Source organism: Shewanella sp. SM69 (assembly GCF_025653985.1).
Lineage (GTDB): Bacteria > Pseudomonadota > Gammaproteobacteria > Enterobacterales > Shewanellaceae > Shewanella > Shewanella oncorhynchi.
In genome coordinates, this window is record NZ_JAKKRV010000010.1 from 115344 (window position 1) to 202996 (window position 87653).

At 45.9% G+C, this 87653-nt stretch carries 71 protein-coding genes, 4 tRNA genes and 1 riboswitch (1 of these 76 only partly in view); of the genes, 51 read left to right on the top strand and 24 right to left on the bottom strand.

Going from position 1 to position 87653, the window contains the following annotated elements:
- On the bottom strand, window positions 1–446 hold the start of the coding sequence (locus tag L5M37_RS14570; protein ID WP_131523964.1) for a D-2-hydroxyacid dehydrogenase. 490 nt of this gene lie to the left of the window's left edge; only the first 446 of its 936 coding nucleotides appear in the window; its start codon is at window positions 444–446; the stop codon falls past the left edge of the window.
- 92 nt (window positions 447–538) lie between these two features.
- Between L5M37_RS14570 and L5M37_RS14575 the strand changes: the two genes are divergently transcribed.
- Window positions 539–874 carry a DUF3392 domain-containing protein gene (locus L5M37_RS14575; protein WP_131523965.1) on the top strand — a complete coding sequence of 112 codons (336 nt, stop codon included), beginning with the start codon at window positions 539–541 and terminating at the stop codon, window positions 872–874.
- Between the two features lie 20 nt (window positions 875–894).
- On the opposite strand, the gene L5M37_RS14580 is transcribed toward L5M37_RS14575, so the two are convergent.
- From L5M37_RS14580 to rsgA, 5 genes are all read right to left on the bottom strand, one after another.
- Window positions 895–1617, bottom strand: a complete 723-nt coding sequence (locus tag L5M37_RS14580) for a glycerophosphodiester phosphodiesterase (RefSeq protein WP_263200960.1) — start codon at window positions 1615–1617, stop codon at window positions 895–897.
- Between the two features lie 14 nt (window positions 1618–1631).
- Complete coding sequence (locus L5M37_RS14585) at window positions 1632–4835, bottom strand: mechanosensitive ion channel domain-containing protein (RefSeq protein WP_263201009.1); 3204 nt, start codon at window positions 4833–4835, stop codon at window positions 1632–1634.
- Between the two features lie 68 nt (window positions 4836–4903).
- A complete protein-coding gene (locus tag L5M37_RS14590) occupies window positions 4904–5785 on the bottom strand; it encodes a DMT family transporter (protein ID WP_263200962.1) in 882 nt (293 codons plus the stop codon).
- Between the two features lie 6 nt (window positions 5786–5791).
- Window positions 5792–6670, bottom strand: a complete 879-nt coding sequence (gene asd / locus L5M37_RS14595; RefSeq protein WP_028761759.1) for an archaetidylserine decarboxylase — start codon at window positions 6668–6670, stop codon at window positions 5792–5794.
- Between the two features lie 62 nt (window positions 6671–6732).
- Window positions 6733–7797 carry a small ribosomal subunit biogenesis GTPase RsgA gene (gene rsgA / locus L5M37_RS14600; protein WP_105250279.1) on the bottom strand — a complete coding sequence of 355 codons (1065 nt, stop codon included), beginning with the start codon at window positions 7795–7797 and terminating at the stop codon, window positions 6733–6735.
- Window positions 7798–7909: 112 nt separating this feature from the next.
- On the opposite strand from rsgA, the gene orn reads away from it, so the two are divergent.
- From orn to L5M37_RS14740, 28 genes are all read left to right on the top strand, one after another.
- Window positions 7910–8455, top strand: a complete 546-nt coding sequence (gene orn / locus L5M37_RS14605; RefSeq protein ID WP_131523968.1) for an oligoribonuclease — start codon at window positions 7910–7912, stop codon at window positions 8453–8455.
- Between the two features lie 190 nt (window positions 8456–8645).
- Window positions 8646–8721 (top strand) — tRNA-Gly (locus L5M37_RS14610).
- 42 nt (window positions 8722–8763) lie between these two features.
- Window positions 8764–8839: transfer RNA gene (locus L5M37_RS14615), tRNA-Gly, on the top strand.
- A 42-nt stretch (window positions 8840–8881) separates the two neighbouring features.
- Window positions 8882–8957 (top strand) — tRNA-Gly (locus L5M37_RS14620).
- 42 nt (window positions 8958–8999) lie between these two features.
- Window positions 9000–9075 (top strand) — tRNA-Gly (locus tag L5M37_RS14625).
- Between the two features lie 787 nt (window positions 9076–9862).
- Entirely contained in the window at window positions 9863–10318 is a 456-nt protein-coding gene (locus tag L5M37_RS14630) for a hypothetical protein (protein ID WP_028761762.1), read from the top strand.
- 267 nt (window positions 10319–10585) lie between these two features.
- Window positions 10586–12070 carry an NAD(P)H-hydrate dehydratase gene (locus tag L5M37_RS14635; protein WP_263200963.1) on the top strand — a complete coding sequence of 495 codons (1485 nt, stop codon included), beginning with the start codon at window positions 10586–10588 and terminating at the stop codon, window positions 12068–12070.
- 102 nt (window positions 12071–12172) lie between these two features.
- Window positions 12173–12631 (top strand): tRNA (adenosine(37)-N6)-threonylcarbamoyltransferase complex ATPase subunit type 1 TsaE, encoded by a 459-nt coding sequence (gene tsaE, locus L5M37_RS14640; RefSeq protein ID WP_028761764.1) that lies wholly within the window; start codon window positions 12173–12175, stop codon window positions 12629–12631.
- An 8-nt stretch (window positions 12632–12639) separates the two neighbouring features.
- Complete coding sequence (locus L5M37_RS14645; protein WP_028761765.1) at window positions 12640–14097, top strand: N-acetylmuramoyl-L-alanine amidase; 1458 nt, start codon at window positions 12640–12642, stop codon at window positions 14095–14097.
- A 13-nt stretch (window positions 14098–14110) separates the two neighbouring features.
- Window positions 14111–16024 carry a DNA mismatch repair endonuclease MutL gene (mutL, locus tag L5M37_RS14650; RefSeq protein ID WP_411569071.1) on the top strand — a complete coding sequence of 638 codons (1914 nt, stop codon included), beginning with the start codon at window positions 14111–14113 and terminating at the stop codon, window positions 16022–16024.
- Window positions 16017–16943, top strand: coding sequence for a tRNA (adenosine(37)-N6)-dimethylallyltransferase MiaA (gene miaA, locus L5M37_RS14655; RefSeq protein ID WP_263200968.1), 927 nt, complete (start codon window positions 16017–16019; stop codon window positions 16941–16943). Before mutL ends, miaA begins: the two co-directional genes overlap by 8 nt.
- A 92-nt stretch (window positions 16944–17035) precedes the next feature.
- A complete protein-coding gene (gene hfq / locus L5M37_RS14660) occupies window positions 17036–17308 on the top strand; it encodes an RNA chaperone Hfq (RefSeq protein ID WP_006084207.1) in 273 nt (90 codons plus the stop codon).
- 23 nt (window positions 17309–17331) lie between these two features.
- On the top strand, window positions 17332–18639 hold the full coding sequence (hflX, locus tag L5M37_RS14665) for a ribosome rescue GTPase HflX (RefSeq protein ID WP_028761769.1): 1308 nt from the start codon (window positions 17332–17334) through the stop codon (window positions 18637–18639).
- Between the two features lie 36 nt (window positions 18640–18675).
- Window positions 18676–19815 (top strand): FtsH protease activity modulator HflK, encoded by a 1140-nt coding sequence (hflK, locus tag L5M37_RS14670; protein WP_028761770.1) that lies wholly within the window; start codon window positions 18676–18678, stop codon window positions 19813–19815.
- 3 nt (window positions 19816–19818) lie between these two features.
- On the top strand, window positions 19819–20712 hold the full coding sequence (hflC, locus tag L5M37_RS14675) for a protease modulator HflC (RefSeq protein ID WP_113939145.1): 894 nt from the start codon (window positions 19819–19821) through the stop codon (window positions 20710–20712).
- Window positions 20713–21082: 370 nt separating this feature from the next.
- Window positions 21083–21673, top strand: coding sequence for a ubiquinol-cytochrome c reductase iron-sulfur subunit (gene petA, locus L5M37_RS14680; RefSeq protein ID WP_006080059.1), 591 nt, complete (start codon window positions 21083–21085; stop codon window positions 21671–21673).
- Window positions 21673–22887, top strand: coding sequence for a cytochrome b (locus L5M37_RS14685; RefSeq protein ID WP_105250274.1), 1215 nt, complete (start codon window positions 21673–21675; stop codon window positions 22885–22887). The genes petA and L5M37_RS14685 overlap by 1 nt, the downstream gene beginning before the upstream one ends.
- Window positions 22887–23582 carry a cytochrome c1 gene (locus L5M37_RS14690; RefSeq protein WP_263200969.1) on the top strand — a complete coding sequence of 232 codons (696 nt, stop codon included), beginning with the start codon at window positions 22887–22889 and terminating at the stop codon, window positions 23580–23582. Before L5M37_RS14685 ends, L5M37_RS14690 begins: the two co-directional genes overlap by 1 nt.
- A 96-nt stretch (window positions 23583–23678) precedes the next feature.
- Window positions 23679–24308 carry a stringent starvation protein SspA gene (gene sspA / locus L5M37_RS14695; protein ID WP_006080065.1) on the top strand — a complete coding sequence of 210 codons (630 nt, stop codon included), beginning with the start codon at window positions 23679–23681 and terminating at the stop codon, window positions 24306–24308.
- Complete coding sequence (locus L5M37_RS14700; RefSeq protein ID WP_105250272.1) at window positions 24308–24745, top strand: ClpXP protease specificity-enhancing factor; 438 nt, start codon at window positions 24308–24310, stop codon at window positions 24743–24745. Before sspA ends, L5M37_RS14700 begins: the two co-directional genes overlap by 1 nt.
- Window positions 24746–24923: 178 nt before the next feature.
- Window positions 24924–25508, top strand: a complete 585-nt coding sequence (locus L5M37_RS14705; RefSeq protein WP_263200971.1) for an anthranilate synthase component II — start codon at window positions 24924–24926, stop codon at window positions 25506–25508.
- A 179-nt stretch (window positions 25509–25687) separates the two neighbouring features.
- A complete protein-coding gene (locus L5M37_RS14710; protein WP_263200973.1) occupies window positions 25688–28168 on the top strand; it encodes a prolyl oligopeptidase family serine peptidase in 2481 nt (826 codons plus the stop codon).
- A 205-nt stretch (window positions 28169–28373) separates the two neighbouring features.
- Complete coding sequence (locus L5M37_RS14715) at window positions 28374–29519, top strand: HDOD domain-containing protein (protein ID WP_263192090.1); 1146 nt, start codon at window positions 28374–28376, stop codon at window positions 29517–29519.
- Between the two features lie 54 nt (window positions 29520–29573).
- Entirely contained in the window at window positions 29574–30485 is a 912-nt protein-coding gene (locus L5M37_RS14720; protein ID WP_263200974.1) for an alpha/beta hydrolase, read from the top strand.
- A gap of 308 nt (window positions 30486–30793) precedes the next feature.
- Window positions 30794–32011, top strand: coding sequence for an aspartate aminotransferase family protein (locus L5M37_RS14725; RefSeq protein WP_105250267.1), 1218 nt, complete (start codon window positions 30794–30796; stop codon window positions 32009–32011).
- A 127-nt stretch (window positions 32012–32138) separates the two neighbouring features.
- On the top strand, window positions 32139–33158 hold the full coding sequence (astA, locus tag L5M37_RS14730) for an arginine N-succinyltransferase (RefSeq protein WP_263200976.1): 1020 nt from the start codon (window positions 32139–32141) through the stop codon (window positions 33156–33158).
- Between the two features lie 9 nt (window positions 33159–33167).
- Entirely contained in the window at window positions 33168–34628 is a 1461-nt protein-coding gene (astD, locus tag L5M37_RS14735) for a succinylglutamate-semialdehyde dehydrogenase (protein WP_263200978.1), read from the top strand.
- Window positions 34629–34838: 210 nt separating this feature from the next.
- Window positions 34839–35642, top strand: coding sequence for a DUF1338 domain-containing protein (locus L5M37_RS14740; RefSeq protein ID WP_212599655.1), 804 nt, complete (start codon window positions 34839–34841; stop codon window positions 35640–35642).
- 101 nt (window positions 35643–35743) lie between these two features.
- Here the strand turns inward: L5M37_RS14740 and L5M37_RS14745 are convergent, their stop codons facing one another.
- From L5M37_RS14745 to crp, 4 genes are all read right to left on the bottom strand, one after another.
- Window positions 35744–37072, bottom strand: coding sequence for an ATP-binding protein (locus L5M37_RS14745; RefSeq protein WP_131523982.1), 1329 nt, complete (start codon window positions 37070–37072; stop codon window positions 35744–35746).
- On the bottom strand, window positions 37069–37743 hold the full coding sequence (locus L5M37_RS14750; RefSeq protein WP_131523983.1) for a response regulator transcription factor: 675 nt from the start codon (window positions 37741–37743) through the stop codon (window positions 37069–37071). Before L5M37_RS14750 ends, L5M37_RS14745 begins: the two co-directional genes overlap by 4 nt.
- The gene (locus L5M37_RS14755) at window positions 37724–38071 is read right to left on the bottom strand and encodes a PepSY domain-containing protein (protein ID WP_105250261.1); all 348 of its coding nucleotides are present in this window, start codon (window positions 38069–38071) and stop codon (window positions 37724–37726) included. The genes L5M37_RS14750 and L5M37_RS14755 overlap by 20 nt, the downstream gene beginning before the upstream one ends.
- An 82-nt stretch (window positions 38072–38153) precedes the next feature.
- Window positions 38154–38789: a cAMP-activated global transcriptional regulator CRP gene (gene crp, locus L5M37_RS14760; protein WP_006080082.1), complete on the bottom strand. Its 636-nt coding sequence runs from the start codon at window positions 38787–38789 to the stop codon at window positions 38154–38156.
- Between the two features lie 431 nt (window positions 38790–39220).
- Here crp and L5M37_RS14765 point away from each other — a divergent pair, with 431 nt between their 5' ends.
- A complete protein-coding gene (locus L5M37_RS14765; RefSeq protein ID WP_105250260.1) occupies window positions 39221–40000 on the top strand; it encodes a tetratricopeptide repeat protein in 780 nt (259 codons plus the stop codon).
- A 119-nt stretch (window positions 40001–40119) separates the two neighbouring features.
- On the opposite strand, the gene thpR is transcribed toward L5M37_RS14765, so the two are convergent.
- A complete protein-coding gene (gene thpR, locus L5M37_RS14770; RefSeq protein ID WP_263200980.1) occupies window positions 40120–40671 on the bottom strand; it encodes an RNA 2',3'-cyclic phosphodiesterase in 552 nt (183 codons plus the stop codon).
- Window positions 40672–40871: 200 nt separating this feature from the next.
- Here thpR and L5M37_RS14775 point away from each other — a divergent pair, with 200 nt between their 5' ends.
- The 7 genes from L5M37_RS14775 to L5M37_RS14805 all read left to right on the top strand — a co-directional run bounded on the left by L5M37_RS14775 (window position 40872) and on the right by L5M37_RS14805 (window position 50607).
- Complete coding sequence (locus tag L5M37_RS14775) at window positions 40872–43091, top strand: putative bifunctional diguanylate cyclase/phosphodiesterase (protein ID WP_263200982.1); 2220 nt, start codon at window positions 40872–40874, stop codon at window positions 43089–43091.
- Between the two features lie 103 nt (window positions 43092–43194).
- Window positions 43195–45768 carry an ATP-dependent helicase HrpB gene (gene hrpB / locus L5M37_RS14780; RefSeq protein ID WP_263200984.1) on the top strand — a complete coding sequence of 858 codons (2574 nt, stop codon included), beginning with the start codon at window positions 43195–43197 and terminating at the stop codon, window positions 45766–45768.
- 91 nt (window positions 45769–45859) lie between these two features.
- The gene (gene mrcB / locus L5M37_RS14785) at window positions 45860–48178 is read left to right on the top strand and encodes a penicillin-binding protein 1B (protein WP_168827694.1); all 2319 of its coding nucleotides are present in this window, start codon (window positions 45860–45862) and stop codon (window positions 48176–48178) included.
- Between the two features lie 159 nt (window positions 48179–48337).
- Window positions 48338–48616, top strand: a complete 279-nt coding sequence (locus tag L5M37_RS14790; RefSeq protein WP_006084190.1) for a peptidylprolyl isomerase — start codon at window positions 48338–48340, stop codon at window positions 48614–48616.
- 79 nt (window positions 48617–48695) lie between these two features.
- Window positions 48696–49091 carry a DUF2391 family protein gene (locus tag L5M37_RS14795; protein WP_105250257.1) on the top strand — a complete coding sequence of 132 codons (396 nt, stop codon included), beginning with the start codon at window positions 48696–48698 and terminating at the stop codon, window positions 49089–49091.
- A 159-nt stretch (window positions 49092–49250) separates the two neighbouring features.
- On the top strand, window positions 49251–49481 hold the full coding sequence (locus L5M37_RS14800) for a hypothetical protein (protein WP_219253244.1): 231 nt from the start codon (window positions 49251–49253) through the stop codon (window positions 49479–49481).
- Between the two features lie 424 nt (window positions 49482–49905).
- On the top strand, window positions 49906–50607 hold the full coding sequence (locus L5M37_RS14805; protein ID WP_263139755.1) for a DUF3581 domain-containing protein: 702 nt from the start codon (window positions 49906–49908) through the stop codon (window positions 50605–50607).
- Window positions 50608–50691: 84 nt separating this feature from the next.
- On the opposite strand, the gene L5M37_RS24105 is transcribed toward L5M37_RS14805, so the two are convergent.
- From L5M37_RS24105 to dsrO, 4 genes are all read right to left on the bottom strand, one after another.
- Window positions 50692–51996: a PAS domain-containing methyl-accepting chemotaxis protein gene (locus tag L5M37_RS24105; RefSeq protein ID WP_317630097.1), complete on the bottom strand. Its 1305-nt coding sequence runs from the start codon at window positions 51994–51996 to the stop codon at window positions 50692–50694.
- A 302-nt stretch (window positions 51997–52298) separates the two neighbouring features.
- Window positions 52299–55406, bottom strand: coding sequence for a tetrathionate reductase subunit A (locus tag L5M37_RS14820; protein WP_263192097.1), 3108 nt, complete (start codon window positions 55404–55406; stop codon window positions 52299–52301).
- 35 nt (window positions 55407–55441) lie between these two features.
- Entirely contained in the window at window positions 55442–56524 is a 1083-nt protein-coding gene (nrfD, locus tag L5M37_RS14825; RefSeq protein WP_263200987.1) for an NrfD/PsrC family molybdoenzyme membrane anchor subunit, read from the bottom strand.
- Window positions 56514–57296: a sulfate reduction electron transfer complex DsrMKJOP subunit DsrO gene (dsrO, locus tag L5M37_RS14830; protein WP_263192100.1), complete on the bottom strand. Its 783-nt coding sequence runs from the start codon at window positions 57294–57296 to the stop codon at window positions 56514–56516. The genes nrfD and dsrO overlap by 11 nt, the downstream gene beginning before the upstream one ends.
- Window positions 57297–57611: 315 nt before the next feature.
- Between dsrO and L5M37_RS14835 the strand changes: the two genes are divergently transcribed.
- From L5M37_RS14835 to L5M37_RS14865, 7 genes are all read left to right on the top strand, one after another.
- Window positions 57612–59624, top strand: a complete 2013-nt coding sequence (locus L5M37_RS14835) for a PhnD/SsuA/transferrin family substrate-binding protein (RefSeq protein ID WP_263201010.1) — start codon at window positions 57612–57614, stop codon at window positions 59622–59624.
- Window positions 59624–60244: a response regulator transcription factor gene (locus L5M37_RS14840; RefSeq protein WP_263200989.1), complete on the top strand. Its 621-nt coding sequence runs from the start codon at window positions 59624–59626 to the stop codon at window positions 60242–60244. Before L5M37_RS14835 ends, L5M37_RS14840 begins: the two co-directional genes overlap by 1 nt.
- Window positions 60245–60590: 346 nt before the next feature.
- On the top strand, window positions 60591–64265 hold the full coding sequence (locus tag L5M37_RS14845) for an ATP-binding protein (protein WP_263200990.1): 3675 nt from the start codon (window positions 60591–60593) through the stop codon (window positions 64263–64265).
- Window positions 64265–64918, top strand: a complete 654-nt coding sequence (locus L5M37_RS14850; RefSeq protein WP_006080105.1) for a hypothetical protein — start codon at window positions 64265–64267, stop codon at window positions 64916–64918. The genes L5M37_RS14845 and L5M37_RS14850 overlap by 1 nt, the downstream gene beginning before the upstream one ends.
- Window positions 64919–64966: 48 nt before the next feature.
- The gene (locus L5M37_RS14855; protein ID WP_263200992.1) at window positions 64967–66187 is read left to right on the top strand and encodes a phosphoenolpyruvate carboxylase; all 1221 of its coding nucleotides are present in this window, start codon (window positions 64967–64969) and stop codon (window positions 66185–66187) included.
- The gene (locus tag L5M37_RS14860; protein WP_263200994.1) at window positions 66175–67047 is read left to right on the top strand and encodes a Wadjet anti-phage system protein JetD domain-containing protein; all 873 of its coding nucleotides are present in this window, start codon (window positions 66175–66177) and stop codon (window positions 67045–67047) included. The genes L5M37_RS14855 and L5M37_RS14860 overlap by 13 nt, the downstream gene beginning before the upstream one ends.
- A gap of 401 nt (window positions 67048–67448) precedes the next feature.
- Window positions 67449–68693, top strand: coding sequence for a dicarboxylate/amino acid:cation symporter (locus L5M37_RS14865; protein ID WP_263200996.1), 1245 nt, complete (start codon window positions 67449–67451; stop codon window positions 68691–68693).
- A 117-nt stretch (window positions 68694–68810) separates the two neighbouring features.
- Here L5M37_RS14865 and L5M37_RS14870 read toward each other — a convergent pair whose 3' ends face one another.
- Window positions 68811–69302, bottom strand: a complete 492-nt coding sequence (locus tag L5M37_RS14870) for a TIGR00645 family protein (protein ID WP_105250244.1) — start codon at window positions 69300–69302, stop codon at window positions 68811–68813.
- A gap of 395 nt (window positions 69303–69697) precedes the next feature.
- Between L5M37_RS14870 and L5M37_RS14875 the strand changes: the two genes are divergently transcribed.
- Both L5M37_RS14875 and L5M37_RS14880 read left to right on the top strand, forming a co-directional pair.
- Entirely contained in the window at window positions 69698–70267 is a 570-nt protein-coding gene (locus tag L5M37_RS14875) for a DUF7010 family protein (protein ID WP_263200997.1), read from the top strand.
- Window positions 70268–70483: 216 nt separating this feature from the next.
- Complete coding sequence (locus tag L5M37_RS14880) at window positions 70484–70831, top strand: BON domain-containing protein (RefSeq protein ID WP_105250242.1); 348 nt, start codon at window positions 70484–70486, stop codon at window positions 70829–70831.
- A gap of 722 nt (window positions 70832–71553) precedes the next feature.
- On the opposite strand, the gene L5M37_RS14885 is transcribed toward L5M37_RS14880, so the two are convergent.
- The 3 genes from L5M37_RS14885 to L5M37_RS14895 all read right to left on the bottom strand — a co-directional run bounded on the left by L5M37_RS14885 (window position 71554) and on the right by L5M37_RS14895 (window position 75758).
- Entirely contained in the window at window positions 71554–73041 is a 1488-nt protein-coding gene (locus L5M37_RS14885; protein WP_263200998.1) for a hypothetical protein, read from the bottom strand.
- 93 nt (window positions 73042–73134) lie between these two features.
- The gene (locus tag L5M37_RS14890) at window positions 73135–74124 is read right to left on the bottom strand and encodes an NERD domain-containing protein (protein ID WP_263201000.1); all 990 of its coding nucleotides are present in this window, start codon (window positions 74122–74124) and stop codon (window positions 73135–73137) included.
- 641 nt (window positions 74125–74765) lie between these two features.
- Entirely contained in the window at window positions 74766–75758 is a 993-nt protein-coding gene (locus L5M37_RS14895; protein ID WP_263201001.1) for a class 1 fructose-bisphosphatase, read from the bottom strand.
- Between the two features lie 266 nt (window positions 75759–76024).
- Here L5M37_RS14895 and L5M37_RS14900 point away from each other — a divergent pair, with 266 nt between their 5' ends.
- A complete protein-coding gene (locus L5M37_RS14900; RefSeq protein WP_263201003.1) occupies window positions 76025–78349 on the top strand; it encodes a S9 family peptidase in 2325 nt (774 codons plus the stop codon).
- A gap of 90 nt (window positions 78350–78439) precedes the next feature.
- On the opposite strand, the gene arcA is transcribed toward L5M37_RS14900, so the two are convergent.
- A complete protein-coding gene (arcA, locus tag L5M37_RS14905; protein WP_006080127.1) occupies window positions 78440–79156 on the bottom strand; it encodes a two-component system response regulator ArcA in 717 nt (238 codons plus the stop codon).
- Between the two features lie 588 nt (window positions 79157–79744).
- Here arcA and L5M37_RS14910 point away from each other — a divergent pair.
- The 3 genes from L5M37_RS14910 (at window position 79745) to L5M37_RS14920 (ending at window position 83095) form a co-directional block, all read left to right on the top strand.
- Window positions 79745–80179: a DUF3293 domain-containing protein gene (locus L5M37_RS14910; RefSeq protein WP_168824631.1), complete on the top strand. Its 435-nt coding sequence runs from the start codon at window positions 79745–79747 to the stop codon at window positions 80177–80179.
- A 100-nt stretch (window positions 80180–80279) separates the two neighbouring features.
- Window positions 80280–80454: riboswitch (Lysine riboswitch) on the top strand.
- A gap of 150 nt (window positions 80455–80604) precedes the next feature.
- Entirely contained in the window at window positions 80605–81960 is a 1356-nt protein-coding gene (gene lysC / locus L5M37_RS14915) for a lysine-sensitive aspartokinase 3 (protein ID WP_263184481.1), read from the top strand.
- A gap of 1 nt (window position 81961) precedes the next feature.
- Complete coding sequence (locus L5M37_RS14920) at window positions 81962–83095, top strand: succinylglutamate desuccinylase/aspartoacylase family protein (RefSeq protein ID WP_263201004.1); 1134 nt, start codon at window positions 81962–81964, stop codon at window positions 83093–83095.
- A gap of 97 nt (window positions 83096–83192) precedes the next feature.
- Here the strand turns inward: L5M37_RS14920 and L5M37_RS14925 are convergent, their stop codons facing one another.
- Window positions 83193–84158, bottom strand: coding sequence for a zinc transporter ZntB (locus L5M37_RS14925; RefSeq protein WP_131525184.1), 966 nt, complete (start codon window positions 84156–84158; stop codon window positions 83193–83195).
- A 196-nt stretch (window positions 84159–84354) separates the two neighbouring features.
- Between L5M37_RS14925 and L5M37_RS14930 the strand changes: the two genes are divergently transcribed.
- Window positions 84355–84729, top strand: a complete 375-nt coding sequence (locus L5M37_RS14930) for a YacL family protein (RefSeq protein WP_263201005.1) — start codon at window positions 84355–84357, stop codon at window positions 84727–84729.
- Window positions 84730–84820: 91 nt separating this feature from the next.
- On the opposite strand, the gene L5M37_RS14935 is transcribed toward L5M37_RS14930, so the two are convergent.
- The 3 genes from L5M37_RS14935 to L5M37_RS14945 form a co-directional block, all read right to left on the bottom strand.
- The gene (locus tag L5M37_RS14935) at window positions 84821–85450 is read right to left on the bottom strand and encodes a response regulator (protein ID WP_173247473.1); all 630 of its coding nucleotides are present in this window, start codon (window positions 85448–85450) and stop codon (window positions 84821–84823) included.
- Entirely contained in the window at window positions 85443–87278 is a 1836-nt protein-coding gene (gene narQ / locus L5M37_RS14940) for a nitrate/nitrite two-component system sensor histidine kinase NarQ (protein WP_263201006.1), read from the bottom strand. The genes L5M37_RS14935 and narQ overlap by 8 nt, the downstream gene beginning before the upstream one ends.
- A 135-nt stretch (window positions 87279–87413) precedes the next feature.
- Window positions 87414–87653: transposase (locus tag L5M37_RS14945; protein WP_263179974.1), on the bottom strand; the 240-nt coding region annotated here is incomplete at its 5' end.

Consider the following 87653-nt stretch of genomic DNA (forward strand, 5'->3'; position numbering starts at 1 on the left):
TGCTGGGCAATTGAGCCTGTACCGAGTAAGAGTAATCGCATTCCCTGTAGGCTTGAATGGCGCTGCTGGGGTTGAATCAGCCACTGTTTTTGTCCTTGTTGCTGGCGATAAAAACGATGGCCGCGGATATGCGCGAGTAAATAGCCGAATAGATACTCGCTCATCAGCGGGCCGAAAATGCCTTTAATATTGGTGAGTTGATAGTCTTTTCTGCCCCTTGGACTCATCAGAGCATCTATACCAGCAAAGCTTGATTGTAACCATTGCAGATTTTTAGCATGGGGCAATAGGGGCGCGGCGAGTTTCGGTTCGGCTAACCAAATATCTGCATCAATTATGCCCGCTGGATTATCGTCGAGTAACGTTAAATCAGGGAGACTCTGCGCCTCAATCAAGTCGCGGTACTGTTGATTTGCCTTTGTTAGCAAGAGTAACTTGTGCCCCATGGCGTCTCCCTTTATGCTTGGTTATTGTTATTTTTCAATACGCTGTCGCGGCCACTCAGATGGATTGCGCTGCATCTTTTTAGGTTAAGTCTATGTTTGATCAATTAGTCGCCATTGTTGCCCAGTTAGGTAATATGCTTCGCCCTTGGGCCTTCGATATTGCTACCGCTATGGTGGTGTGTCTTATTTTGGTTTTTTCAGCGGATGTAAATCGTATCTTAAGGCGTCATTTGTTGGGGCATTCTTTTGTGCTGCGAACATTTGTTTTTATTATTGTGAATGCCTTTGGCTATGGACTATTGATCGTGAAAGCCACGCCTTGGGTGGCAAGACACATAGTGGCTATGCCATCCCATTGGATGTTTCTGTTAATTGTGGCCATGTTTATTTTTATCGGTTATTGGGCTCAGCGAAATAGCCAAGCTTAATATCATTATTATTTTGGCCGTTACTCAAAGTAGCCAGAGTAATTGGCCATTGCCTTTTGAGTTAAGGCTTGCATGGCGCGATCGGGGTAATTGCTGAACACGCCATCGACGCCTATCTGCTTAAGTGCATGAATATCATCAATATTATCGACAGTATAAACATAAACCTTGGCACCTCGGTTATGGGCGTCGTCTACTAGCGCTTGGCTGATAAAACTCACATCTAAATGCAATGAATAGGCATTCAGCTCGCTTACCACGGCAGCCCCTTCAAGTGGAATACTGGCAAGCAATGGTGCGACTAACGCATCCGGCAACACCTGTTTAAGTTCATGCAGATAGGGATGATTAAAGGAAGAGATCAGTAACTGCTCCTTGGTAAACCCAAGCTGACTCATAGCCTTTGGGTATAAGTCGATTAACGGCGTGACGGTATTAATGCCTTTTAACTCTATATTGACTATGCAGCGCCCCGCAATCAGCTCAAGTACTTGCCATAGCGTCGGAATGGATTCACCTTTCACATTGATGCTTGCTAGATAGTCATTGCTCACTAAGTGAATGACGCCCGTGCCCGAGCTTTTATTATCGAGTCGTCTGTCGTGAAACACGACTAACTCACCTTCGACATTATGTACATCGAGTTCGACGGCTTGCGCACCCAATTCTAACGCTTTAGCCATGGCGGCTAAGGTATTTTCGGCCTGATAACCGCTGGCGCCGCGGTGAGCAAAAATAAGCATGGTCTGCGATCCTATTAGCTTCTAATAATGCCTTGTTGCTCTCGACTTTGACCATTCTTAATATGGATTTCCATCTGCGGATAGGCGAGTTCGAGATTGTTTTCTTTGAGTTTTTTAGTCACTCGTTTATGTAAATCATGGCGCAGTGGCCAACGTGCCGACATATCTTTTGCATAGGCGCGCACTTCATAATCTTGAGTATGTTTACCAAATCCGGCAAACCAGACTTCAGGTTCTGGGCTGGCAAGTGCATCTTCACACTCTTGCACCGCTTGATACAGGGTCGCTTCAACTTTGGCAGGGTCTGAATCCCGCGCCACCGACACATAAACAATGACCCGAGTAATAGGATCTGACAAGGACCAGTTGATCAGCTGCTCTGTGATAAAGGCTTTGTTCGGAATGATAATTTCCTTTCTATCCCAGTCAATAATGGTGGTCGCCCGAATTTGGATTTTACTGACTGTCCCTGTTAAATCACGAATTGTCACTGTGTCGCCAATCCGCACGGGTTTCTCAAACAAAATGATCAAACCTGAGATAAAGTTGGCGAAAATTTCTTGCAAACCAAAACCTAAACCGAGCGACAGTGCGGCAATCAGCCATTGTAACTTAGACCATTCCATCCCGAGATTAGAGAAGCCGATTAATAGTCCGAGGAAAACCACCAGATAACGACTGACGGTTGTGATCGCAAAACCCGTTCCAGGCGAGAGATCAAGCCTTTGCAGGATCATTAGCTCAAGTAGGCCGGGTAAATTGGTGGCAATCATTAACGAGAAACCCACCACTATCAGCCCAAACATCAGTGACTTCATGGTAATGGGTAATTGTTGCTCTAAGCCATTCACACTGGTATTGGTCGTCCACAGCGTAATGCCATCGAGGAAGGAAAACAGCGCCGTATGGGTTTGAGTCCACAGACCAATCAAACTGGCTAAAAAGGCCAATAACAAGAGTGAACGCACTAAGCCAAGGGATTGGCTCGAAATGGTTTCGAGATCGACTACGGGTTCTTCGTAGGTATCGAGTCCATCGACGGAAGGGTGATGCGTTTCGCCTTTTTCCCTTTGTGCTAAGCGTTCGGCACGTTTTGCCTTCGCGCGATCGAAGGCGATACGGCGGCGTTCGATTAACATCCATCGTTTGATCAATTGGTATAAGAGCAAGAAACCCAGACCCAGCACGATCGATAATTGCAGTTGTAACAGCATTTGGAAAGCGGTGAAGTAGTAACCCCTAAAGGCTAACACTGCGCTTAAAAGCGGCACAGAAATCAGTAAGGTCCAGAGCATTTTCTGAATGAGTTTTTTGTTTTTACCGTCTTTCTTGGCATCCGAGTTTTTACGGCTAAGAATTAAGATGTCTTTGTATAACAAGAATAAAACGATACAGAAAACAATAAAGGCACCACGGCCTATGCTGTTGCGCACCAGTGAGGTGTCGAGCACTTCGGTAAAGCCCATTAAGCCCAATAATGGACTAGCAATCAGCACAAAGTGTCTGAGCCGTGATTGTCCCGCTTGAATGAGTTTCGAGGGGCGTTTGAAATGGCCCACGAGTACGCCTTTGTCGAGCGTCAGAATAAAGATGAAGCGATATAAGAGATACACTAAACCAATCGCCAGTATGCCCATACCCACTGCTTGCACAAAATTGCGATCGGAATGATAGAAAATCAATCCCGCCATGATCACTGGGAAAGGTTTTATCAACGCATAGCTGATACTGCAGGCGAGCGCTTTGAGAGTGTAAATGAATTTATCTTGGGTCACATTGCCCACATAAGTAGTGTAATGATTTAGCAAGCGATTGAATTTAGGAGTGATCAAGTCTTGTACGACTAAACACAGTACCAGCAATATGATCCACCAAGACCAATAATCGTTTTGTTCATCCCAGGCTTTTCCCAGTTCATCCCACTGTGCTTGTTGCACAAGCCAAACCGTGCTGCGCTCAAGATCCGTAAGCCATAACTTACTGATACTTGCAGCGTTAGGCACCCAGAATAAATGTTCGTTAAGGGTATTTTTGAGGGTGAGATTCTGTTGGCTCAGTTGTTGGTAATTGACCTTCAGCTTGCCTAATTCACTTAAGTATTGGTCATAGCTTTGCATCAACTGCGAGATCAAACTCTGTTGCGAGTGTAAGAGCTTAATCTGCTGCTCATTGTATAAGCCGGGTTGTTCTAATTCTTGCTCATTGAGGGCTTGTTGCTGCTCTAAATGGTATCTGTCTAAGCGCGCATCGGCGATCAGCGTTTGCAGTTTTTCGTGATTCGGTGGTTTAGGCAGTGATTGCAACATCTGCAAAAAGCGCTCACCAAAGGCGGAGTTCATTTTGACCCAAGTGATCTGCTCTTGGATGTTTGCCAGTTGTTTGGCTTGGGATTGATATTGGGTTTCAGCCTGTTCCTGCTGTTCGACCACATTATTGATCTGCAGAGTTAACGTTTGCAGCTTTTGGCCGTAAATCTGGTTGGTGTCGGCAATATTACGGGTGATAGGATCGATAACTTTTTCGGTATTAACTAAGTTTTTGGCTAGGGTAGCATCCGTTTGTTGCTGACGTTGTTTATTGATTGCCTTGTTGATGGTTTCGATCAAGGCTTCTTGCTGCACCAGTTGTTGGCGGACTAGTTGTAATTGTAATTGCGTCAGTTCAATGCGTTTTTGGCTGCTGGCAAGTTCTGCTTCATCGGTGGCAAGGCTTTGTTCAAAGAAGAGTCGTTGAGTTTGCTGTAACTCTCCCGTAGGGGTATCTAGCGGGGCGAGTTCTGCTTTTTTGTTTTGGGCGACAGTTTGCCTCGCGCTGGCGATAACTGTAGGTAAGTCATTGTGACGTAGCAATAAATCGTTAACTTGTCGGCCAAGGGTGGATTCGCTTTCTTTAAGTTCAGACAAGCGAATATAGGCCATGGAAGCCTGCTGGCTGAGGTCAGTACCTTTTTCCAGAGATAAAGGCTTATAGGCATCTTTCAGTGCTTGGTTAGTGCGCTTCTTATGTTGTTCAAAATCAATCTGCGCTTGTTGGAAACTGGCTGCGTTGGCGGCGAGTTTTTCTATGTTAATTTTTAGTTCGTTAATTTGTTCGTCAATGCTGAGATTTTGTTGCTGATCTTGCTTGTTCATGCCAAGACGTTTGTCCAACTGCAAAGGCGAATTGGCAAGTGCGGAAAATGTGAAAAAAGCAATAATGAACAATAAAATACGTGGCATATAGGCTAAAGACATTTAGGGGCGAAAGACGCTCCATATTAGCCAAATTGCGTTGAGATTGGTATGTTTCAGGCGTTCTTTTTTCGCCGCTGTGATTGGTGCGATTGATGGGTTTCGAAGATGGCGGTAGCGACTATGATAGTGCCACCAATTAGGGTGTTGAGATTGAGCTCTTCACCTAAAATGATCAGCGCTAACATGGCGCCATAAAAGGGTTGTAAGCAAGAGACTAGCCCAACCGTTTTGGCGCTGAGTTGCCTCAGCGCAGAAGTAAATAGCGCATGTGGCGCTGCGGTAAAGACGACGCCGAGTAAAATAATTAATCCCCACACTTCTAATGAGATACTGCCCAGTTCTGTTTGGTGCCACGGCATCAGGAACATCACAGCGACCAAAGTTTGATAAAACATGGCATGGGGGCCGCTGTACTGGGAAAAGTAGCGTTTGTGCAATAAGTTACGGGTGGTGAACAGCATGGCGGACACTATGCCGATGGCAATGCCCAGCGTAGTGTCGTTACCTAAATTGGCTTCAGGGATGAGTAATATCACCCCAATCAGCACTAACACGCCACTGAGCATATCGTGTAATTTTATCTTATTACCTGTCAGCAACGGCTCGGCAATTACTGTCATCACCGGATAGGTGAAAAATGCAATCATGCCAATGGCGACCGACGATAATTGCATGGCCGCAAAATAGGTCACCCAATGCAGGCTGACGATAACCCCAAGCCCGATGGCGACTAGATAATCTTGTTTGCTTGCCAGCGTTAAACGTTTGCGGCTGAATTTGACTAGCAAACCTAACACAGTGGCGGCGACGATACAGCGTAGGAAGGTGATGTCGAGGGCACTGAGTGGGATTAATTTAGAAAACAAAGCAGTGCCGCCAAATAGCAGCACAGCCAGATGCAATTCAATTAATCCCGAAGGTTTAGCAGAACTCAAGAAAACTTAATCCGCTTGCTTAACGTCTTTCAGGTTAGCGAAGGCTTGTCCCATACGCGTTACTGCTTCGGCTTCGACACCTTCAGCAAAGGTCGCGATAGCATCTTTAGCAAACAACATCACCACAGTACTACCTAACTTGAAGCGACCCATTTCTTCACCTTTGTCTAAGGTGATGGCATCTGGGCCTTGGGTTGGATATTCCCAAGTGAAGACTTGCTTACCTGTCGGCGGCGTGACTGTGCCAGCCCAGACGGTTTCAATACTGGCAACAATCGTTGCGCCAACCAATACCATGGCCAATGGACCTAATTCGGTTTCAAAAATCGCCACAACGCGTTCGTTTCGGGCAAACAGACCGGGTACGTGTCTCGCCGTTAACGGATTCACCGAAAACAGTTCGCCAGGTACATAGGTCATTTTTGATAACGTGCCTTTAATCGGCATGTGGATACGGTGATAGTCTTTAGGCGCCAGATAGATAGTCGCAAAATCACCGCCTTCGAAGCGTTTAGCATCTTCGGCTTGATCGCCAAGCAAGGTTAACGAGGAATAGTGATGACCCTTAGCTTGGAAGATGCGACCGTTTTTGATGGGGCCTAACTGACTTACCGCACCATCGACGGGATGCACCATGATATCGGCGTCCATATCTAACGGACGAATACCGGGTTTAAGGGCGCGGGTAAAAAAGGCATTAAAGCTTTTATAGGCTTCTGGTTCGCTCTGCGCCGCTTCGCTCATGTCGATTTTATATTGTTTGATAAACCACTTGATGGCGGCAGTGGTTAAGGCGCCAGCTTCGGCTGCAGCGAGTTTACCCACTAAACGAGATAACAAATGTTTTGGCAGCATGTACTGCAGCGCTATTTTGACTTTATCCAATTTCAATTCCTTTTCTTACTGCTCAATCTTTGCTGAGACTGTTGTTATTTATCAATAAGTCGTTATTCATCAGTGGCCGCACGGAAATGGCGGGCATGACGTTGTTCATCTAAGCTGGCGATAATTTTATGGTAATTATTAAAGCGATCTGCGCTGATCTTACCTTGGCTCAGGGCTTCTTGAAGTGCACAGCCGGGATCGTCACCGTGTTTACAATCGCGGAATTTACATGCGCCAAGATACTCGCGAAACTCGATAAAGCACCAGCCGACACGTTGTGCAGGAAGATGCCATAGGGCGAATTCGCGCACGCCCGGAGAGTCGATTAAATCGCCGCCACTAGGCAAGTGCAACAGCTTAGCAGTGGTAGTAGTGTGTTGACCTAAACCTGAGTTATCGGAAACATCGCCGATAATAAGCTCTGCATCGGGTAGTAATGCATTGATGATCGATGATTTACCCACACCAGATTGGCCGGCAAACACGCTGACTTTATCTTTGAGTATGCCTTTGATGGTATCGATACCATCGCCAAGCTTGCTGCTGACCTTATAAACCGGATAGCCAATGTCTTTGTAGCGCTGTAGCGCTTCGTCGATTGCCTGCGCTTCATCGGGATTGAGCAAGTCAATTTTATTCAAAATGATGATAGGCGGAATATCGGTATCTTCGGCAGCCACTAAATAACGGTCGATGATCTGGGTGGTAAAGCTGGGTAATACCGAGGAGACAATCAAAATCTGGTCGATATTCGAGGCGATGATTTTCACGCCATCATATAAATCTGGGCGTGTAAGTGATGAGCGACGTGGATGAACGGCTTCAACAATACCTGCGATGCCGCTATTGGCTTGGCTCTCAATGGCTAAGCGTACGATCACTTTATCGCCAGTCACTAAACTGGTGACGGCACGGCGAATATTACAGCGCACAATTTGGCCGCTTTCAGTTTCTATGTCGGCATGTTGGCCAAAACGTGAAATCACAGTACCGGGCTGTTCTTGCCCCAATGAACTATCCTGTAACTCTGGCGTATTTTTATCGCCACTATCACGATTGAGTCGCTTCTCGTGATTAGCGCGCATACGGCGTAATTGACCTTGGCTTAGGGGTTTCTTTTTACTCACTGATTCGTCTTCGTCAATTAGGTGATTTTTTGTGTTGGAAAAAAGCAGTATGATACACGCTCTTGAATAAAAAAGCCTGAATTTAGGCTAACTGACACGATAAGGCTGATTTATGACGGCAGATGTAAATAATCTCATTTGGATCGATTTGGAAATGACAGGGTTAGAGCCCGACGTCGACAGGATCATTGAAATTGCCACTTTAGTGACAGATCAAGAACTCAATATTATCGGTCAAGGTCCGGTTATCGCGATTCATCAGTCAGATGATGTGCTGGCCGCTATGGATGATTGGAATCAAAAGCACCATGGTGAGTCAGGGTTGATTGACCGCGTTCGTGCTAGCCAAGAAACCGAAGCGCAAGCCGTGGCTAAGACGATTGCCTTCTTAGAACAGTATGTTCCTAAGGGCGCCTCTCCAATGTGTGGTAACAGCATTGGTCAAGATAGACGCTTTTTAAATCGTTATATGCGCGAGCTGGAAGATTATTTCCACTACCGCAATGTGGATGTCAGTACGATTAAAGAGCTAGTGAAGCGTTGGAGCCCAGAAACCATGGATGGCTTTAAGAAGCAAAATACTCACCAAGCCCTGCAGGATATCCAAGAGTCGATCGCTGAATTGCAGTATTATCGCAGCAAAGTATTTAAAATTTGACCGATCAGTAGATAAATATGCAAGAAGGGGTTGCAGCCGCATGAATTTTTCATATAATGCGGCCTCAACTTTTTGATGCGAACAGAGATGTACGGTCATTTAGATTGAATGCGGTATTAGCTCAGTTGATAAAGGTTGATAGGCGATACCTTTGTTAATGTTGAAGGCAAGTGTAGCAGCGATACAAAAGGCGACATTAGCTCAGTTGGTAGAGCGATACCTTGCCAAGGTATAGGTCATCGGTTCGAACCCGATATGTCGCTCCAAATTAAAATTTAGTGATTTGCCAAGTCATTAATACAGATTATGCGACATTAGCTCAGTTGGTAGAGCGATACCTTGCCAAGGTATAGGTCATCGGTTCGAACCCGATATGTCGCTCCAAATTAAAACTTAGTGATTTACCAAATCATTAATACAGATTATGCGACATTAGCTCAGTTGGTAGAGCGATACCTTGCCAAGGTATAGGTCATCGGTTCGAACCCGATATGTCGCTCCAAATTAAAACTTAGTGATTTACCAAATCATTAATACAGATCATGCGACATTAGCTCAGTTGGTAGAGCGATACCTTGCCAAGGTATAGGTCATCGGTTCGAACCCGATATGTCGCTCCAATTTCCTAAATATTCCACTATCAGATTACTCAATTGACATTAGCTCAGTTGCGGACTTGATATGGCTATACCTTCTTTTTTGCCAAGGTATAGGTCATCGGTTCGAACCGCTCTTGAACAAAATCATGTCGCTCCAATTTCCTAAATATTCCACTATCAGATTACTCAATTGGGATTAGCTCAGTTGCGGACTTGATATGGCGATACCTTCTTTTTTGCCAAGGTATAGGTTATCGGTTCAAACCGCTCTTGATCAAAATCATGTCGCTCCAATTTCAATAAATCCCCCAAAAACTACTTTAGCTAAGATCATTTCAATCGTGTAGCTCATATTGCTATTACTTACAATGCTTAGCCGTTGACTAAGGCATAGATCATTGCTCGAATCTCTCCCTATCAAAATCATTTCGCTGTACTTCCGTTAAACTCTCTAACAATGACTTTTTCGTGTCATTCCCTCAATTGGCTCATCTATATTTGTCTTGATTCACTGCCATCTACCTCAAGCACTCTATCTCAGATTCACCATGCACAACCAAAGACTTACGAATATCCTTTGGGAAAAGTACGTTGAGATCTCTTTTGGCTTTTCTCTTTTATACAAAACAGTGTGATAGGATTTAGATGCGTGATCTATAGCGTGTTTCTTCAAGTTTTCCTAAATTAGATAGCTGCGTGAAAGTTAAATTATGACCTTGTTCAAATATTCGTAACGCTTTTACTCACATAATGGAATTAGACAAAATTAATAGCGCCAAGTAGTTGGCCTGACAATGGAGTGCATTATATGCGTATTCAACAATTACGTGATCTACTCGAGTATGTGGCAAATTGCCGCTTAGATATGGCGCAACTCTATGGCCGACTCAACAATCAAGCTGACTCGGCTCGTGTGAAAATGATGTTGGAGTATTTTGAATCACATCAAAAAACCATGGCAGAAAAACTGCGTGATTATATGGATGAAGCACCACATCGTATTCTTGATACTTGGTATAAAGACTTCACTTTTGAAGACTTTACTAAGCGTTGCCAAGATACTATGTTGCCCGCAAACATGAATGAAGATGATGTGCTCAACTTACATTTAGACCTAGAAAATCGTCTGATTGGTTTGTTAGAAAAAACAGTTAACTCAACCACGGCGGAAGATGCGCGCAATGCGTTAGCCAATTTGATCCGAGTAGAGAAAACTCAGCAGCAACGTTTAGTCCATAGTACGATTCGGATGGACGATATCTAAACCGTCATGTCTTCTCGAATCTCAAAGCCAGCCCAGTGCTGGCTTTGGTTTTTATGTCGACTTTGTATAGGCCACTTTTACTCTACTTTGCTCCATTTGGGCGGGTTTCTGCGCCTGAACTGATTTACGTCATAATTTCTCGCTGCTTTTTTTGCTACTTTCTTGATCTATTGGCTGATTTTTATTGGCTTGCTCAATTCTGCCAAGACTTCTATGGTGAGATTACTCATTGTGAAATGGAGTCATTGGTGTCTAAGGAGATCCTTCATGGCACAAGATCTATCGCAATTTCCCAAAGCGCTATACACCCAAACACAAGTTCGCGAAGCGGAACTGAGTGCAGTGTCTCAGGGAGTATCTAGTCTCTATGAATTGGTCGAGCATGCTGGCGCGGCGGCTTTTGAGTGTTTAGCGAAACATAGCTCCAAAGTCTTACCTGTGTTAATTCTTGCTGGCAGCGGTAACAATGGTGCCGATGCCTTAGTGTGCGCTCGTCTAGCCCGTGCCAGTGGTATGGACGTTTCTGTGATGATGACGCCAGCGGCAGGCACGCCTGAGTGTCAGCAAGCATTGACCCATTATCTTGCTGAAGGTGGAAAATTACTGCCGTTAGAGGTTGAACCTATTCTCGCTGCGAAAATCATAGTCGATGGTCTGTTAGGTACGGGTGTACGTGATGCTGTGCGCGACGATATGGCTAAATATATCCGTGCCATCAATGACAATTCGGCTTGGGTATTGAGCCTTGATTTACCCTCTGGAGTCATTGCTGATACAGGCGCCGTAGTAGGTGTTGCTGTGATGGCGGATATCACCTTATGTTTTGGTGGTGTAAAGCAAGGTGTGTTAACGGGTAAGGCGCGGCATTACAGTGGCGAGCTTGAATTTGCAGATTTAGGATTAACGCCTTTCTTTGCTGAAGCGAGCGCACAAAGAGTTGGAAGAGAGACTCTTAAGGACTATTTTGCCGCCCGAGCACGGGATAGCCATAAAGGCCAATCGGGAAAAGTCACTGTCATCGGCGGTGATATAGGCATGGCTGGGGCTGTGAGACTGGCAAGTGAGGCTTGCCTACGTGCAGGCGCGGGATTAGTCACGGTGATCAGTCGACCTGAGCATCAACTGACGGTGAATGTCTCCCGTCCTGAACTGATGTTTTGGGGTTGTGATTTAGTCGATATGGAAGTGTATCTGCGCCTTGGTTGGGCGCAGGTTATCGTGCTTGGCCCTGGTTTAGGTAAGCATGACTGGGGGTATAATTTGTTTAAAGCCGTGGGCTTGAGCGATAAGCCTTGTGTTTTAGATGCCGATGCGTTGAATCTGCTCAGTAATGAACCAAGGCGCCAAGCGAATTGGGTACTAACACCACATCCGGGCGAGGCCGCGCGTTTACTTGGTTGTACCGTGGTCGATATTGAACTGGATAGATTTGCCGCTGTTCGCGCTATACAGCAAAAGTACGGCGGCGTTGTATTGCTAAAGGGCGCAGGAACGGTCATTTTTGATGGTCAGCAAATGGTAGTTGCACCAGTCGGCAACCCTGGGCTTGCCAGTGGTGGGTGTGGCGATGTGTTATCTGGTATTATAGGCGCGCTCATGGCTCAGGGAATGGATAATATGCAGGCAACTGTGCTTGGCGTAGTCGTACATGGTTGCGCCGCTGATCTTGCGGCAATACAGGGAGAACGGGGTATGTTAGCGAGCGATTTAATGCCTTTTATTCGCCAATTAGTGAATAGTGATTTACTCTAGGCGGAATGTGAGACTCAAGCGGGGCTGGACTTTGTTATGTGCCCTGTGCCTTTTTAGGATTGAGTCGCTTCTCCATCAATAATAGCAGTGATATAAGCGGATATGACAGAGTTAACTTTTTTCTTAGACAACGAAGACGACACTATTGCGGTTGGGCAAAAATTAGCCCGCCATGTCCAAGCGCCTTTGACTCTGTATCTTACGGGTGATTTAGGAGCCGGTAAAACGACGCTGAGTCGTGGCTTAATTCAGGGATTGGGCCATAAAGGTGCCGTTAAAAGCCCGACTTACACTTTAGTTGAACCTTATGAGTTAGAAGGTGTCGAAGTTTATCATTTTGATTTGTATCGTTTAAACGATCCAGAAGAACTCGAGTTTATGGGGATCCGTGATTACTTTACGGATAAGAGTCTGTGCATTGTTGAATGGCCAGATAAGGGAGAGGGTTTACTGCCCGCTGCCGATGTCCATATGCATTTAAGTTATCAAAATAGTGGGCGAGAAATACGCATAGAGGCCTTGTCTGAGCCAGGTGAAAAGTTATTAAAAGCGATAAAATAAAAACTAAAATGATAAAAAATAACCCGTATTTTCAAATTATTATTCTTTCTTTATGTTCTTTTTTCTCTGTGGTGGCCCATGCTGCTAATCAGTTAGAAAGCGTACGTATTTGGGCCGCGCCTGAGTCAACTCGAATCGTGTTTGACTTGAGTGGAGTGCCTGATTACACCTATTTCTCTTTAGATGGCCCTAATCGTTTAGTGGTGGATTTAAAAAAGACCACTGCTAAAGTTGTGCTTAAAAATCTTGAAAACAACAGTAAGTTAGTTAAGGGCGTACGGATCAGTAAGTCACCGACTAAAGGTGATTTGCGCTTAGTGATCGATCTCGTAAAACCATTGAATGCAAGCTTGTTTTCTTTGCCTGTTACTGCGCCCTATGGCAATCGTTTAGTGGTTGATTTAGAAGATAAAACGTTAACTACGGCAACGGCTATCGTGTCATCTACACCCGTCAAAACTGTCACCCAAGCGGCGCAATCATCCCGCGATATTGTCATTGCTATTGATGCGGGTCATGGTGGCGACGATCCTGGCTCCATTGGTCCTTCTGGTGTTTATGAAAAAAAGGTCGCCCTAGAAATCGCCAGACGTGTTTCCAGCAAAATCAATGACACGCCAGGCATGCGTGCTGTGATGATCCGTACTGGTGATTATTTTGTGAATTTAAATAAACGCTCTGAACTGGCGCGTAACAGTAAGGCAGATCTGCTGATTTCTATCCATGCGGATGCCTTTACCTCGCCCAATCCACGTGGCGCCTCCGTATGGGTGCTATCAATGCGTCGTGCTAATAGTGAAATTGGTCGTTGGTTAGAGCAAAAAGAGAAACACTCTGAGTTGCTGGGCGGCGCGGGTGAGATTATTCAAAACACGGATAATGAACAGTATTTGGCTATGACGCTGCTCGATATGTCAATGAACAGTTCGATGGCAATTGGCCATTCTGTTGCGGGGGATATTTTAAAAGATTTAGGTGGCGTGACTCAATTGCATAAAAGTCGCCCTGAGTCCGCGAGTTTAGCCGTGCTGAAGTCACCGGATATTCCTTCAATCTTGGTTGAAACGGGCTTTATTTCAAACCCTAAAGAAGAGCGTTTACTGTCGAGTAGTCGCCATCAAGAGAGCATTGCCAATGCTATTTATAAGGGGGTGAGCCGTTACTATCACAACAATCCGCCAGCGGATACTTTGCTTGCCCAAAGAAGGGGAGGAAGCTCTAGCAGTGCTAAGCCGGCCAAAACCACAGCAAAAGCATCAGCAGAAAGAACGCCAACTGAAAGAACACCTACAGCCTATGTTGGCGATGCGGTATCGACAAAGGTTAAACATAAGGTCCGTCGCGGAGAATCTTTATCTGCAATCGCGCAACGTTACAGTGTGCCAATGTCCAGCATCAAACAAGCGAATGGAATGAAGTCCGATGTGGTGCAGTTAGGGCAAACGCTAGTCATACCCCAGAGTTAAATAGGAAAGCATGATGGGCATTCAGATCCTGCCTCCGCAATTAGCCAACCAAATTGCGGCGGGGGAAGTGGTTGAGAGACCCGCTTCCGTAGTCAAAGAATTGGTCGAGAATAGCCTCGACGCAGGAGCGAGCCGAGTCGATATTGAAATCGACAAAGGCGGTAGCAAGCTGATTAAAATTCGCGATAACGGATCTGGCATACCTAAAGATGAACTCGCGCTAGCCTTATCGCGCCATGCGACCTCAAAGTTACACACCTTAGACGATCTTGAAGCAATCCTTAGTTTTGGTTTCCGTGGTGAAGCGCTAGCCAGTATCAGCTCAGTCTCACGTTTAACTTTAACTTCACGCACGGCTGAGCAAACCGAAGCGTGGCAAGCCCATGCTGAAGGTGCCGACATGGCAGTTAAAGTGATGCCCGCCGCGCATCCAGTAGGTTCGACGATTGAAGTGGTGGATTTATTCTTTAATACACCGGCTCGCAGACGCTTTTTAAAGAGTGACAAAACCGAATTTACCCATATAGATGAATGGTTAAAGCGCATTGCATTAGTGCGTGGGGATATCCATTTCACGCTGACGCATAACGGCAAGACAGTACGTAATTATCGTCCTGCCATGAATGAAGCCCAGTATTTACAGCGTTTGACGCAAGTGTGTGGCCGTCCATTTGCCGAGCAAGCGCTTAAGATTGAATGCCAACACGATGATTTGCGCCTCAGTGGCTATTTGCAGTCACCTTGGTCACCGGTTATCAGCGATACCCATTACTTTTATGTCAATGGACGCCTTATCCGTGATCGCTTGGTCAATCATGCAGTGCGTCAAGCCTTTGCTCAAAAAGCAGAACTTGAACAACCCGGCTACGTGCTGATGTTGGATATCGATCCCCATCAAGTGGATGTTAACGTGCATCCTGCTAAGCATGAGGTGCGATTCCATCAGAGTCGCTATGTGCATGATTATATTCTGCAAGCATTGCAATCGGCGCTGGAAGAAGCAGGAGAGCTCAACTTCGTTCACTCTAGCTCTTTGGGTGAGGTTGAAGATGTGTTTGTGGATGCCCCGATAAGCGCCACTGAAATCTCAGCCCCTTTTGTACTTGGCGCTGATTCAGCTCTAGTTAATGCGCAAACTGATACACTTGAGTCTGCTCAAGATTCAGTTCCCCCTGCCGTTCAAGTAAAGTCTCTAGTCGCAGGACGAGAAGGCGCCAGTTTTGGCACTCAAACCAATGCTTTTGGCAGCATGACAACGCCAAGGGACAGCAGCCGTGGCAGTTATTCTGCAGGTGAATCTCGACAACGTACTGAATTACCGTCAAAGGCGGCAATAGCAAGTTATGGTGCTTTACTGCAAACCCCTTCTTACAGTGTAAAAGATCAAGATTATCAGTCTGTGTTACCTATGCCATCGATATTAGATGGGCAATATTGGGTGATGACGTCGGAAGATAAACTCAGTCTATTATCAATAAAATCAGTAGCATTGGCGACGCGATGCCAAGAGATTGAAGCTAAACTAGCGACGGGGTTAATTGGTCAGCCTTTATTGATGCCAGTGTCTGTCGCGGCTGATGCGGATTGGCAGGCTGTGCTCACTGAACACGACACGCTGATCCGCCAATTAGGTTTAGAACTAACAATTCGTTACCAGCAGTTGATTATTAAAAAAGTGCCCCCATATATCAGAGAGAGCCAGTTAGCCAAAGTGATCCCTGAGTGGCTACAATCGCTACGTTTTGAAACACCTGCGCCGAGCGCATTGGCATTTTGGTTGGCAAAACACAGTTTAACGGGATTCGTTTCGGCACCAGAAGTCTGGGCAGCATTTTCGCAGTTAGCTGAAGAGAAAAAACAGCTTATTGCCAACAAAGCGATATTCTTACCTTGGCAATCGTGGCTAGAAGAGCAAGCAAGTGAATAAAGAATTACAGCCTAAAGTGTTATTTTTGATGGGGCCAACGGCCTCAGGTAAGACAGCTTTAGCATTAGAATTGGCCGAAAAGCATAACTGTGAAATCATTTCGGTCGATTCGGCATTAATTTATCGTGGTATGGACATTGGCAGTGCCAAGCCTTCAGCAGACGAACTGGCTCGCGGGCCGCACAGATTAATTGATATTCGTGATCCCAGTGAAAGCTATTCGGCAGCCGACTTTAGAGCCGATGCAATAGCCCAGATAGAAGAGATTGTCAGCATGGGGAAAACGCCAGTATTAGTTGGCGGAACCATGATGTATTTCAAAGCGTTACTCGAAGGTTTGTCACCTTTACCGAGTGCGGATGAGGCCGTTAGAGCCGAGATCCAAGCGGAGGCGGATGAAAAGGGATGGGAAGCACTGCATGACCAATTAAGGGTGATAGATCCCGTGTCGGCAGAAAGAATTCATCCTAATGATCCACAAAGACTTTCAAGAGCGCTGGAAGTCTATAGAATAAGCGGCAAGAGCATGACTGAGTTGACTCAGACCAAGTCAGCTCCCTTGCCTTATGACGTAGTGCAGTTTGCTATTGCACCGCGCGAGCGCAAAGTGTTACATGACTTAATAGCGCAACGTTTTGCGCTTATGCTCAAACAGGGCTTTATTGAGGAAGTCACAGAGCTAAAAGCCCGTGGAGACTTGCATTTAGACTTGCCTTCAATGCGTTGTGTCGGTTATCGACAGTGCTGGCAATACCTAGATGGTGAGTTTGACTATGATACTATGGTCGAAAAAGCGGTTGCTGCTACTAGGCAATTGGCTAAGCGTCAATTAACATGGTTGCGGAGTTGGCCAGAGTTGAATTGGCTTGAAAGTGGTGCTGAGGGGAATTTAGTTATACTTATGCGTCAATGCCGCTAGCTTATTAGCCCTTGCTGTATAATACTAAAACTAAACAAAAAACTATCACTGATATCGATTTATTTTATATAAATTAAAAAGGAAATAATAAAATGGCTAAGGGGCAATCTTTACAAGACCCATTTTTGAACGCATTGCGTCGCGAGCGCGTTCCTGTATCAATTTACTTGGTTAACGGCATTAAACTCCAAGGACAGGTAGAGTCGTTTGATCAATTTGTCATTCTGTTGAAAAATACAGTGAGCCAAATGGTTTATAAACACGCTATTTCTACTGTCGTGCCAGCACGCCCATTCAACGTTACTGGTCACCAAAATGCCCAAGGCGGATATGGTGCTCAAGATGATGCGCCTAGTGGCGAATAAGTATTATCTGAGGAGTTTGCTTCTTGTTTGATCGTTATGAGGCGGGAGAAACTGCGGTTCTTGTCCATATCGACTTTTCCGATGAGGAACGCCGAGAAGATTTAGTCGAGCTGCAGCTATTAGTAGAATCAGCTGGGGCAAGATCAGTCGGGGTGATTACTGGAAGTCGACGTTCACCGGATCGCAAATTTTTTGTGGGTTCTGGTAAAGCCGAAGAGTTAGCTGCATTAGTGGCGGCGACTGAAGCCAATGTGGTGATTTTTAATCATGCATTGAGTCCAGCCCAAGAGCGTAATCTTGAGCAAGTGTGTCAGTGTCGAGTGCTTGACCGTACGACACTTATTCTCGATATTTTTGCCCAAAGAGCGCGAACTCACGAAGGTAAGTTACAGGTGGAGCTAGCGCAATTGCGCCATATGTCGACTCGCCTGATCCGTGGTTGGACGCATCTTGAAAGGCAAAAGGGCGGTATTGGTTTACGTGGTCCAGGGGAAACCCAGCTCGAAACCGATAGACGTTTGCTCAGAGGACGGATTAAAAATATCAACAAACGCTTAGAGCGAGTTGATAAGCAACGTGAACAGAGTCGACGTGCACGTAAGCGTAGTGATTTGTCGACAGTTTCATTAGTCGGCTACACAAACGCGGGTAAATCAACGCTGTTTAATGCCCTAACATCATCTGATGTTTATGCTGCAGATCAGCTATTTGCCACACTCGATCCTACGCTAAGAAAGTTAGATTTACCTGATGGTGCCGTGATATTAGCGGATACTGTAGGGTTTATTCGTCATTTGCCCCATGATCTCGTTGCTGCATTTAAGGCAACCTTACAAGAGACAAGGCAAGCTGAGTTATTACTACACATAGTTGATTGTGCAGATGAAAACATGGCGGATAATTTTGATCAGGTTCAATCTGTACTGAAAGACATCCAAGCCGATGAAGTCATGCAACTCGTGGTCTGTAACAAAATCGATTTACTCGAAGATGTGACGCCAAGAATTGAATATAACGACATAGGCAAACCCGTTCGAGTTTGGGTTTCAGCACAGAAGCGTTTAGGATTTGATTTGCTATTGAAAGCCATCACTGAGCTTATTGGTGAGGTGATTAAAGAACTAACACTTAGAATTCCGGCAACTGCTGGACATTATCTTGGCCAGTTTTATCGACTGGATGCGATACAGCAGAAAGAGTACGACGATCTGGGGAACTGTATTTTGTCTGTTCGTTTATCGGACGCCGATTGGCGCCGATTAACAAAACAGAGTCAGGGTGAGTTAGAAACCTTCATCTTCGAAGATTCGATAGATGAAGCTGTTTGTTAATAATCTAATTTATTTCATCCACTTATGGAGTGCTAAATGGCTTGGAACGAGCCCGGTAACAAGGGTAATGATCCTTGGGGAAATAAAGGTGGTAACGACAAAGGACCACCGGACCTTGACGAGGTTTTTCGTAATCTTTCAAAGCGCTTTGGCGGCAAAGGAAATGGCTCAGGCCAGTCTTTTAGTTCGTTTAGCCTAATCATCATTCTTGCTGTTGCTGTAGTTGTTTGGGGACTTTCGGGTTTTTATACAATTAAAGAAGCTGAGCGTGGTGTGGCACTGCGATTTGGTAAACACGCTGGCGAAATTGGCCCTGGACTTCATTGGAAAGCCACATTTATCGACCAAATTTATCCCGTCGACATTCAATCGGTTCGCTCTATTCCTGCGTCTGGTAGCATGCTGACATCCGATGAAAACGTCGTGAAAGTTGAGCTTGATGTTCAGTATCGTATTTTAGATGCTTACTCATATCTATTTAGTGCCGTCGATGCGAACGCCAGTTTGCGTGAAGCGACTGACAGTGCACTGCGTTATGTCATTGGACATAACAAGATGGATGATATTCTGACTACGGGCCGTGATGCTATTCGTCGCGATACGTGGAAAGAGTTAGAGCGCATTCTTGAACCGTACAAATTGGGTCTTGCTGTTGTTGACGTTAACTTCTTACCGGCACGTCCGCCAGAAGAAGTGAAAGACGCCTTCGATGATGCGATTTCTGCCCAAGAAGATGAACAACGTTTTATTCGTGAAGCTGAAGCTTATGCCCGTGAAATTGAACCAAAAGCTCGTGGTGAAGTTGAACGTATGGCGCAACAAGCGAATGCTTACAAAGAGCGTGAAGTCTTAGAAGCTCGCGGTAAAGTGGCTCGTTTTGAGTTGTTATTACCAGAGTATCAAGCTGCGCCTGAAGTGACTCGTAAGCGTTTGTATCTTGATACAATGCAGCAAGTGATGACAGATACGAATAAAGTGCTGATTGATGCTAAGAACAACGGCAACTTAATGTACCTACCGCTAGATAAGTTAATTCAGCAGAAGCCTGCGACAAATGAGCTGGAAGCTAAGCCACAGCAAAATGTTAATTCTTCATCTGTATCAACGACTCGCGCGAATGAGCCTTTGAGTGGACGTCCATCCCGCGATGATCGTACTCGCCAAGGGAGGGAGTAATCCATGGGTAGATTAAGCGTTATTCTTATCGCCGTGCTCTTAGGTATTGGTTTGTCATCTTTAATGGTGGTGAATGAAGGCGAGCGCGCTATTGTGGCGCGTTTCGGTGAAATTTTAAAAGACGACGTTGACGGTAAGCAAGTCACCCGCGTCTACGGTCCAGGCCTGCACATGAAAGTGCCTGTGATCGATAAAGTAAAATTACTCGATGCCCGTATTCAGACACTCGATGGTGCAGCTGATCGTTTTGTGACTTCAGAGAAGAAAGACCTTATGGTCGATTCCTATGTGAAGTGGCGCATTATGGATTTCGAAAAATATTACCTGTCTACAAACGGTGGTATTAAGTCGAATGCAGAATCGCTATTACAACGTAAGATCAACAACGATTTACGCACAGAGTTTGGTCGTCGCACTATCAGAGAGATTGTTTCTGGTAAGCGTGATGAACTGCAAAATGATGCGTTATCCAATGCCTCAGAAAGTGCAAAAGACTTAGGTATTGAAGTTGTTGATGTGCGTGTAAAGCAAATCAATCTACCGGCTAACGTCAGTAACAGTATTTACCAGCGTATGCGTGCAGAGCGTCAAGCTGTGGCAAAAGAGCATAGAGCGCAAGGTAAAGAACAGTCTGAAATTATTCGTGCAACAATAGATGCTAATGTGACGGTGAAGATTGCCGAAGCTGAACGTAAAGCCTTAACCATTCGAGGTGAAGGGGATGCGTTAGCAGCGAAGATATATTCTGATGCTTACAACAAAGATGCTGAGTTCTTCGGTTTTGTTCGTAGCTTAGAGGCTTATCGAGCCAGCTTCTCAGGCAAGTCCGATATTATGGTGTTAGAGCCTGATAGCGAGTTCTTCAAGTATATGAAGAGCACTGCACCTAAGAAGTAATGCATTAAAAGTATTGATTTAATAGGTCCTGTTACTCAGGGCCTATTTTTTTATCTGGCGATTGTTAACTTAGTTTGAAAAGTCTGGGCTAATTTATATTAGCGATGCATGCTTTATGCCGATGTCACAGACAAGAAGCTTAAAATATGATCCAAATGAATTAAAATGGGTTAATAGTTGGGTCTTTTTTAGGCTTTTTTTAAAAAACACGCAATCTCCCTAACTTACTTGCGTGTTTTCACTATGATCTGCTTCTAATTTTTAGCTATAATGAGCCCCGCTTCAAACTTCGATTTTTGACCCTAGTGATGACTAAGGGCTGAAAGTCTTTGAAATATAAAAATTCCAACACCCTCTGGGAGATAAGTGGATGAGCAATGCGCCAGTCGATACCGGACGTCGCAGATTCCTGACAGCCGCAACCGCCGTAGTAGGTGGTGCTGGTGCCGTCGCTGTAGCGGTTCCTTTCATCAAGTCATGGAATCCGAGTGCCAAAGCGAAAGCTGCAGGTGCACCGGTCGAAGTAAATATCAGTAAAGTAGAGCCAGGTCAGCTGATCCGTGTTGAGTGGCGTGGAAAACCTGTATGGGTTGTCCGTCGCACAGATGCTGTGATCAATGAACTGCCAACACATGATGATAAGTTAAGAGATCCTGCTTCTGCTGAGATGCAGCAGCCTGATTATGCAACAAATCCTTTGCGCTCAATTAAGCCAGAGTATTTTATTGCTGTCGGTATTTGTACCCACCTCGGATGTTCACCTACTTATTTGCCAGATTCATTTGGTGAGCAAGTTGAAGGTGTCACTTCTGGTTTCTTCTGTCCATGTCATGGCTCTAAGTTCGATATGGCTGGTCGCGTTTTCCAAGGCGTACCTGCTCCATTGAACCTAGTTATCCCTCCACATCAATACGTTGATGATGGCACCGTGATTATCGGTGTAGATAAAGGAGTGGCGTAATGGTTAAGAATTTAATTAATTGGATTGATGCGCGTATCCCAATGACGGCGACTTATAACCGTCACGTGGGCCAATACGCTACGCCAACTAACTTTAACTTTTGGTATTTTTTCGGTTCGCTAGCGATGTTGGTATTGGTTAACCAATTACTGACAGGTATCTGGTTGACGATGAACTATGTACCAACAGCAGAAGGCGCATTTGCCTCTGTTGAATACATAATGCGTGATGTTGAATACGGTTGGTTGCTGCGTTATATGCACTCAACGGGTGCATCAGCCTTCTTCGTTGTGATCTATCTGCACATGTTCCGTGGTTTAATTTACGGTTCATATCAGAAGCCTAGAGAACTACTGTGGCTGTTCGGTATGTTAATTTTCCTCGTGCTGATGGCCGAAGCCTTTATGGGTTATTTGCTGCCATGGGGTCAAATGTCATATTGGGGCGCGCAGGTAATTATCTCTCTGTTCGGTGCGATTCCAGTTATTGGTGACGACTTAACCCTGTGGATCCGTGGTGACTACGTGATCTCTGGCGCAACGCTGAACCGTTTCTTTGCGTTGCACGTTATTGCTCTGCCGCTAGTATTAGTCGTACTCGTGTTTTTACACTTAATTGCGTTGCATGAAGTGGGTTCTAACAACCCTGACGGTATCGAAATTAAGAAGAACAAAGACGAAAATGGCTGGCCAGTTGACGGTATTCCATTCCACCCATATTACACTGTAAAAGACATCATGGGCGTCGCGGGCTTCCTGATAGTGTTCTGCTATGTGTTGTTCTTTATTCCTGAAGGCGGTGGTTACTTCCTTGAAAAGCCAAACTTTGAAGCGGCTAACTCGATGAAGACTCCTGAACACATTGCACCCGTTTGGTACTTCACTCCTTTTTACGCCATTTTACGTGCAGTGCCTGATAAATTGGGTGGCGTGATAATGATGGGTCTGTCGATTGCAGTACTGTTCGTATTGCCTTGGTTAGATCGCTGTAAAGTGAAGTCAGTTCGCTACCGTAGTACGCTACATAAGCTGAATATTGCCCAATTTGCTATATCTTTCATAGTATTGGGTTATTTAGGGGTAGTGCCTGCCACGCCGACCCTGACGATAGTTGCACAGGTGTTTACTTTCACTTACTTTGGTTTCTTTGTGGCGCTGTGGGTATACAGCAAGAATGAAAAAACTAAACCTGTTCCAGCGAGGTTGACACACTAATGAAAAAATTATTGATTGCATTAGTTGCCTTGTTGCCGAACTTGGCAATTGCCGCGAGCGGACACGTACATTTAGAAGATGCCAATGTTGATCTGCATGATAAAGCTTCTTTAGAACGTGGTGTGGACCTGTTCCAACATTACTGTTCTGGTTGCCATAGCACTCAGTATCAACGTTATGAACGTGTAGCAACCGATATCGGTATCTCTGCGGATGATATGCGTAATAAGTATATGTTCACCGATGCTAAAATTGGTGAGTTGATGCAAAACGCTATTCCACCTAAAGATGCTGCTAAATGGTTTGGTGCTACACCGCCAGACTTAACTTTAGTTGCTCGCGTGCGTGGTGAAGATTGGGTTTATTCCTATCTGAAAGGCTTCTATAAAGATCCAAGTCGCCCATTTGGTGTGAATAACACAGTATTCCCATCTGTTGGTATGCCACATGTACTTGAAGAGTTACAAGGCACACCAGTTAAACAAGAAGATGGCACTATTGTGGTGACTGGCGGTAAATTGAATGCGGAAGAATACGACCAAGCAGTACGTGATATCACTGGCTTCTTAGTTTATTCGGCTGAACCTGTTAAGCTAGAGCGTCAAGCTATGGGCTGGTGGGTACTCGGATTCCTATTTATATTCTTTATTGTGGCCTACCTCTTGAAGAAAGAGTATTGGAAAGATGTACACTAGGCACCAATAACGGGTAAAATGTAATATCCGCATAGTGTAAACGGGGGGCTTTGCCCCTCGTTTACTTTTGTTTTATTTCGATTCTGGAGGGTATCAATGGCTGTTGCTGCCAACAAACGCTCTATCATGACACTGTTTTCAGGTGCTGATGATCTGTATAGCCATCAAGTACGTATCGTGTTAGCTGAGAAAGGGGTTACTGTTGATGTTTTACAGGTCGACCCTAACGAAATGCCTGAGGATTTGCTCGAAGTAAATCCATATAACTCAGTGCCAACTTTGGTAGACCGTGAACTCGTTTTATACGAATCACGCATTATCATGGAATATTTGGATGAGCGTTTTCCTCATCCGCCTTTGATGCCAGTTTATCCAGTGTCTCGCGGCCAAAGCCGTTTGATGATGCATCGCATCGATACTGACTGGTATTCGCTCGTTGACCGTATCCGTAAAGGTGATCGTGTTGAAGCGGCTCGTAAAGAGTTGACTGAAAGCCTGATCGCAATTGCGCCTATCTTCGGTGAAGTGCCTTACTTCATGAGCGAAGAATTTGGTCTAGCGGATTGCTACCTTGGCCCATTGTTGTGGCGTTTACCTGTATTAGGTATTGAGCTAGATAGCCGTGTAGCTAAAGATATCAAAGCGTATATGACACGTATTTTTGAGCGTGAATCGTTTAAAGCTTCTTTAACTGAAGCCGAACGCGAAATGCGCATGGGTATGTAATGAAACCTTTGACTCCAAATCGTCCTTATTTACTAAGGGCTTACTATGATTGGTTGATGGACAACCAATTGACTCCTCACGTTGTGGTTGATGCCTTTGTTGAAGGCACTCAAGTACCGCAGCAATACGTGAAGGATGGCCAGATAGTGTTGAATATTGCTGCTGGCGCAGTGGGCAATTTGCAAATTAGCAATGAGTGTGTGGAGTTCAATGCGCGTTTTGGTGGTGTTCCTCAGCAGGTGATGTTGCCAATGGCGTCGATTGTTGCTATTTATGCCCGTGAAAACGGTGCTGGCACAGTCTTCGATATCGAAGATGCTTACCTGATGGACGATGAAGTCGATTCATCTTTATCTGTTGTTGAAACAACAGATAAAGCGTTTGAACCGACAGATGAGCCTCCTAAGCGTCGCAGTCATTTAACTGTGGTTAAATAACTGTGGTGAAATGCCCAAGTCGTTTAAAAACTAAGCCAGTCTAATGACTGGCTTTTTTGTCGCTGTATTTTATCGCCGTAATTGGTTAAACCTTAAGTACAAGGTGTGATAGCATTTGCGCCCGCATTCATCCGTTAGATATGCGTTACCTTTACCCATTTAGACCAATGGATCTTGTATGTTGCTAATGATCGATAATTACGACTCTTTCACCTTTAACTTAGTGCAGTATTTTCAGCAGCTAGGGCAAGAGATAGTGGTTAAACGTAATGATGAAATTAGCCTAGCCGACATTGAGGCGCTTGCGCCTAGTCATCTGGTGATTTCACCCGGCCCTTGCACTCCCAATGAGGCGGGAATTTCCCTTGCGGCGATTGAGCATTTTGCTGCGCGCATGCCAATCTTAGGTGTCTGTTTAGGGCATCAGGCGATGGCGCAGGTTTTTGGTGCCAATGTAGTGCGTGCCGAACGGGTGATGCACGGCAAGGTCAGCGTTATTGCGCATACAGGACAGCGGTTATTTAAGGGATTAAATCAGCCTTTAACCGTGACACGTTATCACTCGTTACTGGTTGATGCTGTGCCTGAAGGTTTTGTACTCGATGCTTGGTTTGACGATGCAATTCACGGCCGAGAAATCATGGCCATGAGCCATCAAGACTTACCGCTTTATGGGGTGCAATTTCATCCCGAATCAATTCTCACCGAGCAAGGTCTCGAACTGTTAGCCAATTTTTTAGCGCAACCGGCTGTGTCCGTATAATTTCCTCGCCTTAAAAACTCTCCACACTATCAATTTCTGTTACAAGATTTATCCTTCTTTTAAGCAAGTTTAGCGATTAACTATGCTATAACTGCCGCAAAACTACGCGAATAGGCGAAACCAGCAGATAAGTAGACTGGGTCATTTAGCCATTGCGATAACAATAAAAGGAAGGATAAATGAGAAGCGTAATGCGAAATTTGGGTTTTAGTGCGTTAGCGGTTGCCGTATTGGCAGGGTGCGCAGCGACATCGACTGAAACTGCAACTCCCGTAATAGCTCCGCCAGCATTCCAAGTTCCCTTAGCCCAACCGCCACAAGTTTCACAGGCGCTTACGCTTAATCAAATTATGGCAAATCCTGATTGGATGGGGATCTTTGCCAAAGAGGCTTACTGGAGCGACGATAGCCAAAGCGTGCTGTTTGCCCGCCAAGCGAGTGCTTCACCTCTGCGTAGCTATTATCAGCAAGGCATCAATGACAGTCGCGCCGTCGAGCTAGCTCTCGATAAGTTACATGCGGCAGATCAGCAGTTTGGTGTGTTTGACCGCACTAAGTCCCACAAGGCTTATCTGTATCAGGGCAACATTTTTGTTAAGCAATTAAGCACGGGTAAGATCAGCCAATTGACTCGCCAGCGCACCGCCATCGATGGTGTGCGTTATCTTAATAATGGCGATATTGCCTATTGGCAGGGCGACAATGTTTTCCAAATTCATCAAGATTCAGGCTTAGTCGAGCAACTTGCTGAAATTAAAATGGCGAAAGCACCAGAAGTGGTAAAAGAGCCGACGTCTTATATTGCGAAACAACAGCACAGATTGATTCAGTATGTAGCGCTGCAGCAAGAAAATGCTAAAGCTAAAGCGCAGTACCAAGATGAATTACAAAAAAACGATCCTACGCTCGCCGCCAGTACTTGGTATTTAGGCGATAGCGAAGTGGTGTCAGAGCTGAGTTTATCACCCGATGGCCGCTATATTTTAGTCGCTCTTACAGATAAAAATTACACAGGTAGCAGCGAACACGACATCATGCCTAATTACTTAGGTAGCGAAGGTTATATCGACCCAGTGCCAGTGCGCGCGCGCGTGGCTGAAGATACGCCACCAGGGCAACGTTTTGTGGTACTTGATTTAAACCAACATAAAAAAGTCGATATCACAATCGAGGGCCTTACTGGTTTTGATGAAGATGTGCTAGCCAAAGTGAAAGCTGAAAATGCTAAAGCGAAAGGCGAAACTTATCAAAGCACTAAATCGCCACGTAAAATTCAGTTGATGCAGGATTGGGGCTGGACTCAGAGTGCGATTCAATGGCATGAGTCGGAAAATAAATTAGCCCTGATGCTAGAAGCCACCGATAACAAAGATCGCTGGATCGCCAGTGTCGATCTTGCTAAGGGTAAATTTATTACCGAACATCGTTTGCATGATGATGCATGGGTGAATTACGACTATAACCAATTCGGTTGGTTACCGGATACGGATACCTTGTATTACTTGTCAGAAGAGTCCGGTTATTCGCAGCTTTATATTAAAGCTCAAGGCGAAAAGCCGCGTGCGTTAACCCAAGGCAAGTTTGTGGTGAGTGATATTACGCTGTCACCGGATGCCAATTACATCTATTACAAAGCGAACCAGAGTCACCCCGGTATTTATAATGTTCACCGCGTGAATCTTGCCACAGGTAAAAATGAGCAACTAACTCAGTGGGATGGAAACTTAGATTACAGCTTAAGCCCCGATGGCACTCAGCTATTACTCAATGCCTCACGCCGTACTCAGCCAAATGAGCTTTATGTTCAACCTATTGGCGGCGAGTTAAAGCAGCTGACGTCTTATACCAGTGATGCCTTCAAAAATTACCCATGGCAAGCGCCAGAAGTGGTAGCTGTACCTTCAAATCATGGTGCTGGCAATGTGTACGCTCGAGTTTATCTGCCGCAAGGCTATGATAAGTCCCGCGCTGAGAAATATCCTGCGGTTATTTTCAATCACGGCGCAGGTTATCTGCAGAATGCCGATTATGGTTTTAGCGGTTATTTTCGCGAGTTTATGTTCCACAACCTGCTGACTCAACAAGGTTATGTTGTGATGGACATGGATTACCGTGGCTCTAAAGGTTACGGCCGAGATTGGCGCACCGCTATTTATCGCAATATGGGTCATCCAGAAGTGGAAGACTTAAAGGATGGCGTAACGTGGATGGCGACTCATACCCATGTCGATACTAAGCGTGTCGGGACTTATGGTGGCTCTTACGGTGGATTCTTAACGTTTATGTCTTTGTTTACCGCGCCGGACTTGTTCCAAGCTGGAGCTGCATTGCGTCCTGTGGCGGACTGGGCACATTATAATGCGCCTTATACCTCTAATATCTTAAATACGCCTGATGTCGATCCTATCGCCTATGAGCGCAGCTCTCCGATTGAGCATGCCCAAGGATTAACTAAACCACTGCTTATCATGAGTGGCGTAATGGACGACAACGTTTTCTTCCAAGACAGTGTGCGTATGGTACAGCGCCTCATTGAACTGGAAAAACCAACCTTTGAAATGGCGATTTATCCTGTTGAGCCCCATGGTTTCCGTCAACCTTCTAGCTGGTTAGATGAATACCGCCGCATCTATAAGTTATTTGAACAAGAACTTAAATAATTCAGTTCGATTTCTTTTAAAGGTCTCCTAGTCGAGGCCTTTTTATTGGGTAACTGACTAGGAAATATCCGATATAACTCTTTGTTTGCGTTCTGCGACTTTGCATTATTGCTAAGATTAAGTGTATGTGCTGAAATTGTAATGATTTTGAGAGTTTGATTGTGTTGACGTCACTCGGGCATTAGCGATATAGGAAAGATTTATAGTGGCGATTTCGGTTGCGGGCGGTGTAAGACCCGGCAAAATTATAGAGATAGAACATAGACTCTATCAACAATTGATCCTCGGAAAGCAAAAAGCGAGCCCGACTCTTTTGGATGAACTCGACCTTGAATTAGAGGCCGATGCAAATAAGTTAGATGTTGAACGCGAAGCCATTTTGGTGCGTTTGATGAAACAAATTAAAGCTAAAGAAGTGTTTGAAGCCGTATCGAGCCAGTTGCATGAAACTGTCATTAACGCCATCGAGCATCAACTCGCGTCCCCTGAATCTGTTTTGGCTAAGTCAGATATCAATGAGTCGCAAATCCTCTTGTTGGAATTATTGCTGGCAAAAAATCTCGATGCAACGCGATTAAGGCCATTGATCAGTAGCTTAAATTGGTTGTGCCGCGACTTAACCAACATGGTCAACAGCCCATCTTTTCGCGCTCGCCGGTCTCAGAGCTCAGATGTGCGGGTCACTGATATCAAATTAGTGATGAATTACATCGGTATCGAAAACCTTCGCACCATTATCCCTTACTTTTGTTTGCGAAATTGGCTTCCTAGTGGCAATGCTAAGTTGTTATGGACTACCCGTAAATTATGGCGCTACAGCATAGTCAGTGGCATAGCGGCAAATGCTTTAGCTCAGCTTCATAATACTGACTCAGCCTTGGTTTATAGTAGTGCCTTACTTAATCAGTTAGGCACATCCGTTGTATTGAGTTTAAGTGCCCGTTTATTCGACCAAACATGGGGATCTTGGATAAGAGAAGCCAGTAGCAGCCGTGATAAGGAAGTGTATGATGCGGTGATTGCCACTGAGTTTCCTGCTAAGGCCGTGTTTGAACAAGTGTTAAGCCATGGCCTTAAACTTAATTGGCAATTATTAGAGTTACTTAAGTTTGAAGCGAGTCCCTTAACTCGGTTGTTAAAGGAGTTAGACCAAACCTTAAGCTATCGAGAATTGTCGCCTCAGTCGGCATTAGTCGCGCGGGCAAACTGTTATGCTAAGGTGGTATTGCTCGAAGAAATGCGTCAAATCGATCCCCAAGAAAAGCGCTTAATGTTTGATTATTATGAGTTAAATGAGCAAGAAGTACTGCGCTTAAAAGCACAAAACTATAGGAAGTTAGATCTGCTGTAATCCTCGGTCTGCTACGTAGCGCCATGATTGCGGCGTTTAAGTAGAGGAAGGGATATGCCAAGTTGGCAAGCATCTGTACTAAATACCATTTTATCCTATGTCGCTAGGCCATCCATCAGTCGTGGACAGGCCAAAATGCCCTTAGCGCAAGTGCGTGAAAAGTTGCTTGAGCTTGATAGACGTTGGCTCCCTTGGCCGGATAAGTTAGTCAGCGCTACCATCCCCTTACAACACTCAAACTTGTTACATTATGTGCTTCTCAACGAACCTTCTCGCCTTGGAAGTCTGTTTTATATCCGTGGCGGAGGCTTCTGTTTTAAAACGCCCCATGCCCATGCAAGACTGGTCGCAGATATCTGCCAGCGTTGTCAATTAGATGCTTATATTCCTGATTATCGTCTCGCTCCTGAGCATCCTTTCCCCGCGCCATTTGATGATGTGCTTGAAGCCTATAGGCGGTTAATTGAGCTGAAAGGCACGGAGAATTTGATCCTCATGGGTGACTCGGCGGGCGGCAATTTAGCCCTGAGTTTGTTGCTGGAATTAAAGCGTTTAGCCCTGCCTTTACCGACCGCCTGTATCTTGCTATCGCCCGCGTTAGACTTAGCACTTACGGGGGATACTGAGTTGATACTCGCAGCCGACGATCCCTTCTTCACCATAGAGGCATTGCTGCGCTTACGTGGCGCTTATCTTGCGGGTGCCGATCCTATGTCGGCAAAAGTGTCCCCCTTACAGGGAAACTTGGCAGACCTGCCGCCTATCTTAGTGATTGCGGGTACGCGGGAGTTATTATTACAGGATTCTGAACGTTTAGTCGCCCAAATAAAAGCCTGTGGTGGTGAGATAACGGGCTGTTTTTACCCTAACATGCCCCATGTGTTTCCCTTGTTCAATTTATTACCCGAAGCCCTTGAAGTTAGGTCGAAAATTGGCCATTTTGTGCTTTCACACTTGATTCGTTAAAATGGTGTAGTTATTCACATTCAGTGAATAGCTAGCAAAATGAGGGGTAAATAACTTTTTTTCTGACTAATTATGCTGCAAGCCACGGGCTTAACCGCTTGTATAGTTCTTAAACTGCAATCTTTATGCACTTTGGGTGGAAGTGCGTGGATTGATGTTTGTGAAAAACTGGTATTTTGATCACATTTTCGCTAATAATGGTTATTAATAGACACAAGCAATCCCAGTATCACTAACTCTAGATAAAGATACCTATGGGACTCTGACGGTGCAAGGCGCCGTTACACAAACACAAAGGACGAAGAAGAATGAGCGTTGATATGAAGTTGGACCGTGCCCAGTTTGACGCAGTGATGGTGCCTAATTATGCGCCTGCTGCCGTGATCCCTGTTCGTGGCGAAGGAAGCCGAGTTTGGGACCAAGAGGGTAACGAGTTTATCGATTTTGCTGGCGGTATTGCGGTAAATTGCTTAGGTCACTGTCATCCAGCCCTTGTGAATGCCCTTAAGACACAAGGTGAAAAATTATGGCATCTGTCAAACGTAATGACGAATGAGCCAGCCTTAGCATTAGCGACTAAATTAGTTAATAGCACGTTTGCCGACAAAGTGTATTTTGCCAACTCTGGCGCCGAAGCCAACGAAGCCGCATTAAAACTTGCCCGTCGTTATGCCTTAGAAAAACATGGCGTTGAGAAAGATGAAATCATAGCGTTCGATAAAGCTTTCCACGGCCGTACATTCTTCACCGTCAGTGTCGGTGGACAAGCTGCCTATTCCGATGGTTTTGGTCCTAAGCCGCAGAGTATTACTCACCTGCCATTTAACGATGTTGCCGCCTTAGAAGCCGCAGTAACCGATAAGACTTGCGCCATCATGCTTGAGCCGCTGCAAGGCGAGGGCGGTATTATTGATGCCGATCCTGCATTCTTGAAAGCCGTGCGTGAACTGGCTAATAAGCACAATGCACTAGTGATTTTTGATGAAGTCCAAACGGGTGTGGGCCGTACTGGTGAACTGTACGCTTACATGGGTACTGAAATCGTGCCTGACATCTTAACCACAGCTAAAGCGCTCGGTGGTGGTTTCCCTATCGCAGCTATGCTGACAACGGCTGAGATTGCCGAGCATTTAAAAGTGGGCACTCACGGTTCTACCTACGGTGGTAACCCGTTAGCCTGCGCTATCGGTAATGCTGTATTAGATGTAGTGAACACACCTGAAGTGTTAGATGGCGTAAAACATCGCGAGCAGTTATTGCGTGATGGTTTGAACAAAATCAATGAAAAATATCATGTTTTTTCAGAAGTACGCGGTAAAGGTTTACTCTTAGGGGCCGTTCTTAATGAACAATACCAAGGTCGTTCACGCGACTTTTTGGTGGCCTCTGTCGCTGAAGGCTTAATGAGCCTGATGGCGGGTGCTAACGTGGTGCGTTTTGCTCCTTCTCTGGTGATCCCTGAGGCAGATATTGCTGAAGGTCTAGCTCGTTTTGAACGTGCTGTGGCGAGCATCGCTGCCGCCTAAATGACCAAAGGAGTGCTGAATTTATTCGCACTCCTTTTTTGTCAGGGAATACTTACCTGCATCACTGCCTGTCTTTTTGAAGAGAGGTGCCTTGATGCACGGTAAGCCAAAGTGAGGAGACACTAAGATGTTAATCATACGTCCTATTCAGGCTGGTGATTTTGAGGCCTTATATCAAATTGCCGAAGAGTCTGGTCATGGTTTTACGTCATTACCTGTGAATGCGGATCTGCTCAGACATAAAATTGCTCGAGCAGAAGCCTCATTCGTCAAAGCCGTAGAGACTCCCTTCGATGAAGGTTATCTGATGGTGCTGGAAGATACCGATACCCGTGAAGTGGTGGGAACGTGCGCCATCGAAGCGGCGGTGGGAATGGAAGATGCGTTCTACCATTATCGACTCGGTACCGAAGTCTATCATTCTGAACAAATTGATGTGCGTAACGAGGTTGAAACACTCACCCTTTGCCATGACTACACTGGCGCTGCTGAGATGTGTACGCTGTTTTTGCGTGAAGCATATCGCAAGGGCAACAATGGCCGCATGTTATCCCGCAGTCGCTTTCTGTTTTTAGCTCAACATGCGAAGCGTTTTGGCGAAACTGTGATTGCCGAAATGCGCGGTGTAAGCGACGCTGAGGGGCATTCACCTTTTTATGGTTGGTTGCAAAAACACTTTTTAGGCATAGATTTTATTCAGGCGGATTATCTTTCTGGCTTAGGTAAAAAGGCATTTATGGCCGAAATGATGCCACGAAATCCTGTCTACGTTTGTCTGTTGCCTGAAGAAGCGCAGAAAGTGATTGGCGAAGTGCATACCAATACTCGTCCTGCATTAAGTCTGCTGCAGGCCGAAGGTTTTAGATGCCGCGGTTACGTGGATATTTTTGATGGTGGTCCAACGGTTGAGTGTCGTTTATCGGACATTCGCGGCGTGCGTGAAAGTCGTTTATTGACCGTCGATATTGGTGACACGGTCGAAGCCGACACTCAATTTATTATCTCAAATACCCAATTAGCCAATTACCGAGCGACGTCTGCTGCACTGGCCGTGGACGACAAATCCGAACATATCATCATTAGCCCTGAGCTGGCTGCGGGTTTGCTACTCGCAAAAGGCGATCAAATCCGTATTTTGGCAATGTAGGAATAACCAATGACACATTATATTCAAGGCCAGTGGCATGCTGGCAAAGGTCATGACGTGACCTCAATTAACCCTGCCAATGCACAATCTATTTGGACCGGTAAAACGGCCACTGCAGAACAAGTTAATGCCGCCGTTGATGCCGCGCGCGCCGCACAGTTTGATTGGTTTATGTTAGGTTTCGATGCGCGTTTAGCCATAGTTGAAGCGTATCGCACCCAACTCGAAGCCAATAAAGCGGAACTGGCTGAAACGATTGCCCAAGAAACGGGTAAACCTCAGTGGGAAACCGCGACCGAAGTCGGCGCCATGATAGGCAAAATTGCTTTATCGGCTGCGGCTTACAATAAACGTACGGGCACAGAAGCCAACGATACGCCAGCAGGACGTGCGGTTATCCGCCATAAGCCCCACGGTGTTGTGGCGGTGTTCGGTCCTTACAACTTCCCTGGTCATTTGCCGAATGGCCACATAGTCCCTGCGCTGCTGGCTGGGAATACGGTGATTTTCAAACCTTCAGAGCTCACGCCTAAAGTCGCTGAGCTGATGGTCAGCCTATGGGATAAAGCGGGTCTGCCTGCTGGCGTGCTTAACTTAGTCCAAGGTGAGGTTGATACGGGTAAGGCACTGGCTTCTCACCCGCAGCTCGATGGTCTGTTCTTTACCGGTAGCTCACGCACGGGTCATGTATTGCATCAACAATATGCGGGTCATCCTGGCAAAATTTTAGCACTTGAGATGGGAGGTAATAACCCACTGATCATCAAAGGTGTGCAGGATATTAAGGCCGCAGTGCATGATATTTTGCAGTCGGCTTATATCTCATCGGGTCAACGTTGCACTTGTGCGCGCCGTTTATATGTCGAGCAAGGCGAGCAGGGTGATGCCCTGATTGCCATGTTAGTCGATGCGGTTAAACAGATTAAAGTCGGTCCTTGGAATGCGCAGCCACAACCTTTTATGGGCTCAATGATTTCTGAAACTGCCGCTAAGGGTATGGTTGCGGCGCAGGCGAATTTGCTGAACTTGGGCGGTGTGTCTTTGGTCGAGTTGACCCATCTAGAAGCGGGTACAGGCTTAGTGTCTCCTGGCCTTATCGATGTGACAGCGATCGATGCATTGCCGGATGAAGAATACTTTGGACCTCTACTGCAGCTGGTGCGTTACAGTGATTTCGATCAAGCGATCAAATTGGCTAACCAAACGCGTTACGGCTTGTCTGCGGGATTACTTGCCGATAGCCGTGAAGATTATGACTATTTCCTCGCGCGTATTCGTGCTGGCATTGTTAACTGGAACAAACAAATCACTGGCGCATCTGGCGCGGCACCTTTTGGTGGCGTAGGGGCTTCGGGTAACCACAGAGCGAGTGCTTTCTATGCCGCCGATTACTGTGCTTATCCTGTCGCTTCGGTCGAGGCTGATGCCGTGAGTTTACCCGCGACATTAAGCCCAGGTTTGAGCTTGTAAGCGGGTAGAGATTTGACTTTTATGCGGTAAAGAATATGTGGGAAAGAGGAGGAAGGACTAATGTTCTTCCTTTTTAATAACAAGCAGTAACGTTACTTGAGTTTCTACTGTGGGTATGTGTAGACGCTACAACAGTAGCATTTAGGTCGTTACATTTAGTGTTTGCGGCAAAATAACAGCAATAACCGCAGCACAATAAAAGGAGTTTTTATGCATACCGACATCAACGCGTTATTTGCCGCTCTGTGGCAAGACTATATTCAAATGACCCCTTCAGCGGCAAAAGTGCACGCGTTGTTGGGTCATGGTAAACCGATCATCAACGACCATATTGCCCTGCGTACTTTCAATATCGCTAAGGTGAATTTGGACGTGCTGGCTAAGCATTTCACTTCGCTAGGTTATGTACCTTGCGGTGATTATAAGTTTGAACAGAAAAAACTGATCGCTAAGCATTTTGAACATCCAGACTCGACTCAGCCTAAAGTGTTTATCTCTGAGCTGTTGGTTGAAGAATTTAGCCCTGCGTTGCAAAAAACTATTCAAGGCTTAATCGCCCAAGTGGATGCAGCAGCGACAACGGCGGACAACTTTATTTACTCAGGCCGTCATTGGTCTTTAGATGCTAAAACCTATCAGGACTTATTAACTGAGAGTGAATATGCAGCTTGGGTAGCGGCTTTTGGTTACCGCGCTAACCATTTCACTGTGTCTATCAATCACCTCGACGGTTTTGAGACTTTAGAGTCAGTGAATGAAGCACTGAAGCAAGCGGGCTTTGTGCTCAATAGTTCAGGTGGTGAGATCAAAGGTTCGCCAGAAGTCTTGTTAGAACAGTCTTCGACTATGGCTGATAAGATTGGTGTTGAATTTACTGACGCGACAGTGGAAATCCCAAGCTGTTTCTATGAGTTTGCGCTACGTTATCCTATGGCTAATGGCGAGCTCTACACAGGCTTTGTGGCGGCGTCTGCCGACAAGATTTTTGAAAGCACCAATGTGAATAAAGCCTAACGTCCTCAAATTGCTTTCTGCATAAAAAACGCCATCAATTCGATGGCGTTTTTTATGGATATTTCAAACAAGGCATTTAATACGATTGGCATACTCTGGGGCTAGCTAAAGGTCAGCTCGATCCTCAATCCACCTAAGCGAGTGCTATGATTAAACTGCAGCTCAATCTCGTATTGCTCGGCAATTTCTTTCACTATTGATAATCCTAAACCGTGACCCATCACAGACTCATCAAGCCTTGTTCCTCTTTGTGTGAGCTTATCTAGCTCATCATCAGCAACCCCTGGACCATCATCATCAATACAAAGGCAGAGACGCTCTTGTTGACGCGATAGCTGAATGCTGACTCGGCTCTGGGCCCATTTAAAGGCGTTGTCTAGCAGGTTACCTAAGAGCTCCATGCCATCTTCCCTGTGAATAGGCAGTCTGAGAATATTGGGATCGAGTTCGAAATCACATTCAATGGACTTGTTGCGGTGAACCTTATTTAGCGTGTTGGCTAGGCTATGTAAATCCCTAGGGATCACCAATTGCGCAGCGGGGAGCATGTCGCCAGTGATCCTCGCCGCAGCCAGTTTACGCTCGACCATCTTGTGAATCGAATCAAGTTGCTGCTGCAGGGCAATGGCAGTTTCAGGATCTTTGAGGCCAAGAGCTTCAACCTGTTGCTGCATCACGGCAAGTGGCGTTTTGAGCCCATGGCTCAAATTACCTAAGTTATTGCGGCTACGTTCAATTTGCTTGGCAGTATACTCAAGTAGTTCATTATAGGTTTTTGCTAATGGTTGTACTTCGGGGGGAATATTATTGAGCTCCAGCGCGTTAATTTCCCCTTGTCTTAGCCGAGAAAGTGCGTGCTGTATGTGCTTAACTGGCTTAAAGGATTGACGTAGGATCAAGAATATCCCCGCGATCATAGCAACTAACATCGCCAGATTGACACCAAGCTTAGTGCCATAAACCTCGCTAAACACACGTCTACCGATACTCAAATCTTGCGCAACGGTTAAGGTGGCGCTGACATTGGCACTGCTGGAATTTAATCCCAGTGATAACAACTGCATATCGTTATTTTTTGGCCCTTTAGCTTGCCAGACGCGGGTTTGATTTGGTGCCAGTGGCTCAATATCTAACTGCATATCCCACAGGGAGCGTGAGCGAATCACTTCATTTGGTAGGTTAAGCTGAAAATAACGGCCTGAATAGGCGGGCTTGTAGAAACTGGAAAGCTGGCTTTGATCTATGCTGATCTCCCCATCATGGATATGGGTTGCCAGCATGATATGTTCGAGATCTTCTTCTAAGCGATTGATAATAGAGTCGTGGAAGGCCTGACGTAGCATGGACTCAAACAGTATCAGTCCAATCACAGTACCTAACACGAGTAAGCCAGTTAACCATAAACTGAGCTTAGTGCGGATCGAGATCATTCAATAATGCCGTGGAAGATGTAACCTTGGCCGCGACGGGTTTCGATCGTGGTTTTACCCAGTTTCTTGCGTAGATGGGTGACATAAACCTCGACCACATTACTCTCTTTTTCATCGTCAAACTGATAGAGCTTATCGGTTAGCTGCGTCTTAGATAACAGCTTCTTAGGTGACATGAGGAAGATTTTTAACAGCCTAAATTCCATTGCTGTGAGTTCATACAGCTGCTCGGCCACTTTTACTGTTTGCTCTGCTTCATCTAAAACCACGCCACCATAACTCAATTGTTTACTTGAGGTGTTTAGACGACCATGTGCACGGTGGATTAAAGCTTGGATTCGGGCCAATAATTCCTGGGCGTGGAAAGGTTTACCTAAGTAATCGTCGGCGCCAGCATTAAAACCTTCTACTTTTTCATGCCATTGGCTGCGGGCCGTCAGCATGATGACTGGAGTGCTGATCCCTTGATTTCGCCAGCCTTCGAGCAGTTCGAGGCCGTTGCCATCGGGCAAACCTATGTCTAAGATTACGCAATCGTATTGGGTTTCTTTGATCAGATAATCGGCTTCAAGCGCTTTGTCTGTAATATCGGTTACATAGCCAGCGAGTTTGAGTTGTTTCTCCAGCTCGGTGACTAGCATTGGGTTATCTTCAACGAGTAACAGTTTCATGTTTTCGACATTCGCTCGGTAGTGCTATTGATTGATCGGCTTGACCATTAGTTGCATCAATACTGAGATTAACGATTTGGCCACGCTGAACTTTGATTTGCAAATCATAGCGCCATTTATGATCTTCTTGATAGAGATGAGCATCAATTAGTTCACCTTGGCAAAATTGGTTCACTACGGCGAGTGTACCGTTTAAGGACAATATTTGCCCAGAGTTAACTAACGCCTTGGCTTGATAATGTTCTAATTCAATAGGTTCGGCATGCAAGATTATTGGATGCACCAGCGTGAATAGGCTGAAAAAACAGATTAAAAACAGCCGTTTCATTTGAGCTCCCCAATAAAAAATGGCCTAGAATTTATTCTAGGCCACTTTAATAAGGCAGGCTTAAATCAAGCTGAAGACTAACTTAACGGGTACCGTATACCACGATTGTCTTACCATGAGCTTGGATCAAATTCTGTTCTTCTAACATCTTCAAGATACGACCCACAGTTTCCCGTGAACAGCCAACGATTTGGCCTATCTCTTGACGAGTGATCTTAATCTGCATGCCATCAGGGTGTGTCATAGCATCAGGTTGTTTAGCCAGATGTAATAGAGTTTGAGCAATACGGCCTGCAACGTCTAAGAATGCAAGGTTACCCACTTTCTGGCTGGTACTTTGTAGGCGATAGGCCATTTGCGCAGACAGCTTCATCAGAATTTCAGGGTTAACTTGAATTAACTGTCTGAATTTCTTATATGAAATCTCAGCGATTTCACAAGCTTGCTTAGCACGAACCCAAGCGGTACGTTCGGCTTGTTCTTCAAACAAACCTAGTTCACCGATAAAGTCACCTTGATTCAGATAAGAAAGGATCATCTCCTTACCTTCTTCATCTTTAATCAATACCGCTACAGAACCTTTTACTATGTAATAAAGGGTATCTGAGTCTTCACCAGCATGGATAAGAGTGCTCTTTGCAGGGTACTTATGAATGTGACAGTGTGATAAAAACCATTCCAAAGTTGGATCAGGTTTTGGCTTACCAATCAGAGCCATGTTGGTGTTCCTCGATTGATTAAAACGAAAGTAAGAGTATTCTAAATAAGCATTTTACGTCAATTAAACTCACAAAAACTTGATGGAAGTCTTAGTTTAGAATAAGTGAATAAATGCAATTAACCATCTAAAATTAGAGCTTATTTTGCTACTTTAGTGATTTAAGTCAACTAAATCGATATGAAACTCGCTGGATTCACTTAACTCTGTCGAGTTAATCACATCTTACCAGTCTATTTCAGCAGTTTTATTATAGATTATGAATAAAATATGCCACTAAATTACACAATAACATGTTTCACTTTTTAAATTTGACATTCCATTTGGCTTAGCTTCCCCCATTATCCTGAGGTTTGTGTGTATTTAGGCTCGACTTATGGGGTTAATTCTGGCTAACTTTGAGGGCAGTTGTTTTTAAGAGAGGTAAGCAAGTGAAATACAGATTATGGGTTTTAGGTGCAGGTTTAAGCTTAACAATTGGGCTGAGCTCTGCGGCGCACGCATTTTCTATCCCGCAGCCAGCTGCTGAACTTGCGGCCAGTAAGTTTGTGCATATTCAGGTGACGGCAGAGCAAGGTGATGCCGATGCCCAATTTTTGCTGGGATTAATGTATCTCTCCGGACGTTTTGTGTCGCAAGAAGTGCCGACTGGATTGCACTGGATCTCACTTGCCGCCGAACAACAACATGAAAAAGCGCAGCAAACCTTAGCGGATCTGTCATTTGAAGGCCAATTGATCAAGCGTGACTTGTCAGTCGCTGAGCATTGGTATAAAGCGTTGAGTGAGCAGGGCAGTCGTTGGGCTCAATTCCGTTTAGGCTTTATTTATGCGTCTGGCGGTGACGGTGTGCAGCGCAACTGCGGTAAAGCGGTCGAGCAATTTTCCCAAGTGGGTGATGATGTTGCTTTGGGGAATGTGGCGTGGATTTTAGCAACTTGCCCCGAAGCAGAATATCGTGATGGTAATAAAGCGGTCGAGTTGTCCTTAAAATTACTCAAAGTGAATGAAAACGATCCTACAAATCTTGATAATTTAGCCGCGGCTTATGCGGAGTTAGGCGATTTTGGTGCTGCTATTTCGACGCAGCAGAAAGCGATCGAAGCGTTGAAAATGAATGCTGAAATGACTAAGACTGATGAGTTTATGCTGCGGTTACAAACCTACGAGCAAAAGCGTGCCTATCGCGAAACCTTACGTTTACTCGAATAGGTATTTCTTCATCATCGCTCTCTAGTTAACTGCTATTTTTATTCTAGTATTGATTAATGGATTGATTCATAAGTTTAAAAATAAAGCCTGAGTGGATACTCGGGCTTTTTGTTTTTGATTTAAGGCTCACCGAGCGCCCAAGAATCTAGGATGTGATATTCGACACCCGTGCTTGTGCTTTTTGAATGGTATAAATGCAAATTATTGGGCGTTAACGTCAGCGTATTCATACCTTTGAGTTGCAATAAAGCCGACTCATCTAGTGTCCATTGTTTTGCTTTTCTAAATAAACTGATGTGCGGGCAAAAGCTGTGCTCATTCTGATGCAATTGCAGTCGGTCGGCAATTTCTTGCGTCTGTTTAGCGAATTGCACTAACGGCGGCTCAATATCATCGCCTTTCAAGCAACATACTTGCGCATTAGGCCATACATCGAGCTGGTTAAGCCGAACGCTAAATCTTGGCTTCACTAAGTGGTCAACCGCATCAAGGAGGGCGATTTTTTGCTCGTTGTTAGCTTGACCCATAAAGCAGAGCGTTAAATGCAAATTGTTGACACTCAACGCTTTCGCCTCAGGATTAAGGTGGCATATCAATTGCTGCTGCAATTCACTTAGATATACCCTTTGACTATCTGTGGGAGCGAAGCCGAGGAATAGCCTTTGTTGCATCGGTTTATCATCCTTTTGGAGCGCTTAATATGGATTATCTCAGCGAACACTTTGACGTTAAGCGCATTTGAGCGTTAATCTAGCTGTTGAATTTATCAGCTAATTTGTGACTCAAGCAGACGTTTAATTCACTGTGAGCCTATACTTAATGCACGTCGATAATACCTTAAATGGATTTTTAGGTAAGGAAGAGACTTTTCATGTCAGTAGGTTTAGCTAATCCACTCCAACAGGCTTTGGTCAGTATTTTTAGTGAATCCCCGCTAGAAACCTTAGAGCAGAATGTTGACAGAGCGCTTGAGACTATTACTTTGCAACTGCATTGTGACGGGGTATTTGTATTAACCGGAAGCCAGTCACTGGATCGTTTACGCACGCGTAATTTGTATCTAAAACCCCAATTTGCCCAAGGCCAACAAACCCGAGTCTGGCCCTTGGCACGAATGCCATTTTTTCGCTCTCTTGTCCGTACTCCGCGTCTATTAAATCTGGCTGATGTGAATACCTTGCCTGTCGATGCTCAGGCTGAGCGAGCTTTATTAAGGGATTGGGACGTCAAGAGTCTATTAGTATTGCCGCCAGTCGTGTTTGGCGAAACCCGTATTGCCTTGGGGGCCGTCAATTGCTCCGAATGCTGTGAATGGAGCGAAGAGTTTATAAGTGAGTTTAATCACGCCGCTGTGATGATTGGCTCTGCGATGGAATTGACGCGTATCGCTTTGAGCATGCTTGCCAGTGAACATAAATACTGTGAAGTATTCAACCAGTTGCCCTTAGCTTGCGCCTTGTTAGATAAGCATGATCAATTGACTATGCTGAATAAAGTCGCTCTGCAAACCCTGCCAATTCAACATGGCTATGATTTATTCGACATGGTGCGTGAGGAAGAACACGCCATGCTAACTGATACCTTACATGTGGTACGAGAAGGTGTGCTCGGTCAAGCTTGGTGTGAATTACCTTTAAAATCAATTCATCAATTAACTTGGTTGAAACTGAGTTTTAGCCAGATTAGCGGCGATAAAGATACTTTAGTCATGATTGCCGAAGATGTCAGTGAAAAGTACCGCTTAGCCGATGAGCTGTCGTTCCATGCCAATTATGATGCGCTCACAGGATTGCCCAATCGGTTACATTTCGAAGCCCTATTAGAAAACCTACTACATGCCCACGATGATATGCCTATTTGCGTGGCGTTTCTCGATTTAGACCAATTCCAAGTCATTAACAATATCAGTGGCCACCAGGCGGGCGATAAACTGCTTTGCCAAGTCGCATTACGTTTGAAACAGCTCGTACGTAAAGGCGATATTGTTGCCCGTTTAGGGGGCGATGAGTTTGGTATCCTGATGCATTATTGTAATGTGGACTCTGCGAAACAGATTGCTAAGCGGATTTGTACCCAGTTAGCAAATCATGAGTTTATTTGGGAAAGTCGTAGTCACAATGTCAGTGTCAGTATGGGGATTGCTAGGCTAGATAAAAAATCCGCCGATATTTATACCGTCATGAGTCAAGCTGACGCTGCTTGTCGATTGGCGAAGGATCAAGGCCGAAATGGCTGGCATTTATACAGTGCGAGCGATCCTAAAATGAACCGTCTCTACACTGAGATGATGGCCTCTGTTGATATCGTCGGCGCACTCGCGTTAAACCAATTCGAGCTTTATTTTCAAAGCATAGTGCCGTTAAACCGCGAGGAAACTGGCTTACATTTAGAGATCCTACTGCGTATGGTGCAGACTAACGGCACTATAGTGTCTCCTGCTATCTTCTTACCCGCCGCCGAGCGATACAACTTGGCTTCTAAGGTTGATCTTTGGGTGATCGATAATTTGCTCAAGTGGGGTGGTAGTCATTTAGATATTTGGCAGCAATTGGATCTAGTGTCTGTGAATCTGTCGGCAACCTCTTTGGGCGATCATGAGTTTATGAATTGGCTAGAAATGCGTTTGATGGCCGAACCTGAGCTGGTGGATAAGCTTTGCATCGAGATCACAGAAACCGCGGCTGTGAGTCAGCTCGATCAAGCCACAAAGCTACTCGAGATACTGCGTCCGCTCAATTGTAAATTAGCCCTCGATGATTTTGGTGCAGGCTTTTCTAGCTTTGCTTACCTTAAGCGCCTCAATGTGGATTTTGTAAAGGTTGATGGCCAATTTGTCGTCAATATTTGCCAAGACTCTGCGGATCAGGCGATCGTAAAATCTATCTGCCAACTTGGTCAAGATATGGGGTTTGATGTGGTTGCTGAATTTGTCGAATCCCAAGAAATAGGGTGGAAATTGCAAGCCTTAGGCGTCGACTATGCTCAAGGTTACGCCATCAATAAACCGATACGCTTAGCTGAACTACAGTCAGGGCTCAGTCAACCTTGGCTCGAAAAGCGTGAGATTTTTGCGCCCTATCCACAGCTTTAATCTTGGGCATGGCAGCCTTGAGCGGTTACTTATGTCAGCACTGACTTGATAATGTTTGCTGCGAAATGGTACTCAAAGCCGATTGTTAGTACACTGACGCACTGTGTTGGCCGCTGATGTCTTTTTCTTGAACTCTCTACCTATTCATAGCTTATTAGCACCGCTGCGCGCGGCTTTTTCTCGTCACGCCCAAGTGATCCTCGAGGCACCGACAGGTGCGGGTAAATCAACGGCGTTACCTTTGGCTATGTTGGATTGGCCAGAAATCAGCGGACGCATTTTAATGCTCGAACCGCGGCGTGTCGCGGCGCGTAGTGTGGCGCACTATATTGCCAGCTGTCGCCAGCAAAAGGTGGGGCAAGAAGTCGGCTATCGCGTCCGCGGTGAAGCTAAAATCAGCGCCAATACCCGTTTAGAAATTGTTACCGAAGGTATACTGACGCGAATGATCCAACAAGATCCCGAGTTAACTGGGATTGGAATGATCATCTTCGATGAAATTCATGAACGTCACCTCACCACAGATTTAGGTCTTGCCCTAGCGCTCGAAGTGCAAGCTTCACTGCGGGACGATTTAAAGATATTAGCTATGTCAGCGACTCTATCAGGTCTTGCCTTAGCTGAACTCATGCCAGAAGCGGTGACCTTGCACAGCGAAGGCCGGAGTTTTCCTGTCGACATCGAATATCGCCCTGTGCCAACTCAGCAGCATTGGATCGATCACCTCGGCCGCTGCGTGCTCGAACTGGTCTCGGCCAGCAGCAGTGCCAGTGTTGATAAAAGGGCTGCCAATAATGCCGTGCTTGTGTTTTTACCCGGTAAAGGGGAGATCTTACGATTACAGCAGTTTTTGCGCGAGCGTTTAGCGGACGATGCCTTTTTGATTTGCCCTCTTTATGGCGAACTTTCGGGTGCCGAGCAAGATAGCGCGATTGCGGTAACCACGGATGGCAGGCGTAAAATCGTGCTAGCCACTAACGTGGCGGAATCGAGCTTAACCATTGAAGGCATAGGTTTTGTCATCGACAGTGGCTATAAACGACAAGCGAGTTTTAACCCTAAAACCGGTGTCACTCGCTTAGGCTTGAAACGTATAAGCCAAGCCTCCGCAACTCAGCGCAGTGGTCGCGCCGGGCGTTTATCAGCGGGCGTGTGCGTGCGTTTGTGGAGCCAAGAAGAACATGGTCGCATGCTCAGGGCTGATGAACCCGAGATCAGCCAAGCGGATCTGGTGGCTATGGCCCACGATTGTGCTTACTGGGGCGCAAAATCCTTTAGCGACTTGATGTTGTTAACGCCGCCACCAAGTGTGCATGAGGCGCTGGCGTGGAAACTGTTACAAGATTTAGGCATGGTCGATACTCAAAATAAACTCACTTCCCACGGTAAAGCGGCCTACGAGCTAGGGTGTCACCCAAGGCTTGCACATATGTTATTGGGCGCAAAAAGTTTGGGCGCAAACAATGGGGGAGTCAATAATGCTAACGAACAAGCAACGCAATTGGGCAGTTTGGCCTGCTTGTTGTCGGGGGTTTTAGAGGCGCGCGGTTTGCCTAAAAAGGGCGCCGATATCATGAATTACCTGCACTTTGCCTGTCATGGACAAGCTGGGCAACAGGCAAAACAGTGGCAGAAAAAGCTAGGATTAGCGGCGGATTTGTCTAAGATAGCGACCCATGCACACCACAGCGATGTGGGGTTATTATTAGCACTTGCTTATCCGGATCGTATCGCTAAGGCCCGCGGTGTTGAGGGCTACCAATTAGCCAATGGTACTGGCGTCGTGCTCGCAGCCGAAGATGCATTAGCGCAAACGCCGTGGATGGTGGTGGCGGATTTTCAAGAAACTGAAGGCAGAAACGCTGGGCGGATTTACTTAGCGAGTCAGCTTCAGCCAAGCTTGTTCGACGGCGAGCTAAAAGGTTTGCTGGACATTCATGAGATTTGTGGCTGGGATGAAGCTAAAGGTCGAGTGATTGCGCAGCGCCAATACAAGGTCGGACAAATTTTAGTAAAAACCGAGACGATTGCTAAGCCTGAACGTAAGCAAATTGTCGCGGCCTTACTGGGTTATATTCGCCAGCAAGGATTACAAATCCTCAATTGGAACGCTAACTTAGAGCAATTTCAATACAGGCTCAAACTGGCAACTGAGTTTGACGCGGGCAGTGACTGGCCCAAGGTTGATGATGAAGCATTATTAGCGAGCCTAGAAACTTGGCTGGCGCCTTACCTCGAAAATGTGAATAATCTGCCGCAATTAGTTAAGCTCGATTGCTTTGGTTTTGTGGCAAACTGTTTGAGCTGGCAGCAGAAACAGCGACTTGACGAGTTATTGCCAACTTCCTGGCCGTTAGTGACTGGTACCTCTGCGCCAATAGCATACGACGAGTCTGGGCGTGCGCTACTGCGTGTACGTCTGCAAGAAACCTTTGGCATGGCGCAGAGTCCTATGTTGGCGCAGGGCAAACTAAAGGTGACGATGGAATTACTCTCTCCGGCCCAGCGTCCATTAGCCTTGACGGCAGATTTAGCCAGCTTTTGGCAGGGACCTTATGTGGAAGTTAAGAAGGAAATGCGCGGTCGATATCCAAAACATCTGTGGCCAGACGATCCTGTGAATACACTGCCGACAAAATTTACCAAGAAGAAAACCTTGGGTTTAGCTCAGCCCTAGCACCACGCCGCTGGTTTTATAACATTTTGTTATGAAACACTTTGATTCGCACCACGTTAGCTTTGTGCCTATGGCTGATGTCTTTAAATGCATGAATGATGAAGTAGATATGACAACTAAGACGACAAAAAAATCACCCGCTTCCCGTCGGGCTAATCATGGCCGCGGTTTATTTCGACGAATTTGGTCTATCAGTTGGAAATTAGGCTTGGCTGGATTAGCTGTAGTGACTTTTTACAGTATTTATCTTGATCAAATTATTGCGCAAAAATTTGAAGGCCAAAAATGGCATTTGCCCGCGCAGGTGTTTAGCCGCTCTATGGCGCTGTACCCCGGTGCGGCAGTCAGCCATCCACAAATGATGGCTGAGCTTAAGTTGCTCGGCTATCGCAAAGTCGCTAACCCACGCCAAGTGGGAGAGTTTTCGGCATCGAGCACTCGTATTGAATTGTGGCGTCGACCGTTTTTGCATCCTGAAGGCGATCAAGTCGAACAAAGAGTCATGATCAGCTTCGACAGCAATGGCATCAGTTCGGTCACTCGAGTCTCAGACAAGCGTCAACTCGCCGTATTCCACCTTGAGCCTGTATTGCTCGACCGCATTATTACTGGCGACGGTGAAGACAGGCTGTTTGTGCCGACCGAAGAAATGCCAAAGTCGATCGTGCAGGCGTTACTGCTGGTTGAAGATCGTAGTTTTTATGAACACCATGGTGTGAATCCCTTCGCGATTGCGCGCGCGGCTTTTGTGAACATCAGCGCCGGTCGCACTGTGCAAGGTGGCTCGACGTTAACTCAGCAGTTAGCGAAAAACTTTTTCCTTTCGAGTGAGCGTTCCTTGCTGCGTAAGGTGCGCGAAGCCTTAATGGCGGTCATTATTGATTTTCGTTACAGCAAGGACGAAATCCTCGAAGCGTATCTTAACGAAGTGTATATGGGGCAGGATAAATCCCGCGCCGTCCATGGTATGGGGTTGGCCTCACGTTTCTATTTCGGCCGTCCTATCAGTGAGTTGACTATCTCCCAGCAGGCATTCTTAGTGGCTGCGATTAAGGGACCGTCTTACTACAATCCATGGAAATATCCGGATCGTATTCAAGAACGCCGTGATCTGGTATTGCGCTTGTTAATGGATGCGGGGGATTTAACCACGGCTGAGTACAAGGTGGCGGTAGAGTCCCCCTTAGGGATCCGTAATCTCAATAAACCAGCACATCAAAAATTGCCTTCCTTCTTCGCCTTGGTAAAACAGGAAGTGAACGAGCGTTATGGCGATGCGCTATTGAAGCAATCTGGGGTGAAAATCTATACCACGCTCGATCCTATGGCCCAAGAAGCCGCCGAAATTGCGGTGACTCAAACCCTCAAGAGCTTAGATAAGAGCAATAAATCATTGCAGATTGGTATGGTCGTGACCGACAAATACACTGGCGGTATTGCGGCTATGGTCGGCGATAAAACCCCAGGATTTGATGGCTTTAACCGCGCGGTTGAAATTCGTCGTCCTATTGGCTCGTTAATTAAGCCTTTTGTGTATGCTACGGCTCTGGCACCTAATAGCCAATTTACCTTAGCGACACCTCTTAAAGATCAACCTATTACCTTAAAAAGTGAGCAAGGTAAGACATGGTCACCACAAAACTTTGATAAGAAGTTCAGTGGTCAGGTGCCTTTGTTAACGGCATTGAAAAAGTCGATGAACGTACCGACGGTAAATCTTGGAATTGCTGTGGGTGTGGATGCGGTCGCAACAACATTGGCTAAATCGGGTTGGCAGGAGCCGTTAAACGAGTATCCCTCCATGTTACTCGGCGCCGTCAATGGCTCGCCATTAATGGTAGCGCAAGTGTACCAAACCTTAGCTGATAGCGGTGTTTACCGTAAGTTAACCACAGTGACCGCTGTGCTAGATTCTGATAAGAACCCATTGCCAGTGACGCGATTGCCTAAAGAGCAAGCTATAGCACCTGAGACAGATTTCTTAATTCAATTTGCTATGCAGCAAGTAGTGAATACGGGAACGGCAACGCGTTTAGGTAATGCCTTCCCTGGCGTTGGACTTGCGGGTAAGACTGGCACCAGTAACGACAGCCGTGACTCTTGGTTTGCGGGCTTTGATGAGCGTAACGTCGCCGCCATTTGGGTTGGTCGTGACGATAACGGTAAAACCAGTTTGTATGGTAGCAGTGGCGCCATGGCCGTGTATCTTGCCTTCTTAAAGGAACGTCCACCTATTAGTCTGCGCTCAATCCCAGTGAACGGCGTAGTGAAGGGCTTTTTTGACCGAGATACAGGTGTGGCTAAGGAATCCACTTGCAGCAATGTCGATGCGCTTCCGGCATTAGCTGCGACCTATCGTCCAGTGAATAACTGCGGCGACCCTTTGCAGTGGTGGCAGAAAATTTTCTAGGTTAATAGGGTCGATAATGGGCCAATAACGCACTTATGCGTTGGATATAAAACCTTTTAGTCAGTATAACCTGCGCCGATGGAAGTGGTGTGATCGAGGGCAAACTCGGGGCGCCAATCTTCCCTTTGCACGGGACGTTAATCCAAAGTGAGAAATGACATGTTTAAAACCGCTGCCGCTGTGCATATTTTAGTGAAACACAAAGAACAGGCTGAGGATATTGTTAAGCAGCTGAATAATGGTGCTAATTTTGCTGTGCTCGCTAAGCGTTTTTCCTCTTGCCCTTCGGCCAAAAAAGGCGGCGATTTAGGCGAGTTCAAAAAAGGCCAAATGGTGCCACAGTTCGATAAGGTTGCATTTTCAGGAGAATTACTGGTGCCGCATATAGTGAAAACTAAGTTTGGCTGGCATGTGGTTAAAGTGTTGTATCGCACTTAATACCCCAGTAATAAGCGCATCTTCACCGAACGTTATTTTCGACTAATCAAATAGATTGGAAGATTAGGGAGCGATCAGCATGAAATTTAGTTTTAACACTGAAGATGCGAGTCAAGTTTGCGTAGGGGCTTTTGCTCTTGCGGTCCCCGTTGCATTTTCTGAGGAAGCGTGGCATCTCGGTGAGACTTTACCTTTATTGAATATCGGTATGCTTTTTAGTTTATCGCTGCTCTTTCTTGGGGTATTCACCTATCACAGCGTGTTCCAACAGAATATTGCTTCCCGCGTTCCTGTGTTTATTTTTCGTATCGTGGTGGCGTATTTGCTCACTGCCCTCGTGGTATTCCTCGTGCTGCTTTGCCTCGATAAAGTGCCATTTTTTGAGGACCCACTAACCTCTATAAAACGGATCATAGTGATCACTATGCCAGCCTCTATGGGCGCTATTGTTGTGGATAGTTTTGATAAAGAATGACACTGTTTCGCTAAATCTCATGACTTTTGTCACTGGTTGATTGCGGTTGTCTTGCGCATACTTATTTCTATGTTCTGACTTTGACATTGATTAAGCGTCATAAGCAGACTTAAATTTTGAGCTTGATAACGATAACGCCAATAGATAAAGGAAATGACTATGAACACTGGTGCCCTCGCTTTACTTATCCCAATACTCGCAATTGTTGGTGGATATGTGGTCGCTATAATGAAAATCCGCAACAAACAAGGTGTGTCGACGCGTGAGCAAGTGGCCGAAAACCAAGCTTTGCAGACCGAGTTAGCCATCCTTCGTCAGCGTATCGAAGTGCTAGAGCAGTTAGCCACTGACGATGGTTTTCAGTTAAAGCGTGAATTTAAAAAGGTCTAACGATTTATTCCTTGGCTTATCGGTGGCTAGGCAATACTTACGTTTTAGATGTTATTTGTTCTGACAAGGTATTGCTCGCCAAACGATAAATGATGTTGAGTTATTTTAAATGAGTCACGAGTGATGAAAACGGCCTTATTTAGCTAACATTTCTGCGGCATTATCGGCTGTTATATGTCGCGTCATCTCGCCATACAGGCTCTATCTTGCATAAAATCCCGCCTAATATCTGCAGAATAAACCTGAAACGTCAACAGATCCTGATACCCCTGTTATTTGTTTGGCTTTACAAATGTGGGCAGGGTGTTACTTTGTACGCCTTACGTGGGTCAAGTCATCGGGTGAGTTAAATACCTATTTTAAGGTAGACTCGTGATAATTTTGTTATCCATCCCTGTATTGAGTTATTACAAATAGAGTTTATATGTTTCTAGCGCCTTATTTTTCCGAGCAAAATCAAGCCATTTCCGTTTCAGCACAACAAGCCAGCGACTTCGCGAAGAAAATTGCGCAGGACTTTAATCCCATACACAATGTGGGCGCAAAACGCTTTTGCGTGCCGGGAGATTTACTGTTTGCCCTAGTATTGACTCAATATGGCCTGAGTCAGAGCATGAAATTTAGCTTTGCGGGTATGGTGGGCGCGAGTGTCGAACTGCAATTCCCGGAACAAGTGAGCGAGAGTTTTTCAATTCGCGATGGCCGCGAAAAAACCTATCTTAATGTGAGCCGTCAAGGCGATGTAAGTTGTTGCGATGCGCAGACAGAATCCTTTATTCGTCAATATGTTGCTTTCTCTGGGCATAATTTTATCGATATCCTGATCCCTTTGATGAAACAACATCAAGTGATGATCAACCCAGACCGACCTTTAGTGATTTACGAAAGCATGTCGTTTGATTTAACCACCCTCGATTTTGTGCAAGTGACCTTATCACTCGTTGACCAAGATTTAAAAATCGATGGTAAACGTGGCGATGTGACACTGCACTTTGAATTACACAGTGGCGATACTTTAGTCGGCACAGGTATCAAAACCTTAGTCATGAGTGGCTTACGCCCTTACGACGAGGCGCTGGCGCAGCAAATGTGCGCCACCTATGAAGGTAGTAAAACTGATTATTGATTGACGTAAAAGCAATAGGTTGGCGTTTTGTCTTTTAGATAAAGCGCCATGCAATCCTTGATAGCGCGATGAAATGCGAGGGGATTAATGACCGTTGATTGAAAGTTGAGAGACGATTTGTGAGACGTTTTCTGCCCCGTTGCGTATTTCTCCCATCACCAAAGTTACCTCGGCTAACTGTTGTTTCCCTTCCTGTGCGATACCTTCAACTTCGTTCATCATGTCTGTTGCACTTGTGGTGAGCTGGGTATTTTTAGTGACTACGGCGGCAATTTCACTGGTTGATTTACTGGTTCTGGAAGCGAGCTGCCTCACTTCATCGGCGACAACCGCAAAACCTCGGCCTTGTTCCCCTGCTCGTGCGGCCTCAATTGCGGCATTTAATGCCAGTAAATTAGTTTGATCGGCAATCGAACTAATGGTCGCGACTATGGCTTGAATACTTTGAGATTGTTCATTGAGTTGAGTTATCGCCAAGGTCGCTTTATGGGTTTGCTCGGCAATAGCATTAGAGGTATTTACCGTCGCATTGAGTAAATGTACGCCTTGTTCTGCTTGCTCGACGGTACGTTGTGACGTGGTCAGTGCAATATTGGCGGCTTCACGTACAGCGTGGCTTTGCTCGATCCGTTTGCTGATATCGCTCGCAAATTTAATCACTTTAACCACTTTACCTTGCTCATCCATAATAGGATTGTATGCTGCTTCTAACCAAATCGAATCGCCATAAGCATTTTTACGTTCAAAGAGACCGCTGCTATATCGACCTTGCTTTAGATCGTCCCAAAAGTGTGGATTTTGTCGATAAAACTCATCAAAACAAAAAATACGATGATGTTTACCAATAATCTGCTCTTTGCTAAAGCCCATTGTTTTTAAGAAGTTAGTATTGGCTTTCAAAATCGTGCCATCGGTAGTGAATTCAATAATGGCTTGCGAGCGATTCAAGGCATTAAAAATGGCCGCTTGGTCGTCAAGTTGGTGCTTATCTTGGGTGATATCAACGGCTGTTTTCATTATTTTAACGACTTTACCTGCCTGTTTGATGGGGAAGTAAGTGGCTCTAAGCCAGATCTCTTGGCCATTTTTATTCACTCGTGCAAAATTGCCTTCCTGTGGATGACCTGCTTTTAGATTGCTCCAAAATTGCTGGTAGGTAGCAGAATTACCATAAGCCGCCGAGCAAAATAGCTTGTGATGTTGGCCTACGACTTCATTAAGTGAATAACCTACCGTTTTTAAAAACAACGCATTAGCATCGAGAATTAAACCATCAGGCGTAAATTCTACTGTGGCAATACTGTGCTTAATCGAGTCGATGATCGACTCCGCCTCTTGGCGTTTACTTTCGCTCACTTCTAGGCTTTTACGTAATGAAGAGTTGAACACTGAGATACTCCTGATGAGTCTAACTGACTCAAAAACTGCAGTTCTTTATTGAAAGCTCGATATTTCGAGCTAGATATACTGATAAATATAGCTGTGATTTTAATATGTGGTTTATTTCTATGAAACGCGTGATCGGGATCTATATACCTAAATTGAGTAAAAAAGATCACTATTCCTCGGTTTATTCGCGAATAGGCATAGCTAGAAAGCATTAATGATGCGATTAGGCTTAATCAGATTGAATTAAGGCCATAGAAAAGCTGCCAAAGGGCAGCTTCTTAAGTGTCATCTTTGCTCGGCGGTTAGCTTAGTTTTTCAATCTTAGCTGGCAGCCCTTGTCTGGCCGAAGCGCCACTTGCCCAATCCACCAGCGGGTAACGGCCGTGGCGACTCGGATCAAACAGATTCAAGTCGTTCATATTGATGCCGACTCGGATCAGCGGATTGGCGGCGATTTTAAGGTTGTCGATCACTACGTCCCGCGCGCCGAGTTCCTTATGGCCATAACCGTGTTCGATAGCGATGCAGTCAGGGTGCACTCCGGCAACACATTCCACTAAGGCAATCACGCTGCCGTTGGGCGTGCTGATCTTGACCGTGTCACCTGTGCTGATCCCAAGGCGACTGGCGGTCTTCTCGTTCAGTCGCACTGGATTATTAGGGTGCACTTGGCGCAAACGATCCGAGCCAATACTCATAGAGCTCATGGTGTGGGATTTGTAACTACTGATCAGCAAAGGCCATTGTGATTTATTAAACGCCTTATCGAGCGGTGTGCCATTGGCTAAGGCGGGTTGATATAAGCGCGGACAGCCACTCATAAATTCCCCAGTGAGACTGTTACGGCGACTGCCCACTTCGGGATTCCACAGCATCATAGGTTTTGGCCAAACCTTGGTTGGATTCCCCACTTCATCCCGTGCACCGCTCATATTTTCAAAGCGGCCGCCGCGGGCAAATAAGTAGCTAACTTTTTTGACTTCATCTGGCTTGAGTCTGGCATTGAGCTCACTTTGGATACGACTCACACCGCTAAGATACATGTCCTCGGCATTGATATCGGCGACGGCTTTACCCAAATAGGCCACGTTAGCGGCGCCGTAGAGTGAGTAATCCGCCGCGCGCGTTAACGGATGTAAGCTGCCATCGGCGGCCTTAACGGCATTTTCGCCAAAGCCAGGTAGTTGCAGTTTCATCGCCACTTGGCTCAAGAAAGACTCCATGCACACCACATCACCACTGGCCATTTTTGTGACCCTTGGTTCGACAATCGGCCAGCGACCTGTCGTTTCCTTTGTCAGAGTTCCATGCCAAGAAGGGCTCCAACCCCATGACTCGTAGGTTAAGGTGTCGGGCACGATATAATCCGATAGCGCCGAGGTTTCGTTAATAAAGCTGTCGATACTGATAAACAGTGGTAGCACTTTGGGATCTTTCAGTTGTTCACCAATGGCTTCACCTAAGCCCGCTTGACCATAAATCGGATTGCCCATGTGGTTAATCCATGCTTTGAGTCGATAGGGATAACCGTGCACCGCTGCGGTTAAATGTTCGCCAAGCAAGGGCGATGAAATCGGAAACCAAGGCTCCTTAGCAGGATAAGGCGATTCGCCCGCTTCGACTTTACGGCGATACTCTGAGGTTTTCTCGTAGGGGAATTTAGATCGCGATAGGAATACGCCCTTAGGCTCGACCATGCCGTCAAACTCCTGCAGATTATACCTTGGGCCTTTACCAAAGGCGGGAAAGGAACCACCGGAAGCTAATGCGCCACCTTTTAAATTGATATTACCTATCATGGCGTTGAGCATCATGATTGCCCACGCGCTATAAAAACCATTGGCGCTCATTGTGCCGCCGTGGGAGATCACTGCGGCCTTAGTGCCATGGCTGGTAAATTTATCCGCGAGGGCAATGATCTGCGCCTCGCTGATATCGCACTCCTTGGCATAGTGTGCCATTTCGAAGCTCTGCGCCGCTTCACTCAACAGTTGGAAGCTGGATTTAACCACAATCACTCCCTTAGGTGTGTCGACGCTTTGGTCAACGTCGAGCTTGGCTTTCAGGCTTTGACTCGCCAAAACTATCTTGCCACTCGCGGCATCGACAACCAACTGCGAGTCTTGCTCGCCATAGGCTTTGCCCTCGAAAGGTAAGCCAAGATCGCTGGCAAAGAGATATTGGCCATATCTTGGATGGGTAGGTTCGCTGACGATCAAGAAACCTGCGTTACTAAAACCACGGTAACCTGATGCTTTTGCTGCATCGACATTGGGCGCACTCAAAAACTCGGCGGCATAGCGCTGGTTATCAATAATCCAGCGCAACATGCCCATGGCGAGTGCCGAATCGGTGGCGGGGCGGATCGGCAGCCAAGTGTTGTTGCCCGCACAAGGTTGATTTGAGGTATTGGGCAGCATGGGCGACACCACCACATAACTGAAATTAGTGTTATTCACCCGCGCGTTAGCCAATTGTCTTGCTTGGCGTTTAAAGGGATTGCCCGATTGCTGCGGCGACGTGCCGATAAAGAGTAAAAATTCGCTATGGTCCCAATCGGGTTTCAAGTGGGCGTATTTTTTCAAATCATCCAATAAGGCGCCCGCTCCAGCGCGGTAGGTAAATCCACAGTAAGCGCCGTGGTTGGCAAAGTTACGGGTGCCAAAGCTGTTGAAGGTAAAGCGTTTGATAATGGCATCGCGGCCTTCATCTGAGGCGTTTGAGACCAGTAACTGATTAGCTTTAGGGCCGTATTCTGGATTATTGGTATCGAGTGGCGTGGCGATATCACGAATCGCTCTTAAGCCTTCGACTTGCCCCTCACCAAATAAATCACCACCTTCGACGACTTCATTCAGCAATTGCTCAAAGCTAATGCTCTGCCATTGGCCGCTGCCGCGCTTACCCACGCGTTTAAGACATTGTGTGACGCGGTGTGGGCTATCTAATTGTTCTAGCATGGCATTACCGCGGGCGCAGGCGGTGGAACGTCCTTGCAGCCCCTGTTCTTGAAAGGCGCTAAGCCCAACAAAGGCGGTTTTGATCGGTGTATCGAAATCGATATGTTCCCGCGATGACAACGGATGATAAGGATTGCCACTGATACGGATGATTTTATCGGTTTTTTGATCGATACGAGCGCGCACGCCGCATTTGGTCCAGCAACCTAAGCACATAGTATTGGCGATGCGTTGATCGTCATTGCTGATTAACTGACCTGACTGTAAATCGACTTTGTATTCAGGTGCTAAGGAATTGCCGTGCAGCGGATCTTGGGTTGGTTTTCCTGAGGTACCATTGACGACACCTTTACCTATCTGCGCTAATGTATGACTATAACCCGCAGCAAATAATCCCACGCCACCCGTTACAGCGGCCCCTTTGATAAAACGACGTTTACTCTTATCCATGATGGACTCCTTAATTCTGTAAACTAATTGGGTGCTCAGCGAGCAAGTTTTGCCGCAGGCGTGTGGCGAATAAGTTCGGAGACCAGCGCCATTAATGCTAACCAGAGGCCGAAGGTACCGGCTATGCCTAATAGCCCTTCGGGTCCCCAAGGCAGTTGATAGAGATAAGTCCCCGCGCCGTATTTAGGATCGGTTTGCGCTTGAATTAGCACTATCCAGCGAAATCCCCACGCAAGGTGAATGGCCGTGAGGCTGACGATTAGCATTGCCATATTGGGTAAGTGACGAATGGCGAGCATTAATGCCAGCACGGCGAGTGTGATTAGCACCCAAATCGCGGCCAGTTGCCAGCTTGGGCTGGTTTCAAGCAATAATGCGGCTTCAGGGGCCGAGCCCTTATCGAATAACGCCCAGCCGATAAGGCATAGGGCGAATAGACCAAAACTCGCTCTTACCCAGAGTAATAGGCTGTCTTGGGTGCGCTGTTGGTAGCCCTTTAATAGTCGATTCAGTACCACCAAAGTGCCGCAGGCGGCGAGCAGGGCGCTCATTGCCATCAAAGGTGGCAGCCAATAGGTATGCCACAGTGGCCGCGCCTTAATGGCCATGGTTTCCATGCCAGTGTAGAGGGCGATACTGCAGGCACTCAGGGCCGTGATCAGTGCGATCGGCTTGATGAATTTGTCACTGTTCCAATTACCGAATCTCAGTAATTGGCCTATTTTATTCACCCAATCTGAGTCTTGATTCGTGGTGCGCTTAGGCAGATATTGACGCAGTAGCAGCCAAGCAAACACTGCGCTGGTGCCCGAGAATACGGGCAGTAAAAAGGCGCCATACCACATCCAAGAATCAGGGCGAACTTGCGCATAAAAATGCCAAGCCCGCAGCGGTTGGTGTAAATCGGCGAGTAAGGCGATAGGGGCGACTATGCCTGCGGTTAACATTAAACAGGCGCAGAGCTTCAGCAATCTGTCATCGGGTTTGGGTTGGCTAAACAAGTGTATTGTCGCTACCCATACGCTGGCGTAGGCGAGCCCCATCATAAAAAAGTATTGCACTGCCCAAGGTAGCCAAGTAATGGCGATATCTGGGGTAAAGATTTCTTTAATGACCATGGTGGATCTCCTCGCCAGTATCGGTAAGTAAGGTTCTAACGGAGGCTTGGCCGCTAATCTTGTCCTCAAAAGCGCTGCTCATGCCGATGTAGAACACCCGTGGCGCAGTGTTGGCCGTCGGTTTGAGCACCTTGATATCGGTTTTGTTGGCGGCAAGCAGTTGGCTTATCTGGCTGTTGGGATTATTCAGATCGCCAATCACACGGGCTTCTCCTACGCAGGTTTCGACACAGGCAGGCAGTAATCCTGCATCTAACCTATGGGCGCAGAAGGTACATTTGTCGGCGGTATTGGTGTCGTGGTTGATAAAGCGCGCATCATAGGGGCAGGCTTGCACGCAATAGCCACAGCCAACACACCATTCATTGTTGACGACCACTATGCCGTCCTTGCGCTGGAAGGTCGCGCCCGTAGGACAAACTGGGATGCAGGGCGGGTTTTCGCAGTGATTACAAAGTCTTGGCAGCATTAAAAACGCAGGCGGAGTGGTATCTTCCTGCTGCGAGACTTCATACTGCTGCACTGTGGTGCGAAATTGCCCGAGGGGCGGTTGATTCTCGATAGTGCAAGCGACGGTACAGGCTTGGCAGCCCACACAGCGGCGCAAGTCAATTACCATACCGTAACGTTTACCCACTTGGCCTTCGCTGGCACTGTGCATTTGAGGGCTGCGCTTATCATCCTGTGCATACACTTGCACGACAGGGATGAGTGCGGCGCCAACACTGACGCTGGCCATTTTGCCGAGAAACTGACGTTTACTCTTGTCCATACAGATTTCCTTCACTACTTGCAGATGGCGAATAAACTGGCTCATAGACCTAGAGTTAAGGTTTATGGCGAGGTTTACAGGCATTCTGTAAAAGGGGAGGCGGCATAACTATAGTGGTTTTCCACATATCGGGTGTGGACTTGATCTAGCGCAACAAATATCCGTTAGAATAGCCTTCAAAATACTAGGGTTTTATTTTTTGTTACTTGAGTTTGGCCTGCTTCCAATTTGAATTGGATCTGCTTTTAACTGAATTTGAGCTTGAGTTGAATTTGAGTGATTGGGGATAAAGGATTGCACTTCACGTTATTTAGGATGATGAAAACAGTGTTTAGCTCAGCTATGTCGCTCAAGCGGCCGTTATCGATTCAGGGGCAAATTGCAACTAAGGTGACAACACGAATGATTTTCAGGATGGCACTAGCCGTGGCGTTAGGGTGCTTGCTCGCTTCGGCAAACGTGTTCGCCGTAGAGCCGCAGAATCAAAGCGCGCCTTCGGATGTCATGGACGCAGAGGTTGTTGCGCCAGTCGCTACCGAAGAGCCCGGTTATCAAGTGGTCGATGTGGGCGTGTTAGCCATCCGCGGTTATAAGGCGACGATTAACCGCTGGCAGCCGTTAATGGGTTGGCTCGAAACCCAAATTCCCAACAGTTACTTCAGGTTACATCCTCTCTCCCTCGATGAGTTAGCCAAGGGCGTTGAAACCCAAGGGCTCGATTTTGTGATCACCAACCCTGGGCAATCCGTGTTGCTGGCGCGGCAATATTCTCTCACTTGGCTGGCGACCCTGCGCAGCCCGTTAAATAATGGCGCGGCGATGCAAGTGGGTTCGGCGCTGGTGGTACGCGCCGATTCTCCCTATCAGACTTTAACTAATCTCAAGGGACGCCGGCTCGGGATAGTGTCGAAAAATGCCTTCGGCGGTTACTTGACCTTAGTGTACGAAGCGCAGCTAAAGGGCATAGATTTGCCTCGCTTTGTGGGTGAGATTATTCCGCTGGGGTTCCCGCTAGATAATTTGTTGTATCAGTTAGATGATCAAAGAAGTGGTAATGATGCGGCGAAAGACAATCGACTGGATGCGGCTGTAGTGCCTGTGTGTCAGCTTGAGCAGATGCAGGCAGAAGGGCTGATTAATATCGGCCATTATCGGGTGCTCGATAACCAAACTCCGGTGGGATTTCATTGCCAAGTCTCGACTCGTCTCTATCCCAACTGGTCCATGGCGAAGACCAATCGCGCCTCGCAATCTTTAGCTAAAAGCGTGACTCAAGCGCTGCTGGCACTGCCCGAAGATCACCTCGCTGCTAAGACGGCCGATTCTGCGGGTTGGACCACGGCCGTGAGTCAGCTGGCGATTGATCAGTTACTTAAAGATCTCGACATGCATCCCCTGCAAACACCTTGGTGGCAAAGGGCGTGGCAGTGGGTCAAGTTACATCAACAATGGGCTTGGTTTGTGCTGGCGATTCTGGTGCTGCTCAATGCGTACCATTTCTGGTTGGAGTATCGCTTTAGTCGTCGCGGTCGGGAGTTAATTAACACTCAGCGCCAGCTCAATGAAAACCGCGCGCTACTGGAACATGCCCAGCGCATTGCGATTGCTGGCGAACTTGGCGCGAGTCTCTCCCACGAACTGAATCAACCTTTGGCGGCGATTGGCCATTATTGTCATGGCGCCGAAGTGCGATTACAGCGGGGTACTAGCCCTGAGGAACTGCAATCGGTATTGACGCTGATCCAGCAGGAAGTCACGCGAGCCGACAGCATTATCAGCCGCTTACGCAACCTGTTGAAGAAACGGCCTGTATCGAAACAACCTTTGTATTTGCATGAGCTGGTCAATGAGACTGTGCCGCTGCTCGCCTATGAGTTTGAACAACATCAAATTAATCTTGCCGTAAACGTGAGCGGCGAGCCCTATTTACAGTCCCTCGATGAAGTCGGCATGCAGCAGTTGTTGCTTAACCTGCTGAAAAACGCCGCCGATGCCTGTGTTCAGCGGCTAGAGCTTGAATCCAGTGGCACCGAACAGATCATCACGCAAAAACCATACACGCCGACGATCGATATCGATCTTCGCTATCAAGAACGCACACTCTTGCTGACAGTCACGGATAATGGCACGGGTTTAACCGAAGCCGCCAGCCTGCTGATGCAAGCCTTTTATTCCACTAAATCAGAGGGATTAGGTTTAGGCTTAGTGATTTGCCGCGATATTGCCGAGAGCCATGGCGGGACGTTTAGCCTAGAAAGCGCTATGGGTGGCGGTTGCCAAGCGCAGGTGGCTATACCGCGTAAACCTGAACCTAATGGAGCACTTTAATGAGTCTTGAGTTACCTGTGTATTTAATCGATGACGATGACTCAGTGCGTCGTTCTTTGCGTTTTATGCTTGAAAGTTATGGCCTCAAGATCACCGACTTTGATAGCGCCGAAGCCTTTTTTACCGCCGTAGACTTAACCCTGCCGGGTTGTGCGCTGGTTGATGTGCGTATGCCGGGCTTGAGCGGCCCGCAGTTGCATCTTGAATTAGTCGCCAAAAATAGTCCGTTAGCGGTGATTTATTTGACCGGCCATGGCGATGTGCCTATGGCGGTAGAGGCGCTCAAACTCGGTGCGGTGGATTTTTTCCAAAAGCCCGCCGATGGCGCTAAGTTAGCCGAAGCGGTACTCAAAGCGTTGGAACATACTAAGGCCCATCATCAAGACAATCAGTATCTTGAGACGTATCAATCACTCACGCCAAGGGAGCGGGAAATACTTAACTTGATTGCCCAAGGCCTGAAGAACCAAGAGATCGCCGATAGCCTCTGTATTGCCATGCGTACGGTCGAGATCCACCGCGCCAATTTGATGAAAGGCATGCAAGTGGGATCGCTGGCGGAAATGATGCTGATTTATAGCCGGATCGCCGAACGCCTGCGCCTTGAAGATAACCGCTAAAATTTACCTTTTACTGCGTTAATTGCCGCTTTGTTAGCCGCCTATTTGGGCTAAGTTGTCGTATCATTGGCGGTTAGTATTGGCTTTGCTAGTAGCTTAGTTATGAGCTTAGTTCTGGGCCCAATTCTGGGCGTAAAGATTGTGAGTCATGGCATTAGTGCAGCGCCGCTTAATTGCCAATACACCGCGATTGCCTTATTTTAGGGGCACTATTTTTAGGTCATGATTTTAAAATCACTTTTTACAGTGCATTTTAAGGTCTGTGGCCCTCTTGGATTGTTTTGCTTTGTCCTGTAGAAGGCTTCTGCAGCTCAGATAAGACGCTCCCGTTTGCATAAGGAATGAAATGGCAAGCTTGATTCGTATTGTGCTGATTGATACGCACCTTCCGGGCGTTGTGGAACTCGCCCTCAATGGCCATACCAACATTTGTGGTACTAACGCCTCGGGTAAGACGACATTGCAACGTCTAGTCCCTGTTTTTTATGGCGAATACCCAAGCCGCGTGGTGCCTTCGACCCGCGACAGTTTCGAGCGTTGGTACTTGCCACACGATTCAAGCTACATCATTTACGAATATCAAAAAGCCGATGGGTTACTGTACCAAGCCGTGCTGGCCTCGGCGGGCGATGGCAAGGGCGTTAACTATCGCTTTATCGCCAAAGGTTTTGAGCTAAGCGATTATATTAAATCGCAAAATGGCGACACTATTCTGTGCCACACCATGGCGGAATTAGGCCGTGATTTAAAACGTGCCGGCATCGCCACCACTAACTTGCTCAACACCCGCGAATATCGCGCCATTATTCAAAACGATCGCACCCTATTAAGCACGGGCAGCAACCGCAGCGAACTACGCGGCTATGCCCGCCAATTTGCCCTGTGTGAGGGCGAGCATTCCCTGCGCCACATCGAAAAACTCGCCAAAGCGGTGCACTCCAAAGAAGGCAAAATGGAGACGGTCAAATCCATGATCGCCGCCATTTTAGAGGAAGACGGGGTTAACCCGCCCAGCTCACGCTTAAATCCACAGCGCGTTGAAGCGTGGATCCGTGAAAGCCAACTTATCCAAGGGTTTGAAGTCATTCGCCCTGAGTTTGAAAAACTCGAGCAAGAATTTAACCAACTGCTCAGCGCCGAACTGCGCTTATCAAGCTTGTCCCGTGGTTATCGTAACGATGAAACCTTAGAAGCCGATCGCCAAGATATTCAGCAAACCTTATCTAAAGAGCTGAATTTAAAACTCAGATTGCTCGACGATGAATGGAAAGAGCAGCGCGATGAGCTCAACCTCGATTTATCGGCCGCCAAGGGCGATGTGGCCAAGTGCGAGTACGAACTCGATGCCATTGAAGATCAGCACAGCGCCTTTTTAGATGCCAACATAGAGCAAGCTAAGGCCGATCTTGAGATGCTGCCAAACTGGCGCACCGATGTTGAAAACTTAAGTGAACGCCATAAGCTGCAAACCGAGAAGCACCAAGATATCGAGGCGGCCTACAATGCCCGTCGCAGTAAGATTGGCGAGCAGTTAAACCGCGAGCTAGAAGGTTTGCATAGCGATCAAGATAAGCAGCGCGAAGCCCGCGATAAGCAACGCGAAGTCGCGCGCACCGATATCGACGCCTTAGAGTTGCAATGGCGTAACCAAATGGATGCGGGCAAGGCCAGCTTTAGCGAGCAGGAATACCAATTCAAACTCACTGCCGCCGAACTTAAATTACGTGTCGATGGTGTGACTTACACCGAAGAAGAAAAGCTAAGCCTAGCGATTTTCGACGAACGTATTCACCGCGCCGACGAAGAACAAGAAAGCTGCAATGCCAAGGTCGAACGCTTAAGCAGTGATGAACGCAAGCTCAGAGCCAAACGCGACCAAGCCAACGAAGCCTTGCGTATCGCCACCCTAAGGGTGAACGAGCGTCAAACTGCGCTGGATGAACTGCACCACATGCTGTTCCCGCAATCCCACACCCTATTGGAATTTCTGCGTAAGGAAGCCCAAGGTTGGGAGCAAAGTTTAGGGAAAGTGATCGCGCCTGAACTACTGCATCGCACTGATTTACATCCCAGTTTAGTAAGTGAGTCGAGCGAAGCTTTCTTTGGTGTGCATTTAGATCTTAAGGCGATCGATGTGCCTGAATATGCCGCCTCCGAACAAGAGCTGCGGATTCGGTTAAGTAAAGCCGAAGAAGCCCACACTAGCGCCCAAGAAATGCAGGCCGAGGCCGAATCTCAGCTAGTGGCGATTAATGGCGAGTTGGATAATCTCAGCCGTGAACTCACTTTTGCCCGCACAGCGTATAAAAATAGCCGTGACGATCTGCGTCGTCTGTTCGATGAAAAGCGCAGTGAGCAAGATAAAATCAACAAAGCATTGAGCGAGCGCAAAGCCCATGCAGGACAAAGACTTACTCAGCTGGATGGCGAGCTGAAACAGCTTAAACATCAGCACGAACTCTGGCTCGAAGAGCAAAAAGAGCAAGCGCTCGAAGCGCGCATGGAAAAACAAGCCTATTGGCAGGAAGTCATCGGCGCGCTCGACAATCAACTCGGCCAAATTAAAGCGACCATTGAAGGCCGCCGCGAAAGCGCCAAAATTGAGCAGAAAGCCTGCGAGACCTGGTACAAAAACGAGCTTAAATCCCGCGGTGTGGATGAGGATAATATCCTCAAACTCAAGCAGCAGATCCGCGAATTAGAAACCAAAATCAGCCGCGCTGAGCAGCGTCGTAGTGACGTACTGCGTTTCGATGATTGGTATCAACACACTTGGCTGATGCGCAAACCTAAACTGCAAACTCAGCTTAGCGATGTGAAGCGCGCGGTATCGGAAATCGATCAACAGCTTAAGGCGAAAACTCAAGATGTTAAGGCTCGCCGTCAACAACTCGAAACTGAACGTAAAGCGTCCGATGCGGCGCAGGTTGAAGCCTCTGAAAACTTAACTAAATTACGTGCCGTAATGCGTAAACTCGCCGAGCTTAAGTTGCCGACCAATAACGAAGAAGCCCAAGGTAGCCTAGGCGAGCGTCTGCGCCAAGGTGAAGATTTGCTGCTGAAACGCGATTACCTAATGGGGTCAGTGAAGCAATATGTGGAGCATTTTGACTCAGTAATCGCCAGTAAATCGGGTTCTAGTTTAGCTGAGTTTTGGGAGCATGCCCGCGAAGAATCGAGCTTTATCAACGATAAAGGTATTCGTCTGTTGGATTACCGCAAGTTAGTGCCACAACTTGGGCAATTGCTGAACGTGATAGTGCCTCAAGCTATAACAGGATTGCGTGATAATGGTCGAAGTTTTGGTGTTGATTTAACCGCGTTCTACGATGTATTAGCCGATATCGACCGTCGCATCGCCTCCCAAAGTGCACGCATTACCCGCGAAGTGGGCGAAGAGTTATTCCTCGAAGGCGTGTCTGAATCGGCTGTGCGTATTCGTTCGCGCATCAGCGAGTTGGAGTTCTGGCCCGAACTTGAGCAGTTCGTCAAAGCATATCAACACTGGAAAAACGACGGTTTTAATGGCTTGCCCGATGAGGATTACACCAACAGTATGCGCCGCGCCTTAGACATTATCGGCCGCGCCGCGTTAACGGGGGGCATCTCTAAGTTGCTGGAAATCGAGCTGCGCCTTAAAGAAGGTAACAGCGACTTAATTATCCGCACCGACAGACAGCTTAACGAATCCTCAAGCCACGGCATGGCGTATCTGATTTTGTGTAAGTTCTTGTTGGCATTCACGCGCTTGCTGCGTGGACGCGCCGATGTGACCATTCACTGGCCAATTGATGAGTTGGGCACTTTGCACCATACCAACGTGAAGAAGATTTTCGACGCCTGCGAAAACAACAATATTTGTGTGCTGGGCGCCTTCCCGAACCCTGAGTCTGAGGTGCTGAACTTGTTCGCCAACCGTTACATTATCAACAAACAAACTAAGAAGTTGCAGGTGGTGAAGCCTAAGGTCAACCCAATTGCCGACATGTTGAATAAGCGTTTGTCGAAGGAGGCCATCTAATGAGTGATGCAACCCAAACCGTATTAGTTGGCACTGGCGCTTTGATTGAGCTGTTACTCAAGGGCGAGTTTATTTGCCGCACCACCAATGAAGAAGGCTGGCGCGCCCTTAAAAATAGCAGCACCCGCGAGCGGGTCGAAGCCTATTTAAACCAGATCAACCGTACCGTGGCGTCCGCCGCCGAAGGCGATGTGTTCTTCTGTGGTTATTTGCAGCTCGGCGATAGCGAACGCAAAGTGATTTCATCGCAGTTTAAAGATATCTGTCAGGCATTGATCCCGCTGGTGGAATGGCTGGTATTAGTGCAAGAAGCCAGTGGCCAAGATGCGCCGCTGAGCGAAGGCGCGCCCGTGCGTTTAACTGAGCTGCAAAGCCGTATCGAAGACACGCCGGCGTTTCGTGAGCAGTTAGCCAAACTCAGCCAATATCGTTTATTTGGCTCGACCAGTACCAACAGCGACGCGCAAATCAAATTAGTCTTCAAACGTTTAGTCGAACTCGGCTATTTAGTGCGACCCAATGCGGAGAAGCAAATCTATATCGCCACGGGCAAGCTGGATTATTTGTATGAAGTCATTCGGTTTATCGACGAAACCGAAGGCCTAAGCCTAGAAGCGCAGGCAGAAACGGCGACTCAGCGGGACTTAATCTAATGTTGGCACGATTAAACCTAGGTAAAAGCTGCGACCAAGGAGGCCGTGATGAGCAGTAACTTACATCAGGCGGGGGTTAAGCTGCTCAAGCAGTTAGGTCGCCATGCTGACATCATTATGGACGCCTATTTAGCGGGTTCCTTAAACGAGGATGCCCACGATCCAAGCGTGGTTGAAAAGCTCAAACAGGCCGGCATTTTGTGGCGGCCAGAGCCAGATCAGGAGCTGCGGCTTAAGCGTTCTGTGCGTGCCTTGCTCGAAGAAGGTTTAAGTGACGAGCGTAATCGCCAAATCGACTCTAACGTCGGTTCGGCTCTTGCGACCATTAAAACCTTGGCCGACCATTACAAAGAAGCCCGTCACAGCTCAGATTACAGCGCCGCCGAGGCCTATTTGTCGGATTTGAGCGAGCATGTTTATAGCTTTGCCGATAGTCTGCGTTATTCGATCCGTGTGCTCTGGGGTCGGATCAACAACGAGTTCGGTTATGTCGGTACGATCAACGCTAAGATCCGTGAAAATGAATTAGCCCAAAGCCAAGTCTCTGAATTGCTTAATGGCTTAGAGATGTTCCAGTTTAGTGAGCTTGGCGAAATCGCCGGCGATATCCGAGAGCTGCGAAAACTCTTAGTGACGACTTTGCAAGAAACCATGAGCGACTGCGCCCAGGAATTGAGCGTAGTGCAGGGGCGTTTACTCGAACTCTTAGGCCGCTTCAGACAAATCCGTGGGCGTACCCGTTTGCTCAAGGGCTGGTTGCTCTACACTGATTTGCATCCGGATTATCGGCCTGCGGACCATGTGTCCCACAAGGAAATCCCGAGTCTATTCAATCGCGCTGAAATCTTGCTCGCACCTGCTGCGGTTGATGTGCATAACGCCAGCCAAGAGCTGGAGTTAATGAATATTGTCGCCCATATCAAGGCCATCAGCCGCAATCCTGTGATTGCGGCGGTGCGTGAGCATGATGTGTCCGTTTCTATCACCCAAAGTGAAGACTTCGATGTGCCGGATAATCCGCTTAAACAAGCGGTGGATGAGTATTTCGTCGATGTGATTGAGTCTGGCCTGCGCCAATCGGCGCTGGAATATCTGGCGGATAAAGCGCTGCCTTGGGACGCCGAAAGCTGGATTTATCAAGTGATTGGTGGCTACGAAGGTCTGCCCGATGAACACAAGGCTTATTTTGAGCTTGAGCCCTTGGGCGAACCGCATCCCATCTATAGCGGCAACTTTATTATTCGCGATGTTGAGTTATGGCTCGCCTAGGCCAGCAACAATTACAACTGTTGGAGAACGCTTTTATTAAGCGTTCTCCCAAGGTTAAGCTCACGGCTAACTGGCGCGCGATTCATCGCGAGTTAGAAGTGGGTGAGTTAGATGAATCCGAAAAGTATCTGTGTTTTGCGCCCAAAGATTTTGAACTGCTAAGGCAAAGCGTGTTGGCGTTAATGGGGCTTGATTTAAGGCAGCTTGATTTTAATGTCGATCGCATGGCGATGTCCGCCAAAAGTCACGATGAAAAGCTCGCTAAGATACGCCCTGAAGCCAAATACGTTTTGATGAAGTATCTAGGTTTCGGATCTTCACCAACTGCGATTTCAACTCGCACATCACTGCGTATTCCTTTGGATGAAGCACAAAAGCATTGCCATGAACTCAATGTCGCAGCCATCCTAGTGATTGAAAACTTAGATGTATTTGATGTTATCCATCAAGCGCGTTTGCCACAGGATTTAACTCATGTGATGGTTATCTACCGAGGTAGCGGTCATCATTCCCCGATTGGCGTGCGGCATTTTTTGCAAGCGATGGCAGATAAATTACCGATCATTGCCTTTACTGACTTAGATCCCGCAGGACTACAAATCGCCCATACCTTAATGGGCGTGACCCACTGCCTTGTGCCACAACTTGCGCTGACAGCACCTGCTGAGTTATTGGCAATAGCACAAATTAATTCTACTGATGATTTTGACAAGCAAGCGAAACAGGTTAAGTATTTGCAAAATGCCGAGTTAAAGCATTGGCAAAAATTAGTCGTTTGGCTAAATCAACACCGTATTAGTATCAAACAGCAACACCTGCTGGCTCACGGACTTGAACTAGTGTTAGTGCCATATATTTAGCTGTCATCCATTCCATCTCTCTGCTTTACTATAATTAACTGGTTTTAAATCCTGTTATAAATTTAAATTCAGTTATTAAGTCTGAGTTTTATTTGGTTGTTGTTTCTTATATGTTTAATTTGATGTTATTTGGTGTTTATTTTGTTTGTTTATACTGGTTTAAATATGTTTTGTTAGTGCTCAAATATTGTGCTGATAAATTTTTTATGATTTAAAATCAGTTTATTACTGTTTTTCTGTGATGGTGTTAACTTAATTCAAGATGAAAAAATGAAATTTATTCATTGAATTAACGGCTAGCATGTTTCACTATCCCCGCCTGAGCCAAAAATGGATTGGCAATTGTGCTCATCATGGAAGATGAATAACAAATAAATGACCTTTCTGGGGAAATCACAAGCATGATGAAATCACTTTCGATGCGGATCTTTATTGGTCTGTTTGCCGGCCTTATTTTCGGCACAATAGTGCAATACTTCTTAAACGATATCGGTTTTTTCTCGGGTAATTTAGTCGAGCTTGCCGGTGGCGTTGGTACTATGTTCGTCAATATGATCATGATGCTGGTTGTGCCACTCGTGTTCGTGAGCATCGTTTGTGGTGTCTGTGAGCTGCAAGATCTCAAAAGTTTTGGCCGCTTGGGCGGTAAGACCTTCGGTTTTTATATCATCAATACTGTCGTCGCAATCGCGACCGCATTATTAGTGGTGCTGCTACTCGAACCCGGTAAAGGTGTAGATATGAGCAGCACGGATGGCGTAGCGATTACCGCTACTGAGCTGCCAAGCCTGATGGCGCTGGTGATCGACATAGTCCCACGTAATCCTGTGACGGCTTTTATGTCGGGCAATATGCTACAGGTGATCTTTATGGCCTTGTTGCTTGGCGGTGTGATTAAGTCCCTTGGGGAGCATGTTGCGGGTGCTGTCCAAGGTTTTCAAACCGCCAATAAAATCATGATGAAACTGATTTCTGTGGTGATGAATCTTGCGCCCTATGGTGTATTTGCCTTGATGTTTAAACTCGGCGCGACCTTAGATGCAGGTGTGTTTATGAGTGTGGTTGAGTATATGGTGCTGATCCTCGCGCTGCTGCTACTGTGGATTTTTGTGGTTTATCCTATGGCAGTGGGGGTATTTACTCCTATTTCAGCCAAAACCTTCCGCGAGAAGACCCAAGAGCAAGTGCTGTTTTCACTCTCGACTGCAAGTTCAAATGCGACTATTCCCGTGACCATGCGTACTTTAACGGACAAGTTAGGCGTGAACCGTGCTGTTGCTGGTTTTGGCGTACCGCTGGGGGCGACCATGAACATGGGCGGTGTGGCGATCTATATCACTATTGCGATTTTCTTTGTCGCCAACGCTTTTGGCATGCCCATTACCACTGAGCAATTGCCTTCGCTGTTATTTAGTGTCTTCCTATTATCTGTCGGTGCGGGCGGTGTTCCCGGTGGCGGCATGGTGATGATAGGTGTATTAATCCATCAAATGGGTTTACCGATAGAAGCCTTTGCCATAGTGGCGGCCTTAGATCGGATTATTGATATGGTGCTGACATCCTGTAACGTGGTTGGTGATACTGCGGTGTTGACTATAGTGGATCAAACCGAGAAAGTGCATCAGCTTGAGTCAGCGAAGAGTTAATGTGCCACTAAGTCGTATTCTATAAAAACAAAAGCCACTGAAAACAGTGGCTTTTGTTTAATATTCTCTATGCTGGTATTGATGTGTTGCTAGGTTAGCATCAACAATGTTAGCCCATTACTTAGTGCGAGTAATTTTATCCAGATAGCCCATGGCAAAGGCTGATAATACAAAGGTGATGTGTATTAACAGATACCACATGATTTTGTCGTTATCGATATTCTTCACATCCATAAAGATTTTCAGTAGGTGAATAGACGAAATCGCCACAATCGACGCCGCCACTTTGTTTTTCAGTGAGCCAGAATCCAATTTACCCAGCCAACTTAGCTTCTCACTGTCTTCGCCTACATCCAGCTGCGAGACGAAATTCTCGTAGCCAGAAAACATCACCATCACAATCAGGCCGCCCACGAGGGTGATATCAATCAAGGACAGGGTCACCAGCACTAAATCCACTTCAGTCATCTCAAAAATGATCGGCAGAATATGGAAGATCTCTTGGAAGAATTTAATGCCTAAACCCAATAAAACAAAGCTGAGTCCCAAATAAATTGGCGCCATAATCCAGCGCGATGCATACATTAATTTTTCAAATATTTGTTCCATAATCCATTAAACCCTTTATCTAAAATGCGGTAAAAAATCGAGTCACTAATGACTAAAACAGTAACATAATGCACTTTATGCGCGCTATTACCCAATCACAAGGGCGTGAGTTATATGCTGTTATTGTGTTTTTTTTGTAACCTCTGTAGTTATTTAACCCTATTTGGGTGTTAGTGGCGCCACATCGTTTAATTTGCACTGCCTTTGATATGTCTGATCGTCGCTTTTTTCAACCTAATACCAAGCAAATTCAGCCATGGATAATCATTTTTCTCGGTATTTTAGGGCTTTGATGAAGGAAGTGACATTTGTCATCCTAGATTGCTGACAACTCACACTGCTGTAATGGACATTTTACGCAGATACTTAAGTCATCTAAACAAGGAGGCTTAATCATGCAACATAAATCACTGGACCAACAATTAATCGAATATCGTCAACAACGTGCTTTAGCTATGCCTTTATCCGGCATGATTATGTGGAGCTTATTGTTTGTATTGAGCTTTGTATTACCTCCTTCGCAGTTGGTGATGGCGGTCTTTATCGGTACTGGTTCTATTATCTACCTTGCCATGGGCATTTCGCGGCTGACGGGCGAGAATATCTCGTTTAAGAAAAGCGCTGAGCGTAATTGGTTTGAGACTGTGTTTCTCGCTGCGATGGGGATGAGTTTTTTAACCTTTAGCATCAGTATTCCCTTTTTTATGGAAAATTATCTGGCCTTGCCTTTCGCCCTTGCGGTGCAAACAGGTTTAATGTGGTTAGTCCACGGTGTTTTAGCAGCGCAAAAGGTGGCCATAGTGCATGCGATAGCGCGCACCTTAGCCTGTGTTGCAGCTTTCATGCTCTGGCCCGAGCTGAGCTTTCAAATTCAGCCTCTAATCGTGGTGTTTTGTTATGGTTTTTCAATTCCCGTGATGCAGCGCCGTTGGAAGATTCAGCAAAATCTGTGTGCTAGCAATTAGTGGGTTATCTTTGGGTTATTGTGTAGATTTTGGCTTTGCGGCCTAATGGCCGAGGTGAATCAAAGTCGTGGGGCTCACCCTTGACGTTTAATTAAGAGTCTAACAAGTGATCTAGCCCTAGATCGATTTGTATGTCTGCCAGCGCACAGAGCTCAAACTGGCGTTATTGCATTATGGTTATTACCCTGCACTTTTTGCAGTGTGAAGGAGCTTATAATGCAAACCATGAAACTTACGTTCGTTACCGCTGGTGTTGTACTCGTTGGTAGTTTGCTGCTTAACGGTTGTGATAGTGGCAATGTGAATACCCAAACAGGTACACCAGACTTAACTGTAACAACCGAGGATGGTACTGGTGATGATATAAAAATTGCCACAGCAGTTAATACTGCGTTGATCGCTGATCAGCAGCTACAAAATTTAGATATTCAGATAGAAACCCGCAAGGGCGATGTCACCATTTCCGGCAATGTAAATAGCCAAGCTCAGAAAGACCAAGCTGAACGGGTGACGGCAGCAACCTCTGGTGTGCACTCGGTAAATAATCGGTTGGAAGTAAAATAGCAATGTCAGTAAAGCCGCCTGTTTGATGTATTCAATTGACAGACGACAAACAGGAGTGGCAGCTCTTATCTGGCTTTAATTCACCGCTTATGCCACAAAATACCAATCCCCGCCAACCATGCTGCGGGGCGTTGGCCTTCTTGATTTATAAATGTGTGAGTCCAGCTATGGTAACTCACGCTGGCCTTGCGGCTGCTGTGGCAAATTTGTGCTTTGGAGTTTGTACCCGTCGTGACTTTCTTTGCGCCACATTTCGCACTTGCTACGTAGCTTTTGGCTTTGTGGCTTTACGGCCGAGGTGAATCAAGGGGCTTCACCCCACACCCGATAATAGTGCTGGTTTGTTTGGTGTTGAATTGGCAAGGTTATCGCTGTGAGTATGTTAGCAATTGCGGCCTTACGTCCGAGGTAAGTCAAAGTCGTGGGGCTTCACCCCACACCCGACCAAGGAGGACTGCTCGTCCTATCCTCCTTGGATTCTCCAAGACGCCCCCAACGGAGTTGAAAGCCCCTTGGGCATTTAGCGTCCTTATGCTATCGCGTCAGACGCTCGTCCCTGATTCGACTGACGCTATCTCGGCATCCATGCCTCGATCACGCAACGAACGCAAATGCCCTGCGGCAACTCCGATGGTAGGGTGAACTTCTGTAGCCTCGGTGTGTGGGCTGTTAACCTTGAAAGAGTTGTACCCGTCACATTTTTATTTTGTGACGTAATATTTTTATACCTGTCCAGACTCTTTTACTGTTGATATTGCTTGTGCCACTTTTTCTTCTGTATCTTTTAGAATGTCTTTTGATTCTTTTTCCAATTTTGCAGTCAATTTTGAAAATCCTGGTATATTTCTTAATTTTTCTACAGCATCACCTAGTTTCACACTTTTATCTAAAGCATCCATCAAGGGGTGATCTGTCGTTTTGTAATCTGAAATTAATTTACCAGGATTTTCAGAGTTAACATGCAGCAAGTTAAAAAGTAATTTAACTCTTAGTTCACTTGATGTATCACTATCACCAAGCTCCTCAATTTGTGTTGAAAGACCTTCGAAGGTTTTGCTTAGTACGCCCTTATGTGTATATTCTTCTATTAGCCTTTTTGATAAATTCATTTTTTTATTAGATGAATAGGCCATCCAAAGTATTGGGAAGTATAGTGGCAATATTGATAGTACTAATTTAGGAGTTTCAGAAATTACTGACACAAGATCTTTTTGTAAGATAATTAATAAGTATAAGTCAACGAGAAATGGAATGAATGACACTCCAATAAGCCATGTTATTGCTTTTGAGAAAGTGTTGTTATGTGTTTTTAACTCTAGGCTTTCAGATGTTATTTTTTCATTATATGCAGCGCTAAGACCAGTAGTAAGTGCAGCAGGTAAAAGAATGATAATTTTCTGATAAACATCATTATACTGATTTTCTTGAGTTTTTAGTGTTTCAGCTATTTTTTCATTGGAAGTTTCTAGTAATAAATTGTAGTTTTTTGTTGTATCTAATGATAATTTTTCTAAGTTTAAATCTAAATCATTTAAATCATTTTTTATTATCAAGTAACTAGATGCTAATTCATCTTTTATCCCATCAATCCTTTCACTTTCACCATCTTCATTCTCAGTCTCATATCCTAATATTTCATCTCTTAGCTCTCTGACTTTTGAATGATAAGATGTTATGTTTTTCAATATCCCTTGTGCTTTAGAATCAATCTCACCTATAGACTCTAACTGTTCTGATGCCTCATTTAATCGAGTGTTGAGATCTTGATGTTTATCAAGTAATTCATTTGTGTAAATTATTTTTTGTTCTACTTGCTCATGCATACTCTTAATTTGGTTGAATAATTCTTCTCCATTTTTAAATGTTGCATCGTAAAACAAAACTTTTTTGTTAAAACTTTCAGTTGTATATTTTATTTCATCTAATAACTTTTTTAATTCTTCTAATATTGATGTTGAATCGTTATAGATAACTTCAATATCCTCTCTTGTTCTTTGAATTTTACCTTTGTGTTGGGCCGCTGACCTTGCCGCTTGTTGGGCAATTACTTGATTCTCAGAAGGTTGTTTGATTTTAAATTGCAATGTTTCAATTTCTTCTTTCTGAGATTTAATTGTTGAATATTGCTCTTCATATAGCTTCTCGAGAGGAACTAACCGCTGCCACAACCGTCCTATTTCTTCAGCATTATTTTTTTCACTTCCAAACATTTTTTGGTTTCCTATAGATGTAGCTAGGGTTTATTGGCATCGGTGTAGTATTACAGAATATAATAATTTTATTTTAAATAAGCGAGAATTACTCTAAATTACTTTATAACTATTTTCACAGCTATGGCATTGCAGTGTATAGGTTTCTTTAGCTTTAGTTATCTTCGTTTGTGGGCTTTGGCACTGTGGACAGGCTTGTTTCATTGGCGTGTTTTTAGTGCATTGGTTGCATTTGATGTAGTAACCAAACTTACCGTACATTGGGGTGTAGTTTGTTGATTCTCCGCAATGTTTACAGCTAAGAATGCTGTGTGTGACAGATTGAGTTATTGCAGGGGGTTTAGCTTCAACTGCTTTGTTAACTTCAAAGTGTGCAACAGGCTCATTGATTTGTTGTGTTTGCGAGAGCGTTATTTCATTGGTTGATTTATGTGGTTCTATATGTCGATCGATTAAGAAATTGGTAATGGAATTGAGTTCTTGTTGATTAAAGTCGGGGCGGGTGTCGCTTACATTTATAATGCGCATGAACTTACTTTTAAGATTCATGATTTTTTCAAGTTTATCGACTAAAAACTCTGTTTTAACTAACAACTCAGAAATGGCCGTTGGTATAGTATCTCTGTTGATTACCGCATCACTTGAGACCGCGCACACATGGTTCCAGCAACGCATACTAAAACTTTGTTGTCTTATACCAAGTAATTTTCCTAGAATTTCACTTCTATGCTGTTTTAGCATTTCTTTAAGCAGTGCTTGTTGTAGTTCAACTTGCTTGATAGGAGACGGCATACCAAACCATTTACTTCCGTGACTGCGAGTCCATTCACCCTGCTGGTTGACTTCTACATGGCCTTTTATGCTTTTAGATTCAATTAAAACAAAGCCATAGGGGTAAATGATTAAGTGATCAATTTGCGCGGTTTCGTCATTAAAGGTGAATCGAAAATCATTGATGACCAACACTTCTGGATGATCTTTGAAGGCGCGGCGCAAATAGTAGGCAACATCCTGTTCTTGTTTTTGACCCGCGATAGCCTGTGGTGTTTGGGTATTTTGAAGTGATTTGGTTTTTAGAATCATTTATCAACAGCATCCATTCATAACTTGATAATAATCAGCCTCATAATACCTACTTTGCCGTTCAAAGATAAAGACAAAAATAGCTAATCATTAACGCTGGGAGTGTCATTATTGACTATCAGATATACACAGGGTTTAGCTGGATTAAAAAAGATGGTTCAGGAACCAATCTTTTGGGATTAACAGCTAACTCTGAGATTGCAGAAGTTCATCTTTCCCTGCGAAGTAGCAGAAGGGCATTGAAGACTCTTTATTAAAGGCAAAAGAGCAAATAGGCTTCATTTTTATGCCTTGATTACTTTCCAATAACTCTAGTGTCTGAGGAATACACCATCCCCTCGGAGTTGCCGCAGGACGAATAGACAAATTGCGTGAGTCTCGGCATGGATGCCGAGCTAGCTTTCGCAGGTGCAGGGACGCATCCTTCGGAAGCGATAGCAGATTTGGCAATGAGCACAAGGGGCTTTCAACTCCGTTGGGGACGTCATGGAGCATCCAAGGAGGATAGGACGAGCAGTCCTCCTTGGTCGGGTGTGGGGTGAAGCCCCACGACCTTCTCGGCCGCAAGGCCGTATAAATAACAAAAAAGCCACTGTGGTCAGTGGCTTTTATCCTAAAAATCAGAATCTAAGCGATTCTGCTTAGTCCAGACTTGGTTCTTCGCTGTAATCAATACCGTGATAGCTCAGGCAAGCGTCGACTTCGTTGCTGCTGCCTAGGATGACGGCAACACGTTGGTGAATTTGAGTTGGTTGAATATCTAAAATGGTTTCATAACCCGTTGAGGCTTTGCCGCCAGCTTGTTCGACTAAGAAAGCCATTGGGTTGGCTTCGTACATCAAGCGCAGTTTGTACGGTTTTTTAGGATCTTTATTGTCGGTTGGGTAAGTGAAAATACCGCCACGGGATAGCACGCGGTGTACATCGCCGACCATGGCCGCAATCCAGCGCATGTTGAATGATTTCTCGCGTGGGCCAATTTTACCGAGCAGTAAATCGGCAATATAGGTCTGCATTGGCGCTTCCCAAAAACGTTGGTTCGACATGTTAATGGCAAACTCTTGGGTATCTGGGCTAATGCTCATGGCGGCGTTAGTCAGTAAAAACTCATTGGTTTCTGGGTGCAAAGTAAAGAGTTGCGCGCCTTGGCCTGTGGTTAATGCCAGCATGGTCGATGGACCATAAAGGACATAACCAGCGGCTAATTGGGCGCGGCCAGATTGTAAAAAGCTAGTTTCAGTCAGCTCGCCAGCAGGGGCGGGCAGGACGGAGAAAATGGTGCCGACTAACGAGTTGATATCGATATTAGATGAGCCATCAAGTGGATCGAAACACACCAGATATTGACCATTTTGGCTGACTTCAACCACATGATCTTCTTCTTCCGACGCTAAACCGCGCACTGTACCGTCAGCTTTTAAGGCATCTTTGAGCATGTCGTTGGTGATAATATCCAGTTTTTTCTGGGTTTCACCTTGGACGTTTTCTTGCTCAGTCGCGCCTAACACGCCCGCAAGTGCACCGTGGCGAACGGCATGGCTAATGGCTTTTGAGGTGTCGGCTAAGGTTAAAATTAGGTGGGAGAGGGAGTCGTTCACTGCCTGTGAGGTCAGGTGCTGGGCCAGAGTCTGCATGTTATGTCCTTTAGAGGTTCAACAATGAGGTCAATTTCGTTATTTGCCGCGAATGATAACTCAGTTAGTCGACAATTTCAGCGATGTTGCTGATGCTTTTAGCGAATATTAGGGCTTTTTGGGATTATTTGGATTGGGCTTGGCGCAAGGGCCTAATTTGTATCGGCATATTGCATGCTCTTTCTATTTATAGGCGGCCTCTGGCACAATGTCGGCTTGTTTTTAATCGCTGACATCTTAGGCGATTATGCTCCCAAGGAATAATAATGATTAAAAATAGGTTAACTTGGTTCCCTGCGTGCTCACTTAAGGTGCGCGCCGTTCCCCTACTGATAGCGAGCCAAATGGCCATGATTTCGACAGCTATGTTTTCAATTACCCCAGCTTTTGCAATGGAAGGCGGCAAACTGCCACTGACGATTGAGCGAATGAACGCCTCGCCCGCCTTAGCGGGCACCAGTCCTCGTGGTTTGAAATTGTCACCCGATGGTCAGCGTGTCACTTATCTTGCGGGCCGTAAAGACAATCAAAACTTTTATGATCTCTGGCAGATGGATGTAAAGACGGGAAAATCTAGCCTATTGCTCAATGCCGATAAGTTGGCAAGCAATGAATTATCCGATGAAGAAAAGGCCCGCCGCGAACGCCAACGTATTTATGGCGAAGGCATTATGGAGTACTTCTGGGCCGATGATAGCCAAGTGCTATTAATTCCGGCTGCTGGTAATCTGTATTATTTCTCATTAGTGGATAACAGTGTCAGCCAACTTCCCATTGGCGAAGGGTTTGCCACAGATGCGCGCCTATCACCCAAGGGACATTTTGTGTCTTTCGTGCGGGATCAAAATCTGTATGTGTTAGATCTGGCAACCAAAAAACTCCAAGCTATGACAACCGATGGCGGCGGGGCGATTAAAAATGCCATGGCCGAGTTTGTCGCTCAGGAGGAAATGGATCGCATGACGGGTTATTGGTGGGCGCCCGATGAATCGGCCATCGCCTTTACCCGTATTGATGAGTCCGGTGTCGAGCAAGTAACCCGTAACGAAATCTATGCTGACGGTATTAAACTTACTGAGCAGCGCTATCCCTATGCCGGCAAAAACAACGTCGATATCGCCCTCGGTGTGGTCACGTTAAAAGATAAGGCTATCAATTGGGTGACCCTGCGCGAAGATCATAGCGAAGAGAATAGTGCAGACAAGAGCAAAGATATTTACCTGCCGCGGGTCGATTGGCTGCCTGATAGCAAACATTTGTCGTTCCAGTGGCAGAGCCGCGATCAACATAAGCTAGATTTGCAACTGGTGGCGTTAGACTCGCTGACTAAACCAAAAACCTTAGTGAAAGAACGCAGTAATGCTTGGGTGAACCTTAATAACGATCTGTACTTTTTAAAACAGCAATCGGCTTTTATTTGGGTATCTGAGCGTGACGGCTTTAATCATCTGTATCTTTTTGACTTAAAAGGCAAACTTAAAACCCAATTGACTCAGGGCGAGTGGGCTGTCGATGCGTTGGAATATATAGATGAAACCGCTGGTTGGGTATATTTCACTGGCCGTAAAGATACGCCAATCGAGAAACAACTTTATCGCGTGCCTTTAGCGGGTGGCAAGGTTGAGCGGGTAAGCAAGCAAGCGGGCATGCACGATCCTGTGTTTGCCGACAATCAAAGTGTGTATCTGGATTATTTCAATAGCTTATCTCAGCCACCGCAGATCAGTTTACACGGTAACAAGGGCCAGCAACTGGCTTGGGTTGAGCAAAATGAAGTCAAGCAAGGCCATCCTTTATATGACTATGCGGGTCTGTGGCAAATCCCTGAATTTGGTGAACTGAAAGCCGAAGATGGCCAAGTGTTACAAACCCGTTTATTCAAACCTGTTCCCTTCGATGCGAGCAAGAAATACCCTGTCGTAGTGCGGGTTTACGGTGGGCCGCACGCACAGTTAGTGACCAACAGTTGGAGCGAGCAGGACTACTTTACCCAGTATCTGGTGCAACAAGGCTATGTGGTGTTCCAGTTGGATAACCGCGGCAGCGCCCACAGGGGCACAAAGTTTGAGCAAGTGATTTACCGTCACTTGGGTGAAGCTGAAGTCAAGGATCAAAAAGTGGGAGTGGACTATTTACGGAGTCTGCCATTTGTCGATGCCGATAATGTGGCGATTTACGGCCACAGCTACGGCGGTTACATGGCCTTGATGAGTTTATTTAAGGCGTCGGACTACTTTAAAGCCGCGATTTCTGGCGCACCTGTAACCGACTGGCGCTTGTATGACACCCATTATACTGAGCGTTACTTAGCCCATCCTGAGGGGAATGAAAAGGGTTATGAAGCCAGCAGTGTGTTCCCTTATGTGAAAAACTATCAAGCGGGTTTGTTGATGTATCACGGCATGGCCGATGATAACGTCTTGTTTGAAAACAGCACTCGGGTTTATAAGGCGTTGCAGGATGAGGGCAAACTGTTCCAGATGATCGATTATCCTGGATCTAAACATTCGATGCGTGGCGAGAAAGTGCGTAATCACTTATATCGCTCACTGGCCGATTTCCTCGACAGGCAGTTGAAAAACGCCAAATAGCAGGCATAAAAAAAACCAGATCCTAGGATCTGGTTTTTTGTGAATCGATTCTTATCAAACCAATTAATGCGGATGTCGCTTAGCGGGCGATTAGCCTTCTAAGTTACCGCAAAAACGATAGCCTTCACCGTGAATAGTCGCGATGATTTCTGGCGTATCTGGCAAGCTTTCGAAATGCTTACGGATACGACGGATAGTCACGTCTACAGTACGATCGTGTGGCTTAAGTTCACGGCCAGTCATTTTCATCAGTAGATCGGCACGAGTCAAAATTTTGCCTGGGTTTTCAACAAAGTGCAGCATAGCGCGGAACTCGCTACGTGGCAGTTTGTAAGATTCACCCTGTGGGCTCACTAATGAACGGCTGTTGATCTCTAAGCTCCAATCATTGAAGCGGTAGTATTCTACTGAGCTCTTTTCTTCGACTTCAGCGCCAGCGCTGTTGACACGAGTCAGAAGGTTACGAGCACGAATCGTTAATTCACGTGGGTTGAACGGCTTGGTAATATAATCGTCCGCGCCAATTTCAAGTCCAAGAATTTTGTCGACTTCGTTGTCACGACCTGTCAGGAAGATAAGACCGATGTTGTTGATTTCACGTAGTTCACGTGCCAACAATAGACCATTCTTACCTGGCAAGTTAATGTCCATAACGACCAAGTTAATTTTGTTTTCCTGCATAGCCTTATGCATTTCTGCGCCATCATTGGCCTCAGTTACCACATACCCTTCTGCCTCGAAAATACTTCTCAGCGTGTTACGGGTAACGGCTTCATCTTCAACGATCAGAATGTGCGGATTTTGCATATTATTTACCTAAATTTTAATCAGTTTATACTAACCAATAAGAGCAACTTACTTCGGGCTCTTATATTCATAAAAGCGTTGATACTTCCTTGAACTGCTTTGTGCTCAAAAGGAAAATCTTTACGGTGACATCTATATCTGGATGTAGATTAAGTGCACGTTTAAGTGTAATACGAGAAAACGTAATCAGTACCAACTTCGATAAGCAATAGTTAGAATAAGTTCCTTAACTATTGTTTTTTTTAAATGTTTAAAAGACAAATCAAATGTAGAACAGATTTTAAACAGATGCCCGGTCAGTTCACGTTACTTTAAGCGATATATGTAACAAACTGTATTGAACGATAAGCATCTTGCTCAATCTGTTTCAACTCACCAGTACGTACATTGTACTCGTTTTAGTCATTTGTTAACAAATGAAATGTTAACAAATTTTAGGTGAGCAGGGGTTTTTACCATGATATTTACTTTAGCTATTGATTAGTATAACTAATGTATTTCTTATTCCTGTGAGCCAGTTCACGCCTCTTTGGATTTTACAATCACTCTGCTACACTAGCTTGGGTTCATTTTTCGACTAGACTACCAATGGACAATACGACTCAAAATTTGTGGCAATGTTACCAAGCGCCGTTGTTTTTGCTGACTCAAGCATTATCCTGTGATTTTTCCTTTGCTGTTATTACCGCTCATAATCCCGCTTCAAAGCTTCTCTCTCCTAGCCAAAACCGTTTACTCGATCGCCAACTTCTCCGTGAAATTGAATTACTCGGTAGCCCTTATCGTGCTTTAGTGGGCGCTGCACCGGATTTATCCCACATGGAAAAAAGTTGGGCCGTGTTTATCGATAGAACGATGGCATTGCAATTGGGTAAGAAATTTAATCAATATGCGATTTATGTTGTCGAACAAGGGGATGTGAGTTTAGTGCCTTGCACCTTGGATGGACATGATGAAGTGTGTTTAGGCAAATTTAGAGATTATGTGCAGCTGGTATACGAGCTACCCGATTTGAACACTTAGTTGTTTTCAAAAGATTTTATTTAAATTGTTCATTTGTTATGAAATTAGCATTGACTTCATTAGGGGTTTATTGCTACTTTTTTTGTCCCTTTCCTAGGAAAGGAACAGAAGAGGAGCGTTAACTAGGTAGTCGGTCAGAGGAGCACAAACTCCAGCGATGACTGATGAGGGAGATTAACGCCGAGGCATGGATATGGTTGCTGCATGTTTATGTCGGTCGCTCAGGCTGAATCCTGACGATTGTCACCTGTAATTGGTGGAGAGCTTCTGGTGACGATTGCTGTTTCCCTTCTTTTGGGGTGCGTTATCATTGAGCACCAGGCTCTTCGAACGAAGTCAGTTCGGAGTGTGATCATGTTAGTTAATCAATATCTTATTCAATCTGCATTTATTTGTTGCCCTACGTGTTTTACGGAGGTGCGCTAATGTCCCTCGTTGTCGCAAAATTTGGTGGCACCTCAGTCGCCGACTATAACGCTATGAATCGCTGTGCCGACATAGTGTTAGCTAATCCTCATTGTCGTTTAGTCGTGGTCAGCGCTTCGAGCGGCGTGACGAATCTACTAGTGGAATTGACCCAAGAATCGATCAACGACGATGGACGATTACAGCGATTAAAACAAATTGCCCAAATTCAATATGCGATTTTAGATAAGCTCGGTCGTCCTAACGATGTGGCCGCCGCATTAGATAAATTATTGAGTCGTATGTCAGTATTGAGTGAAGCGCTCGCATCACAACGCAGCAAAGCGACTATGGATGAGTTGTTGTCCCTCGGTGAGCAATGTTCTTCGGCGTTGTTTTCGGCGGTGATCCGCGAGAAAGGTGTTAACTCAAGTGCCTTCGATGTGCGCCGAGTGTTACGTACTGACAGCCACTTTGGCCGCGCCGAACCTCAGGTCGAGCAGATTGCGACTCTAGCTCGTGATTATCTACAGCCACTGTTAGCGGAACAAGTGATTGTCACGCAAGGCTTTATCGGTGCCGATGAAGCGGGACAAACGACCACGTTAGGTCGCGGCGGTAGTGATTATTCTGCTGCGTTGTTAGCCGAAGCGCTACGCGCCTCAGCGGTCGAAATTTGGACTGATGTTGCGGGGATTTATACAACGGATCCTCGTTTGGCGCCCAATGCCTTTCCGATTGCAGAGATCAGTTTCAATGAGGCTGCCGAGATGGCGACCTTTGGTGCCAAGGTATTGCATCCAGCGACTATTCTTCCTGCCGTTCGTCAGCAAATTCAAGTGTTTGTAGGTTCAAGTAAAGAGCCTGAAAAAGGCGGGACTTGGATCCGTCATCAAGTGGAAGATGCGCCCGTATTCCGCGCTGTGGCTTTGCGCCGCGATCAAACCCTATTAAATCTTCACAGCTTGCAAATGTTGCATGCGCAGGGCTTTTTAGCGGAAACCTTTGCGACATTAGCGCGACATAAGATCAGTGTGGATTTGATTACCACATCAGAAGTGAATGTGTCTCTAACCCTCGATAAAACTGGTTCAGATTCGAGTGGTCAAGGTCTGTTGAGTGAGGCATTGCTGCAAGAATTATCACAGCATTGTCGTGTGCGAGTTGAAGATGGATTGGCCTTAGTGGCTATTATCGGTAATCGCATCGCGACGACGCCGGGTATTTGTCGCCGTGTATTTGAAGTGTTAGAACCACACAATGTGCGGATGATTTGCCAAGGTGCCAGCCCACATAATCTGTGTGTGTTAGTGGCAGAAGCGGAAGCGGCGCAAGTGGTTAAATCGCTGCATCAAAATCTGTTCGAAGGCGTTTAGTATGTTGCCGACAACATCGTCTCTGCAAATCGGGGAGCTTGCCGCAGGGCAAGCACTTACTTTGCCTATCTACCATTTCAAACCGAGTGACGATAAGGCGATTGGCCCCAAAGTGTATATTCAGGCCAATGTCCACGGTGCTGAAGTACAAGGTAATGCGGTGATTTATCAGTTGATGAAGCAGCTTGAACACTGTGACATCCGCGGCGAAATCACCTTAGTGCCATTGGCCAATCCACTCGGGATCAACCAAAAAAGTGGTGAGTTTACCCTTGGCCGATTTGATCCTATTACGGGCGCGAATTGGAATCGTGAGTATTTGAATCATGCTATTGATTTGCCGACTTGGTATGGCGAACATGCCAAGCTGAGTGATAGCGAGCTGCTCCAAGCCTATCGCAGTACTTTGGTAGAAGCCTGTCAGCAAAAATTGCGTCATGAATGGGGTATCACCACGGGTCATAGACTTGCGGTTAACCTGCAGATTATGGCCCATGGCGCGGATATAGTGCTCGATCTGCACACGGGTCCTAAATCCTGTAAACATTTGTATTGTCCGGAATATGACTTAGCTGCCGCACAGTATTTGTCGATCCCTTATACGCTCGTTATCCCCAATACCTTTGGTGGTGCTATGGATGAAGCAGCGTTTTGTCCTTGGTGGCAATTAAGTGATTTTGCAAAATCTCAAGGGCGCGATCTAACCGTTGCTGTGTCGGCGTTAACCTTAGAATTGGCGAGTCAAGAGCGTGTCTGTCTTGAGGATGCGTTGGTTGATGCACAAGGAATTTTGGCATATTTAAGCCACCGAGGCGTGATCGCTGAAACCGTTGCACCCGCTAAAATGCAGCGCTTTGGTTGTTACCTTAAGGACTATAAAAAGTATCACGCGCCAAGTTCTGGGTTAGTGGAATACCTCGCGCCTGTGGGTGAACCACTGGCAGCGGGACAGCCCTTAGTGAATTTACTGCGTATGGATTTATACGGTACAGCGGATGAGCTAAAGACGGTCAGTTTGCCGCAGGACTGCGTGCCGATTTTGCACTTTGCTTCGGCGTCAGTGCACCAAGGAACTGAGCTTTATAAAGTGATGACCAATGTGTTTGAGTTGCCGACATTCCAGCCTAAATCATAAAAATTAGCTCGTAAGCATTAGCCCATAACAATTAGCTTATCGGACTGAGAGAAAACAACGCCAATCCTAATCGATTGGCTTTGTTGTTTTAAGGTGGCTATAACCACTTAAATCGATAAAACAGCGCCATTTGCAGGGCGACGAGTGAGATTAATATGCCGCAGAAGGTGGCGAAGGCCCAAGTGTTGTCCGCGCCCGGTATCCCGCCAATATTGACCCCAAGTAAGCCTGTTAAAAAGCCTAGCGGTAAGAAGATTGCTGACACTAAGGATAAGAAGTATAAGCGTTTGTTGAGTTGCTCCGACTGCTGACTGAGTAATTCTTCTTGAGTCACATTGGCCCTATCGCGCAGGGCATCGAGATCTTCAATGGTGCGGATAAGTTTATCGTTTGTTTCCCTCAGCTTGAGTCGCTCAGTATCTTTAAATAGACTGAATTGCTCTGAAATCATTTTCGAGAATGCTTCGCGCTGTGGGGCTAAATAGCGGCGAATGGCCACAGTTTGACGGCGCAGTTCGGCGATATCGGTACGTAAGTCTTTCACATTGCCTGAGACGACGAGCTCTTCTAAATCAGAGAGCTGTTCTTCCAATTTATCAATAAACTCGACTTTACGATTGGTCAGTCGCTCGCAGATTGCGACGATAAAGTCCCCCGTAGTTGTAGGCCCATTTCCCTCAAGGATCAGCTCGGCGACATCTTTGACCGACTGTAACTCGCGATCGCAGGTGGAAATGATCCGCTGTTTATCGGCATAGATACGCACTGCCACCATGTCTTCTGGAGCAGAATTGGGGTTGAGGTTAACGCCGCGTAATGCGAGTAATATGCCTTCACCTGTAATCACAGCGCGGGGGCGAGTGTCTTGGGCGAGTAGGGCATCACTTTCGACCTTAGGCAGACCGCTATTGAGTATCCAGTGGCGTGCCTTTTTATTGCGATAGCGAAGGTGTAACCAGAGTAGGCCATCCTGAGGATCCCATTTTTCGATCTGTTCTAGGCTCAAGGTGGAACCCGCTTGGGCGCCGCTTAGCACTAAACTGTAGATAAATCCTTCGTGCATATCGCATTCCATTTAACTTTCAAAATCATCCAAACAAACTAACTGATTTTGTCATGAAAATGAAGTCAGGACTTATGCTTAACGACATGAGACAAACGTAAATTGACATAAATTTGATGTGCTGAGTGATGCAAGCAACTTAGCCAAGGATAGGTTAAAATTAGCATTAGTAGGCTTAGATCAAAGAGACAATAAAATGGAATACGAATTTCGGCGTAACAGTTTAACTGGCACTTTTTTGGCTAGCTTTAGCATGGATCATGAAGTGCTTGGGCAATGGTTTACGGAAGAATTAGGGACTGAGTTAGCTAAAATTCAGCAAGTGTTGGGTGTGATAAAAGAAATTCAAGCCGATAAACGAGGTTCATGGAGTCTTGTTGGTAATGATTTTACCTTAGAGTTAGAGCGTGAACAGGCGCGAGTCTTTGCCAATACCTTAGGCTTTGAGCAAGAATATGAATTGGAAGAGGCTATGTCACTCTATGATGCTGAGTCAGAAGCTTATTGTGGCCTAGAGGATTTTGAGCAGGCGCTATTGAGTTGGCAGCAATTTATTGAGAAAGGTTTGTAATCATTTATTTAATCTCTATTTGATAAAAACATAAAGGCAATCATGGGATTGCCTTTATTGTTTGCGTTATACCAAGCTCATTTTTGTATCTTTAATGATTCAGATAGCGCACCGCCATTTCGGTTCTCGATTTAGCATTGGCTTTACGCAGTAGGTTTTTCACGTGCACTTTAACTGTGCCTTCACTAATGTGTAAATGCTCTGAAATCATGCGATTACTTAAGCCTTCCGCCAGTTGCTGTAGAATTTGCAGCTCCCTTGGGGTCAGGCTTGAAATCCATTCTTGTTCATCGGTCGCATCTTTAAGTTCGTAAAGGTATTCTTCGACTTCATCGCTGATCACCCTGTGGCCAAGCATGGCATTTTTGAGTTTTTCGAGCAGTAAATCTGGCTCAGTATCTTTGAGCAAATAGCCGTCGGCTCCAGCGCGAAGTAAACGGATAACATCCTGTTTTGCATCGGAAACGGTGAGAATTACTATGCGTGAGGTAACACCTTCTTGGCGCATGGCGTTGAGGGTATCTAAGCCTGTCATGCCTTTCATATTCAGATCGAGCAATATGATGTCGGGTTCATCGGTGACCACTGCGGTTAATGCGTCTAAACCACTACCAGCTTCGCCAAATAGGCTGAAGTCAGGATCTGAAGCGATGAGCTGGCAGATGCCTTTGCGCAAGAGGGGATGGTCATCGACCACCAGTACTGAATAAGGTTTACCCATTTGAAGGCTCCTGTTGAGATGGGAAAATAAGCGTCACTCTAGTGCCACTTGACCCTTTGCTGTGCTGCACAAGGTTTAATGGGCTGTTAGGTTTGAGTGCGTCGTCTTGTGCATTGCATCCTTGCTCAGTCGTGGTTGCCATAGCAGGTTTAAATCTATTTAAATCATTGTCGCTGAACACGACTTTACCTGAAAGCTTACTGGCTCGTTCATGCATTATACCTATGCCAAAATGTTGATCTCGTTCTTTTAAATGTCCAATACCTATGCCGTTATCACAAACATCAATATTGACCATACCCTCGTCATCCTTATAGCAATAGATGTTAATGAGGCTGGCCTCGGCGTGTTTGATGGCATTTAACGTCGCTTCTCGCGTGATCTGCAGTATGTGGATGTGCTGCTTTGCCTCTAGCCATTGTGGCGCAAGTTTATAGTCTAAGGTTATCTTTATATTCGTCTTTGTCCTGAGTTGCTCAAGCATAGCCTCTAAAGCACTTTTTAGATCGGGCTCTTTAATTGTGAGCCTAAAGGTGGATAGTAACTCCCTGAGTTGCACGTAGGCAGTGCTCACACCTTCGTTGATTTCGGTTAACTGCGCCTCAACGATTGGACTGCGGCAACTGCAATCTAAGTTTTTGCGTAATAAGCTAATTTGGATTTTTAGGAAAGATAGCACTTGACCCAAAGAGTCGTGCAGCTCCCGGGCAATCACGCCACGTTCCTCCATTAGCGCCAGTTGCTGTCTTTGCTCTGTGGCATTGTGGATCACGATTGAGCGCGTCAGCATAATTGCGAAATTGTTAAACAAGGCGATATTGGGTGTTTGAGCGGCAATTAACTCTAAATAGCCTAAATTAGCCTGCTCAAATTGCAGTGGGAAACGGGTGCTCTCTTGAGTCATATCTGGCCAGCCACCATCGGCCTCAATCACTTCAAGCTCTTGCTCTGGGTATTGAATGATGAGTCTTAGGTAGTCGAGTGATTCATAGCCTTTTAACTGATTCAGCGCCGCTTTAAGCGCTTTGTAATCGAGTTTATTCGCGTTTAATGTCAGTAGGTTATCATATAAGAATGCCAGCTCGTTGTTGGCCCTTGTCAGCGCTAAGGTTTTTTCTGCTACCTGCGATTCTAAGTTGCCATAAAGCGTCGCGAGTTCCTTCGCCGTTTTTTGTAGGGCATGGGTCAGCGCTGTAAGTTCAATATATTCGGTCTCGGGCATTTCAATTTCAAAATTACCCTTAGAAATCGTGTTGGCCGATTCCATCAGTTTTTGCAGTGGGATCACTACTTTCTTCTTTGTAAAACGCACGGCCACAAAAGCGATAATGAGCATGACGCCTAAGCCTAATACTTGGCTGGCGGCAAGGAGCCTGAGTTTAAAGGCGGCGTAGTGCTCCATCTCAAGCACCAGTAAATCTATGGTATCAACAAAGTCCTTCAGTGAGGCGACATAATCGCGGGAGTTTTCTTGTTCTATGTAGTGTTTCATCACCAGCCATTTATCGATGACAAGCTGATATTGAGCGGCAATTTCTGGTGGACTAAACCAACTTTCCGAGGGCTTTAATGTGTCGGAATAGAGCGTATTTTCGAATTCGGTAATTTTATCCTGTGCGGCCTCACTGCCTGAGTTGGCGTAAAACATTAACCGATAGCTTTGCATCCTCAGCGACCCTGAGGCATTAATCGCCTTGGCGTCGCCTAAGCTGTAGGACAAATTGATGATAGCAAAAGTCGATAAACTACTAGAGAGCAGAATAAGTACTAACATTAATCCTAAGATTTTTGAGGTTAGACTACCTCGTTTCATTAATCCGCTGTTCATTTTGATGGCCGCTGTTATGGCACTTTGCAGTGGTTTTTACATTAGAAAATAATGTAATACATTAACAAAAGTATAGAAATGTGAACAACAACACCTTTACATTTTGATCTAGCGCAAACTTCAACCTATACCCAATCAACCTGAAGATGCGTGGGTAAAGAGCTGAAAATTATCATTGATCCGCGACGCTAAACTTTCACCAATATCGGGTAATGTTTCTTTGAAAAATTTATCCAGTGCGGACCTGAAATCTCGCTTATTTTTGAAGTACACGCTGTTCCTCGCGTGCTCATTCATGACCTTCCACAGTCTTTCTATCGGATTGAGGTTCGGGCTGTAAGGCGGTAAATAATGCAACTCAATATTGTGCGAAAT

Coding starts and splice junctions, on each gene's coding strand:
- L5M37_RS14710 (WP_263200973.1), top strand. CDS start 25,688: ATGAGAAGCGTAATGCGAAATTTGGGTTTTAGTGCGTTAGCGGTTGCC.
- L5M37_RS14895 (WP_263201001.1), bottom strand. CDS start 75,758: ATGCAGACTCTGGCCCAGCACCTGACCTCACAGGCAGTGAACGACTCC.
- L5M37_RS14700 (WP_105250272.1), top strand. CDS start 24,308: ATGAAACCTTTGACTCCAAATCGTCCTTATTTACTAAGGGCTTACTAT.
- sspA (WP_006080065.1), top strand. CDS start 23,679: ATGGCTGTTGCTGCCAACAAACGCTCTATCATGACACTGTTTTCAGGT.
- L5M37_RS14740 (WP_212599655.1), top strand. CDS start 34,839: ATGCATACCGACATCAACGCGTTATTTGCCGCTCTGTGGCAAGACTAT.
- L5M37_RS14910 (WP_168824631.1), top strand. CDS start 79,745: ATGGACAATACGACTCAAAATTTGTGGCAATGTTACCAAGCGCCGTTG.
- L5M37_RS14755 (WP_105250261.1), bottom strand. CDS start 38,071: ATGAAACGGCTGTTTTTAATCTGTTTTTTCAGCCTATTCACGCTGGTG.
- L5M37_RS14630 (WP_028761762.1), top strand. CDS start 9,863: ATGCGTATTCAACAATTACGTGATCTACTCGAGTATGTGGCAAATTGC.
- L5M37_RS14580 (WP_263200960.1), bottom strand. CDS start 1,617: ATGCTTATTTTTGCTCACCGCGGCGCCAGCGGTTATCAGGCCGAAAAT.
- L5M37_RS14635 (WP_263200963.1), top strand. CDS start 10,586: ATGGCACAAGATCTATCGCAATTTCCCAAAGCGCTATACACCCAAACA.
- L5M37_RS14720 (WP_263200974.1), top strand. CDS start 29,574: ATGCCAAGTTGGCAAGCATCTGTACTAAATACCATTTTATCCTATGTC.
- petA (WP_006080059.1), top strand. CDS start 21,083: ATGAGCAATGCGCCAGTCGATACCGGACGTCGCAGATTCCTGACAGCC.
- L5M37_RS14920 (WP_263201004.1), top strand. CDS start 81,962: ATGTTGCCGACAACATCGTCTCTGCAAATCGGGGAGCTTGCCGCAGGG.
- L5M37_RS14865 (WP_263200996.1), top strand. CDS start 67,449: ATGATGAAATCACTTTCGATGCGGATCTTTATTGGTCTGTTTGCCGGC.
- hfq (WP_006084207.1), top strand. CDS start 17,036: ATGGCTAAGGGGCAATCTTTACAAGACCCATTTTTGAACGCATTGCGT.
- L5M37_RS14685 (WP_105250274.1), top strand. CDS start 21,673: ATGGTTAAGAATTTAATTAATTGGATTGATGCGCGTATCCCAATGACG.
- L5M37_RS14585 (WP_263201009.1), bottom strand. CDS start 4,835: ATGCCACGTATTTTATTGTTCATTATTGCTTTTTTCACATTTTCCGCA.
- mrcB (WP_168827694.1), top strand. CDS start 45,860: ATGAATGATGAAGTAGATATGACAACTAAGACGACAAAAAAATCACCC.
- lysC (WP_263184481.1), top strand. CDS start 80,605: ATGTCCCTCGTTGTCGCAAAATTTGGTGGCACCTCAGTCGCCGACTAT.
- L5M37_RS14925 (WP_131525184.1), bottom strand. CDS start 84,158: ATGCACGAAGGATTTATCTACAGTTTAGTGCTAAGCGGCGCCCAAGCG.
- L5M37_RS14880 (WP_105250242.1), top strand. CDS start 70,484: ATGCAAACCATGAAACTTACGTTCGTTACCGCTGGTGTTGTACTCGTT.
- L5M37_RS14935 (WP_173247473.1), bottom strand. CDS start 85,450: ATGGGTAAACCTTATTCAGTACTGGTGGTCGATGACCATCCCCTCTTG.
- thpR (WP_263200980.1), bottom strand. CDS start 40,671: ATGCAACAAAGGCTATTCCTCGGCTTCGCTCCCACAGATAGTCAAAGG.
- astD (WP_263200978.1), top strand. CDS start 33,168: ATGACACATTATATTCAAGGCCAGTGGCATGCTGGCAAAGGTCATGAC.
- dsrO (WP_263192100.1), bottom strand. CDS start 57,296: ATGGACAAGAGTAAACGTCAGTTTCTCGGCAAAATGGCCAGCGTCAGT.
- mutL (WP_411569071.1), top strand. CDS start 14,111: ATGGGCATTCAGATCCTGCCTCCGCAATTAGCCAACCAAATTGCGGCG.
- L5M37_RS14575 (WP_131523965.1), top strand. CDS start 539: ATGTTTGATCAATTAGTCGCCATTGTTGCCCAGTTAGGTAATATGCTT.
- L5M37_RS14835 (WP_263201010.1), top strand. CDS start 57,612: ATGATGAAAACAGTGTTTAGCTCAGCTATGTCGCTCAAGCGGCCGTTA.
- orn (WP_131523968.1), top strand. CDS start 7,910: ATGACGGCAGATGTAAATAATCTCATTTGGATCGATTTGGAAATGACA.
- L5M37_RS14900 (WP_263201003.1), top strand. CDS start 76,025: ATGATTAAAAATAGGTTAACTTGGTTCCCTGCGTGCTCACTTAAGGTG.
- hflK (WP_028761770.1), top strand. CDS start 18,676: ATGGCTTGGAACGAGCCCGGTAACAAGGGTAATGATCCTTGGGGAAAT.
- L5M37_RS14750 (WP_131523983.1), bottom strand. CDS start 37,743: ATGAAACTGTTACTCGTTGAAGATAACCCAATGCTAGTCACCGAGCTG.
- L5M37_RS14775 (WP_263200982.1), top strand. CDS start 40,872: ATGTCAGTAGGTTTAGCTAATCCACTCCAACAGGCTTTGGTCAGTATT.
- L5M37_RS14790 (WP_006084190.1), top strand. CDS start 48,338: ATGTTTAAAACCGCTGCCGCTGTGCATATTTTAGTGAAACACAAAGAA.
- L5M37_RS14805 (WP_263139755.1), top strand. CDS start 49,906: ATGTTTCTAGCGCCTTATTTTTCCGAGCAAAATCAAGCCATTTCCGTT.
- L5M37_RS14890 (WP_263201000.1), bottom strand. CDS start 74,124: ATGATTCTAAAAACCAAATCACTTCAAAATACCCAAACACCACAGGCT.
- crp (WP_006080082.1), bottom strand. CDS start 38,789: ATGGCTCTGATTGGTAAGCCAAAACCTGATCCAACTTTGGAATGGTTT.
- L5M37_RS14800 (WP_219253244.1), top strand. CDS start 49,251: ATGAACACTGGTGCCCTCGCTTTACTTATCCCAATACTCGCAATTGTT.
- astA (WP_263200976.1), top strand. CDS start 32,139: ATGTTAATCATACGTCCTATTCAGGCTGGTGATTTTGAGGCCTTATAT.
- L5M37_RS14725 (WP_105250267.1), top strand. CDS start 30,794: ATGAGCGTTGATATGAAGTTGGACCGTGCCCAGTTTGACGCAGTGATG.
- L5M37_RS14645 (WP_028761765.1), top strand. CDS start 12,640: ATGATAAAAAATAACCCGTATTTTCAAATTATTATTCTTTCTTTATGT.
- L5M37_RS14855 (WP_263200992.1), top strand. CDS start 64,967: ATGAGCAGTAACTTACATCAGGCGGGGGTTAAGCTGCTCAAGCAGTTA.
- L5M37_RS14705 (WP_263200971.1), top strand. CDS start 24,924: ATGTTGCTAATGATCGATAATTACGACTCTTTCACCTTTAACTTAGTG.
- hflC (WP_113939145.1), top strand. CDS start 19,819: ATGGGTAGATTAAGCGTTATTCTTATCGCCGTGCTCTTAGGTATTGGT.
- L5M37_RS14840 (WP_263200989.1), top strand. CDS start 59,624: ATGAGTCTTGAGTTACCTGTGTATTTAATCGATGACGATGACTCAGTG.
- nrfD (WP_263200987.1), bottom strand. CDS start 56,524: ATGGTCATTAAAGAAATCTTTACCCCAGATATCGCCATTACTTGGCTA.
- L5M37_RS14845 (WP_263200990.1), top strand. CDS start 60,591: ATGGCAAGCTTGATTCGTATTGTGCTGATTGATACGCACCTTCCGGGC.
- L5M37_RS14690 (WP_263200969.1), top strand. CDS start 22,887: ATGAAAAAATTATTGATTGCATTAGTTGCCTTGTTGCCGAACTTGGCA.
- L5M37_RS14860 (WP_263200994.1), top strand. CDS start 66,175: ATGGCTCGCCTAGGCCAGCAACAATTACAACTGTTGGAGAACGCTTTT.
- arcA (WP_006080127.1), bottom strand. CDS start 79,156: ATGCAAAATCCGCACATTCTGATCGTTGAAGATGAAGCCGTTACCCGT.
- L5M37_RS14850 (WP_006080105.1), top strand. CDS start 64,265: ATGAGTGATGCAACCCAAACCGTATTAGTTGGCACTGGCGCTTTGATT.
- L5M37_RS14745 (WP_131523982.1), bottom strand. CDS start 37,072: ATGATCTCGATCCGCACTAAGCTCAGTTTATGGTTAACTGGCTTACTC.
- L5M37_RS14885 (WP_263200998.1), bottom strand. CDS start 73,041: ATGTTTGGAAGTGAAAAAAATAATGCTGAAGAAATAGGACGGTTGTGG.
- L5M37_RS14930 (WP_263201005.1), top strand. CDS start 84,355: ATGGAATACGAATTTCGGCGTAACAGTTTAACTGGCACTTTTTTGGCT.
- L5M37_RS14820 (WP_263192097.1), bottom strand. CDS start 55,406: ATGGATAAGAGTAAACGTCGTTTTATCAAAGGGGCCGCTGTAACGGGT.
- L5M37_RS14870 (WP_105250244.1), bottom strand. CDS start 69,302: ATGGAACAAATATTTGAAAAATTAATGTATGCATCGCGCTGGATTATG.
- L5M37_RS14875 (WP_263200997.1), top strand. CDS start 69,698: ATGCAACATAAATCACTGGACCAACAATTAATCGAATATCGTCAACAA.
- tsaE (WP_028761764.1), top strand. CDS start 12,173: ATGACAGAGTTAACTTTTTTCTTAGACAACGAAGACGACACTATTGCG.
- narQ (WP_263201006.1), bottom strand. CDS start 87,278: ATGAACAGCGGATTAATGAAACGAGGTAGTCTAACCTCAAAAATCTTA.
- L5M37_RS14795 (WP_105250257.1), top strand. CDS start 48,696: ATGAAATTTAGTTTTAACACTGAAGATGCGAGTCAAGTTTGCGTAGGG.